Origin of the sequence: Nocardia sp. NPDC050408 (genome assembly GCF_044458905.1) — a bacterium.
Classification (GTDB): domain Bacteria; phylum Actinomycetota; class Actinomycetes; order Mycobacteriales; family Mycobacteriaceae; genus Nocardia.
Genome location: NZ_JBITIL010000023.1, coordinates 1 through 108555 on the forward strand (window position 1 = coordinate 1; position 108555 = coordinate 108555).

Annotated in this window: 79 protein-coding genes, 1 tRNA gene and 3 pseudogenes; 55 read left to right on the plus strand and 28 right to left on the minus strand. The window is 66.2% G+C overall.

Annotated elements, in window-relative coordinates:
* The first annotated feature begins 336 nt into the window (after positions 1–336).
* Entirely contained in the window at positions 337–747 is a 411-nt protein-coding gene (locus ACIBJI_RS37310) for a hypothetical protein (RefSeq protein WP_364355631.1), read from the plus strand.
* Positions 748–1286: 539 nt separating this feature from the next.
* On the opposite strand, the gene ACIBJI_RS37315 is transcribed toward ACIBJI_RS37310, so the two are convergent.
* Both ACIBJI_RS37315 and mce read right to left on the minus strand, forming a co-directional pair.
* Positions 1287–2291 carry a hypothetical protein gene (locus ACIBJI_RS37315; protein WP_364355634.1) on the minus strand — a complete coding sequence of 335 codons (1005 nt, stop codon included), beginning with the start codon at positions 2289–2291 and terminating at the stop codon, positions 1287–1289.
* A gap of 86 nt (positions 2292–2377) precedes the next feature.
* Positions 2378–2851, minus strand: coding sequence for a methylmalonyl-CoA epimerase (mce, locus tag ACIBJI_RS37320; RefSeq protein ID WP_364355637.1), 474 nt, complete (start codon positions 2849–2851; stop codon positions 2378–2380).
* Between the two features lie 199 nt (positions 2852–3050).
* Here mce and ACIBJI_RS37325 point away from each other — a divergent pair, with 199 nt between their 5' ends.
* The 3 genes from ACIBJI_RS37325 to ACIBJI_RS37335 all read left to right on the plus strand — a co-directional run bounded on the left by ACIBJI_RS37325 (position 3051) and on the right by ACIBJI_RS37335 (position 5606).
* Entirely contained in the window at positions 3051–4229 is a 1179-nt protein-coding gene (locus ACIBJI_RS37325; protein WP_364355640.1) for an acetyl-CoA C-acetyltransferase, read from the plus strand.
* Between the two features lie 89 nt (positions 4230–4318).
* Positions 4319–4696: a DUF3817 domain-containing protein gene (locus ACIBJI_RS37330; RefSeq protein WP_396959830.1), complete on the plus strand. Its 378-nt coding sequence runs from the start codon at positions 4319–4321 to the stop codon at positions 4694–4696.
* A gap of 61 nt (positions 4697–4757) precedes the next feature.
* Complete coding sequence (locus tag ACIBJI_RS37335) at positions 4758–5606, plus strand: tetratricopeptide repeat protein (protein ID WP_364355848.1); 849 nt, start codon at positions 4758–4760, stop codon at positions 5604–5606.
* A 175-nt stretch (positions 5607–5781) separates the two neighbouring features.
* Here the strand turns inward: ACIBJI_RS37335 and glgB are convergent, their stop codons facing one another.
* From glgB to ACIBJI_RS37350, 3 genes are read right to left on the minus strand one after another with little or no spacing between them, the layout of a single operon-like run.
* Complete coding sequence (gene glgB / locus ACIBJI_RS37340) at positions 5782–7938, minus strand: 1,4-alpha-glucan branching protein GlgB (protein WP_364355646.1); 2157 nt, start codon at positions 7936–7938, stop codon at positions 5782–5784.
* Positions 7935–9938 (minus strand): alpha-1,4-glucan--maltose-1-phosphate maltosyltransferase, encoded by a 2004-nt coding sequence (locus tag ACIBJI_RS37345; RefSeq protein WP_364355649.1) that lies wholly within the window; start codon positions 9936–9938, stop codon positions 7935–7937. The genes glgB and ACIBJI_RS37345 overlap by 4 nt, the downstream gene beginning before the upstream one ends.
* A 38-nt stretch (positions 9939–9976) precedes the next feature.
* Positions 9977–10651 carry a LysE family translocator gene (locus tag ACIBJI_RS37350; RefSeq protein ID WP_396959835.1) on the minus strand — a complete coding sequence of 225 codons (675 nt, stop codon included), beginning with the start codon at positions 10649–10651 and terminating at the stop codon, positions 9977–9979.
* Between the two features lie 130 nt (positions 10652–10781).
* On the opposite strand from ACIBJI_RS37350, the gene ACIBJI_RS37355 reads away from it, so the two are divergent.
* From ACIBJI_RS37355 to ACIBJI_RS37375, 5 genes are all read left to right on the plus strand, one after another.
* Entirely contained in the window at positions 10782–11042 is a 261-nt protein-coding gene (locus ACIBJI_RS37355; RefSeq protein WP_364355655.1) for a hypothetical protein, read from the plus strand.
* Positions 11039–11413, plus strand: coding sequence for a hypothetical protein (locus tag ACIBJI_RS37360; protein WP_364355658.1), 375 nt, complete (start codon positions 11039–11041; stop codon positions 11411–11413). The genes ACIBJI_RS37355 and ACIBJI_RS37360 overlap by 4 nt, the downstream gene beginning before the upstream one ends.
* 112 nt (positions 11414–11525) lie before the next feature.
* Positions 11526–14096, plus strand: coding sequence for an alpha-glucan family phosphorylase (gene glgP / locus ACIBJI_RS37365; protein ID WP_396959837.1), 2571 nt, complete (start codon positions 11526–11528; stop codon positions 14094–14096).
* Between the two features lie 221 nt (positions 14097–14317).
* The gene (locus ACIBJI_RS37370; protein ID WP_364355663.1) at positions 14318–15679 is read left to right on the plus strand and encodes an NCS2 family permease; all 1362 of its coding nucleotides are present in this window, start codon (positions 14318–14320) and stop codon (positions 15677–15679) included.
* 114 nt (positions 15680–15793) lie between these two features.
* A complete protein-coding gene (locus tag ACIBJI_RS37375) occupies positions 15794–16339 on the plus strand; it encodes a DoxX family protein (RefSeq protein ID WP_364355666.1) in 546 nt (181 codons plus the stop codon).
* A 74-nt stretch (positions 16340–16413) separates the two neighbouring features.
* Here ACIBJI_RS37375 and ACIBJI_RS37380 read toward each other — a convergent pair whose 3' ends face one another.
* The 4 genes from ACIBJI_RS37380 to ACIBJI_RS37395 all read right to left on the minus strand — a co-directional run bounded on the left by ACIBJI_RS37380 (position 16414) and on the right by ACIBJI_RS37395 (position 21664).
* Complete coding sequence (locus ACIBJI_RS37380; protein ID WP_364355669.1) at positions 16414–17124, minus strand: methyltransferase domain-containing protein; 711 nt, start codon at positions 17122–17124, stop codon at positions 16414–16416.
* 193 nt (positions 17125–17317) lie between these two features.
* Positions 17318–19363 carry an ATP-dependent DNA helicase gene (locus tag ACIBJI_RS37385; protein WP_364355672.1) on the minus strand — a complete coding sequence of 682 codons (2046 nt, stop codon included), beginning with the start codon at positions 19361–19363 and terminating at the stop codon, positions 17318–17320.
* Between the two features lie 122 nt (positions 19364–19485).
* Positions 19486–20052 (minus strand): nicotinamidase, encoded by a 567-nt coding sequence (locus ACIBJI_RS37390; RefSeq protein WP_364355675.1) that lies wholly within the window; start codon positions 20050–20052, stop codon positions 19486–19488.
* Positions 20053–20368: 316 nt separating this feature from the next.
* A complete protein-coding gene (locus ACIBJI_RS37395) occupies positions 20369–21664 on the minus strand; it encodes a nicotinate phosphoribosyltransferase (protein ID WP_397087939.1) in 1296 nt (431 codons plus the stop codon).
* A 120-nt stretch (positions 21665–21784) separates the two neighbouring features.
* On the opposite strand from ACIBJI_RS37395, the gene clpS reads away from it, so the two are divergent.
* The 10 genes from clpS (at position 21785) to rdgB (ending at position 29034) form a co-directional block, all read left to right on the plus strand.
* Positions 21785–22105 (plus strand): ATP-dependent Clp protease adapter ClpS, encoded by a 321-nt coding sequence (gene clpS, locus ACIBJI_RS37400; RefSeq protein WP_040687186.1) that lies wholly within the window; start codon positions 21785–21787, stop codon positions 22103–22105.
* A 23-nt stretch (positions 22106–22128) separates the two neighbouring features.
* A complete protein-coding gene (locus ACIBJI_RS37405) occupies positions 22129–22698 on the plus strand; it encodes a DUF2017 domain-containing protein (RefSeq protein WP_364355678.1) in 570 nt (189 codons plus the stop codon).
* 103 nt (positions 22699–22801) lie between these two features.
* Complete coding sequence (locus ACIBJI_RS37410; RefSeq protein WP_364355681.1) at positions 22802–23863, plus strand: P1 family peptidase; 1062 nt, start codon at positions 22802–22804, stop codon at positions 23861–23863.
* Between the two features lie 258 nt (positions 23864–24121).
* Positions 24122–24544 carry a Mov34/MPN/PAD-1 family protein gene (locus ACIBJI_RS37415; RefSeq protein ID WP_397087901.1) on the plus strand — a complete coding sequence of 141 codons (423 nt, stop codon included), beginning with the start codon at positions 24122–24124 and terminating at the stop codon, positions 24542–24544.
* Positions 24545–24575: 31 nt separating this feature from the next.
* Positions 24576–24848, plus strand: a complete 273-nt coding sequence (locus ACIBJI_RS37420) for a MoaD/ThiS family protein (protein WP_364355687.1) — start codon at positions 24576–24578, stop codon at positions 24846–24848.
* An 8-nt stretch (positions 24849–24856) separates the two neighbouring features.
* A complete protein-coding gene (locus tag ACIBJI_RS37425; RefSeq protein ID WP_364355690.1) occupies positions 24857–25819 on the plus strand; it encodes a cysteine synthase in 963 nt (320 codons plus the stop codon).
* 163 nt (positions 25820–25982) lie between these two features.
* Positions 25983–26696: a rhomboid family intramembrane serine protease gene (locus ACIBJI_RS37430; protein WP_396959914.1), complete on the plus strand. Its 714-nt coding sequence runs from the start codon at positions 25983–25985 to the stop codon at positions 26694–26696.
* A 149-nt stretch (positions 26697–26845) separates the two neighbouring features.
* A complete protein-coding gene (locus tag ACIBJI_RS37435; protein WP_364355857.1) occupies positions 26846–27610 on the plus strand; it encodes a cyclic nucleotide-degrading phosphodiesterase in 765 nt (254 codons plus the stop codon).
* Positions 27611–27652: 42 nt separating this feature from the next.
* A complete protein-coding gene (rph, locus tag ACIBJI_RS37440) occupies positions 27653–28423 on the plus strand; it encodes a ribonuclease PH (protein WP_364355693.1) in 771 nt (256 codons plus the stop codon).
* Positions 28423–29034, plus strand: a complete 612-nt coding sequence (rdgB, locus tag ACIBJI_RS37445) for an RdgB/HAM1 family non-canonical purine NTP pyrophosphatase (protein WP_397087903.1) — start codon at positions 28423–28425, stop codon at positions 29032–29034. Before rph ends, rdgB begins: the two co-directional genes overlap by 1 nt.
* Positions 29035–29160: 126 nt before the next feature.
* Here the strand turns inward: rdgB and ACIBJI_RS37450 are convergent, their stop codons facing one another.
* From ACIBJI_RS37450 to ACIBJI_RS37460, 3 genes are all read right to left on the minus strand, one after another.
* On the minus strand, positions 29161–29535 hold the full coding sequence (locus ACIBJI_RS37450; protein WP_396959844.1) for a DUF3817 domain-containing protein: 375 nt from the start codon (positions 29533–29535) through the stop codon (positions 29161–29163).
* Positions 29532–29987, minus strand: coding sequence for a transcriptional regulator (locus ACIBJI_RS37455; RefSeq protein ID WP_364355699.1), 456 nt, complete (start codon positions 29985–29987; stop codon positions 29532–29534). The genes ACIBJI_RS37450 and ACIBJI_RS37455 overlap by 4 nt, the downstream gene beginning before the upstream one ends.
* Positions 29988–30049: 62 nt before the next feature.
* The gene (locus ACIBJI_RS37460) at positions 30050–30925 is read right to left on the minus strand and encodes an oxidoreductase (protein WP_364355702.1); all 876 of its coding nucleotides are present in this window, start codon (positions 30923–30925) and stop codon (positions 30050–30052) included.
* A gap of 163 nt (positions 30926–31088) precedes the next feature.
* Between ACIBJI_RS37460 and ACIBJI_RS37465 the strand changes: the two are divergent.
* From ACIBJI_RS37465 to ACIBJI_RS37495, 7 genes and pseudogenes are all read left to right on the plus strand, one after another.
* Positions 31089–31280, plus strand: a pseudogene (locus tag ACIBJI_RS37465) (hypothetical protein); the annotation flags it as partial.
* Entirely contained in the window at positions 31267–31479 is a 213-nt protein-coding gene (locus ACIBJI_RS37470) for a hypothetical protein (RefSeq protein ID WP_396959918.1), read from the plus strand. The pseudogene ACIBJI_RS37465 and the gene ACIBJI_RS37470, both read left to right, overlap by 14 nt.
* An 89-nt stretch (positions 31480–31568) precedes the next feature.
* Positions 31569–32216: a PadR family transcriptional regulator gene (locus tag ACIBJI_RS37475; protein WP_364355708.1), complete on the plus strand. Its 648-nt coding sequence runs from the start codon at positions 31569–31571 to the stop codon at positions 32214–32216.
* A gap of 224 nt (positions 32217–32440) precedes the next feature.
* A complete protein-coding gene (locus ACIBJI_RS37480) occupies positions 32441–33649 on the plus strand; it encodes an FAD-dependent oxidoreductase (RefSeq protein WP_396959849.1) in 1209 nt (402 codons plus the stop codon).
* Positions 33650–33756: 107 nt separating this feature from the next.
* A complete protein-coding gene (locus tag ACIBJI_RS37485) occupies positions 33757–34521 on the plus strand; it encodes an ABC transporter ATP-binding protein (RefSeq protein ID WP_364355714.1) in 765 nt (254 codons plus the stop codon).
* Positions 34506–36074, plus strand: a complete 1569-nt coding sequence (locus tag ACIBJI_RS37490) for a hypothetical protein (RefSeq protein ID WP_364355717.1) — start codon at positions 34506–34508, stop codon at positions 36072–36074. Before ACIBJI_RS37485 ends, ACIBJI_RS37490 begins: the two co-directional genes overlap by 16 nt.
* A 274-nt stretch (positions 36075–36348) precedes the next feature.
* The gene (locus tag ACIBJI_RS37495) at positions 36349–36723 is read left to right on the plus strand and encodes a LysR family transcriptional regulator (RefSeq protein WP_364355720.1); all 375 of its coding nucleotides are present in this window, start codon (positions 36349–36351) and stop codon (positions 36721–36723) included.
* Here ACIBJI_RS37495 and ACIBJI_RS37500 read toward each other — a convergent pair.
* Positions 36610–37440, minus strand: a complete 831-nt coding sequence (locus tag ACIBJI_RS37500; RefSeq protein WP_364355723.1) for a helix-turn-helix transcriptional regulator — start codon at positions 37438–37440, stop codon at positions 36610–36612. The genes ACIBJI_RS37495 and ACIBJI_RS37500 overlap by 114 nt on opposite strands.
* A gap of 124 nt (positions 37441–37564) precedes the next feature.
* Here ACIBJI_RS37500 and ACIBJI_RS37505 point away from each other — a divergent pair, with 124 nt between their 5' ends.
* Genes ACIBJI_RS37505 through ACIBJI_RS37515 form a run of 3 tightly spaced genes read left to right on the plus strand, consistent with a single transcriptional unit; the run spans position 37565 to position 39419 of the window.
* Positions 37565–37996: a hypothetical protein gene (locus ACIBJI_RS37505; protein ID WP_364355726.1), complete on the plus strand. Its 432-nt coding sequence runs from the start codon at positions 37565–37567 to the stop codon at positions 37994–37996.
* Complete coding sequence (locus tag ACIBJI_RS37510) at positions 37993–38385, plus strand: hypothetical protein (RefSeq protein ID WP_364355729.1); 393 nt, start codon at positions 37993–37995, stop codon at positions 38383–38385. The genes ACIBJI_RS37505 and ACIBJI_RS37510 overlap by 4 nt, the downstream gene beginning before the upstream one ends.
* Before the next feature lie 5 nt (positions 38386–38390).
* The gene (locus ACIBJI_RS37515) at positions 38391–39419 is read left to right on the plus strand and encodes an NAD(P)-dependent alcohol dehydrogenase (protein ID WP_364355732.1); all 1029 of its coding nucleotides are present in this window, start codon (positions 38391–38393) and stop codon (positions 39417–39419) included.
* Between the two features lie 9 nt (positions 39420–39428).
* On the opposite strand, the gene ACIBJI_RS37520 is transcribed toward ACIBJI_RS37515, so the two are convergent.
* Both ACIBJI_RS37520 and ACIBJI_RS37525 read right to left on the minus strand, forming a co-directional pair.
* Positions 39429–39653, minus strand: coding sequence for a hypothetical protein (locus ACIBJI_RS37520; RefSeq protein ID WP_364355735.1), 225 nt, complete (start codon positions 39651–39653; stop codon positions 39429–39431).
* A gap of 35 nt (positions 39654–39688) precedes the next feature.
* The gene (locus tag ACIBJI_RS37525; protein WP_364355738.1) at positions 39689–40468 is read right to left on the minus strand and encodes an HNH endonuclease family protein; all 780 of its coding nucleotides are present in this window, start codon (positions 40466–40468) and stop codon (positions 39689–39691) included.
* Between the two features lie 623 nt (positions 40469–41091).
* Between ACIBJI_RS37525 and ACIBJI_RS37530 the strand changes: the two genes are divergently transcribed.
* Together ACIBJI_RS37530 and ACIBJI_RS37535 are read left to right on the plus strand one after the other, a co-directional pair.
* Positions 41092–41964: a haloalkane dehalogenase gene (locus ACIBJI_RS37530; RefSeq protein ID WP_397087905.1), complete on the plus strand. Its 873-nt coding sequence runs from the start codon at positions 41092–41094 to the stop codon at positions 41962–41964.
* Positions 41965–42048: 84 nt separating this feature from the next.
* Positions 42049–42933, plus strand: a complete 885-nt coding sequence (locus ACIBJI_RS37535) for an RNA polymerase sigma factor (RefSeq protein ID WP_396959854.1) — start codon at positions 42049–42051, stop codon at positions 42931–42933.
* On the opposite strand, the gene ACIBJI_RS37540 is transcribed toward ACIBJI_RS37535, so the two are convergent.
* A complete protein-coding gene (locus tag ACIBJI_RS37540; RefSeq protein WP_397087907.1) occupies positions 42934–43821 on the minus strand; it encodes an oxidoreductase in 888 nt (295 codons plus the stop codon).
* A 75-nt stretch (positions 43822–43896) separates the two neighbouring features.
* On the opposite strand from ACIBJI_RS37540, the gene ACIBJI_RS37545 reads away from it, so the two are divergent.
* On the plus strand, positions 43897–44496 hold the full coding sequence (locus ACIBJI_RS37545) for a TetR/AcrR family transcriptional regulator (RefSeq protein ID WP_364355750.1): 600 nt from the start codon (positions 43897–43899) through the stop codon (positions 44494–44496).
* Between the two features lie 28 nt (positions 44497–44524).
* Positions 44525–45349, plus strand: coding sequence for a thioesterase family protein (locus ACIBJI_RS37550; protein ID WP_364355753.1), 825 nt, complete (start codon positions 44525–44527; stop codon positions 45347–45349).
* Here ACIBJI_RS37550 and ACIBJI_RS37555 read toward each other — a convergent pair.
* Positions 45339–46493, minus strand: coding sequence for a TDT family transporter (locus ACIBJI_RS37555; RefSeq protein ID WP_397087909.1), 1155 nt, complete (start codon positions 46491–46493; stop codon positions 45339–45341). The genes ACIBJI_RS37550 and ACIBJI_RS37555 overlap by 11 nt on opposite strands.
* A gap of 70 nt (positions 46494–46563) precedes the next feature.
* On the opposite strand from ACIBJI_RS37555, the gene ACIBJI_RS37560 reads away from it, so the two are divergent.
* On the plus strand, positions 46564–47472 hold the full coding sequence (locus ACIBJI_RS37560) for a LysR family transcriptional regulator (RefSeq protein WP_397087911.1): 909 nt from the start codon (positions 46564–46566) through the stop codon (positions 47470–47472).
* Between the two features lie 147 nt (positions 47473–47619).
* On the opposite strand, the gene ACIBJI_RS37565 is transcribed toward ACIBJI_RS37560, so the two are convergent.
* Positions 47620–48270 carry a PhoU domain-containing protein gene (locus ACIBJI_RS37565; RefSeq protein ID WP_364355762.1) on the minus strand — a complete coding sequence of 217 codons (651 nt, stop codon included), beginning with the start codon at positions 48268–48270 and terminating at the stop codon, positions 47620–47622.
* 194 nt (positions 48271–48464) lie between these two features.
* On the opposite strand from ACIBJI_RS37565, the gene ACIBJI_RS37570 reads away from it, so the two are divergent.
* From ACIBJI_RS37570 to ACIBJI_RS37600, 7 genes and pseudogenes are all read left to right on the plus strand, one after another.
* Positions 48465–48860 (plus strand): nitroreductase/quinone reductase family protein, encoded by a 396-nt coding sequence (locus ACIBJI_RS37570; protein ID WP_364355765.1) that lies wholly within the window; start codon positions 48465–48467, stop codon positions 48858–48860.
* A gap of 34 nt (positions 48861–48894) precedes the next feature.
* Positions 48895–49197 (plus strand): annotated as a pseudogene (locus tag ACIBJI_RS37575) (ionic transporter y4hA); the annotation flags it as partial.
* Positions 49198–49223: 26 nt separating this feature from the next.
* A complete protein-coding gene (locus tag ACIBJI_RS37580; RefSeq protein ID WP_396959867.1) occupies positions 49224–49601 on the plus strand; it encodes a hypothetical protein in 378 nt (125 codons plus the stop codon).
* Positions 49602–49717: 116 nt separating this feature from the next.
* Positions 49718–50422, plus strand: a complete 705-nt coding sequence (locus tag ACIBJI_RS37585; protein ID WP_364355770.1) for a hypothetical protein — start codon at positions 49718–49720, stop codon at positions 50420–50422.
* Between the two features lie 47 nt (positions 50423–50469).
* Complete coding sequence (locus tag ACIBJI_RS37590; RefSeq protein ID WP_364355773.1) at positions 50470–51351, plus strand: aminoglycoside phosphotransferase family protein; 882 nt, start codon at positions 50470–50472, stop codon at positions 51349–51351.
* A gap of 260 nt (positions 51352–51611) precedes the next feature.
* The gene (locus tag ACIBJI_RS37595) at positions 51612–52757 is read left to right on the plus strand and encodes a sensor histidine kinase (RefSeq protein ID WP_397087914.1); all 1146 of its coding nucleotides are present in this window, start codon (positions 51612–51614) and stop codon (positions 52755–52757) included.
* A complete protein-coding gene (locus ACIBJI_RS37600) occupies positions 52754–53398 on the plus strand; it encodes a response regulator transcription factor (RefSeq protein WP_364355779.1) in 645 nt (214 codons plus the stop codon). Before ACIBJI_RS37595 ends, ACIBJI_RS37600 begins: the two co-directional genes overlap by 4 nt.
* Before the next feature lie 4 nt (positions 53399–53402).
* Here the strand turns inward: ACIBJI_RS37600 and ACIBJI_RS37605 are convergent, their stop codons facing one another.
* Complete coding sequence (locus tag ACIBJI_RS37605; RefSeq protein WP_364355782.1) at positions 53403–53771, minus strand: DUF5313 family protein; 369 nt, start codon at positions 53769–53771, stop codon at positions 53403–53405.
* Positions 53768–54238 carry a MarR family winged helix-turn-helix transcriptional regulator gene (locus ACIBJI_RS37610; RefSeq protein WP_397087916.1) on the minus strand — a complete coding sequence of 157 codons (471 nt, stop codon included), beginning with the start codon at positions 54236–54238 and terminating at the stop codon, positions 53768–53770. Before ACIBJI_RS37610 ends, ACIBJI_RS37605 begins: the two co-directional genes overlap by 4 nt.
* Before the next feature lie 227 nt (positions 54239–54465).
* Here ACIBJI_RS37610 and ACIBJI_RS37615 point away from each other — a divergent pair, with 227 nt between their 5' ends.
* Complete coding sequence (locus ACIBJI_RS37615) at positions 54466–55491, plus strand: DUF418 domain-containing protein (protein ID WP_396959875.1); 1026 nt, start codon at positions 54466–54468, stop codon at positions 55489–55491.
* A 226-nt stretch (positions 55492–55717) separates the two neighbouring features.
* Here ACIBJI_RS37615 and ACIBJI_RS37620 read toward each other — a convergent pair whose 3' ends face one another.
* On the minus strand, positions 55718–56002 hold the full coding sequence (locus ACIBJI_RS37620) for a hypothetical protein (protein WP_396959877.1): 285 nt from the start codon (positions 56000–56002) through the stop codon (positions 55718–55720).
* A gap of 56 nt (positions 56003–56058) precedes the next feature.
* Between ACIBJI_RS37620 and ACIBJI_RS37625 the strand changes: the two genes are divergently transcribed.
* Positions 56059–56403: a helix-turn-helix transcriptional regulator gene (locus ACIBJI_RS37625; protein ID WP_397087918.1), complete on the plus strand. Its 345-nt coding sequence runs from the start codon at positions 56059–56061 to the stop codon at positions 56401–56403.
* Here ACIBJI_RS37625 and ACIBJI_RS37630 read toward each other — a convergent pair.
* Positions 56352–56543: a heavy metal-associated domain-containing protein gene (locus tag ACIBJI_RS37630; RefSeq protein ID WP_062990687.1), complete on the minus strand. Its 192-nt coding sequence runs from the start codon at positions 56541–56543 to the stop codon at positions 56352–56354. The two genes, ACIBJI_RS37625 and ACIBJI_RS37630, sit on opposite strands and share 52 nt — an antisense overlap.
* Positions 56544–56684: 141 nt before the next feature.
* Between ACIBJI_RS37630 and ACIBJI_RS37635 the strand changes: the two genes are divergently transcribed.
* Both ACIBJI_RS37635 and ACIBJI_RS37640 read left to right on the plus strand, forming a co-directional pair.
* Complete coding sequence (locus ACIBJI_RS37635) at positions 56685–57212, plus strand: hypothetical protein (protein ID WP_397087920.1); 528 nt, start codon at positions 56685–56687, stop codon at positions 57210–57212.
* An 11-nt stretch (positions 57213–57223) separates the two neighbouring features.
* Positions 57224–57382 carry a hypothetical protein gene (locus ACIBJI_RS37640; protein ID WP_364355800.1) on the plus strand — a complete coding sequence of 53 codons (159 nt, stop codon included), beginning with the start codon at positions 57224–57226 and terminating at the stop codon, positions 57380–57382.
* Positions 57383–57431: 49 nt separating this feature from the next.
* Here the strand turns inward: ACIBJI_RS37640 and ACIBJI_RS37645 are convergent, their stop codons facing one another.
* Together ACIBJI_RS37645 and ACIBJI_RS37650 are read right to left on the minus strand one after the other, a co-directional pair.
* Positions 57432–58154: a VIT family protein gene (locus tag ACIBJI_RS37645; RefSeq protein ID WP_364355803.1), complete on the minus strand. Its 723-nt coding sequence runs from the start codon at positions 58152–58154 to the stop codon at positions 57432–57434.
* Positions 58155–58383: 229 nt separating this feature from the next.
* Entirely contained in the window at positions 58384–58773 is a 390-nt protein-coding gene (locus ACIBJI_RS37650) for a PPOX class F420-dependent oxidoreductase (RefSeq protein WP_364355806.1), read from the minus strand.
* 131 nt (positions 58774–58904) lie between these two features.
* Between ACIBJI_RS37650 and ACIBJI_RS37655 the strand changes: the two genes are divergently transcribed.
* On the plus strand, positions 58905–59873 hold the full coding sequence (locus ACIBJI_RS37655) for a sigma-70 family RNA polymerase sigma factor (RefSeq protein WP_364355809.1): 969 nt from the start codon (positions 58905–58907) through the stop codon (positions 59871–59873).
* Positions 59874–60223: 350 nt separating this feature from the next.
* On the opposite strand, the gene ACIBJI_RS37660 is transcribed toward ACIBJI_RS37655, so the two are convergent.
* Complete coding sequence (locus tag ACIBJI_RS37660) at positions 60224–63109, minus strand: BTAD domain-containing putative transcriptional regulator (RefSeq protein ID WP_397087923.1); 2886 nt, start codon at positions 63107–63109, stop codon at positions 60224–60226.
* A 534-nt stretch (positions 63110–63643) separates the two neighbouring features.
* Between ACIBJI_RS37660 and bla the strand changes: the two genes are divergently transcribed.
* Positions 63644–64543 (plus strand): class A beta-lactamase, encoded by a 900-nt coding sequence (bla, locus tag ACIBJI_RS37665; protein WP_364355815.1) that lies wholly within the window; start codon positions 63644–63646, stop codon positions 64541–64543.
* Here bla and ACIBJI_RS37670 read toward each other — a convergent pair.
* Positions 64532–65554, minus strand: coding sequence for an AraC family transcriptional regulator (locus ACIBJI_RS37670; protein ID WP_397087926.1), 1023 nt, complete (start codon positions 65552–65554; stop codon positions 64532–64534). The genes bla and ACIBJI_RS37670 overlap by 12 nt on opposite strands.
* A 69-nt stretch (positions 65555–65623) precedes the next feature.
* Here ACIBJI_RS37670 and ACIBJI_RS37675 point away from each other — a divergent pair, with 69 nt between their 5' ends.
* The gene (locus ACIBJI_RS37675) at positions 65624–67189 is read left to right on the plus strand and encodes a flavin-containing monooxygenase (RefSeq protein WP_397087928.1); all 1566 of its coding nucleotides are present in this window, start codon (positions 65624–65626) and stop codon (positions 67187–67189) included.
* Positions 67190–67243: 54 nt separating this feature from the next.
* Here ACIBJI_RS37675 and ACIBJI_RS37680 read toward each other — a convergent pair whose 3' ends face one another.
* The gene (locus ACIBJI_RS37680; RefSeq protein ID WP_397087930.1) at positions 67244–68458 is read right to left on the minus strand and encodes an FAD-dependent oxidoreductase; all 1215 of its coding nucleotides are present in this window, start codon (positions 68456–68458) and stop codon (positions 67244–67246) included.
* A gap of 72 nt (positions 68459–68530) precedes the next feature.
* Between ACIBJI_RS37680 and ACIBJI_RS37685 the strand changes: the two genes are divergently transcribed.
* Positions 68531–68998 carry a MarR family transcriptional regulator gene (locus ACIBJI_RS37685; protein ID WP_364355827.1) on the plus strand — a complete coding sequence of 156 codons (468 nt, stop codon included), beginning with the start codon at positions 68531–68533 and terminating at the stop codon, positions 68996–68998.
* A 50-nt stretch (positions 68999–69048) separates the two neighbouring features.
* The gene (locus tag ACIBJI_RS37690; protein ID WP_364355830.1) at positions 69049–69768 is read left to right on the plus strand and encodes a hypothetical protein; all 720 of its coding nucleotides are present in this window, start codon (positions 69049–69051) and stop codon (positions 69766–69768) included.
* Position 69769: 1 nt separating this feature from the next.
* Here ACIBJI_RS37690 and ACIBJI_RS37695 read toward each other — a convergent pair whose 3' ends face one another.
* Positions 69770–70183, minus strand: a complete 414-nt coding sequence (locus ACIBJI_RS37695; RefSeq protein ID WP_364355833.1) for a VOC family protein — start codon at positions 70181–70183, stop codon at positions 69770–69772.
* A 100-nt stretch (positions 70184–70283) separates the two neighbouring features.
* Between ACIBJI_RS37695 and ACIBJI_RS37700 the strand changes: the two genes are divergently transcribed.
* The 5 genes and pseudogenes from ACIBJI_RS37700 to ACIBJI_RS37720 form a co-directional block, all read left to right on the plus strand.
* A tRNA-Met gene (locus ACIBJI_RS37700) sits at positions 70284–70357 on the plus strand.
* 902 nt (positions 70358–71259) lie between these two features.
* Positions 71260–85860, plus strand: coding sequence for an SDR family NAD(P)-dependent oxidoreductase (locus tag ACIBJI_RS37705; RefSeq protein WP_397087933.1), 14601 nt, complete (start codon positions 71260–71262; stop codon positions 85858–85860).
* 52 nt (positions 85861–85912) lie between these two features.
* Entirely contained in the window at positions 85913–96730 is a 10818-nt protein-coding gene (locus ACIBJI_RS37710) for a type I polyketide synthase (protein WP_397087935.1), read from the plus strand.
* The gene (locus ACIBJI_RS37715; RefSeq protein ID WP_397087937.1) at positions 96727–102234 is read left to right on the plus strand and encodes a type I polyketide synthase; all 5508 of its coding nucleotides are present in this window, start codon (positions 96727–96729) and stop codon (positions 102232–102234) included. Before ACIBJI_RS37710 ends, ACIBJI_RS37715 begins: the two co-directional genes overlap by 4 nt.
* Positions 102235–102238: 4 nt before the next feature.
* A pseudogene (locus ACIBJI_RS37720) lies at positions 102239–108555 on the plus strand (type I polyketide synthase); the annotation flags it as partial.

The window sequence follows — 108555 nt, forward strand, 5'->3', positions numbered from 1 at the left end:
CCCGGGCCGGCACCGCGATCGGCATCCAGCTGCCGATCGTTGGCGTCCGCCACGGACAACGGTCACCGGCTTGACTTTTCAGATTCCACAGAATGATCCGGGTTGTTGTGGCCTTCGAGGGGCCGCTGTTCCAGGACAGCTCAGCCCTGTGGTGACCGCGTCCTGGTTGCGGCGTAGGACCGCCACCGGTCCAAGATCAGAGCACCGACACCATGATCAATTGCCGAGTCCCCGTTCGCAGTTCGAGCGATGGGTTGATCACGGAAAGTGGGACAGATCCGAAAATCTGGCCACTAGCGCTCTTCGAAAATCGGCCACCTATCCACGATCGGAAGGGTGATCTCAGTGCAGGATTGGGCGCAGATCAGGCATCTCCATGCGGGGGAGGGCCTGTCGAGGCGGGCGATCGCGACCGAGTTGAGCATTTCGCGGGATACGGTTTCGTGGGCGATCAAGTCGGAGTTCCCGCCGCCGTGTCAGCGAGCGGCGGGTCCGTCGGCGTTCGATGAGTTCGAGGCGCTGGTGCGGGCATTGTTGGTGGAGTTCCTGGTGATGCCGGCGGCGGTGATCGCCGAGCGGGTGGGCTGGTCGGGGTCGCGGTCGTGGTTTCGTAAGAAGGTCGCCGAGCTGCGGCCGGAGTATGCGCCGAAGGATCCGGCTGATCGGCTCGAGTATCGGCCTGGTGATCAAGCGCAGGGTATTCGAAGAGCCTCGACACCAAGGGCTCGGTTGCCAGCGGCAGGCTGAACACTCACCTGCGGAGCGGGAGCGCGCCCGAGGTCGAAGCGTGGTCTCGGCGTGGGTGAATTCGGGTCAGATCTTCTGGCGGGGTCGGGCGCGGTAGCTGTCGGGTCAGAGATACCGGCTGCGGGTTCTGTGGATTCTCTTGGGGCTGAGGATCTTCGGGAGACAGTGGCTTGACGGATAGCGCATTACGCCAAGCCGCGCGGGACCAGCGCCGAGGCATCGAGGATGCGTCGGCTTCGCGACCGCCGACGTGCGCGTGAGAATCGGAAGTGCGGACGTCGAAACCGGTTACTCGAACGCCGAGAGGTATCTGCTGCGAGATATGGGGTTTTGCGCCGGAGAATCTCTCGGTAGATGCGGAAGTGCGGGCCGAATGTTCCAGGGGCGCTGGGGTCTCGGTGGGGGCGGAATATTGTTGTGGCGGTGTGTGTCCCCGTACGGGCGATGTCCGGACATTAGGAAGGCCGCCCCGGGTGTGGGGCGGCCTTGGTATGAATTCGGTTGGGGTGTTGCGTTTGTCGCCGCTCAGCCCGCCGTTGTCAGTTGCTGATTTCGGCGTTCTCGCGCTCGTCGGCGTCGATGTCGTCTTCCTCGGTCGAGACCTCGGGGATGGCCTTGGTGCGCGAACCGCCGGTGACCGACTTGGTGCCGCCGCCGATGGACTTGCGCTGATCCGGAACACCGTCCAGGAGTTCGCTTTCCCGGTTGACGGCCGCGAGCATGGCGGGCACGGAGTCGAGCTGGCCGCGGATGCCGAGCAGCTGGGCGAGCACTCGGCCGCGCAGCACGCGCATCTCCTCGGCGAGTTCCTTCGCGTGCGCGATCTTGCGCTCGGAGGTCTGAGTGGCGGAGGTGATGAGGCGGTTGGACTCGTCGGTCGCGTCCTTGATCCGCTGGGCGGCCTCGGCGCGGCTGGTGGCCTCGAGCTCCTCCATGGCGCGGGTGAGCTTGGTGCGACGCTCCGCCATGGTGGCCTCGAAGTCCTGCTGGGTCGCCTTGCGCTTGGCATCGGCTTCCTTGCCGAGGCGGTCGGCCTCGGCCTGAGCGGCCTCGATGATCTTGGCGGACTCGGTACGCGCATTCGCCAGGGTCTGCTCGAATTCGATCTCGAGCGCCTCGCGCTTCTCCTTGGTCTCGGCGAGCAGCGATTCGTACTTACCACGCATTTCGGTGGCCTGCTGCTCGGCGATCGACACCATTTCCGCCGCCTCGGCCTGCGCGAGCGCGCGGACTTCGGAAGCCTCGTCGGAAGCCAGTCGCAGCATCCGAGAGATGCGGTCGGACATGCCTTCCGCGGTGGTTGGCGGAACCGAAAGGCGATCGACTTCCTTACGGAGTTCGTCGATCTCGTCCCGCGCGTCCTCCAGCTGGCTGGCGAGGTTACGGGCTTGCGCCGCAGCGGCATCCCGATCTGTGGCGGTGACCCTTAACTCGGCATCGAAACGGTCGAAGTAGTTGCGTACCTCGTCTTGCGCATAACCCTTGCGCACAACGGTGAAGGGCAGTGCAACGAAGCGATTGCGATCGGACTCAGGTGACGACATGGCACACAAACTACAGCCTACTTGCACCTCATGGTGACTCGACCGCGAATGTGATCGGGACGAGATTTTCGGCCTCGATCTTGATACTAGTGCGTAACATTCGCGTTCGGCTCGACCAACTCGATCAGCACACCGCCAGCATCCTTCGGGTGAATGAAATTGATGCGAGAATCGGCGGTTCCGTGACGCGGGGCCTCGTACAGCAAACGCAGACCTCGATCACGAAGATACGTGGAAACGGCCACTATATCGGTGACGCGATAGGCGAGTTGCTGCAGGCCCGGACCGCTGCGTTCGATGAACTTGGCGATGGTGGACTCCGCGTTCAGTGGCGCCAGCAACTGCAGGGCAGTCGCGCCGTCCGGTGCGCCGGGCAAAGACAGCATCGCCTCGTGCACACCTTGGGCCTCGTTCACCTCCCGATGGGTCTCGATCATGCCGAGATTGTCGGCATACCAGGCAATTGCGGCATCCAAGTCGGGTACGGCGATGCCCACGTGGTCGACGGCGATGACGTAGTCGCCGGGGATGAAATTCGACGGGTCGATAACGTTGCTCACCCCTCGAACGTAGCGCCTGATCTGACACAGCCGGCCGGAGGCCGTCATTAGTCCCTTGCGCTTGGCCGAGCGTAGGCGAGGGCACCGCGTACCTGGTAGGGGGCGTTCGAGTAGGACAAGCTACCGTTGAGTACAGAGGTTGACGTCGCGAGTGCTTCGGTGCGCGACGCTGTTCCGATCAATGAATGCGAGGCTCGTCGTGACCACAACCGTGATCGTCTCCGGTGCGCGTACCCCGGTCGGTCGGCTACTCGGGGGTCTGAAGGACTTCACCGGTTCCGACCTGGGCGGTTTCGCCATCAAGGCCGCGCTGGAGAAGGCTGGCGTCGCGCCGGAGCAGGTCGACTACGTGATCATGGGCCAGGTGCTGACCGCCGGTGCGGGACAGATCCCGGCCCGGCAGGCGGCCGTAGCGGCGGGCATTCCGATGGATGTGCCCGCGCTGACGGTGAACAAGGTGTGCCTGTCGGGTATCAACGCGATCGCGCTCGCGGACCAGCTCATCCGCGCCGGCGAGTACGAGATCGTCGTCGCGGGCGGTCAGGAGTCCATGAGCCAGGCCCCGCATCTGCTCGAAAGGAGCAGGGAGGGTTACAAATACGGCGATGTGACGCTGCGCGACAGCATGGCCTTCGACGGTCTGCACGATATCTTCACCGACCAGCCGATGGGTGCGCTGACCGAACAGCGCAACGACGCCGAGCCGGTCAGCCGGGAGGATCAGGACGCGTTCGCGGCGGCCTCGCATCAGCGTGCGGCGGCGGCGTGGAAGAACGGCGTCTTCGATGACGAGGTGGTCCCGGTCTCGGTGCCGCAGCGCAAGGGCGATCCGATCGTGGTGAGCACCGACGAGGGCATCCGCGCGGACACCACCGCCGAATCGCTGGCCAAGCTGCGCCCGGCCTTCCGCAAGGACGGCAGCATCACCGCGGGGACCGCCTCGCAGATCTCCGACGGCGCGGCCGCGGTGGTCGTGATGAGCAAGGAGAAGGCGCAGTCGCTCGGCCTGAGCTGGATCGCCGAGATCGGCGCCGCGGGCGTGGTGGCCGGTCCGGATTCGACGCTGCAGGATCAGCCCGCCAATGCGATCGCCAAGGCCTGTGCGCGCGAAGGCATTTCGCCCGCCGAGCTGGATCTGGTGGAGATCAACGAGGCGTTCGCGGCGGTCGGCATCGCGTCCACTCGCAAGTTGGGCATCGATCCGGAGAAGGTGAACGTCAATGGTGGCGCGATCGCCATCGGGCACCCGCTCGGCATGTCCGGTGCGCGCATCCTGCTGCATCTGGCGCTGGAGCTGAAGCGGCGCGGTGGCGGTATCGGTGCGGCCGCGCTCTGCGGCGGCGGCGGTCAGGGCGACGCGCTGATCATCAAGGTGTAGTTCTCGCCTCCGTCGGCCCGGCGTATACCGGGTCGGCGGAGTTCGGGTGTGACCGGTTCAACTACGACCCGTCGTAGCAGTCCGGCACAATGGTGGCCATGGGCAATTTCTTCGACTTGAGCACCGTGGCCAAGCGGTTCCGCTTCATCGCCGTGCTGGAGGCGATCTCCTGGGTCTTCCTGATCGTCGGCATGGTGTTCAAGCGACTCCCCGACCCGGTGCTGTGGCCGGTCAAAGTGTTCGGGATGACGCACGGCATCATCTTCATCCTGTTCGTCATTACCGCGATTCTCGCGGCCCGTGAGCTGGCCTGGAACACCAAGACCACGGTGCTGGCGCTGCTGTCCAGCATTCCGCCGCTCTTCACCGTGCTCTTCGAGGTGTGGGCCGTGCGCGCGGGCAAGCTCGGTGAGCTGAGCGACACCAGTTCCGTCGACACCGGAGCCCCGGCGTCGGTGACGCCGTGACAAACTGGAAACCGTGACTCGACCTGCTGCCCGCCGCCCCTCGCCAGCCGTCGCCGCCGCCATGTCCGGTGCGGTGGATCTGTCCAGCCTGAAGCAGCCCCCGGCCGGTGCGTCGGGTGCGGGCGGCGGCGGCGACTACGCCGTCTCCGAGGCGGATTTCGAAACGAAGGTGCTGCGCCGGTCCACTCAGGTGCCGGTGGTCGTTGCGCTGTATTCGCAGCGCAGCCCGGGCAGCGTCGAACTGGTCCAGACGCTGGAGCGGCTCGTCCAGGAGGGCGCGGGCGCGTGGGATCTGGCGACAGTCGAGGCAGAGGCCAATATGCGGATCGCGCAGGCGTTCGGTGTGAAGGGCATTCCGACGGTGATCGCGGTGGCCGGTGGTCGGCCGCTCGCGGATTTCGAGGGCGCCCAGCCGGAGCCGCAGGTCCGGCAGTGGTTGAGCGCGGTCGTCGATGCGGTCGGGGGTCAGCTCGAGGGCGGTGAGCAGCCCCAGGCGGTCGAGGACCCGCGTTTCACCGCCGCAGAGGCCGCGCTCGAGCGGGGCGACTTGGCCGGTGCCGAAGCGGCCTATGAGGCGATCATCGCTGCCGAGCCGGGCAATGAGGAGGCGAAGAGCGCACTGCGTCAGTTGCGCTTCCTGTCCCGTGCGCAGGCCATTTCGGACTCCGCGATCGCCACTGCCGATGCCGATCCGGCGAATGTCGACGCGGCCCTGGAGGCCGCCGATGTCGAAATGCTGAGGCAGCAGCCCGAGGCCTCGTTCGACCGGTTGATCGCGGTGATCAAGAAGACGGCGGGTGATGATCGAACCAAGGCCCGCACCCGGCTGCTCGAACTCTTCGAATTGTTCGACCCGGCAGAGCCTTTCGTGGTTGCCGCGCGCCGCAAGCTGGCTGCCGCACTGTACTGACCCAGCCGCCGCGGCGCGCATGGCATGGGCGGATAGTGTGCGCCGATGCGGTCGCCGGACCTATCCGCCGATCGTATCGGCGCGGTCGATTGCCGGGCGCGGTTATTGGCAACGCAATCGCGCTGCTGGGTAGCGAACGTTGTGGGGACTGGCGCAGCTGAACACTGCTGGTGGCTTATTTCTCCGGTGCGAGCCAGATCGCGGTGTTCGGGGCCAGCGCTACGGTGGCCGAAGCCGGTCGACCGTGCCATGGCGCATCGGTCGCCTTGACGCCGCCCAGGTTTCCGATGCCCGAGCCGCCGTATTCGACGGCGTCGGTATTGAGGATTTCGCGCCAGGTGCCGGCGCTCGGCAAGCCGACGCGGTATTCGCCGTGCACCGAGCCGGAGAAGTTGAAGACGCAGGCGATGACCGAACCGTCGGAGCCATAGCGCAGGAAGGCGATCACATTGTTTTCGCGATCGTCGGCCTGGACCCAGGAGTAGCCGCCGGGGCTGGTGTCCTGACTCCACAGCGCGGGATGGGCGCGGTAGACCGCGTTGAGATCTCGGACGGCGGCCGTAATGCCCTGGTGCAGTGGGTTTTCCAGTTCGCGCCAGTCCAAGCCGCGATCGTGTGACCATTCCCGGAACTGGCCGAAATCCTGGCCCATGAACAGCAATTGCTTACCGGGATGCGACCACATGTAGGCCAGTAGTGCGCGCACGCCCGCCGCCTTGGCGAAGTCGTCGCCGGGCATTCTGGTCCACAGGGTGCCCTTGCCGTGCACGACCTCGTCGTGGCTGATGGGCAACACGTAGTTCTCGCTCCACGCGTATACCAGCGAGAAGGTGATCTCGTTGTGGTGCCAGGAGCGGTGGATCGGATCGCGCCCCAGATAGCCCAGGGTGTCGTGCATCCAGCCCATATTCCACTTCATGGTGAACCCGAGACCGCCGACATCGGCGCCGCGGGTAACACCCGGCCAGGTGGTGGATTCCTCGGCGATGGTGACGACGCCGGGATGGTGGCGGTGCACGGTTTCGTTGAGGTCCTGCAGGAAGTCGACGGCCTCCAGGTTCTCCCGACCGCCGTGCACATTGGGTTCCCATTCGCCTTCGGCGCGTGAGTAATCCAGGTACAGCATGGACGCGACCGCATCGACGCGCAGTCCGTCGATATGGAATTCTTCGATCCAGTACCGCGCATTGGCGACCAGGAAGTTGCGCACCTCATTGCGGCCGAAGTCGAAAATATAGGTGCCCCAGTCGAGTTGCTCGCCGCGACGCGGGTCGGCGTGCTCGTAGAGCGCGGTGCCGTCGAAGCGTGCCAGCGCCCATTCGTCGCGGGGGAAGTGCGCGGGCACCCAGTCCAGCAGTACGCCGATGCCTGCCGCGTGCATGCGGTCGACGAAGGCGCGGAAATCGTCGGGGGAGCCGAAACGGGCGGTCGGCGCGTAATACGACGTGACCTGATAGCCCCAGGAGCCGCCGAACGGATGCTCGGCGATCGGCAGCAGTTCGATATGGGTGAATCCGGCCGAGCGTACGTAATCGGCTAGCTGGTCAGCCAATTCGCGGTAGCCGAGGCCGGGACGCCAGGAGCCCAGGTGCACTTCGTAGACGCTCATCGGGGCGCGGGTCGGGTCGGTGCGTTCGCGGGCCGCGACCCAATCCCCATCGGACCACACGTAATTGCTTTCGGTGACCACCGATGCCGTCGCGGGTGGCAGCTCCGTCGCGAAGGCCAGCGGATCCGCATGATCCACGGTGCGTCCATCCGCGCCGTGCAGCCGGAACTTGTACTTGGTGCCGACGCCGACCCCCGGCACGAAAACCTCCCAAACCCCGGAGGATCCGAGCGAACGCATCGGTGCGGTATTCCCGCTCCAACCGTCGAAATCGCCGATCACGGTGACACCACGGGCATTCGGTGCCCAGACGGCGAACGACGTCCCGTCCACCTCGCCGTCGAGGGTGGTGTAATGACGCGGATGCGCGCCGAGCACCTCCCACAGGTGTTCGTGACGGCCCTCCCCGATGAGATGCAGATCCAGCTCACCGACGGTGGGCAGAAAGCGGTAGCCGTCCGCACTGATGATCGTCTGTCCGCCTTGGTAATTGGTGACGATGCGATAGTCCATCAGGTCCTGATGCGGCACGACACCTGCGTAAATGCCGTGTCCCAACGACTTCAGCGGATGATCGACGCCGCCGACCCGGGCGAACACGGTATCGGCGTGCGGGCGCAACACTCGCACGATCGTGCCGTCGGGGTGGGGGTGCGCGCCGAGCACAGTATGCGGATCGGCGTGGGTGCCCGCCGCGAGCAGCATCAGATCGCGGCGTTTCATCGAAATGTCCTCCGGAAGGCCAGTTCCGCGCGCGCCTGCTGTGATACCGCGGGCAGCGTCAGAATATGGGCGACCGCGCGGGCCGGATCCAGGCGCACGTAATTGGTCTGCGCCCAGTGGTATTCCTCGCCGCTGACCTCGTCGAACACCACCGGATGGTCGTGCCATTCGCGGCCGATGGCGGGCAGGTCGAGCGAGATCATGCCCCATTCGACCCCATAGGGATTCAGATTCACCACGACCAGCACCGCGTCACCGCTGACCGGATCGACCTTCGAATAGGCCAGCAGCGCGTCGTTGTCGACGTGATGGAAGTGGACGCAGCGCAATTGCTGCAGTGCCGGATGCGCGCGGCGGATCTCGTTGAGCCGAGTGATCCACGGCTCCAATGATTCTCCGCGCGCGAACGCCTCGGCGAACGGGCGTGGGCGCAGCTCGTACTTCTCCGAATCCAGGTATTCCTCGCTGCCCGGGCGCACCGCCTGATGCTCGAAGAGTTCGAATCCGGAGTAGACACCCCAGGTCGGTGCCATGGTCGCGGCCAGCGCCGCGCGGATGGCGAACATGCCGGGACCGCCGTGCTGCAGGCTTTCGTGCAGGATGTCGGGGGTATTGACGAACAGGTTCGGTCTGGCCTCGTCGGCCTTGGCCGCCAGTTCGTTGCCGAATTCGGTCAGCTCCCATTTCGCGACGCGCCAGGTGAAATACGTGTAGGACTGGCTGAATCCGCGGCGGGCCAGTCCGTAGAGCCGCGCCGGTCGGGTGAATGCCTCGGACAGGAAGATCACGTCCGGATCGGTGCGCCGCACGGTCGCGATCAGCCATTCCCAGAAGTCGGCTGGTTTGGTGTGCGGGTTGTCGACGCGGAAGATTTTCACGCCCAAGCCGATCCAGTGTCGGACGACGCGCAGCACTTCCGCGTACAGTCCGTCCGGATCGTTGTCGAAGTTGACCGGGTAGATGTCCTGGTACTTCTTCGGTGGATTCTCGGCGTAGGCGATGGTGCCGTCCGGGAGGGTGGTGAACCACTCCGGGTGCGCGGCGACCCACGGGTGGTCCGGTGCACACTGCAGTGCCAGGTCGAGCGCTACCTCGAGGCCGAGTTGGGTTGCGGTGGCGACGAATTCAGCGAAGTCGGCGGTGCTGCCGAGTTCGGGATGGATTGCGTCGTGCCCGCCCTGCTTCGACCCGATCGCCCACGGAGATCCGACATCACCGGGTTCGGCGGCGAGCGTGTTGTTGCGGCCCTTGCGGTTGATCTCACCGATCGGGTGGATCGGCGGCAGGTAGACCACATCGAAGCCCATGCCCGCGATACGCGGCAATTCCTTTGCGGCGGTGGCGAAGTTACCGTGGATCGGGTTGCCCTCGGCATCGCGGCCGCCGGTCGAGCGCGGGAAGAATTCGTACCACGAGCCGTACAGTGCGCGTTGACGTTCCACCAGTATCGAGTGCTGCGGGCCGCGAGTGACCATGTCCCGCAACGGCGTATCGCGCAGAATTTCGGCGACGTCCGAACTGAAGGCGGGGGCGACCCGGGCGGGCAGCTGTTCGTCGGTGCGCAAAGCCGTCGCGGCGGCGCGCAAGCGCTCGAACTGCTTCTTTGGCACCGCCTGCGCGGCCCGCTCGAACAGCCGGGCGCCTAGCTCGAGGTCGTTGGCGAGATCCGCGGCGCTCTGCCCGACGGCGAGTTTCGCCTCCACCGCTGCCCGCCAGGTGGCGATCGGATCGCTCCAGCCCTCGATGCGGTAGGTCCATGTGCCGGGCAGGTTGGGTACGAAGGTGGCGTTGAAGACATCCGGTTCGTAGTCCGGCGTCATGCGAATGCGGGTGATCCGCGACGAGCCGGGGCCGCGCACCGCGAGCGTGGCGGAGACGGCGTCATGGCCCTCGCGCCAGACCACGGTGCGCACCGGAAAGACCTCGCCGACCACGGCCTTGGCCGAGCGGCCGCCGGGTATCGCAGGGGCGGTGTCATCGATTGCGATGCGGCCGGTCACGTCGACCAACCTACCGGGTGCCGGGCGGTTGGACGGGATCAGCGTGCGTCGGCCGCCAGACCGAGACCGAGTGCGACCAGGATCGCGCCGAGCGCGCGCTGCACCCGCTGGCGGATTCCGGTTCGCCGCAGCCAGGTCCCGGCGTGGTCGGCGGCCAACACGATGCCGATGCACCAAGCGGTATCGATGACCAATTGGATGCCCGCCAGGATCAGCACGGTCGGCAGCACCGGCCCGCTCGACGGCAGGAACTGCGGCAGGATCGTCAGGCCGAAGACGGCGGCCTTCGGATTCGCCGCGATCGAGATCAGCGAGGCGCGGAAGGCCGAACCGGGGGTACGGCCGGTCGGCAGTAACTTGGGCGCCCGGGGTTGGGAGCCGGCGGGGCGGGTAAACGCCGTGCTGCCGAATTCGTCGTCACCGCGGGCACCGCGCCAAGCCTGCACGCCGAGCCAGATCAACACCAACGCCCCGATGACGTGCACCGTCGTGTTGATGAACCGGTTCGCGACCAGCAGCACCGACAGACCCGCGCCACCGGCGAGCGTCCACCCGAACACCCCGATCTCGTTCCCGGCCACCGCCGCCAAGCCCGCCGCGCGACCGTCCCGCACGGCGCGTTGGAGGAACAGCGCCGTCGCCGGTCCCGGCAGTGCGGCCAGGATGAAGCAGGCCAGCAGGAACTGGGGGAGCACATCGATCCAGTGCGGCATCAGGCGATGCTCTCACCCGCCCGGGTTGGTCGCGAGCCATTATTCGGTCTGGGCGTCGGGGCCAACGGCATCGCGTCCGCCCGATACTCAACAGTATGAAATGTTCATACTGTTGAGTATCATGCTGGTCATGGCGCGTATTACAATCTCGATCCCCGACGACCTGGCTGCCAAAGCGGATCGCGCGGTCGAAGCGGGACTAGCGTCCTCCGTATCATCGTGGTTCGCCGCGCTGGCCCGTCGGGAACCCGACTGGGCCGCCGCTGAGGCCATCCTCACCGAACTCGCCACCGAGGCTGGAGTCACCGACGCCGACCGAGAAGAGGCCGGCGCTGCTCTTGACGCTGCCGAGGCCGCCGCAGCGGCGGACCACCTCGGCGGTGCTGCATGATTGTGCTCGACTCCGGAGCATTGATCGGCCTCGAAAAACGCAACTCCCGCGCAGTCGCGGTGTTGCAAGAAGCTACCCGGCGGAATTACCAAATCCTCATCCCCGCAACAGTTCTGGCACAGACATGGCGGAACAGCCCACGTCAGCATGCGATTTCGTGCCTTTTGAAGGCGCATACGGTCACCGTCGCCGGACTCAGCGAGACCCACGCCATCGCGGTCGGCGCGTTGCTGGCCGTCACTGGAACTGCTGATGTGGTCGATGCACACGTGATCGTGCTTGCTCGTGCCGTGCAGTCGATCATGGTCGTAACCTCCGACCCCGACGACCTCACCGCCCTCGACCCTGCGGTGCGGCTGCATGTGGTCTGATGGTCGGGGTCTGCCCCTCCCATTGACCGTGACCGCGGATGCGGCGGATCTGGTCAGGTGACCTGGGCAGCTGGAGCCCCCAGGTGTCGCGGCATTCGGTAGGGTTCGGCAGGTGAAGGCACTCCGTCGTTTCACCGTCCGTGCCCATCTGCCCGAGCGTTTGGCGGCCCTGGGCGAACTTTCCACGAATCTGCGCTGGTCGTGGCATTGGCCTACCCAGGACCTGTTCGCCGAACTCGACGCCGAGCTGTGGCGCGAGCTCGGACACGATCCGGTGCGGATGCTGGGTGAGGTCCCCGCGGCGCGGTTGGACGAGCTCGCCGCCGACGCGGACTACGTCGGGCGCGTGGATGCCGCGGCCGCCGATCTGCGCGACTATCTGACGCGACCGGGCTGGTTCCAGCGGCAGACCGACGAACCGGTGCGCGGTATCGCCTACTTCTCGATGGAGTTCGGCGTCACCGAGGTACTGCCGAACTATTCGGGTGGCCTCGGGATTCTCGCCGGTGATCATCTGAAGTCCGCATCGGATCTGGGGCTGCCGCTGATCGGCGTCGGATTGCTCTACCGCTCCGGCTACTTCCGACAGTCGCTGACCGCGGACGGTTGGCAGTCCGAGCACTATCCGGCGCTGGATCCGCAAGGGCTGCCATTGCGGCTGCTGACCACCGAAGGTTCGCCGGTGCTGATCCATGTGGCCATGCCCGATCAGCGGGTGTTGCGGGCGCGGGTATGGATAGCACAGGTCGGGCGGGTGCCATTGCTGCTGCTGGATTCCGATATCGCCGAGAACGATCCGGAACTGCGCGCGGTCACCGACCGGCTCTACGGCGGTGATCAGGACCATCGAATCAAGCAGGAGATCCTGGCCGGTATCGGTGGGGTGCGGGCGGTGCGCGCCTATACGCGAGCTGCGGGGGTGCCGGATCCCGATGTGTTCCATATGAACGAGGGCCACGCCGGATTCCTCGGCGTCGAGCGGATCCGCGAATTCGTCTCGGCCGGACTGGATTTCGACACCGCGCTCACTGCGGTGCGGGCCGCGACCGTGTTCACCACGCATACGCCGGTGCCCGCGGGTATCGACCGGTTCCCGATGCCGTTGGTGCGCAGGTATTTCGGCGGTGGCCACGGCGAATCCGAATCCGCCATGCTGCCAGGGCTTTCCGTCGACCGGATCGTCGCGCTCGGTCGCGAGGCCGACCCGTCGGTGTTCAATATGGCGCATATGGGCTTGCGGCTCGCCCAGCGCGCCAATGGTGTTTCCAAACTGCACGGCGAGGTGAGTCGCGCGATGTTCGCGCCGCTGTGGCCCGGCTTCGACGCGACCGAGGTGCCGATCGGATCGGTCACCAATGGTGTGCACGCCCCGACCTGGGCCGCGCGCGAATGGTTCGACAAGGCACGCGAACATATCGGTCCGGAGCTGGTCGAGGAGGCGCGTGGCTGGGAGAAGCTGCGCGACTTCGACCTGGGTGAATTGTGGTCGACCCGGAATACGTTGCGCGCTATCCTCGTTGCCGAGGTGCGCCGGCGGGTCCGCGCGTCCTGGTTGCAGCGCGGTGCGGCTTCGGCTGAATTGGGTTGGGTCGACAGCGTTTTCGATCCGAACGTATTAACCGTCGGTTTCGCGCGCCGGGTGCCGACCTACAAGCGGTTGACCCTGATGCTGCGCGATCCGCAGCGCTTGCGTGCGCTGCTGCTGGATCCCGACCGGCCGATGCAACTGGTCGTCGCGGGGAAAAGCCACCCTGCCGACGATGGCGGCAAGGCGCTGATTCAACAGGTCGTGCGGTTCGCCGACGATCCGGAAGTGCGTCATCGCATCGCCTTCCTGCCCGACTACGACATGTCCATGGCTCGCTACCTGTACTGGGGTTGCGATGTCTGGCTGAACAATCCGCTGCGTCCGCTGGAGGCCTGCGGCACCTCCGGTATGAAGTCCGCGCTCAACGGCGGACTCAACCTCTCCATCCGCGACGGCTGGTGGGATGAGATGTACGACGGCGAAAACGGTTGGGCCATACCGACCGCCGACGGTGTCTCCGATGAACACCGCCGCGACGACCTGGAGGCCGCCGCCCTCTACGACCTGTTCGAACGCACCGTCGCACCGCGCTTCTACGACCGCGACGGCTCGGATATGCCGGTGCGCTGGGTCGAGATGGTGCGCCACACTCTGCAAACGCTCGGCCCGAAGGTGCTGGCCTCGCGCATGGTTCGCGACTATGCCGTCGAGTACTACACTTGCGCCGCATCCGCCGGTCGACGCGCGAGCGCCGACGAATTCGCTGGTGCCCGAGCGGTTTCGGAGTACCGCCGCCGAGTCGAGGCCGCGTGGTCCTCGGTCAAGATCATCCAGGTCGACAGTGCGGGCCTGCCCGACACTCCGATCATCGGCGCCGACCTCTCTCTCGCCGCCCGCATCGACCTCGGCGGACTCACCCCCGGCGACGTCACGGTCCAAGCGGTACTGGGCCGCGTCTCGCCGACCGACGACCTCTCCGACACCACCACCTTCCCCATGACCCACACCGGATCCGATTCCGGCGTAGACCGTTTCACCGTCGAAACCCCGGTGCCCCTGTCGGGCGCCGTCGGCTACACAGTCCGCGTACTCCCTCACAACGAATTACTCGCCAGCGATGCCGAACTGGGCCTGGTAATCGCCCCGAACGGCTAATCGACCGCGCTGCGCTGGTGTAAGGGTCGCATGCTGGACCCACTCCGAGCTCTCGGCGAGTTGGACCAGGCCTTTCAGGTCCCAGGGGAGCGGGTCTGAGATGGCGACCGTGACGCTGCTCACGGAAACCTCTACCTGCTGATGGGCCGGGTTCTGGGGAGCAGTGAATTGTCGGCTACCGTGCCCTGGCACCCCTGTACTTGTTTTCGACTGGAGAGCTCATGGTCACCGACGTTCTGACGCGAACCCGAGGACGCCTCGACGCGTACTTCGGCATCAGTTCGAACGGTTCGACCATGAAGCGCGAGCTGATGGCCGGAACCATCACCTTCCTCGCCATGTCCTATGTGCTCGCCGTGAATCCATCGGTTCTCGGCGACGAGGGCACGCTCGGTGCCAAGGGCATTCCCATGCAGGCGGTCTTCACCGCGACGGCCGTCGCCGCGGTCTTCGGCACGCTGGTCATGGGGGTGTGGGCCAGATATCCGATCGCGCTCGCACCGGGCATGGGCCTGAATGCCTTCTTCGCCTATTCGGTGGTGCTCGGGATGGGAATCCCGTGGCAGGTGGCGCTGTCGGGGACCTTCCTGTCCGGCGTGATCTTCTTCGTACTCGCGATCACCAAGGTGCGCGAACGCATCCTTAACGCGATTCCGATGCAGATGAAGCTCGCCGTCGGCGCGGGCATCGGCATGTTCGTGGCATTTCTCGGCCTGAAGAACGCGGGCATCGTTGTCAATAGCGAGGCCACCCTCGTCACCCTCGGCGACTTCACCAAGGGCACCACGCTGCTGGCACTGTTCGGTCTCGTGATGACCGTGGTGTTCCTGGTCATCGGCTGGCACGGCGCGGTGCTCTACGGCATCGTGCTCACGGCCATTGTGGGTGTCATCAGTGGTTTAGTCGATCTGCCCACGGGTGTCGTGGCGATGCCGACGGGACTCGAGCACACCTTCGGCCAGGCGATCATCCACCTGCCCGATGCATTCACCGGCCAGATGGCAGTCGTCATTCTCACCATGCTCTTCGTCGACTTCTTCGACTGCTCCGGCACCCTGATCGGCGTCGCCAACCAGGCCGGACTGCTCGACAAGAACGGCAAACTGCCGCGTGCGGCCAGCGCACTCGCCGCGGATTCGGTGGGCACCATGGCGGGTGCGGTTATCGGCACCTCGACCACCACCGCCTACGTCGAATCGACCGCGGGTGTCTCAGCGGGCGGACGGACCGGCATGACTGCCGTGACCACGGCGGGGTGGTTCCTGATCGCCATGTTCTGCTACCCGATCTTCGCCGTGGTCGCCGGTTCGGCGGCCATTACCGCGCCTGCGCTGATCGTGGTCGGCGTGCTGATGGCCCGCGCGCTCGGCGAGATCGACTGGAACCGTCTGGAGTACTCGATTCCGGCGTTCATCACCGTCGTCATGATGCCGCTGACCTACTCGATCGCGAATGGCCTGGCGATGGGCATGCTGTTTTATCCGATCGTCATGGTCGCGAAGGGACGAGTCAAAGAGGTGCATCCGGCGATGTGGGCGCTGATGGTGATGTTCCTCGGATATTTCTTCTTCCTCGCGAAATAAGTCGCGCCTATCGCGCGGTTGGGTCGTTCTGTGCGATAATCGGACCGCAGTCCGCTTCATTGCCGAGGCTAAACAAGCCATTTGTTCATAACCGATGCGCGAATGAGGACCAGCATGAATACCAACGGCACACTCGAACGCTCCACCAATCCGAGTGGCGCGACCCTCGACAACTCTGCCGCCGATATCGGCCTGCTGGTGCTGCGCGTCGTCTTCGGCGGCCTGCTCGCGGCGCACGGCGCTCAGAAACTGTTCGGCTGGTTCAGCGGCATGGGTTGGAGCGCCAACGCCGCCGCCTTTGATTCCATGGGCTACAACCCTGGAAAACTGTTCGGCACCCTCGCCGGACTCAGCGAATTCACCGGCGGCATTCTATTGCTGCTCGGCCTGCTGACACCGCTGGCCTCGGCCATCGTGCTCGGCACCATGATCAATGCGGTCAATGCCACCTGGGGTGGGGGGCTGTTGACCGGTAAGGGCTACGAAACGCCCTTGCTGTTCGCCGCCGTCGGTGCGGCTGTCGCTTTCACCGGCCCCGGCAAGTTCTCCCTCGACCACGGCCGTCCGTGGCACCGTCAGGGCATTGTCTGGGGTGGTGCCGCCATCGCGGTGGCCGTGGTCGCGGCTGTCATCACCTTGATCCTCAAGTGGACGCTCTGATCTCGTAACAGATCGCGGCGCGGTGACCGGGGGTGCTCGCCGCGCCGCGAATTCATCTGGGTTGGCAACCGTTTTCACGTTTCGTCCGAGTGCGGGTGCAGGACCAGAACCGTGGTCGCTCCATGGTGGAACTCGTAGGCCGTCTCCCGGAGCGACGAGCGGATTCCCTTGTCGTGCAATTCTTTTCGCAGATGTGCGACCAGATCGTCTTGGCGTGCGCCGGTGTGATCGACGAGCGGATAGAGGCGAGTCTCGCCCGCGGACACTCGGGAGAGTTCGAGCAGGGATGCGAGATGGAAATCCGGATCGAGTCGGTCGGCGTAGGTGAAGAGCAGATGTGAGCTCAGGGCCAGATCGAAGCTGTTGTCGGGAAAGGGAAGTGACGGCAACACAGCCGCGACGTATCGGTCTCGATGAGCAGTGAGGTCGGCGCCGAAGCGAGCCGCCGCGGCCAGGCGGATTGCTCGGTGCTGTTGCGGATCGCCGTAGAAATCCCACCGGTAGCGGTCCAGATGTGCTGTTGCCCAGATGTTTCCGCGATTGGTTTCGGAGACGGCGAGGGTGCGCAGTTGCTCCGCGGGTTGGGCGTAGATCGGATCCGCCGCGATGACGGTGGCCCCGAGTTCACACGCCTGCGCGGTGAAACTTGCTGCGCCGCCTGGGCAGTCGAGGATGTGTCCGTCGAGGTCGGCTTCGGTGAGTGCAAAGATTGCCCGGTATTCATCCAAAGATCTTGCGCTGATCAAGAATTCGCCGAGTGTGCCGATATCTGGCTGGTGCGTCATTGGGAAACGGTCTCACGGGTGCACCGGCGGTGACAGGGATTTGTGGTGTCCCCGCGCCGCGTGCAGGGCTTGGCGCGGGGATCGCCGATACGTCCGGTGTGGGAATTGGGGTTCCACCGACGTACCGATTCTCAACTTACTTCTGCCTGGAAATATTGGCATCCTTTGTGAGTGGTCTCACAGTGTGTGCAGCTCAGGCGCTTGCGGCGGCGAGTCGCCGCAGCGCTTTGGTGACGACTTCGGGATCGGCGGTCTCCCAGTACGGCGGCAGTGACGCCCGCAGATAGGCGCCGTAGCGCGCGGTCGCCAAACGAGAATCCAGGATCGCGACGACGCCGCGGTCATCGACGCTGCGTAAGAGCCTGCCGGTGCCCTGGGCCAGCAGCAGCGCGGCGTGATTAGCCGCAACGGTCATGAAGCCATTGCCACCGCGCGACTCGACGGCCCGCTGTCGCGCGGTCAGCAGCGGATCGTCGGGGCGCGGGAACGGGATCCGATCCAGGATCACCAGACTCAGCGACGGACCGGGCACGTCGACGCCCTGCCACAGCGACAGCGTGCCGAACAGAGAGGTCTCGGGGTCGTCGGCGAACTTGCGCACCAGCGCGCCGGTTGCGTCGTCCCCTTGACACAGAACGGGAGTATTCAGCCGCTCGCGGAGTGCGTCGGTGGCCGCGCGTGCGGCTCGCATCGAGGAGAACAGCCCGAGCGTGCGTCCACCCGCAGCGTTGATCAGCCGCTCGATTTCGTCGAGGTAGGCCGGTGCCAGACCGTCTCGTCCGGGGGCGGGCAGATGCTTCGCGACATAGAGAATTCCCGACTTGGCATGGTCGAACGGCGAACCCACATCGAGCGAACTCCAGCGCACGGTCTCCGCGTCCGAGGGCGCCTCGGCGCCGTTTGCGGTTGCCGTATCGCTGCGGTTGGCCGATTGTGCGGGCAGGCCCCAGGTGATGGCTAGTCCGTCGAAAGAGCCGCCGATCTGCAGGGTGGCCGAGGTCAGCACGACGGTGGCGGTGCCGAAAAGTCGGCTGCGCAGTAGCCCGCCCACCGACAGCGGCGCCATCCGCAGCGTGCGCCGGGTGACGCCGCGGATCTCGTCGGCGGCGAGCCAGATGACATCGTGACGCTTGGCCGGATCGGATTCGTCGAACGCGGTCAACGCGCGCACCGCGCCGTCGTGCACCTCATCGATGGCGGCCAACGCCTGGGTGCGGGCGGCAGCGCTTTCCGGATCGCCCTGTGCGGTGGTGCCGCCCTGCGGCGCGAGCGCGGTACGGGCATTCCAGGCGGCATCGCGGACCAGTGCGAGCACCGGCGCGATGCCATCGGGCAAGGTGTCCCAGCGGGCGGCGGGCAGTTCGTCGAGCACCGTGTGCCAGGCCTCCCCGGCCTCCTCCAGCCGGTCCACTTCCTGCTGGTCGATGAGTTTGGCGCAGCGCCGGGCTGCGGCGCTGATCGTCGATGCGGCCAGTTCGGCGGTGGCGACGCCGGTGACCCGATCGACCAATTCGTGCGCCTCATCGATGACGACCACATCGTGTTCGGGCAGCACCTGGATGCCGCTGATCGCATCGATCGCGAGCAGGGCGTGATTGGTCACCACCACATCGGCCTGCGCCGATTCGGCTCTTGCCAGTTCGGCGAAGCAGTCCTGGCCGAACGGGCAGCGCGACTTGCCGAGGCACTCCCGCGACGACACGCTGACCTGCCGCCAGGCCCGATCGGTGACGCCGGGAGCGAGCTCGTCCCGGTCGCCGGTTTCGGTATTCGATGCCCATTCGTTGAGCCGCTGCACCTCCCGGCCCAGCCGCGAGATGGCGAATGCGTCGAAGAGTTCGGCCTCCGCGGGTTCGTCCGGAATCACGCTGTTGATCTTGTTCAGGCACAGATAGTTATTGCGCCCCTTGAGGATCGCGAATTTCGCCTCCCGCCCGAGCGGCTTGCTCAGCGCCTCGGCCAGTCGCGGCAGGTCCCGGTCGACGAGCTGACGCTGCAGCGCGATCGTCGCGGTCGACACCACCACGGTCCGGCCGGTTCGTACCGCATGACGCAGGCTCGGCACCAGATACGCCAGCGACTTCCCGGTCCCGGTGCCCGCCTGCACCGCGAGGTGTTCCTTGGTATCGATGGCGTGATCCACCGCCGCCGCCATCGTCACCTGCCCGACGCGTTCCTTCCCGCCGAGCGCGCGCACGGCGGTGGCCAAAAGCTCGGGAACGGGAGGCAGTTCGGGCACGCGACGAGCCTACTGCTTCGGACCGACACCGATAACCGCCCGATCGGATCCTCGGCCTGCTTCGCGCATCTTCCGAACGCGAAACCGGCGTGTTCTGCGGAAGGTCGGGTGGAGGGTCTGCGCTAGCGAATGACCGAGCCCTCGATATCCACCCCCGCCGCACGCATGCGATCGAGTGCGGCGGTGGTCGTATCGGGTGCGACGCCAGCGGTGAAGTCCAGCAGCACCCTGGTGTCGAAACCTTCGATGCGGGCGTCCAGAGCGGTGGCGCGGACGCAGTGGTCGGTGGCGATGCCGACGATGTCGAGTTCATCGATGGCGCGCTCACGTAGCCAGTCAGCGAGGCTGGTGCCGTCCTCGGTGGCGCCCTCGAAACCCGAATAGGCGGCACTGTATTGGCCCTTGGAGAAGATCTCCTGGATCTGCTCGGTATTCAGGGCGGGGTGGAAATCCGCGCCGGAGGTGCCGACCCGGCAGTGCGGCGGCCAGGTGTCCAGGTAATCCGGATGGTCGGAGAAATGGCCGCCGGGATCGATGTGGTAGTCGCGGGTGGCCACGACCGCGCTGTAATGCGCGGAGTCCAGGTAGCCGGTGATGCGCTGGGCGACCGTCGCCCCGCCGGTGACGGCAAGGGACCCGCCCTCGCAGAAGTCGTTCTGCACGTCGACGATGATCAACGCTCGGTTCATGTCGACCTCACCTTCCCAGGATCTAAGCGCCGAAGGTGTAAACACTCGGGCCCCTGTCTGTGGATTACATTGTGCCGCCTGATCGCTCGGGCGGGCTACCAACACTCGGAGGTCCACGTGAGCAGTACCGCCAGAATTTCGATCGCACTCTTCGTCGGCTACACGGCCTATCTCGCCACCGCCTTTCTGCTGGGTGACCGACCCGATGGGGTAGGTGACTGGGTGCCGCTGCTGATCAAGGGGTTCCTGATCGTGCTGGTAGCGATCTCCTTCGTGGAATGGCTGACCAAGCGACGCCACGCCGAAGCGGTCCGGGTCAGTTCGCGAATGTCGTCGGAATCGCAGGTTCCCCAGCCGATAGCTTCAGGCCCTCCCACGGCAGGCTGACCAAACCGCGCGCTACCAACTTGCGGCTGTCCGCGAGCGTGGGCAGCTCATCCACCGGTTCGCCGTCGCGCACCAGCGGGGTCAGCAACTCGCGCACCTCGAATCCGTTTGCGGCGAGCTGGGTTCCGGCGGCCGGATAGATGATCTCCTCCACCACGGTGCCGGTCCGGCGCGACAGCCGAATCGCCTTCTTGGTGCCCCCGCGCGACTCCTTGTGGCTGCTGCGCTTGGCGACCGGCAGCCCGTCCACCTCGACCAACTTGTAGACCATTCCAGCAGTGGGTGCGCCGGACCCGGTGACCAGCGACGTCCCGACCCCATAGGCATCCACCGGTTCGGCGCGCAGTGCGGCGATCGCGTACTCGTCCAGATCGCCGGAGACCACGATGCGGGTCTTGGTCGCGCCGAGTCCGTCGAGTTGGTCGCGCACCTGCCTGGCCAATACGCCGAGATCACCGGAATCGATACGCACACCGCCCAATTCGGGCCCGGCGACCTCGATGGCGGTCGCCACTCCCTGGGTGATGTCGAAGGTGTCGACCAGCAGTGTGGTGCCGATGCCGAGTGCCTCGATCTGACCGCGGAATGCGGCGGCCTCGTGCGCGCCATCCGCAGCGCTGTGCAGCAGGGTGAACGCATGCGCGCTGGTACCCGCCCCCGGCACGCCGAACCGGCGCACGGCCTCCAGATTGGAGGTGGCGTCGAAGCCGGCCACGTATGCCGCGCGCGAGCAGGACGGCGCCGCGAGTTCGTGGGCGCGGCGGGAGCCCATCTCGATGATCCGGCGTCCGTCGGCGGCGCTCACCATGCGGGCGGCGGCCGAGGCGATCGCGCTGTCGTGATTGAGGATCGACAGGGCGATGGTCTCCAACAGGACGCATTCGGCGAAGCTGCCGCGCACCGAAAGAATCGGGGAGCCCGGGAAATACAGTTCGCCCTCCGGATAGCCGTCGATATCGCCGGTGAAGCGGTACTCGCGCAGCCAATCGATGGTCCTCGAGTCCAGGAAGCCAGCCGCGATATCGAGCTCCGGTTCCTCGAAACGGAAATGCGCCAGCGCCTCGACCAGTCGGCCGGTGCCCGCGACCACCCCGTAGCGGCGACCATTCGGCAAACGTCGTGCAAACACCTCGAAGGTGCAGCGGCGGTGCGCCGAGCCGTCGCCGAGGGCGGCCGCGAGCATGGTCAGTTCGTACTGATCGGTCAGCAGGGCGGTGCTGCGCATCTCCACCCCAGCCACTGTAGACAGCCGTGGCGGGCATGATAGGCCGGTGTGGTCGGGGTGTCTGTCAATTACCGGTGGACGGGTGTTGTGTATCCGGAGTCGAGTCGTACCCTGAGTGTTATGGCCTTGTGCGAAGTGAACGCGACACTGTCGGCGGCACAGGCGACTCCGGAGGCGGTCGAATACACCGAGATCCTGGAGGCCGAGGACCGTCCGTGGGTGACGGTCGTATGGGATGATCCGGTCAACCTCATGCACTACGTCGCCTACATCTTCCAGAAGCTGTTCGGCTACAGCAAAGCGAAGGCGACCGAATTGATGCTGAAGGTGCACAACGAGGGCAAGGCAGTAGTGTCGTCGGGTTCGCGGGACAAGATGGAACAGGACGTGCGACGGCTGCACGCCGCGGGTCTCTGGGCGACCATGCAACGGGACGACTGACCGGTACGACTACCCTGACGTCAGTGCGTAAGTGGAGCCGGAAGAACTCGCTGAGCGGCCTCAAATTGCGATCCGAAATGGACGCGCGTGAGGCGAGCGTGCTGCGGTCCCTGGTCGGCGCGGTTTCCGGCCTACTGACCGAGCGGGCCGAATCCGCACCCGACGATGAGCTCGCCGAGCTCACCGGGCTGCGCAGCGGCAATACGACCCCGCCCGACGATCCCCGGCTGCACCGGCTACTGCCGGACTTCCACCGGAGTGAACCGGGCTCACCCGATGCCGATCGCGCCGATCTCAACAGCGCGCTGCGCGGCCTGCACGAACCGGAGATCATCGACGCCAAGCTGGCCGCCGGATCGGTGGTGCTGAATACGGTGCCGACCGACGGCGGGAAGATCGTGCTGACGCCGGAGCAGGCCGACGCCTGGTTGACCGCGCTGACCGATGTGCGGCTGGCCTTGGGCACGGTGCTCGGAATCGATGCCGAAACACCGGATCACCTCGAACCCGATGATCCGCGCGGGCCGCATCTGGATGTGTACCACTGGCTGACGTGGATGCAGGATTCGCTGCTGCAGGCCCTCGCGCCCTGAGGGGCGTCCGTCCGGGAACCGATGCGCGGTCAGGTCCGCCGCGGCTCGAAGTGTCGCATGCTTGCATGGAGATCGTCGTGACCAGTAGTCAGGAGCACATGCTGTGAATGCGCAAGCCGGACTGCGGAATTCGCTCACCGATGTGCCGAGCCTGCTGGTCGGGCACCATCATCTGCTCGACCCGGACGCGACGCTGGGTTCCGGCGCGGCGACCGGCTGCACCGTCGTGCGCGTGCCCGGCGGTGCGATCGCGGCGGTCGATGTGCGCGGCGGCGGGCCGGGGACCAGGGAAACCGATCTGCTCGCCCCGGGCAATACTGTGCGCCAAGTGAATTCGATCCTGCTCACCGGCGGCAGCGCCTACGGACTCGCGGCAGCGGACGGCGTAATGCGTTGGCTGGAGGAACATCACGAGGGCATACCGATGGATCCGGCCGATCCGAGTCGGGTGGTGCCCATTGTCCCCGCCGCCGTGATCTTCGATCTTCCGTTGGGGGACTGGCGAATTCGACCGACCGCCGACTTCGGTTTCCGCGCGGCCGAGGCGGCGGCGGAGGAGTTCGAGCGCGGGTGCGTCGGCGCTGGCGTCGGTGCGCGCGCCGGTTCGATCAAGGGAGGCGTGGGCACGGCGAGCGTAGTGCTCGGCGCGGGTGCGGCCGCGGGTGTCACCGTGGCGGCGCTGGTTGTCGCCAACCCGGTCGGCTCGGTTTTCGATCCACGCACCGGCCTGCCATGGGGCATCGGCACCGAGGGCCCCGACGCATTCGGCCTATCTCCGGCTACGCCCGAGCAACTGGCCGTGGCCAACGCCCTCCCGGTCAAGGGCACCGTCCTCAATACGACCATCGGCGTGGTCGCCACCGACGCGCCTCTGGACCCGGCCAGCTGTCAGCGTATGGCGACCACCGCCCACGACGGGCTCGCCCGCGCCATCCGGCCCGCCCACTCGCCCCTGGACGGTGACACCCTCTTCGCCCTGTCCACCGGCACCGCCGAAATCACCGAGGCCGCGCTGCCGCCTGCGTTCCCATCCGACCTCCTGGTCCTGGACGAGATCTGTACCGCGGCGGCCGTCTGCGTCGAGCGCGCCATCGTCGATGCGATCCTGTCCGCCCACTCCGTGGCGGGCATCCCCGCGTACGCCGATCTCTTCTCGCGCTCCTAGCGGCCCCGCGCAGCTTCGGACGGTTTCGCTTATCGGCTGGCCGCGCTCGGAGCGGGTCCCGCAGAGTTTCGGGCGGCCCCGCACATCGACTCGCCGCCAGACATGCCGGGCGGGATCCGCGAAAGTGTGCGGGAGCCACGGGAACAGCGTCGAGGAGGGGACCGGCCGACAGGTGGATGGGAATAGCGGAATATTCTGGGTCGTTGTCGGGTGCGATGTGTCGGCAGCGGATATGCCGAATGCGGAAGGGTTTGACTCGTGCTGGTGATCAGGACCGACCTGGTGGAGGCGATGGTGGCGCATGCGCGCGCCGATCACCCGGACGAGGCCTGTGGCGTCATCGCCGGTCCGGAGGGTTCGGATCGGCCGGAGCGTTTTATCGCCATGGTCAATGCCGAGCGCTCGCCGACCTTCTACCGGTTCGATTCCGGTGAACAGCTGAAGGTGTGGCGGTCGATGGACGATGCCGACGAGACCCCGGTGGTGATTTACCACTCGCATACCGCCACCGAGGCCTATCCGAGCCGCACCGATATCTCCTATGCGTCCGAGCCGTTCGCGCATTACGTGCTGATCTCCACCCGCGATCCCGAGCAGCACGAACTGCGCAGCTATCGGATCGTAGACGGTGAGGTCACCGAGGAGCCGGCGCGGATCGTCGATGCGTACGAGACCGCTTAGTACCCATGTTCGTCGAATTCGAGGAGTCCCCATGCCGGTAACCGTGTCCATCCCGACCATCATGCGTGGCCTTACCGGAGGCGAGAAGCGCGTCGACGCGCAGGGCTCGACCCTGTCCGCGCTGATCGAGAACCTCGAGGCCAACCATCCGGGCCTCGCGGAGCGGCTGCTCAAGGACGGCAAGCTGAACCGCTACGTCAACATCTACGTCGACGACGAGGATGTGCGCTTCGCGGGCGGACTCGACGCGCAGGTGCCCGAGGACGCGAGCGTCACCATCCTGCCCGCCGTCGCCGGAGGCTGATCGAGCCCGTGGCGCGCTATGAATCGCTGATCGCGACCCTCGGCAACACCCCGCTGGTCGGTCTGCGCAACCTGTCCCCGCAATGGGACGGTGAAAATCCGGTGCGGCTGTGGGCCAAACTCGAGGACCGCAACCCGACCGGTTCCATCAAGGATCGTCCCGCTCTGCGGATGATCGAACAGGCCGAGGCCGACGGCCTGCTGACGCCCGGCTGCACGATCTTGGAGCCGACCAGCGGAAATACCGGCATATCGCTGGCCATGGCGGCCAAACTCAAAGGCTACCGGCTGGTCTGCGTGATGCCGGAGAACACCTCGGTCGAGCGCCGTCAACTGTTGACCATGTTCGGTGCGCAGATCATCGATTCCCCGGCCGCGGGCGGTTCCAATCAGGCGGTCGCGCTGGCCAAGCGGATCGCCACGGAGAATCCGGACTGGGTGATGCTGTACCAGTACGGCAATCCGGCCAATGCCTTGGCGCACTACGAGACCACCGGCCCGGAAATCCTCGCCGACCTGCCCGAGATCACCCATTTCGTCGCGGGTCTCGGCACCACCGGCACGCTCATGGGAACCGGCCGCTTCCTGCGCGAGAAGGTGCCCGGCATCGAAATCGTCGCGGCCGAACCGCGCTACGGCGAACTCGTGTACGGACTGCGCAATATCGATGAGGGCTTCATTCCCGAGCTCTACGACGAGTCGGTGCTGACAACTCGTTTTTCGGTCGGTCCATTCGATGCGGTGCGGCGCACGCGCGAGCTGGTGCTGGAAGAGGGCATTTTCGCGGGCATTTCGACCGGCGCGATTCTGCATGCGGCGCTCGGTGTCGCGCGCAAATGCGTGCGTGCGGGCACGCGCGCCGATATCGCCTTCGTGGTGGCCGATGGCGGGTGGAAGTACCTGTCCACCGGGGCGTACGACGGGACCCTCGAAGAGGCCGAGGAACGCCTCGACGGCCAGCTCTGGGCCTGAGTTTCGAGCGATCCGGCCGGAGCGTGCGCTTTTCGCGCGGAAAGTGCACGCTCACGCCTGTATCACCGGCCGTTTGGTCGCGAATTGCCCCGGTACTCTCGAAAGAGCGAGTCCCTTGTCGCATATCGTCGGCGTCCGGGTCTCGCTCGACGAGGAGGTTGCGATGACCGGCGGTTCGGGAATCGGTTCGTCGTTCGATCCGGAACGGATCGCCGCACTACGCGCCCAACTGGGGCAGTCGAGCATGCCTTCCGGTACGCCCGCCAAACCGAACAGCGTCGCGCCGATCAAACAGCTCTGGCTGCGCGCGGGCGTCATCATCACCGCATTCGTCGCCCTGCTCTACGGCATCGAAGGCGTCGACAACCTCGACCACAACCAACTCGATTACAACGGCATCGAACCGCGCGAGGCGGACGGCCTGTGGGGCATTCTGTGGGCCCCCGTCCTGCATCACGGCTGGGACCACCTGTTCGCCAATACGCTTCCGGTTATCGTCCTCGGCTTCATCACCCTGCTCGCGGGCATCGGTCGTGGACTCGCCGCCACCGCGATCATCTGGATCGTTGCCGGAGTCGGCGTCTGGCTCACCGGCGCCACCGGATCGGTGCATCTCGGCGCATCGTCGCTGATATTCGGCTGGCTGACCTTCCTGATCTCGCGTGGCTGGTTCGCCCGCAATCTGGTGCAGATCGGGATCGGCCTGGTTGTGCTGGCGATTTACGGGTCGGTGCTGTGGGGTGTGCTGCCCGGACAGCCCGGAATCTCTTGGCAGGGCCATCTTTTCGGGGCAATGGGTGGAGTGCTGGCCGGCTGGGTACTCTCTGGTGATGAACGTCGACACCGTCGCGGGGATCGAGCCGGAGTCAATGCGTAGTCGCGGTTGTCGCGCGGTTCGCAGCGGAATGTGGGGGATCGGTTCTTGAGCGAGCGAACAACAAAAACAGCCGGGCTCTCGCTCGTGACGGTGCCGAGCGTTAGCGAGGCGCTGTTATGAGCGAGAATTCGTCGTGGGAGCATGGGGGAATGCGCCTTACCGTCCTCGGGTGCTCGGGCAGTGTGTCCGGCCCGGACTCCCCAGCGTCGGGGTACCTACTGACCGGGCCGGATATGTCGCCGGTGGTCATCGATTTCGGACCCGGCGTGCTCGGCGCATTGCAGCGCTACGCCGATCCCGGTGAGGTCGATATCTTCCTCACGCATCTGCATGCCGATCACTGCCTGGATCTGCCCGGACTGCTGGTCTGGCGGCGCTACCACCCGTCACCTCCGGTGGGACAGGCGATCGTGCGCGGTCCGTCCGATAGCGCGGTGCGCATCGGCAATGCGTCCGCCGAGATCGGCGGCGCATGCGACGACTGGTCCGACGTCATCGATCACCAGACGTGGGTCGAGGGCGAAGCGATCGAATTCGGTCCGGGCCATACGGTGCTCGCGCGTCGGATGTATCACCCGCCGGAGTCGTACGGGCTGCGCATCGTGACCGCGACCGGGCGGACCTTCGTCTACACCGGCGACACCGCGATGTGCGATGCGGTACTCGAACTCGCGCAGGGCGCCGACATTCTCATGTCGGAGGCGTCGTGGACGCACGATCCGGCCAACCGGCCGCCCGGCATTCATCTTTCCGGCACCGAGGCGGGCATTATCGCCGCGCGTGCGGGCGTGAAAGAGCTGCTGCTCACCCACATTCCGCCGTGGACCTCCCGCGAGGACGTGATCGCCGAGGCGAAGGCGCAGTTCTCCGGACCGGTGCACGCCGTCGCACCGGGCGAAACCTTCGACATCTGACCGCCTGCCGCGCGCGGTTGGCCATGTGACTAGGCTTGGCGCGTGTCGAGACGAGCCGATGGCAGGGCGGACGATGAGCTCCGCGAGGTACGGATCACCCGTGGCTTCACCACGCATCCAGCCGGTTCGGTGCTGGTGGAGTTCGGGCAGACCCGGGTGATGTGCACCGCGAGCGTCACCGAGGGCGTGCCCCCGTGGCGTCGTGATTCCGGACTCGGCTGGCTCACCGCCGAATACGCGATGCTGCCCGCGGCCACGCATACCCGTAGCGGGCGGGAATCGGTGAAGGGCAAGGTCGGCGGGCGCACCCAGGAGATCAGCCGGTTGGTCGGCCGGTCGCTGCGGGCATGCATCGACCTGGCGGCCATCGGTGAGAACACCATCGCCATCGACTGCGATGTGCTGCAGGCCGACGGTGGCACTCGGACCGCGGCCATCACCGGCGCGTATGTCGCGCTCTCGGATGCGGTCACCTACCTCGGTGCGGCGGGCGGATTGGCCGACCCGCAGCCGATCTCGTGTGCGATCGCCGCGGTGAGCGTGGGTGTCGTCGACGGCAGGGTGCGGTTGGACCTGCCGTACGAAGAGGATTCGCGCGCCGAGGTCGATATGAATGTGGTCGCCACTGATACCGGCACCCTGGTGGAGATCCAGGGCACAGGTGAGGGCGCCACCTTCCCGCGCTCCACCCTGGACAAGCTGCTCGACTCCGCACTCGCCGGCTGTGAGCGGCTGTTCGCCGTCCAGAAAGAGGCGCTCGCGCTGCCGTATCCGGGTGTGCTGCCGCAGCCTGCCGAGTCGAAGAAGAAGTGATGTCGCGCCGCGTCCTGGTCGCCAGTCGCAATGCCAAGAAGCTGAACGAACTGCGCCGGATCCTCGCCGACGCGGGTATCGCTGGCATCGAGATCGTCGGACTCGGCGATGTGCCCGCCTACGACGAGGCGCCCGAGACCGGCGCGACCTTCGAGGAGAATGCGCTGGCGAAGGCGCGCGATGGCGCGGCCGCCACCGGATTGCCCTGTGTCGCAGACGATTCCGGGATCGCGGTGGACGCGTTGAACGGTATGCCCGGCGTGCTGTCGGCGCGCTGGTCCGGTGTGCACGGCGACGACGCGGCCAATAATGCCCTGCTGCTCGCCCAACTCGGTGACGTACCGGACGAGCGGCGCGGCGCACAGTTCGTCTCCACCTGCGCGCTGGTGGTGCCCGGCGGCACCGAGATCGTGGTGCGCGGTGAATGGCCGGGCGTGATCGGCCGCAAGCCCGTGGGCGACGGTGGATTCGGCTACGATCCGCTGTTCATTCCGACAGGCGGCGATGTCACCGCTGCCCAGCTGACGCCCGCCGAGAAGGATGCCGTGTCCCATCGCGGTCGCGCGCTGACTCAGCTGCTCCCGGCACTCGCGGCCCTCGCTGAGGCCTGAGTCAGCCGTACGCTCGAGAGGCTGCAACCGCTGCGGATCCTCCCGGCGACGGATGTGTGCCGCGCGACGGGCGGTGATTCCCTGTGAGGGTCGGGTCGCGCGGCGGGGTGCGGCGTTAGGGGTGGGTCAGAGGTCGAAGTCTTGCTTGACCTTGTTCGCGTTGACGTGCTCGACGAAGAAGGACAGCAGGGGGATGGTGCCTGCGATGAGGGTGCCGACGGTGCGCGGGATCGGCCAGCGCACCTTGACCGCGAGGTCTGCGGTGACCAGCAGGTAGACGAAGTAGACCCAGCCGTGCACGACGGCGATCCAGTTCGGGGTGTGCACATCGAAGCCGTACTTGACGATCATTTCGCCGGTGAGCAGCAGCAGCCACAGACCCGTCGTCCAGGCGAGTACCCGGTAGCGCAGGAGTGCGGGCTTGATCTTCGCGACGTCGGTCGCCCTCGGCTCGGGGGTGAGCGTCGCGGCGGATTCGGTCGAGTTCTCGCTGGTGGTCAACCGGCGCTCCTCTGTGTGTCGTGGGCGAGGCCCGCGTCCCGGACGTGTTGGTCGATATCTTGTGCGTGCAGCTCGGCCAGATATTTGTTGTATTCGGCGAGCACCGGGTCATCGTCGCGGGCAGCTTTGGGCCGCTCGGGCAGCAGTCCGGCCGGAATCTCGCGCGGCGCGTCGACTTTCGTGGGTCGGCGCGCCTTCGCGGGAGCCGGTTCAGCTTCCGGCTCCTTATCCGCTTCGGATTCCAGCCGCACGAACCGGAAGTAGGCGAAGACTGCGAATCCGGCGAACAGCGGCCACTGCAGTGCGTAGCCGAGATTCTGGCCGGTGCCGCTCGCGGATTCGAACCGCTCCCACTGCCACCATCCCAACGCCAAGCAGGCGAGGGCGGCCACTATCACCAGCACGATCAGGGCTGGGCGATTGTGTGCCGAGCGGCGAGGTGGAGCGGACACGCATACCACGGTACCCGTCTACTACACGGTACGTAGGAGCAGGTCGAGTCAGCGGTCGGGCCTCAGAACTTGTAGGTGATCCCGGTCATGCGCTCGGATTCCTCCCACAGTCGGCGCAGCAGTTCGGGATTGTTCGACAGCTTGCTCGACGGCGAGGGTTCGACCGGGCCCTGGCTCTGGAACAACCGGTTCGGCCCCCAGTAAGTGGTGGGATCGGCATCGGGCATGGTGGCCGCGAAGAGGGTGGAGTGGGCGGCCTTGGCCGGGGCATGGCCGATGATGCGGATGAAAGGCTTGCTGATCCGGTCGAGTGGGGTTTCGGTCCTTGCGAACAGATCGGTTGCAGAGACGCCCGGGTGTACCGCGTAAGAGCGTTTGTCGGAGCCCGCCTCGGTCAGCCGCCGTTGCAGTTCGCGGGCGAACATCAGGTTGGCCAGCTTGGACTGGGCGTAGGCGAGGTTGCGCTGGTAGCGGCGGTTCTCGTAGTTGAGATCGTCGATCCACAGTTTCGGGGTCTGCTTGTGCGCGATGCTCGCCAGGCTCACCACCCGGTCTCGGAGGCGATCCAACAGCAGCCCGGTCAGCGCGAAATGGCCGAGGTGGTTGACGCCGAACTGGGTTTCGAACCCGTCCTTGGTGCGTGAGAACGGAATGTTCATCAGGCCGGCGTTATTGATGAGCACATCGAATTCGCCGGTCTTGTCGACGAATTCGCGCACCGATGCCAGATCCGCCAGATCCAGCTGCTCCACCCGGACGTCGCCATCGATCCGGTCGGCGATCGGCTGCGCCTTCGCGACGTTGCGGCAGGCCATGATCACGGTGCCGCCCTTGCTCGCCAGCACCGAGGTGGTCTCGACACCGAGGCCGCCATTGGCTCCGGTGACGATGAAGGTGCGCCCACTCTGGTCGGGCATATCTTTCGGGTTCCACGCCATGAGCCGACCTTACTTCGGAGTAAGTTGCAGCGGAAGGGCGACACGCAATCCGGAACTTCGATCACCCTGCGCTGGCGTAGGCATGGGGCCGCCAACGGTGCGTTCTCGGTGATTGCTGTCGTGTCGCTGGGAGGAGGGGGTGGTGGGTGGCCCTACTTGGGGAATGGGCGGTGCGGTTGCTGTCGCTGAGAATACTTCGGAGCCGTTGGGTCGGAGCAAGACGAATGTCGTGTTTGCCGCGATTGTGCTCGGGATGTTACTGGCGGCGCTGGATCAGACGATCGTGTCGACCGCGTTGCCGACGATCGCTGCCGATCTGGGCGAGGCAGGGCATATGGCGTGTGTGGTCACGGCCGCCGATCTACGGCCGGGTGATCGGCTGCGGCTATCTCGCCGAAGATGCTGTGGGACTGCGACTTACCGGACAGCGCGAGGTCGACCGGATCCAGGCATCGTGGCGGCGCTGGTTCGATACCGAGCTCGACGATTGGGGCTGCGCCGATCCGACCGACCGTGCGCTGTTGGATCGGGCCCTGGGGAAGCCGCCAAGCTGAAGACGCCAGAGAACACGAGCCGGTCCACGCCCAGTACTTGTGCCCAACTACTCGTAGACGTATATTCGTAGACGAGTAAGGAGGTGTCCATGGTGGCGAAGCGCAAGGTGAACAATCTGCTGGCGCTGGCGGTGCTCGCGACCGTCATCGAACGGCCGATGCACCGCTACGAAATCGCCTCGCAGATGCGTGAGCGCGGCAAGGACCGCGATATGGACATCAAATGGGGCTCGCTTTACACCGTCGTGCAGAACATGGAGAAGGCGGGCTTCCTGGAGGTCGTCGGCAGTGAGCGCGACGGCGCCCGGCCGGAACGCACGATCTATGCGATCACCGATGCCGGTCGCACCGAAATGGCTGACTGGACAAGAGAATTGATTGCCGAGCCGGAGCTGGAACACCACCGGTTCACGGCTGGACTCTCCGTCGTGGCGGCGCTGCCGCCGGATGAAGTCGTCGAGTTGCTCGGCCGGCGCATCGACGCGCTGGGTCGCATCATCGAGGCTGCGCGCCGAGAACTCGATCAACTGGCTGCCGCCAATCTGCCCCGGCTTTTCGTCGTCGAAGCCGAATATGGTGTGGCGATGCTGGAGGCCGAGGTGGCGTGGGCCGCGTCGCTGCGTGACGAGATCGCCGCGGGCAGCTTCCCCGGCGTGGATCTCTGGCGGCATATGCATGTCGCAGGCATGTCGCCCGCCGAGGTCACGGAGCTGGTGGAAAGGGGGATGACGGAGTAGACGTCCCGCTCTCGGCCCGGTCCGTACCGGGCGGAGTGAATTGTCGAGACCGGGCCCGGCGGGGTGCGGCAACACCGCCGCCGAGCCCGATGTAACCGTCTCGAACCGCGTCCGCATGCGCGCACCCGGCTGCAAGGCTGGCAACCACAGGATAACTGGGTGTGCGATCGGACGGTCGGTTCGGGCTTCGAAGAACCCGTATCGCACATAACTGGAGTACACCCATGTCCAAAACAGAAACGGCCATTGTTATCGGCGGCGGTATCGCCGGACCTGTGACCGCCACCGCATTGCACAAGGCGGGCATTGCCGCTCGCGTCTACGAGGCCTATCCCGGTCCGACGTTCGGTATCGGCAGCGGGCTGGCATTGGCACCGAATGGTGTTGCCGCCCTTGACATTGTTGGTGCGGGCGACCGCATTCGCGCCATCGCGAGTCCTATATCGCATACGCAGCTTTCGGTGGGCGGCAAAGTGTTGCAAATGCCGGAAATGCCCGACGTGCCGTCATTGAAGATGGTCGACCGCAACGAATTGCACCGGGAACTGCACGATCACGCGGTTGCCGCGGGGATTCCTTTCGAATACAACAAGCGAATCGTGCGCGTCGACGAGGACGCGGACGGCATCACCGCGCATTTCGCCGATGGCAGTAGCGCAACCGCGGATGTGCTGATCGGCGCGGACGGCATTCGATCCACGGTGCGCGGTCTCATCGACCCGAATAATCCGGGACCGGAGTACACCGGGATGATCGGATTCGGTGCGATGCTCGACAGCGATTTCGGAATTCCCTCGGAGACAATGGTTTTCGCGTTCGGTAAGAAGGCGTACTACCTCTACGGAACCGTCGAGGGCAATAGGGTCATGTGGGGTGCGAATCTGCCGCACAAGGAGTATCTGTCGCTGACCGAGGCACGCGCGATTCCGGCCGAGCGCTGGTTGGCAATCCTGCGGGAGACCTACGCCGAGGACACTCCGGGCGGTGAATTCGCCCGCAGGACCACTGCGGAAAACCTGGAAACGACTGGCGCACTGCACATTATGCCGCCGGTGCCGACCTGGTATCGGGGGCGCATGGTGTTGGTGGGGGATTCGGTGCACGCGCCGTCCAACAGTTCTGGGCAGGGGGCGTCGCTGGCCATCGAGAGTGCGGTGCAGTTGGCGCGGTGTCTGCGGGACCTGCCCGATCACACCTCGGCCTTCGCCGCCTATGAAGGGGTGCGGCGGCCGCGGGTGGAGGGTGTCGCGGCGCGGGCGCGCAAGATCAACCACAGCAAGACGCCGGGACCGGTGGCGCGGCGGATGATGTCCTTGCTGATGCCGCTGCTTATCAAGGCGATGAACCCGGAGAAGACCATGGGTGTCGAGCAGCGGTATCGGATCGAGTGGGATGCGCCGGTGCAGCAGGAGTTGGTGACCGCGAAGGCGTAGTGCTGGTGCTGCCTGTCTCTTCCGGGGACGGGCAGCACTATTTCGAACCCGGCGGCCGGTTCGTCCGTAACGTAGGAGATGGGAATTGAAAGACAAAGGGGGGATAGATGGTGCATACCGATCCTGCGTTGCAGCTGACCGGGCTCTATAAGCGATTCGGCGGCCCGTGGGTCGTCGACGATGTCGGCCTCACGGTGCCGCCGGGCTCGTTCTTCGGGCTGGTCGGCCCGAACGGTGCGGGCAAGACCACCACCTTGTCGATGGCCTGCGGACTGTTACGGCCGGACGCCGGACAGGCGCGGATCTTCGGCGTCGACGTTTGGGCCGATCCGGTCGCGGCGAAGACTTTGGCGGGCGTGCTGCCGGACGGCCTTGCGCTACCGGAGCGCCTGACGGGCCGAGAACTATTGACCTACACCGGTTTACTGCGCGGTCTGCCCGCGAATACGGTGGCCGAACGTGCCGATGAACTGCTCGGAGTCTTCGAATTGACCGGTGCCGAACGGACTCTCGTCGTCGATTACTCCGCGGGTATGCGCAAGAAGATCGGGTTGGCCACGGCGCTGCTGCACGCACCGAAACTACTGGTGCTCGACGAACCGTTCGAGGCCGTGGATCCGGTGTCGGCGAGCACGATTCGCACAATTCTGCAGCGGTTCGTCGCGGCGGGCGGTGCGGTGGTGCTGTCGAGCCATGTGATGGCGCTGGTGGAGAACCTGTGCGATCGGGTAGCGGTGATCACCGCCGGGCGAGTGGTGGCCGCGGGCACGCTCGACGAGGTGCGCGGGGACAGTACCTTGGAGGCGGCGTTCGTACATCTGGTCGGTGGCCGAGTCGGCGGGGAGGACGGGCTGTCGTGGTTGGCGTCCTGATTCGGATGCGGTTGCTGCTGACCAAGCGTGCTCTGGGCAACGGCTGGCAGGGCGTCACCTTCGTCAGCGGTGTGGTCATCGGCGTCGTATTCGCGCTCGGTACAGCGGGTCTCATCGGATTCGGGGTGCGGGACGGCGACGTGGGCGGTGGTGTCACGGTGGCCGCTGCGTGGTATGGAATATGGACGCTCGGCTGGCTGTGCGGTCCGGTATTGATGGGCAGCAGCGATGAGACCGTGCAGCCCGAACATCTGCGGCTGTTGCCGCTGAGTCATCGACAGTTGGCCACCGGGCTATTGGCGGCGGCGTTCGTGGGGCCTGCGCCGGTGATCAATCTGCTGGCGTTCGCTGGACTGGTTGTGCTTGCGGCGCAACTGAGTTGGGCTGCCGTCGGGGTCGCGGTGGTCGGTGTGGTGCTGCAGTTGTTATTCGTCGTGGTGCTCTCGCGGGTGGTGCTGGCGTGGATCGGTGCCGCGATGCGTTCGCGGCGGGGACGCGATCTCGGGGTACTGCTGGCGGGTCTCGCCGGTTTGGCCTACTACCCGATGAGTTTCCTGCTGAATCATGTGGATGCGGTGCGGGAATCGGCACCGTGGTTGGCGAATCTGTTGCGCGTGTTGCCTTCCGGGTGGGCACCAGTTGCGGTGGGAGCGGCGGCGCGCGGTGACTGGTTGTCGGCAGTGGGCGCGTTGGTCGGGTTGTCGGCCTTGACAGGGGTGCTGTGGTGGGCATGGTCTGTGCTGTTGCGGAGGCGGTTGACCGCGCCGCTGGATTCGGTATCCGGCGCGGGCGGGCGCGGGATGCTGCTGAGTCGGGTGCGGACGTCCGGGCCGGTGGGTGCGGTGGTGGTCAAGGAGTTGCGAACCTGGTCGCGAGATAGCCGACGCCGGGCGGCGCTGTTGCCCGTGCTGCTGGTGGGTGCCCTGCTGCCGGTGTTTCCGGCAATACAGGGCGACGGTTCGGGCGGCGTGGCGTTCGCGGGTGTGAGTGCCGCGTGGTTCGCGGGCCTGGCCGCCAATAACCTCTACGGCTACGACGGCACCGCACTCTGGCAGACACTGGTGACTCCCGGCGCGGTGCGCGCCGATGTGCGCGGACGACTGCTGGCCCTGCTGCTGGTGATCGGGCTGCCGTCTGTGCTGCTCGCAGTTGTGCTGCCGGGCGCGCTCGGCCGTTGGTCGATGTATCCGTGGACGCTATCGCTACTTTTCGCTGTCCTCGGCGTCGGCGCGGGCTCGGCCGTATTCCTGTCGGTGACCGCGCCCTACCCGCTACCACCGCGCACCGGAAACCCCTTCGCCTCCTCCGGAAACCCAGGCTGCGCAAAGGCTTTGGTGCAAGTCGCCACCAGCTTGGGCCAACTGGTCGCGCTGATCCCGGTCCTGATCGTGCTGCTCATCGGCCTAGCCCTCGACATCACCGCCGTACTGTGGCTGGCCCTACCGGTCGGGATTGCGATCGGGATCATCGCAGCTGTGCTCGGTGCGCGTCTCGCCGAAGAGCGATTGTCCGCCCGCGGACCAGAAGTTCTTGCGGCTGTGCAGCCGCGTTGATGCTCGCATCGCGCGGCCACCAGGTCTTGTCTCGAAGTGGTGGGCGTCCATCGAGCCGAGTCGAATGGTGGTACTGAACCCTGTCCGGAACCGGATGGTGCCTCGGAGAGTGACTTCCAGACAGGCCATAGCCGGATGGCTGGGACAATCCGCGTATGCCCCCTGGTCACGCCCCGCTCTAATCGAATGGCAGAAGTCGCGGCAGGAATTCGAACGACGGGCCGTGGGATAGGGATCGGCTGGTCGAGTATTGGGAGAGAAATACACTTGTTGGGTGGGCGATAGGGATTCCGATGGCAGTTTCGATCTGAATCAGCTGCGGACGTTCCTGGCGGTGCATCGCGCCGGATCAATTACGGCGGGAGCGCGGTTGGTGGGGTTGTCGCAGCCGACGGTGACGACGCAGTTGCCGCGCGCACGTGGTAGGTCACTGCTGAGGTGGGTGTCGGTTCCGGGTGCGCGCAGGTTTTGCCGCCGCCAATGCGCAGCGACCTGTCCGTGGCGGGTTTGCGCGTTGGCGGAACCACCTGGTGAGTCATTGCGGAGATGGGGCGTAGGTTTTGTGCGCTTGCGCCTGACGCTGTTCGGAGCGGCGGCGGAGGTATTCGGCGGTTCGGTCGTCGGCGGGGAGGAAGGCTTCCAGGTGTAGTTCGGAGAGGGTTATGTCTACGGCAGTGGCGAAGCTGGTGATGGTGGTGATGAGGCGGAGTTCGCCCTCGGGGGTGGTCAGGCGGAGCGGGACGGCGAAGCCGAGGTGGTCGGGGCCGGGGGTGGCGGCGGGGAGGTAGCTTTCGAGCTCGGCGATGAAGTCGTCGAGGCGGGGGTCGGGACTGCGTAGGGCCTTGCCGCGCAGGCTTTCGGTGACGTGGCGGCCCCATTCGGGGAGGTTCAGCACGCGTCGTGCCAGGCCGTCGGGGTGTAGGGCGAGGCGCAGGACATTGATCGGCGGGTTGATCAGTTCCGTGGCGGCCCCCTCGGTGAGGATGTCGAAGGCGGCATTGGCGGCGACCAGTCGGCCGTAAGGGCGGGTGACAACGGCGGGGTAGGGCAGATGCCCGTCGAGAATGCGCTCCAAGGCGACCCGCACCGGACCCAATTCCGGTGTGTCCAAGTCGGATTCGGGGAAGATTGGGGCATATCCCGCGGCGAGCAGCAGGGCATTGCGCTCGCGCAGCGACAGTTCCAGCGATTCGGCCAGCCGCACCACCATGGTGCGTCCCGGGCGCGAGCGCCCCTGTTCCAGGAAGCTCAGATAGCGCTGGCTGGTGTCCGCGCGAATAGCCAGGTCGAGCTGGCTCACATGTCGCTGCGTGCGCCAATGCCGCAACTGCTGAGCGAACGGATTCGGCTCCACCACTGTCGTCATGAATTCAGTGATATCCGACCCGCGGTGTCCGCGCCATTCCCCGGAGGGAATCACCGAACCCGCATCGGATGTCATTCCCTGCAGGGAATCGCGCCACAACGCCGCGCTCGCAAAACTCAGTGCCATGAGCAACCAAGACCTGAGCCGTTTCGCCGAGCGCTACATGTCCCAGTGGAACGAATCCGATCCGGAGATCCGCCGCAAGCTGATCCACGAGATTTGGGCACCCGAAGGTGCACAGACCCTGGTCGACCCACCGGTGGAGATCCGCGAGGCGGCGGCGAACCTGAACTTCGCCGTACCTGCCCTGGAAGTGCGCGGCCACGACGCGATGGAAGCCCGGGTGTCCCGCGCCTACGAGATGTTCGTGGCTCCCGGCGAGTACATCTTCGAGGTGGGGGCGGCCACCGGGTTGCCCGCCGGTCTGATCGGCCTGCCTTGGTCGATGGTTTCGCGCGCCGACGGTTCCGTCGCGGGCGGCGGTTACGAGGTGATCGGGCTCGACTCGGATGGTCGCATCACCTTCGACCACCAATTCATCGAAGGCGTGCGATGACCGAAGTGGCGACCTTACGGTTCAGCCGGATAGTGCGCACCGCCGACGGTGGCTCCCGATTCGTCGATGCGGAACTCGCACTGACCGGTCGAACCGTCGCGGCGGGCGTACCCGCGATGGCCGTCGCCGGAATGTCGGCGGCGGCGACCGTAACCTACTTGCGCAGTGCGCAATTCGACAGCGAACCGCATCCGGCTCCAGCACAGCAATGGGTTGTGATGCTGCGGGGCGTAATCGAAGTGACCACGAGTGACGGCGCTCAGCGCAGATTCGGCCCCGGCGACCTCGTCCATGTCGAGGACACCGACGGCCGCGGCCACATCACCACTGGTGTCGGAGAAGCGCCCTACGAGGCGCTCTTCGTGCCTACCACAGAAAGCAGATCATGAAAGCCATGAAAGCCATGAAAGCCATTGCCTACCACCTCGATCCACTACAGGGGCGCGCCGGTTTGACCGCGCGGGTGCAAGAACTGCCGCAGCCGGGACCGAATCAGGTGGTCATCAGGGTGCGGGCGGCCTCACTGAACCGGCGGGATCTCATGCTGATGGACGGTATCTACCCGCTGCCCGCGACCCCGGGCATCGTCCCGCTGTCCGATGGTGTCGGTGAGGTTATCGCCCTGGGCGACAATGTGACTCGCGCCGCGCTCGGCGACCGGGTGACCGCGTCGTACTTCGTGCGTTTCATCAATGGCCCGCAGCGACTGGCGCAGGTCGCTGAACAGTACGGCGCCAACTACAACGGCATGCTAGCCACCTATGCGGTCATCGAAGAGGATTCTGTGGTGCACGTGCCCGAACATCTCACCGATGTCGAGGCGGCCACGCTGACCTGCGCGGGAGTCGTCGCGTGGGCGTCGCTGACCACACCGGTGCCGGTGTCTTCGGGGCAGACGGTACTTACCGTCGGCAGCGGTACCGTCGCGTTGTTCGCCGTGCAGCACGCGAAAATGCTTGGTGCCAGGGTTATTTCGATAACGTCCGGCACGGAGAAGGCGGAGCGACTGCACAAGCTCGGCGCGGACGAGACCATCGACCGCAACGCGACGCCGGACTGGGACGAGAAGGTGCTCGAGCTCACCGACGGCCACGGCGTCGAACATGTGGTGGAGGCCGTCGGACTGCCAACCCTGTCGAAATCGGTGCGTTCCGCAGGCTACAACGCGACGATCACCATGATCGGCGCATCGCAGCTGCCGGAGGGAGAGACATTCGAGAATCCGTTCGTCGGACCGTATCTCGCGATCCGCCGGATCGCGGTCGGCAGCCGGGACGATTTCGAGGCGATGAACCGCGCCATCACTGCCCATCGCATGCGCCCCGTCATCGATCGGACCTTTCCGCTCGACCAGGCGGTGGAGGCGTACCGCTACTTCCGCGAGGACAATCCGTTCGGCAAGGTCGTCATCACCATGCCGTAGGCCTGTGGATCAGGCCTCGAAGGGCACGATATTGCCTGCTGCATCGCGGGTTCCGGCGGTAGCTTCGATCGCGGCCGCCAACTCGGCGACGGTGGTCCAGGTGCGCGGCGGCTCCGCCTCGAGATTGCCGATGGTGTACCAGGTCTCGGTTTTGCGATAGCGGACCAGACCTTTACCCGTCGCATCGACGGTCACATCGAGCTCGCCGGAGACCGTCCCTTCCTCTTCGGTCATGACGGCGGCCTTGGCGGAAATCTCGATGATGTCGCTTATTTGAACTCTCCTCGACTGACGCAGTCGGCGACTGCGTTGCGCAGTGCGGTGTGTTCGGCGGGATCAACGTTCAGCGCGTATTTTACTTTGATCTTGACGTAATGCTCGAGATAGCCACACCGGAATTTTCCCGGCGGCAGGTAGTTCGCGACGTCTTGGTCACCCTTGGACCTGTTGGCGGAGGGATCGGAGGCGATCAGATTGACGGAGTCGTTGGCAATCCGGCGGCGGGTATCTTCATCGCGCTTATTCGCACCCGAACGCCACGCCTCGGCCAGCGGCACGATGTGTTCGGCGTCGACTCCGGCCGGGTCGGTTATGAACTTGTACGGCTTGAGCTTTCCGGTCTTGGAATCCAGTACGCCGTACTGGTCCTGCCAACCACCGCCGCGGCCGACGGTGAGCTCACAGGTTTTCGGGTCGAGTTTGACCGAGCCCGTCGCGTCGCGGAGCATCATCACGTCACGGCTGGTGCACTTGCTGTACTGCGTGAAGTCCGGGCCGAAGCCGTGCTCGGGCTTATTGGTATCCCAGTGCGGGAACTTCTCCCGGCTGTAGCCTTCCATCGACTCCTCGGGCGCATCGACGAGCTGGCCGAGCAGATCGTTGATGTCCTTGCCGGACGCCGTTGTGACATCCGCCGGTCCGGATCCCTTGCCGGTCTTACCGGTCCACTCGTCGATGAAGGAATAGCCAACGGCGACAACGACAGCCAAGACGATGGGTGCGCAAACAGCGAGTACACGACGCGCGGTGCGGGATGACAACCACTTCACAAAGATCGAACTTCCTAGCCTCGCACCGATGAATTTGTCGGGCGTCAAGCTACCTGCGGCCGATCGTCCCGTATGTGATTGTCGCGTATGACGTTCGGCACAGCTAGTCGAAGAACGCACGGCGTGGCAAGGGCACTCGACGGTAGACGCAGAACCACCCCTGGCTCGGCGTGCCGGCGCTGATCCAGGGGTGGTCGTGTCACGAATGAGCTCGTGCGCGGCCGAATGAATGGGCCGGTTGTCCAGGCCGGATGATCCATTCTCGCGGCGCCACGAGGCTGATGAGGGAAGTCTCGTCGGGCCGTGTCGTACTGCGGATAACTCCTCGTGACGATCTGTGTGAACTTCATTGTTCTTACGTAGAGAGACAGTAGATCATTCCAGATTCCTTTGCAATCGCTTTACTTAAGTCTGAGAATCTCCTGAATGGCGCGCCGGTCAGTTGAAACATGTACTGCTCACATACGGAAGTTAGGTTTACCTGCGGTTGTGGTGAGCGCGGCCGGGTGCCCGGCTTCCGGATGAGTGACGAGCGTCACATTCGATGGCGGTCACAATGCGGCCGAAACGTGTGTCGAAACCGGGTGCAGGCACAGAAGCCGGATCCAGGAAGGACCCACATCATGGCTACCGTCGACGTTCTCGACTCGTTCATCAACTACACCGACCTCGGTGCCGGTTCGGTACCGGTGGTGTTCCTGCACGGGAACCCGACCTCATCGCACCTGTGGCGCAATGTGATCCCGCATGTCGCCGATCAAACCCGGGTGCTCGCACCGGATCTGATCGGGATGGGTGCGTCCGGGAAGCCCGACAGCCCCTACCGCCTCGCCGACCACGCCCGCTATCTGGACGCCTGGTTCGACGCACTGGGCCTCGACCAAGTTGTCATCGTCGGCCACGACTGGGGTGGTGCGCTCGGTATGTATTGGGCGGCACGGCATCCCGAGCGCGTCCGGGGCATCGCACTGATCGAGACATTCCTGCGACCGATGCGCTGGGACGAACTTCCGCCGCTCGGCGCCGAACTTTTCCGGAAATTCCGGACGGCCGAGGGGGAGCGAATGGTGCTGGTGGAGAATACGTTCATCGAGTTCAACCTGCCGAGGGGCATTACCGACCTGTCGCAGGAAGATCACGACGTGTATCGCGCTCCCTTCCCGACGCCGGAATCGCGTAAGCCCATGCTGGCCTGGACGCGCGAATTTCCGTTGGAGGGCGAGCCTGCCGATGTGGTTGCGCTGGTGGAGAACTACGACCGGTGGGCGGCGGATTCGCCGGCGGTGCCCAAGCTCATCATGGCGCTCGACAATGGCGTCGGCCTCGGTTCGTCGGAGGTGATCGCATGGGCCGCCGAGACGTTCGCCAGCGCCGAGGTCGTCTCGGTCGGCGCGGCGGGACATCACGCACCGGAGGATCAGCCCGATGCCATCGGGACCGCGGTCGCGACGTGGTTGCGCGCGCACTCGTTGACGACGGCGACCACGAGTGCATGACTCCGGTGCGCCGCGCGGGTGCGGGGCACCCGCGCGGCGCATGTAGGACTTGCGTAACGCCGGAAACCGCCGAAGGATTGTGCGGTGGAACCCGAGCTATCGCACCCCGACCCGCCCAAGGCGGAAAACAGCGACGACATCGCTCGGGAGCGGCGGCTGGTCGATCGGGCGATCGCCGGGGAAGCGGCCGCCATCTCGGATGTGGTGCGGCAGCTACAGGATCCGCTGTACCGGCTGGCACTGCGCATGGTGTGGCGGCCCGCCGAAGCCGAGGACGCGACGCAGGAGATTCTGCTGCGAGTGGTCGGCAATCTCGCGACATGGCGAGGTGAGGCCAAGCTGCTGACCTGGGCCTACCGCATCGGCGTCAACTATCTGCTGAATCTCAAACGCCAGACGCCCCAGGAGGCGGCGCAGCTCAGCCTCGACGCATACCGCGACGGATTGGCGGACGGGCTCGCCGCCGACGACTATCGCGGACCCGAGGCCGAACTGCTCGCCCATGAGGTGCGGCTGAACTGCAGTCAAGCCATGCTGCAGTGTTTGGCCCGCGATGAGCGGGTTGCCTTTGTACTCGGTGACGTTTTCGAACTCGGCTCCGCCGATGCGGCCTGGATTCTGGGTATCACCGCCCCCGCATTCCGAAAGCGGTTGGAACGGGCCAAGAAACGCATCGGCACCTTTCTGAATGCGACCTGCGGCGTGGCCGATCCCGAGGCGTTCTGTCGCTGCTCGCGTCGGGTGGAGAAGGCATTGGCGCTCGGACGCGTCGATCCGAAGCGGCCGGTATTCGCCCGACATGCGGTGAGTACGGGCGGCCGCAGCGTCACCGAGGTCGAACAGCAGATGATCCGACTGCACGACGCCGCCGCGGTAATCCGGCTGCACCCCGATTACGCTGCGCCGCAGGCGAAAATGGATGCGATCGCGGTATTGCTGAATTCGGGCAGGTTCCCGCTGCTCGACTGATTACGCGTTGGCTGGAAAGCGCACGTCGGTCAGTTCTTCGGATTTGGTCCACAAGGCGGCGGCGAGGTCGGCATTCGCGGCGGCCGAACTGCGGCCGACGACCTTCGGGTAGCCGCGGAATTCGAACCAGCTGTCCGGGCCGACGTAACTTCCCGGCGACAGCTGCTGGCTGGCGGCGAACAGGGTGGGCAGCGCGCCGAAACTCGCATCCTGGGCGAGCAGTTTATTGCCCACCTGCATGACCTCGTGCAGGATCCGGTTGCCGGAATGGCTCTGCAGATTCGTTGCGGACCAACCGGGATGGGCGCTGAGCGCGAGTCGAGATCCCGATTCGGTGAAGCGCCGCTGTAGTTCCAGGGTGAACAACAGATTGGCGAGTTTGGATTGCCCGTAGGCGGCGGCGGAGTTGTAGGTTCGGGTTTCCCAGTTGAGGTCGTCGAGGTCGATGCTGCCGCGGCGATGGGCCTGCGAGGAGACGGTCACCACGCGGTCGGTGATATGGGGCAGTAGCAGATTCGTCAGCGCGAAATGGCCGAGGTGGTTGGTGCCGAATTGGCGCTCGAAACCATCCTTTGTGCGTCCGGCGGGGACCAGCATGATGCCCGCATTGTTTACCAATACCTCGATATCGCCGGACCAGTCCGCGGCGAACCGGCGAATCGAGGCCAGGTCGGCGAGGTCGAGTTCGCGCACCTCGGTGTGGCCCGAAATGCTTTTCGCCGCTTCCTCGCCGCGTGCGATATCGCGCACCGCGAGTACGACGTGAGCGCCGACGCGGGCCAGTTCACGGGCTGTCACCAGGCCGATCCCACTATTTGCGCCGGTGACGATGACGGTGCGGCCGTCGAATCGGGGCAGATCTGCGGAAGTCCACTTGTGGTTCGTCATAGCGCCAATGTAGGCAGTGTCAACAAAGTAGTCAATGCCAACAATCGATCAGGCATCGGATATCCTGCAGCAACCATGAGTTTTGTCCGCTCCCGCTCCTATCACCACGGTGACCTGCGCGCCGAACTGCTTCAGCGCGCCGAGGCGACGTTGCGCGAGTCCGGTGTGGACGGGCTTTCGCTACGTCAGTTGGCCCGCGACCTCGGCGTCAGTCATGCCGCACCGAGCAGGCACTTCCGGGATAAGCAGACGCTGCTCGACGCGCTCGCGCTGGTCGGATTCGACCGGCTCGCCGCGGTGTACGGCGAGGGCGACCCGACCGGATCATTCTCCGAGCGGCTGCATGCCGTAGCGCGTGCCTACCTGAATTTCGCGATCGACAATCCGGCGCTGCTCGCGCTGATGTTCGCGCGCAAACACAGTCCGACCTCGGGCGAGGAAATGCTGGCGGCGGTGGGGCGGGCGTTCACCGTGCCCATCGCCTTGATTGCCGAGGGGCAGGCGCATGGCGAAGTCGTTGCGGGCGATCCGATGCGGATCGGTATCGCCGCCATTGCCGCACTGCAGGGGTTGGCCACCTTTGTCGGGTCCGGATTTGTCGAGGCCGAGAACGTGGAAGCGGCACTGACCGAAACGATTACCCAGCTGACCTACGGTTTGCGCCCCCGCGATTGACCTGCGCCCACCTACTCGAGGAGAATCGATGAGTTCGACCGTGACGGCACGGCACGCCTTCGACAGCGCAGTCGCGCTGACACCGGACGGCACCGGAAACTTCAGTGGTCGAACGACTCCCGAGTACGCCAATATGGTCGGCCCATTCGGTGGCATCACCGCGGCAACCATATTGCGTGCGGTACAACAACATCCGCAATGTCTCGGTGAGCCGATCTCGCTCACCGTCAACTTCGCGGGCCCGATTGCCGAGGGCCCCTTCACTATTGCGGCGCAACCGGTGCGAACCAACCGCACTACCCAGCACTGGACGCTATCGATGAGTCAGGACGGCGTCGTGACCACCACGGCCACCGCGGTTTTCGGCACCCGCCGCGAAACCTGGACCGCGACCGAAGCCACCGCACCGACCGCCCCGCCACCGGACACCATCGAACCGGACGCGCTTCCCGAATTCATTGCCTGGGTGGACAACTACGAAATGCGCTTCATCGAGGGCGGTATCACCCAACTCGACGGCGCTGCGGCACAACCGACTTCCACTACAACGCTCTGGGTCCGCGACCGGCCCGCGCGCCCGCTGGACTATCCGGCCCTGACCGCATTGAGCGATGTGTTCTTCCCGCGGGTCATGCTGCGACTCGGCCGAGTCGTGCCCGCCGGAACCGTCACGCTGACCGTGTATTTCCACGCCGACACCGACCGCCTCGCCGCCCAATCCGATCAGTCGCTGCTGGCCACCGCGCGCTCCCAGCATTTCGGCAAGGGATTCTTCGATCAGTCGGCCGAACTCTGGGCGCACGACGGTGGGTTGCTCGCGACTAGCCATCAGCTGGTGTATTTCAAGGCCTGACGGATCCGGCCGGTCGCAATAGCGGCCCGATGAGTACACCGTGGATGGTCTTGGTAGCGACGACTGCCCAGGCACTGACCAGTCCGACATACAGCACGACCGCGGCGACGGCGAAGATATCGGCGCCGGTGTGTCCATAGAGCACAGTGCTGCCGGTAATGCAGGTGCCGAGCGGGAAGGTGAAGCCCCACCAGGTCAGATTGAACCGCAATTCGCCTGCGCGAGCGGTCTTTACGGTGACAGCGGCGGCCAGCGCCAGCCACATCATCGCGAACCCCCAGGTGACCACGCCGAAGATCACCGAGAAGACGGTCAGCCCCTTGGCATAGAGCTCGGGCAGTGCCGAGGGGCCGACATTGGCGAGCAGGCCTGCGGCAGTGACGGATTGGCCGAGCGGGCCGAGCACGAGCCAGAGGGTCGCCACCATGCCCGACTGCGGGACGCCGTAATGCACCAGGCGTGACCAGACCATGGTGGTAGTGACCAGCGCGGCGATCAGGCTCAGGCCGAACATGGCCAGGCACAGCAGGATCATGGTGAGCCGCAACTGGCCTTGGGGCAGATAGGGGACCAGCAGTGCTCCCATGGCGGCCGACACCATCGGCGGCACCACGGGCATCAACCAGCCACCGAAGGCGGCATCGGGCTCGATGTGGTGGTGGGTGAACATCCGGTAGGGAATGGCGACGGCGGTCAGCAGGCCGAGCGCGGTGCCGAGCGACCACAACACCCAATCGATTGCGAGTGCGGCATCGAGGCCGATCACCTCGCGGCCGAGCACCAGCGTGCCCCCGCCAACGGTCACCAGTGCCATCGGCGGTGCGCCGTAGAAATGCGCCATGACCGGGTGGTCCTTGTGGCTGCGGGCCTGCTCCGGATAGCGCGTCCAGTGCACGACCCAGGCGGCGCTCAAAACCACCAGCAGTAGTGCGGCCAGCGCCCAGACAACCGTCGCCGCGCCGCGCAGTCCGGGGAACTGCAGCGGCAGCGTGGCGGCGGCATTGGCGATAATGCCGGTGCCCATGACGGCGGCGAACCAATTGGGTGCGAAGTGCCGCAGCGAGCGGCGCTGGGTCGCGGTCTGTCCGAGCTCGCCGAGCAGATGCCGCGGGGTTGCGGGGCGGAAGGTCGCTATGGCGGTCATGTGTTCAGATTCGTCTGCGTAGATAGTGTCGAGTAGCCACCGCGTACCTATGGATGCATAGACTCGTTCTATGCCCCTGTCGCCGCGTGTCCCCGATCTGGCCGCGCTCGACCTGCTGGTTTCGGTCATCGAACTGGGCAGTCTCGGACGTGCGGCGCAGGCGCACGGCATCAGCCAGCCCTCGGCGTCCTCGCGCATCCGCTATCTGGAGAAGTTGGTCGGGATGCCGGTGCTGGAGCGCACGACCCTCGGTTCCCGGCCCACCCCGGCCGGGGCATTGATCGCCGAATGGGCACGCGGAGTCGTCGATGCGGCCAAGCAATTGGACGCGGGCATCGACACCTTGCGTGCCGAGCGTGATTCGCAGCTGCGGGTGGCGGCGAGTCAGACCATTGCCGAATACCTGTTCCCCGGCTGGCTCATGACGCTGCGCACGACCGCACCTGATACCGCGATCGCATTGCAGTCCGGCAATTCCGTCGAGGTCGCGCAGGCGGTGCTCGACGGCAAGGATGCCATCGGCTTCATCGAGAGTCCGCGGAATTTCCGTGGGCTGGAGAGTCATATCGTGGCCCGCGATCAACTGGTCGTCGTGGTCGCCCCGCAACACCGCTGGGCCCGCCAGGGCTCGGTCGACCTGGCCGAACTCGCTCGAACCGCGCTGATCCAACGCGAACTCGGATCCGGCACCCGGACCTGGTTCGAAAATGCTGTCGCGCGGGCCATTCCGGGCTGGGAACCCACCGTTGCGCTGGAACTTTCCTCCACCACCGCGATCAAAACCGCGGTCGCCTCCGGCGTCGGCCCCGCCGTCCTCAGCTCCCTGGCAGTAGCCCCCGAAATCGCCGCGGGCACCCTCGTTTCCCCGACCGTCACCGGCCTTGACCTGACTCGGACCCTGCGTGCCGTCTGGCCCGCGGGCAACCGCCTCACGGGCCCCGCCCGCGACCTCTACGTCATCGCCCGCCGCACCACCTAGCGCCCGTCCCGATAGGCTGCTGCGCCACCCGCTCCGGCTACTCGCCGAGCGTAGCGATATCGCGGTCGATGCGACGTGGGCGACCACCATTCGACTGCGTTCGACGGAACCCTCCGAACCAAGGCTCGGTACGGTCTGGACGCGGCACTAGCTGGCCTCGGAGGTTTGGGCCGTCGGCGGAATTCCGGTGTCCAGGAAGCGGATCAGGCGATCGATGCGGATGGTGTGGTCGATACAGCCTTCGAGGTTATTGCCCACCAGGGCGATATCGATGGCGGCCTCGGTGGCGGTTCGCTCGGTCAGCGCAGAGTGGAGTTGTTGGTGGAGTTGCTCCATTGCGGGAATACCGGATTCAGGGGTGACGGGTTGGCGGCCGGTGGCGACCGATTCGCCCGCGAGGGCGGTGTGCCGCGCGGCCAGCCGACCCAGGGCGGTGAGGATTTCCATAAGAGGTTGGGGTGCAACGGATTCTGGGTGGTATTTGTAGACCTGATCGGCGACGCGGCTGATCAGCGAGCCGATCCGGGACAGTTCACCGGCGATCTGGATGGCGGTGACCACATGCCGCAGATCGCGCGCGACCGGCGCCTGCAATGCGAGCAGCACCACGGTTCTGGCCTCGCAGGCGGCGTACATCTTCTGTAGCTGCTCGTCGAGCGCGAAGGCCTCATAGGTGGCGGCGAGATCGGCGTCGCCGAGCGCGGCCGTGACACGCTCGGCGGCATCGTGGGCGAGCCGACACATGAGCGTCAAATCATTGGTCAACGCGATGAGCTCGCGAGTGAACTGGGTCCGCACTCCGCACATTGTCGCTTATCGCCGCGCTGTCCCATAGAAGAATCTCGACTCGATCGCCGCGAAGGCTGGAATACCTGGGTGTTCGGCATTCGAAATGACGTCGCCCCGTGCAGTTGCCGTCGCCGGTTGCCCACCCCACGCCGTCGTGACCCGACACGGTGCCAAATGCGATCAGCTGGTGTTAGCGTCGGGAGATGGCGAACTTGCGTGATGTTCAGCACCGAGTTGTGACGCTATTTCAGCGACGGTTGGGGAATCCGATTCTGCGCAGATTGCCGACACAGCAGTTGCTGGAGACCGTCGGGCGCAAGAGTGAGCAGCCGCGGATTACGCCGATCGGTGGTCGCCGGGTCGGCAAGGAGTTCTGGCTCGTCTCGGAATTCGGGGACAAGTCGCAGTACATTCGAAATATCAAGGCCGACAACCGGGTTCGAGTGCGGCTGCACGGTCATTGGCATACCGGTACCGCACATCTACTGCCGGATGATGATCCGCGCGCCCGGTTGCAATCGTTGCCCAAGGCCAACAGTGTGGGTGTTCGATTGCTCGGCACCGACTTGCTGACCGTCCGGATCGATCTCGAAGACTGACGCAGCGCATGCGCCCGATCACACGCGATCGAGTGGCATGGCCATCGCAATGCTCGTCCTACCGCCGGAAGCCCTTGCGTCCGTGCGCGCCGCACGCCGCGATCAGGTGCAGATCAGCCTTGATCTCGCGCTCGGCTCCTAGGCGAGCATCGGTATGACCATTCCGGCGATCGCCGTAGCAACTATCTGGCTAGACGGTGACCGGTCCTCGGGCTCGTCGCCACGCAGATGGTGCTGCTCGCTTTGGCGGTCGTCGTCGGCGTACTGACGTAGGTTCCGGGTCGGGCGACGCTACTGCGAGGGCGGTGTACATGTGCCCCTGTTCTCGGCTTTTTAGTTCATCGCGGGTAGTCCGTAGCCGGTGTGATCGAGCTCAATAGCTTCCAGTTGGCCGCGAGCGATATCGAATGGGCGGGACCGGCCACCTCGATCGGCGCGCCCAATCTGGTGCGGTTCGGTCAGTCGCTGGACGATCTCGTCGAGGCGGTCGGTCGGCTGGTCACGGCCGGGAACAGTCCGCAGATGTATCTGGAAGGCGATGGCCTGGTGCCGTTCCTACAGCGGGTGACCGAATGGATGGACAAGGTCGGGCCGGAGCTGAAATCGCTGCTTCCGGGACTGCGGCCGCTGGCCGATGCGGTCGCCGCCACAGCGCCGCGCATCGATCTCAGCAGTCTGATCAGTCAGGCGCTGCACGAAACCGGCGATGACGCCGTCAAGGTGCGCGTCGGCATCAAATAGGGCATTACCTGCACGAACACACGTCGCCAAAGTTGATCTTTCGCACTGCGATCTTCGGTAGCCTGCCAGCAGAGCTTTTCGTGAAGGTAGTCCCTACTCGGCACGAAGGCGGTGCGATGGTGGAACCCGGCGTCGGCACGACACCCGGCGGTGATCGCGGAACCGATAACGGGCGCGTCATGGCCATCGCGGCCGTAATCGCCGCCGCGCTCGCACTGGTGGTCGCGATCGCTCTGCTGCTGCGATCGAATCAGGATTCGAAGAACGCACCGCCATCGGCGACGTCGACCACCACTGCCCGGCCCGTCCCCGCACCACCGCTCGTGCCGCCGTCGAACCGCGCGACGACCTCCGCGGCACAACCGGCGCGCAAGCCCGGCGATGATTGCTCGCACGAAGGGATCGTCGCGCAATGGGATATGCGCAATGGCCTGTGGGTCTGCGCACCGCGGGAACAGGCGCGCAATCAGCACCAGGTCGGCGATGATTGCTCGCACGAAGGGATCGTCGCGCAATGGGCCCTGTCACCGGATGGCGGCTGGAACTGCATACCGCAAGGTCAGGGCGTTGCGGAACCGCCGCCGGTGCCGCAGAATCCGGTGCCTCGCTCGGTTCCGGTCCCGGGCAATGCGAGCCCCAACCCGGGCAATGCGAGCCCCAATCCGGTTCCGGACAATCCGAACCCCAACCCGGTTCCGGACAATCCCAACCCCAACCCGGCCCCGCAGAATCCGAACCCCAACCCGGCCCCGCAGAATCCGATCATCATCCCGGGTCTGCCGCCGCTGCCCCCGCTGCCGCCGCTGCCCGGACTGCCGTAGCCGAGGCGATGACGAAATTCGTTCGACACGGCTGAGATGCTCGATCGGTGATCGTTGTCCCCGAATTCTTCGCCGATCGTCTCGCCGAGATGGAGCCCGCGGCCCGGGTTTGGCTGGACGGTCTGCCCGAACTCGCGGCGCGGTACGCCCAGCGCTGGGAGCTTCGGTTCGAGGGCGCGCCCATGCACGGTTATGGCGGCTTGGTGCTGCCCGCCTTGCGCGCGGATGGCAGTCGGGTTGTGCTCAAACTCGGCCATCTCACTCCGGAGACCCGCGATGAACCGGTCGCGTTGACCGCCTGGGCAGGCAATGGCGCGGTGCGTTTGCTCGACAGCGATGCCGAGTACGGCGCACTCCTGCTGGAACGACTCGATCCCGCCCGGTCATTGGACTTCGAGCCCATCGACGACGCGGTTCGGATCATCTCCGTCCTGCTGCGTCGGCTCGCCATCCCCGCTCCGCCCGGCCTCTCCCGCGACCTGCGCAGTGAGGCCGAGCGCCTGGTGGAGGAGCTGCCGAAGGACTGGCAGCGCCTCGGCGCTCCGTTCCCACGCAAAATGCTCGATGCGGCCGTCGAGGTCTGCGCTCAGCTCGGCCCGAGCGCGGACCGCCTGCTGGTCAATGAGGATCTGCACTTCGAGAACGTCCTCGGCGGCGGCCGCGAACCGTGGCTCGTCATCGATCCGCAGCCCCTGGCGGGCGATCTCGAATTCACCACGCTGTCGCTGCTGTGGAACCGGCGCACCGAATCCGCCCTCGACGATCGCTTCGCCGCCGTCGTCGATATCGCCGGACTCGATCCGGATCGCGCCCGTGCCTGGACGCTGGTCCGCGCCGTGCAGAACTGGCTGTGGTTCGTCGAAGATGAGGACACCGAAGACTTCGGCTGGCCCGCCGTCCAGGCCATTGCCCCGTGGGCTCTGCGCTGACCCTCCCGGCTATGCGAAGAAAACGACTCCACGCCACCCGCCCGGCCGACGCCCCTTGGCGAAACGGTCGGCGCGCCAGGCCGACCGAGACCAGGCCGCCCAACTTCACCGCCCGCCGCTGCGCGCGTCGCCGCTACTGGTGAACCGCGAAGGCAGGCAGGACGTAGGAACTTCGGCCTCCGGGAGGAGGGGCATCCTCCGCCGGAAGGAGTCGATGCCCGCCCCGACCAGGCATCATGGTCCGCGTGGTGGATTCGGGCGTGACCAGGAGTGTGGACTGGCTGCTCGATGTCCGTGCACTGCCAGTGCGCGTGGGCGTGCTGTTGGCATCGGCGATCGGCTGTCTGCTGCTGCTTTCGGATGCGCCCCGACCGGTGGACTGGACCATCGGCCTGCTCGCGGTATTCGTGACCGCCGTCGGCATCCGCTGGCCGTTCGTGACGTCGCTACTGGTGACCGGGCTGTTGGTGCTCGGCTACGAGATCGGCGGCACCGGCCCACTGGTCCCCAAGGTGGGCGCCGCGATCGCTCTCATCGGGCTCGCGGCCCGTCGCAGTGGATGGCAGCCTTGGGCGGCGGCGGGCGCATTGGGCGGGGCCTATCTGCTGCATCCCTCGGGAGCGGAAGCGGCGACCGTTTACCGAGCGCTTGTCATGGCCGGTGCACCGCTATTGATCGGACATCTCCTGTACGCGGCACGTGCGGGTGCCGACCGAGCCAGGCAGCTGGCCGGGGAGATTTCGCAGCGCCGCGAGGCCGATATCGCGGCGGCGCGAGCGGTGGAACGGACCGCCATCGCCAGGGAGCTACACGATCTGATCGCACATCACGTCTCGTCCACCGTGCTGCGGGTCGGCGTGGCCCGGCATGCGGTTGCGGACGCGCCGCCTGCGGTCCGTGCGGTGCTCGACGATATTCACGCCAGCGGCACCGAAACCCTCGCTGACCTAAGACTTTTGGTGTCTGTATTAAGGGATCCGACGATGGCGGGTGAACCCTTCGTCGCGCCAACGGATCTGCCCGCCGCAATCGCGGCCGTCGCGGAACGGGCCGTGCGATTGGGAACAATTGTGGAGGTCGAGGTCGACGATGCCGGGGTGGATGCTTTGCGGTCATTGACATTGCTGCGATTGGCGCAGGAGGGCGTGGCGAATGTCGTGAAGCACGCGGGTTCGGGAGCGACCGCCCAACTGGCCATTACGACACGTGAGGATGGGACGGTCGATTTCGTGCTGCGCGACAACGGGACGCACACCGGCAAGGGCAGCGGGCAGGGCCTCGGCTTGGTCGGACTGCGCGAGCGGGTCGAACTGCTCGGCGGCGAATTCATTGCCGGGCCGGGTGATTCCGGTTGGCGGCTCGACGCATCCCTGCCGATTTCCGTCGGGAGGGCAGTGGCGTCATGACGATTCGGGTACTCATCGTCGACGACCAGCAGTTGGTCCGCGCTGGATTGCAGATGCTCTGTGAGGCCGATGCCGAACTCGAGATCGTCGGGCGGGCGGCCAGCGGGGGCGAAGCCGTTCGGCTGGCCGAGCAGACCTCTCCCGACGTCATCCTGATGGATCTGCGCATGCCCGGTATGGACGGTATCCGCGCCACCGAGCGCATTCTCGCAACCAGGCCATCGATCCGCGTCGTGGTCTTGACCACCTTCGACGATGACGACCACCTGTACCCCGCACTCGCCGCGGGGGCGTGCGGTTTCCTGGTCAAGGATGCCTCGCCCACCGATCTGCTCGACGGCATCCACCGCGCCGCCGCGGGCGAGTCACCGTTCACGCAGGCGGTACTGCAGCGACTGGTGGATTCCGCTGTGGCCGCACGCGAGGCCGATCGAACCCCGGATCACGTTGCACCACAAGGACTTACCAATCGCGAAGCCGAAGTCCTCACGTTGGTCTCGGCGGGGCTATCCAATGCCGAAATCGCCGAACGCCTGCACCTCGGCGTCACCACGGTCAAAACGCATATCGGCAACCTGATGACGAAAACCGGTGCCACCAACCGTGTTCGGCTCGCGGTACTCGGCGTCGGTCACCACTGAATTCTCAGTGCGGATGCTGCGCCGCGTATGTCGCCCGCTCCAGCGCCCGGCGCCGCGCCCGCTGCGGATTCTGCAAATCCGCTGGCAGTCCATGTTTGGCCAGCCGGTGCGCGCGATTCATCGGCATGAAGGCCGTCGTGTAGAACAGGGCGAGCAGTAACGCCAACAACACCATCGAGCCGCGCAACCACAGTTCGCCTGGGAACAAAAGGAAAGCGGCGAACAGTGGAGTGAACGGCATCAGTCCGCGCAGGAGATGACGTGGCGTCGCGTACTTGCCGGTGAGATCGTTGCGCACCCACTCGCGCAACGAATCCGGCAGCCGTCGCCCGAAGGCGTAGCCGATCCACTGAATGGGATTGGGTCGGGTCATGCGTGCACTCCTCGTGACGTGGCAGGGGCACCCGCGTGCCGTGCGGCCGCGTTGACCCGGGTCAGTACTTCGCGCAGTTCCTCCAGGTCCGCCAAGGTCACGCCGAGTCGCTCCACTACGGCGGGCGGAATCTGCTCGGCCTGCTTGCGCAGCGTCCGCCCGTCCGGAGTCAGATCCACCACCAGGTTGCGCTCGTCACGACTATCGCGCCCTCGTGTGATCAGCCCGGCCGACTCCAGCCGCTTGAGCAGCGGCGACAGCGTCGGCGAATCCAACTGGATCGCCTCGGCAATCGCCTTGACCGACATCGGCGCCTCACCCCACAGCGCCAACATCACCAGATACTGCGGATGCGTGAGCCCGAGGGGTTCCAGCAGCGGCCGATACACCCCGAGCACCGCCCGATTGGCCACGGCCAGCGCAAAACAAACCTGCCGATCCAGCCGCAACGGATCGTCGGCCTCCATGGAACCTCCTAGTTCGCCAGCAAGCTTAGTGCATGAATCGTTAGTGTACGAACTATTAGCGGGTGTGGTCACCGAGTTCACCAAAATGCGTAAGAACCGGAGGTGGCAGGGCACGGGAGATTCTCGATGCCACGGATGCGTTTGCCGCGTGGGCGGCTCGTCGGCAATCTGGGCTGAGCGGCGCTGTCTTCACCGGATCTCGGGCAGAGTCTCGTTAGCGTGGACATATGGATCACGCCGGTGCGCGTCCGCGCATCCACGCGCTCGACGCCGTGCGCGGTTTTGCGCTGTGCGGGATTCTGGTGGTCGATATCTGGCAGATCACCGATATGCGGGCGATGACCGGGCCTGGCATCGTGGATCCGATATGGCACGTGCTGTCCGTGCTGTTCGAGGGACGGTTCTTTCCGATCTTCTCGTTTCTGTTCGGGCTCAGCTTTTCGCTGTTCCTGGATCGTGCCGCCGAGCGCAGTGACCGTCCGCGGCTGGTACTCGCGCGTCGGCTCGTCGCGCTCGGTGTGCTCGGCTTGATCCACCATGTGTTCGAGCCGGGTGAGGCGTTGCTGCCGTACGCGATGGTCGGGTTGGTGGTTCTGTTGCCTGCGGCTGGTCTGGCGCGCTGGGTGATATTGCTCGCCGGGCTGGTCGCCACGATCGGGGTTCCGGTCACGATCGGCGGTGGGCTCGGGTTGGTGCCGGGTCTGTTCCTGCTCGGCATGGCGGCCGACCGTTTCGGTCTCGCGGAGAGCCTGCCCGATGGCGGCTGGCGGATCGCGATGGTGTTCGCGCTGGCCGTGCCTGCGGCGGTGGCGGCGGGGGTATGGGAGTACCGCACGCCATATACCAACCTGTGGACCGGGAGTGTGGCTCCGGTGGCCGGACTACTCGGCGCGCTCGCATATCTCACCGGATTTCTGCTGTTCCTGCGCACCGAGACCGGTGAGGTTTTCGCGGAGGTGCTCGAGCCGATGGGGCGCATGGCGCTGACCAATTACGTTTCGGCAACCGGACTTATCCTGGCCGCCGACCCATGGCTGGGCATATCCGATTCCAATCGCTACGGCGCACTACTCGGCCTGGCCGTCGGGATCATCGCGGTGCAGGCAGTGTGGAGTTACTACTGGTTGCGCTGGTTTCGCTATGGCCCGCTGGAATGGGTGTGGCGGTGTGTGACCTGGTGGCGACTGGTGCCGAACCGCCTGACGCGACAGGAACGCTGGAAACTCACAGTGCCGTATGGGCGCGGTCGCTAGGGAAATCTCAGCAAATCACCGCAGACTGGGGCGTCATGGACCAGTTGGTGGGTGATGTTCGTCTTGCTTTTCGCCACGATCCTGGCCGAACCGCTCGCTCGGCGGCTCGGTATCGCGTCAGCGGTTCTGATGACGGTTTTCGGTTGCGTGCTCGCGTCGATACCTCGACGTGACCGGCGTTGCACCGGTCGGGTGGACCCGACACCTCGACCTGGGCGGCGCGCCGCTAGACCGATCGGGCGGACCAGACGCGTTCGACGTACTCGGCGAAATCGGTGGCCGGTCGGTCGAGTACCGCGAGCACGCCGTCCGTCGGTTCGGCGATGCGCCCAGTCCGCATCAGCTCGAACATCGCGTTGAGCGCCGTCGCGACTTCCTCGGGAAGGCCCTGGGCGAGCAGTTCGGTTCGGTAGGCGTCGGGCGTCAATGTCTCGTATTCGATCGGACGCCCTGCCGCCGTTGCGATCTGCGAGACGGCTTGCGCGAATGTCAGCGCGCGCGGCCCCGACAACTCGTAGATCCTGCCCCCGTGGCCATCGCGAGTGAGTACCGCAAGCGAGCGATGACGTGGTCGGTCCCGTATTGCGGGTGATGCACGAAACACCGGGCGCGCCATGGACTCTCACCACTTTGGCCGCCGTCGCCGGCGTCTCGCGCACCACACTCGCCAAGCGGTTCGCCGAACCGCCATTGGCATATCTGACGGATTGGCGGATGACGATCGCCGCGGACCTGTTGGCCGAACCCGGCGCCACCGTGAGTGCGGTTGCCCGCCGGGTCGGCTACGCGGACGCCTTCGGATTCAGCACGGCATTCAAACGCGTGCGCGGGGTCAGTCCGAGCGAATACGCCAGGTCCGCCTACTTCGCACCGACGCCCGCGGAGCGGATCGCGTCGAGTACTTCACCGTAGGAAAGGGTGGAATTTACGGTGATGGTTTCCGAAGTGCGGTCGACGTCGACCGATTGCACGCCACCGAGGTTGTAGAGCGCGCGTTCGGCGACGACGGCGCGTTCATCCGAGTAATCGGTCATATCGAAGGTGTAGGTCATCACGACCTCCTGGTAGGGGCTGTCTTCGGTTCGGCGGATAACCCGATCGGCAGGTTTCAAACGCCGCGCCGGCGTGGTGTTTGATTTCGGAATCACCGGGCATAGCCAGAAAGTAATATCAACCAGCGCAACGGGATTGTCATGATCATTATCATCGGGCTCGTCGTTCTCATCGGCGCGGTAATTATCGGCGTTGCCGGAGTGGCGGCCAATACGGGCGAAGTTCGTACGTCACCGGGCGATTTCGGGGTATTCGACTATCACTTCAGCGTCTCCGCGGGGGAACTTTTCCTCTACGGGATCGCAATCGGGGCGATCGGGATGCTCGGCCTCAGCCTGCTGCTGGCAGGCCTCTGGCGTAGTTCCCGTCGCAGCAGCGCCGCACGGCGCGATCTGCGGCAGTCGCGCCGGGAGTTGGCTGCCCAGGAAAAGGCCCAGGAAAAGGCCCAAGAAAAGGCCCAGGCAAAGGCGGCCGAGCCGCGTCGAAGCACGCCACCGGCGGCGGCACCACCGCCCGCCGCGACACCACCCGCGACCCAACCCGCCACGCAGGACACCCCGCCGCAGGGCGGTAAGCCGGCGTGGAGCTGGAATCGGTTCATGCGCCAGTCCGGCGGGTCGGCACCGGTCGAAACATCCGGCCGCACAACGGTCAAGACGACCAAGTAAAGGAAAGAACGATGATCATCCTCGGCTTGATACTCCTCATTGTCGGATGGCTACTCGGCATCGGTCTGCTCACCACAGCCGGAATCATATTGCTGATCATCGGTGCGGTACTCGCCCTCGTCGGGTCGGTGGGGCGGCACCCGGTCGGCGGTCGACGGCACTATTACTGACGTCGACATGCTGAGCAGTGAGCGGGCCGAGGGTTTCCCTCGGCCCGTTTCACGATCCGGAAATACCCGCCAATTGACCGATGCCGTAGGTGACCGCCATCCCCAGCGCACCACCGATCACCACCCGCGACACCGCGCGCCCGCGATTACTGCCGCCGAGCCGCGCGCTGACCGACCCCGTAATCGCCAGCGCGATCAGCACTGCCGCGAATGTCACCGGAATACGCGCCGTGGTCGGCGGCAGGATGATCGCCAACAGCGGCAGCAGCGCACCCAGGGTGAATGAGACCGCCGAGGAGACGGCAGCGGCCCATGGATTGGTCAACTCGTGCGGATCCAGACCGAGTTCGGCCTCGGCGTGGGCGAGGAATGCGTCGTGTGCGGTCAACTCCTCGGCCACCTTGCGCGCTGTCTCCGGTGTCAGCCCCTTCGACCGATAGATATCGGCCAGTTCGGTCAGCTCGTATTCCGGTTCTTCCTTGAGTTCCGTGCGTTCCTTGGCCAGTAGCGCACGCTCGGAATCCCGCTGTGCGCTCACCGACACGTACTCGCCGACGGCCATGGAGATCGCACCCGCGGTGAGTCCGGCGATGCCCGCGGTGAAAATGGCCGAGGCGCTGGTCGTCGCCGCCGCGACACCGACAACCAGACCCGCGGTCGACACGATGCCGTCGTTCGCTCCGAGTACGCCCGCGCGCAACCAGTTCAGCCGCGACGCCAGACCCTCACGATGTGGTTCGTGGGGGTGCGGCGAACCGAGCGTCTCGTCCATAAGCCGCAGACTATGCCAAAGTCCGGAAGGTATCAGTGTCTTCCTGCGGGTTCACGCGCCAGTCGAGGCGGGCGAGTGGCACACCCAGCCGATCGGTGTGGTCGGTCGGCGTGACGCGCCTGTCCGGATTCGGCAGGTCGTAGGCCGGGCACCGTCCGACGATGCCCAAATCCAGACGGATCCGACGTCGGCGCGGTTCACACTCGAAGCTCGTTGTGGCACAGGATGATCAGGACGGCGGAAAAGTGTACAGCTTTTCGGGCGTGATCCGCACGATCAGCCGCTCGGCCTCCGGTTCCGGCGGTGGGGTGGCCCCGTTCATATACCGGCCGTACATCTCGTACAGCAGCGTCTTCTCCGGATCCTCGGTGATATCCACTCGTCCGCGAATCTCCACGTAGCGACCGTTCGTCCGGCTCAGTACCAGCAGGCTGACTCGCGGATCGCGCAGCATATTGCGGGTCTTGAGCCGACCCTTGATGGTGCTGAACACCACGGTGTCGTCCTCGTACTTCACGAAGATCACCGACGATTGCGGCCGGCCGTCGGCATTCGGGGTCGAGAGGATAGCGGCGTGCGGTTCGTCGATCAGCGTGCGGACATTGTTATCGAGTTTCATCGCGGTCTCCTTTGCGGGTGGTCGGATAGGTAGACCCAGGTGATCGCCCGAAGGAATCGGGTGCGGCGATTCTTTTTCGGCGCTCGGTCGGTCTATCTCTACGAGGACCTCGAGACAGGAAGGAGGCGCCGATGACGCAGGCGAGCACCGCGCATGCCGAATTCGATCGCCGCACCCAGCCGTATCGGCGCGAATTGCTCGCGCACTGCTATCGGATGCTCGGCTCACCCGACGACGCCGAAGACCTGGTCCAGGAGACCTATCTGCGCGCCTGGCGGGCCTTCGACGGCTTCGAAGGCCGCTCGTCGGTGCGGACCTGGCTCTATCAAATCGCCACCAATGCCTGCCTGTCCGCGCTGCGACATCGCAGCCGTCGCGTCCTGCCGTCCGGACTCGGCGCGCCCGCCACCGACCCGTCCGGTACTTCGACCGTGGACCTCGAGGTGCAATGGCTCGGTCCGCTGCCGGACAAGCTGGTGACCGATGAATCCGACGATCCGGCCAGCATTGTCGCCGCCCGCGACAGCCTGCGGCTCGCGCTGATCGCCTGTCTGCAACAGTTGTCCGGCAAACAGCGTGCGGTTCTGCTGCTGCGCGACATCCTGGACTTTTCGGCTGCCGAGGTAGCCGAATTGCTCGGCACGACCACCGCCGCGGTCAAGAGTTCGCTGCAGCGTGCGCGGGCCCGGCTCGATGAACTCGGCGCGGTCGATGCGAATAGTCCGACCGAACCCGAGCAGCGGGCACTGCTCGACGCATATATGACCGCATTCCAGAATGCCGACGCCGCCGCCATCGAGCGCCTGCTCCACCGCGACGCTGTGCTCGAAATGCCTCCCGCCACAACATGGTTCGCAGGAAAACGTGCCTGTGTCGCCTACCTCGCCACACAGGTACTCGGCACGCCGGGCGATTGGCTCATGTTGCCGACCACAGCCAACAGACAACCTGCCGCCGTCGCCTACCTCCGCGAAACAGATGGCGGCTACCGGGCTTTCGGACTCGCGGTGCTCACCACCACACACGGGGCGATCACCCGAATCGCCGCCTTCGGTGACGCGAATTTGGTCACCGCATGCGGATTTCCGGCGACCATGTAGGCGTACGGCCCGCGTTCGTTGAGGGGCGCATGTCACGGACTCGTCAGATTGCGACTCGAGATTCTTTCAGATAGCGATGGACCGGGCGCACCGGCAACCGGTGCTGCCGGGGCGACCACGGCGTGCGCGGACTGCGTGGACCGGACCCGGCGGGCCCGCGGCCGCTGTCGATGCGACGCCCGCGAATCGCTCGAAACACCCCGGTTGGACATGTCGATACGCCTTGCGTACCCCTCGTACACAAGGCGGTATATGGCGCGCCCGCCCGGTGAAACCCACGACGGTGATCGCATCGACCCAGAGAATCCCAGGCAACCATCAGCGACCGATAAATGTTGGATAAACGCCGCCTAATCCGCGATATCGGCGGTCGGCGCGGCGCTGAACAGCCGGTCGATGGTGGGTGGTGCCAGCCCCGCGCGCCGGAAAATCTCGGCTGCCTCACCGAATTCCGCGGTGGCCGGGCCGGTGCGTCCCTGTGCGGCCAACGCGCTCGCGTGCAGCGCCAGCGCGCGCGCCCGATCGATCGGATCGGCCGCCTTGGTGAGCAACCGAACCGCTTCCGCGGCTTGGCTTTCCGCATCGACCACATTGCCCGCGCGCAGCTGGATCTGCGCCAATCTGGTTCGCGCCCAACCCTCCCAGAGGCGCACACCATTGCGTTGCGCGATCCGCACGGCATCGCGGCCGAGTTCGAGTGCCCGCTCGTGCTCGTCGCGCATCGAAAGCGTGGCCGCCAATTCGTGGGTGGCCCAACCGAGTGCGACCGGATTCGAGGACGCCTGCGCCAACGCGATGGCGCGGTCCGCGATATCGACCGCCTCGTCGTATCGGCCTGCCTCGCAATAGGTTCGGGTGACCAAGGCCAGACACCAGGCCTGCATCGACCGGTCGCCGAGTTCACGGGCAAAGCGCATCGCATTCTCGAAATGCCGACGCGAGGTTTCGACATCGCCGAGTCGTCGATCGGCAATGCCGAGCAGTACTTCCGAAAGCACCGCGATCCGGCGATCGGCATCGTCTGTGGGTGGCCCGGCCGCCGCGTCGAGATATTTCAGACTCGCCTCGACCTCACCGAGCCCGACCTGCAGCAGCGCACCGAGCGCGACCCGGATGCGGCGTTCGCTCGCGTGCGAGTCGCGAATTGCGGTGTCCAGCAGGGCTGTCAGTGCCTCGGATAATTCCCTGGCGCGGGTGCCCGCGTCCATTAGTTCGGCCATCACCCAGGCCAGATCCGCGGCCACCCGCAGTGCGCGGCCACCGACCCTGGCGGCCTGCCGGTGCAGCGCGATCACGACGGGTCGCTCGACGTCGTTCCACACCTGCCCCTCGGAACCGTTGGCGAACCGCCGACCTGGCACTGTGGTCGGGACCAGCAGGCGCGTGATGTTGCTGTAGTCGATGGCGCTCAACAGGTTCTTCGCACCCGCGAGGTAGTAGTCCAGCAGCCGGACCAGCACCGCCGACTCGTCCTCGTCGGCGACACTCTGGGCGAATAGCCGCAGCAGATCGTGGAATCGGTAGCGACCGGGCACCGTCGTCTCGAGCAGGCTCAGATCGACCAGCGATTCGCAGATCCGCTCGGCCTCGGACTCCGCGATGCCGAGCACCGCGGCCACGCCGTCGACCGGCAGATCCGGGAAGTCGACGAGCGCAAGCGTGCGAAAAGCCTTGGCCTGCTGTTCATTCAGCTGCCCATAGCCGAGCCTGAATGCGGCCTCGACGCCGAGTTCGCCGGTCTCGAGCACCGCGAGCCGACCCTGCTCATCGGCCAGACGTGCCGCGAACGATCCAATCGTCCATTGCGGCCGAACTGCCAGTCGCGCACCGACAATGCGCACCGCCAACGGTAGGCAACCGCACAGTGCGACGACCTGCCGTGCCGCGCTCTCCTCAGCGGCGACGCGTTCCGGGCCGAGGATGCGGATCAGTAGCGCCATGGCCTCGTCATGCTCCAGCACGTCGAGGCGAGTGCGACGCACAGCGGGCATCTCGGTCAGCGCCGAACGACTGGTGATCAGCACCGCGGTGCCGGAAGTTCCGGCGAGCAGCGGCGTCAATTGCGCACTGCCACGGGCATTGTCGAGCACGATCAGCATGCGTTTACCCGACAGGCGGGTGCGTAGTTGGGCCGCACGATCGTCGACGGCGCCCGGAATCTCGCCCTCCGCGATGCCGAGCGCACGCAGGAATCCGCCGAGTGCGTCACCGGGTGAGGTCGGCACCGGATCGACGCCGCGCAGGTTCACATACAGCTGTCCGTCCGGGAAGCGATCGCGCACGTGATGGGCCACATGCAGGGCCAATGTTGTCTTGCCCACGCCGCCCATGCCGCCGACCGCGGAAATGGCGACTGCGCTGCCACCGCTGGTCAACTGGTCGGTAATGCGCTCGACCAGCTGCTCGCGGCCGGTGAAATCGGCGATATCCGGCGGCAGTTGCGCTGGCACCACCGGCTCCGGACCGTAGCCGTGCTGCCGCGGTGTCGGCATTTCGGCCCGCAGGATGCGTTCGTGCATCGCGGTCAACTCCGGGCCGGGTTCAACTCCGATTCCGTCGATCAGATCGCGGCGGGCTCGCGCGTACACTTCGAGCGCCTCGGCTTGGCGGCCGCAGTGGTACAGCGCGGCCATGAGCAGCGCCCGGAACCGTTCACGCAATGGATGCTCATCGATCAGCGGACCCAGTTCGGCGACCGCGCCGCCAGCACGGCCGACCTCGATATCGAGGGCGAGTCGGTCCTCGAGAATCGCCAAGCGCCACTGCTCGAGGCGGGTGCGGTGGCGTTCGGCGAAAGGTCCGGCCAATCCGCTCAGCGCGGGCCCACGCCAGCGGACGAGTGCGTCGATCAGTGCCTCGCGTGCCGCCTCCGGTGACGCGCCGCGCACCCGTTCGGCCGTTCCCACCAGGGCCTCGACCTCCTCGATATCGGTCGAGCCCGGCGGGATCCGCAATGCGTAACCGTCACCGACCGAGACCAGCACCGTCGACGGCGCGCGCGGAATCCGATCAGGTTCCAGCACCCGACGCAATTGCGCGACATGGGTGCGCAGTGCGGCAATGGCGCGCGGCACCGGATCCTCGCCCCAGATGCCGTCCACCAATTCCGCTGCGGTAACCGACTTTCCGGCACGCAGCAGTAGCGCGGCCAGTACCGCGCGACGTTGCGGAGGTCCCAATTCGAGCGGCGTCTCCCCACGCCACCCGCAGACCTCGCCCAATACGGAAAACTGCACTGACCCGACCTCCCGGACCAGGGAGCATACGCGCGCATCCGGCGAACGGCTCGTTCATTCCTTGACTATTCGACGTTCATCGATCCTTGCTAGCGCCGCGTCCAGGCCCATCACGACCCAAGCCGTTCGCCGCATTGCGCCCGGCGGGCACCTCGCCTGGTACGGAAATATCGGGGTGCAGCCGAATTGAACCTCGCCGACTTCTACGCCAAAGCTGGAACGCGCACTTCGTCGGCTTCATAAGCCCGGTCCCGGAGGAAACCATCGGCGAAGATCTCGGCACCTGGTGGACCTGGTCGCCGACGGTCGGGTCACGCCATTGATCGGCTTGACGCTCGACTGGGGGAGCAGACCGCCGATGCCTTCCAAGCGCCGCGGACCCTGCGCGGTAAGGCGGTGCTGCGGGTGACCTGATTTGCGGTGACTACGAGCCCGCGGGTGGGTCCCCTGCGCTGCGGCGATATCGGTTTCGATATCGGATTTCGGCCACGTCGGTCTTGGACAGGCGGATCGGCGCTGTGCTGTCGTGTCGCCATGACAAAGATCGGTAGACGCGGGGCTCGCATGGGCCTGTTCCTGGTGACAACGGTGCTGCTCGGCGCATGTGGGACCGAATCGAAGGATCCGGACCCAGCGCCCACCCCGGTGGGCCAGCTGGCCGGTATCGAGCAGCAGCATCAGGCCAGGCTCGGGGTCTTCGCCGTCGATGCCGGTTCGGGAAAGACCGTCGGCTTCCGTCAGGACGAACGCTTCGCGATGATGTCGACATTCAAGACCTTCGCGTGCGCTGCGTTGTTGCGCGAACATCCGCTTGCCACAGGGTATTTCGATCAGACTGTGCACTTCACCGAGGCGGATGTGGCGGCTGCGGGCGGCTCGGCGGTCACCGGTACCCGGATCGATAGCGGTATGTCGGTTTCGGAACTGTGCGACGCGGCCATTACTCGCAGCGATAATGCCGCGGGTAATGAGCTGCTGAAACTGCTCGGCGGCCCGCAGGCGCTGACGCAGTTCCTGCGGTCCATCGGCGATCAGATCTCCCACCTGGACCGTACCGAGCCGACGCTCAATACCGCTATCCCCGGCGACGAGCGCGACACCACCACACCTGCGGCAATCGCGGCCGACTATCGGGCACTGACGATCGGCGACGCACTCGGCGCGCCTGAGCGTGCGCAGCTGACAGCCTGGCTGATCGCCACCACCACCGGCGGTACTCGCATTCGCGCTGGCCTGCCTAATAATTGGAAGACCGGCGACAAGACCGGGACCGGCGACTACGGCTCTGCCAACGATGTCGCGGTCACTTGGCCCGCAGGTAGCGCCGCGCCCATCGTTATCGCGGTACTGACCACCCATTCCAGCCCGGATGCCAAGGCGGACAACGCCTTGGTCGCGGAGGCCGCCAAAGAGGCAGTCGGTCTACTGCGGTAACCGGTGCTGCGCGCCTTCTCGGCGAACCGCGGTAGGCGTTGTGCCCCACCATCTTCGGCAGCAGCGGGTGAAGGTGGCCTGTTCGGACAGGCCGATCAGCGAGGCGACCTGACTCATCGGCATATCGGTGGTGGTCAGGTAGCGGCGGGCCTCGTCGCGGCGGACGGTATCCAGGATGGTGGCGAAGGAGGTGTCCTCAGCGGCGAGGCGACGTTGCAGAGTGCGCGGATGGATTGTCAAAAGCCTTGCCACGGTAGTAATTTCCGGCGCGGAAGTACCCAGCAGTTGTTGTAAGGCGGCGCCGACCTTAGGTGCCATGGTGGCATCCGCGCCGCCGGACTGTTCGGCCAGGAATGCCATCGCCAAACGATGCAGATTCTCGTCGCCGCCGCTCAGCGGCCGGGTCGCCAGGCTGATCGGCACTCGCAACACCGCCGCGGCACACTCGATCCGCACGGGGGCGCCGAAGAACTCCTCATAGATCCGGATCGGCGCGGCCGGTCGGTACGGCAGTTCGACCGAGCGCAGCCCGTAGCGCACATCCACCAGCCGTTGAAATGTGCGGTGCACGAAGGCGAGTCCGAGATCGGTGCCCTGGACCGGTGTCGGCCCGCCGGGCGCAATGCCATAGCGCAAGGCGGTAACGCTGCGATCGCCGTACGGGTCGGGTGCGAGCGTCAGGCTGAGTGAGCGCGCGTGCAGGAACAGATAGCGCGAACAGCATTCGAGGGCATCGGCGAGCGTCGGCGAATTCCGGATGGCCAGGGCCAGCGGGCCGAGCATATCCAGATCTTGTCGACGCGAAATGCGCAGACCGAGGTCGGGGCAGTCGAGCCGCTGCGCGGCCAGTTCCAGCGCCGCCGCGACCGACTGATCCGGTACCAGCAGATCATCGGCGTCTAGAGCGGCGATCGGCAGCCCGACGGCGGTGGCGAATTCCTCGGCGTTCCCGCCCAGCTCGGCCACCGTCGCGCGAAATCCGCGCAACCCCGCGGACCGAATCACCGACATGTCGCTCAGAATCAAATACTTGTCGTGCAAAGTCAAGAATCCGGTCCATTGCCCTCGCAGACTGGAACGATGAGGTCAGCATCGCGCGGCGATTCGATAAGGGACGGTGGTCGGGTGACGGGTGGGCCCGAGACCGCTGTAGTTCCGGACCACCTCGATGTCGTAATCGTCGGCGCCGGGTTATCCGGCGTCGGCGCAGCGTATCGGCTGCAGACCGAATGCCCGGGCAAAACCTATGCCGTGCTGGAGGCGCGCGAATCGCTGGGTGGGACGTGGGATCTGTTCCGCTACCCCGGAATTCGCTCGGATTCGGATATGTTCACCCTCGGCTATCCCTTCAAGCCGTGGCGGGACGCGAAGTCGATCGCCGACGGTCCGTCCATCCTGCGCTACGTCGAGGAGACGGCCGCGGAATTCGGCATCGACCGGCACATCCGCTACGGCACCAAGGTGGTCGGGGCCGACTGGTCCACCGCATCAGCGCGCTGGACGCTCACCCTCGAGCAGCGCGACACTGCCGGTAGCACCACACAACGCACGCTGACCTGCAATTTCCTATATGTCTGCGCCGGGTACTACAACTACGACCAGGGCCACTCCCCGGATTTTCCGGGCATCGACTCCTTCGCCGGACAGGTCGTGCATCCACAGTTCTGGCCCGAGGATCTCGACTACGCGGGCAAACGTGTCGTGGTCATCGGCAGTGGTGCGACGGCGGTCACGCTGGTGCCCGCCATGGCCGACCAGGCCGAATCGGTGACGATGCTGCAGCGCTCGCCGACCTGGATCAGTGCCGTTCCCGGCCGGGACAAGCAGGCCGACAAGATCCGCGAGTTGCTGCCGCCGCAGCTGGCGCACCGCGTGATCCGCACCAAAAACATCCTGTTCAGCATTGGTTTCTATCAGTACTGCCGTCGACGTCCGGAGGCCGCGCGCAAACTGCTCACCGGTCTGACTGCGCGAATCCTGAAGGACCGGCAGGTCGTTGCCGAGCACTTCACACCCGAGTACGACCCGTGGGATCAGCGGCTGTGCGCCGTACCCGATGCCGATTTCTTCAAGGCGATGAAGAAGGGTAAGGCACAGGTCGTCACCGATCACATCGAAACCTTTGGGCCCGAGGGGATTCGGTTGAAGTCCGGTCGAATCCTGGAGGCGGACATCGTGGCTACCGCGACCGGACTGCAGTTGCTGGCCTTCGGCGGCATCGCGCCGCGGGTCGACGGCGAGACGGTGAACCTCTCGGAGCAATTCGTCTGGCAGGGTGCGATGCTCACCGGCGTACCGAATTTCGCGGTCTGCATCGGCTACACGAATGCCTCATGGACGTTGCGTGCCGACCTGACCTCACGGTTGGTCTGCAAGGTCATCAACCACCTGGACCGCAATGATTACGCGGCCGTGGTGCCGAAGCCGGAGGGCAAGCTCGATGAGCGCCCGCTGCTCGATCTGGCCTCCGGCTATATTCAGCGCTCGATCGGCGACTTCCCGCGGCAGGGGGATCGGCACCCGTGGAAGGTGCGGCAGAACTATCTGCTCGACTCGGCCACGACCATGCGCACCAGTTTGCACAAGACGCTGGCTGCGACCCGGCGCTCGGCCGTCCGTCACGCCGATCTCCCGGTTGCCCGCTGAACCGTCGCATTTTCAGTGGTGACCCCCGCACAACGTGCACCCTGGGTGGGGTCGTCACGCGGTGTGCGTCACTGAGGCTTGTGTCCAGTCGATCCGGTAGTCGTACATCCAATTCAGTGGGGCGACACCGGCTTTGGCGGCCTTGCGCAGGAAGTAGGGAGTGAGCAGGCGAACCAGCAGGCGTGCGAGTCCGTTCGATGCCTTGTCGCTGGTGGTTTCCGCGCCATAGGCGACCACCTTCTCGACGCGTTCCCGGCGGCGGTTCTCGAAGGCAGCCAAGGCCGCCGGGGTATCCGGTATATCGCGCAGGCAGATCGCCAGCGTCACGGCATCTTCCACCGCCATGGACACGCCCTGACCGGAGGAGGACGCCACGGCGTGCGCGGCATCGCCGACGATGACCATATTGTCGTTGTGCCACTTGTCGACCGTCGGCATGTCGTACTGGTTGAAGGCGGGGACGAATGTGTCATCCATTGTGGCGGCGACGATCCGGGCGGCCGGGCCGCGGTCCGCCGACAGCAATTCGACGAGTTGCGCACGCCAGTCCACCGAATCCGCCATTGAAAGCTCCTGTGTCCGAGGCATATTGGCGAACCACCAGATTTCGCCGTCCGGTGCGACGAAATAGCCGAAGAACGCCTTCTTGCCGAAGATCATGCTGTACACACCGGGCCGCAACCCGAGCTCGCTGTGCAGCGCCCGGTCGGTCACGAATCCGCCGAGCCCGTAGATGCCGAGGAAGTGCGCCTTCGGTGCGGACGGGTCGATGATTTCTCTTGTGCGGGAACGGATTCCATCGGCACCGATCAGTACATCGGCATCCATGGTGGTGCCGTCGGCGAAGGTCGCACGGACGCCCTCTTCCGTCGATGTCGAGTCCACCAGTAGCTTGTTGTACTCGAACCGCACTCCGCGCCGCGTCGCCTCGGCATTCAGCGCTCGATACATATCGCGCCGCTTGATGCTGTGCGTGACGGTGCCGTCGGGCAATGTGCCGCCGATCGGCATATCGGTGATGTGCTTGCCCCCGCTGGTCGCGAACGACAACGTGGCGGTCGGGTGCCCGATCTCGGTCACCACGTGATGTGCGTCCAGCAATGCCAGCGCCGACAATCCGTTGACCGCCACCGTCAGATACGCGCCGATCTGCTTGGCTGCCGCCTCCCCGTATGCCTCGCACACAATCGGCTCCAGCCCCGCCTGCCGCAATGCCATCGCGGTGACCGGTCCGGCGATCCCGCCGCCGATGATCAGCGCCCTCTTCATGATGTCTCCTGACTTGGCTCTGCTGTATCTTGATTGTCAAGACATCATTAGTTTGACAATCGAGAGGCTTGAATGTCAAGAGAAAAGTCGGAGCTGGCAGAATTGCGTGCCGAGGTCGGCCGCGAAGCGCAGGCGCTACAGGCCGCGGTCGATGACGTGGACCAGGCCGCCGCGACCAATCTCGGCGTCAACCGCACCGATCTGCGCTGTCTGGAAATCCTGTGGCACGGCGAATCCACCCCCGGCGCTCTCGCCGCCGAACTGGGGTTGACCAGCGGCAGCGTGACCACCATGCTGGACCGCCTTGCCAAACTCGACTACGTCGTCCGGCATCCCGAACCGGGAGACCGTCGCAAGGTCGTCATCCGCATTACCGATACGGCGATGGCCAAGGTCATGCGGATCTATGGGCCGATCGCCGAGGAGGGGGCCGGCGAGGTATCGCGCTACAGCGCAGCGGAATTGCGCCTCGTTCTCGACTATCTGCGTCGCTCGCGCGAGCTGCAGCAGCGCCACCGCAGCCGGATAACGGAGCTCTGAAATACCTTCCGAAAGTCGGTGCTCGTGGCGACAGCTGACATGATCACCCCATGATCGAATTGCGTAACGCACGGTGGGCAGTGGCAATGGCGGCGGGCGCGGTGCTCGTGGCTGGCTGTAGCAGCAGCAAGGACGACTCGGCGGATCACTGGAATTCCGCGGCGCCCAGCACACCTCGCGAACAGTTGGTGCTTACCCAGGAGGAATTCCCCGCGGGCACCAAGAAACTCGACCTGCCGCCGGAGCAGCTGCAGTCGACGGTCGGCGACCTCACCGCGACCCAGCAGAATGCCACCTTCACACCGGCGGAATGCGGTTCCACGCAGCAGGATCTCGGCGCGGCGACCAAGGAACTGCTCGCGCAGTCATCCATCTCCGCGGCGACCGGTAAGTCGGGTCAAATCTTTGTCGAATTCGTCTCCGGGCGCACCGGCGATCTGCAGCGGATCGCCGACGGCAATAAGCGCTGCGGTTCGGTCGAGGTGGTCGCCAACTACGACGGCCATCAGGTCAGCGCGACCGAGCGTGTCACGGATCAGCCTGTGCCCCAGGAACTGAAGGGCGCGAACGCAATCGCCTACCACGCGACCAGCACCGCGAAGACGGATGCCAGCGACCAGCCGTTGACCCAGAACGCATACCTGGGTTACGCCGAAGTTCGGGGCATTACGGTCGCGGTTCGCGTTGCCGCGCTGGATGATTCGCTCGACCAGGCGGCATTCGACCAGTTCTTCGTCGCCGCGGTGCAGAAGGTGGTGAAGGCGGCCTAGCCTACTTGCGGACAACCAGTTCCAACGCGATATTGTCCGGATCCCGGAACTCGAGGATATAGCTGACCCCGATGTCCTTGATATCTTCACGCGCGACCCCGCAGGCATCGAGATGTGCTGCGGCAGCTTTCAATTCGGCCAGTGAGTTCAGCGGAAACGCGAGATGATCGAGCCCGACCCGGTCTTCGTCGAACCTGTCGGTGCCGACCGGCCGCAACCCGATCATCCCGTGCTCCATCCGATAGATCACTCCACCGAAGAGGAACCCGAGCCGCTCCCGCGTCGCCTCGTCTGCATCGGCGGGTACCTCCAGCGCAACGGGCCATCCGAACACCTTCTCGTAGAACGCTCGCGACCGATCGATATCGCAAACGGTCAGTCGTACATGGGCAATGGCGCTAGTGGCAATCGGCATATGCCCATGCTCGCACCCGCTTCCGATTACCCGCCGGTTAACCCCTCCCACCTGCCGTTTAGGTAAGCGTCGCCGCATGCTGTAGCGTTATCCCTACCGACGCGGGGTGGAGCAGCTCGGTAGCTCGCTGGGCTCATAACCCAGAGGTCGCAGGTTCAAATCCTGTCCCCGCTACAAAGGGAAATGGCCCGGAACACTTTGTTCCGGGCCATTTTCCGTTTCCGCCTCCGAGTAAGGGTTCGCGTGGACATCGCCCAGTAGATAATCCACGCCGCTGACCAGTGTGGCGTGGTCCATCCAGGGTGGCGCATGTCCACTTGGGCGGGTGCCGGCAAATCCTGGGTTTGTTCAACCTTGGATTTGTTTTTCGATTCAGCAGACAGCATCTTCGGCATAGGTCTCGGCCGTGGCAAACGATAAGCACGCGGAGTGGTCTGGCTTCCCATGTTTGGAAAATTCTCTCGGCCGAGGTCTGCTATTTCTGGTGTAGCGACGCCATGAGGAGACCAATGCTTTACACCGCACAATCCCACCGGGGCCGACTGGTGATCACCGCCTCGATCGAGCCGGTGGCTCGTCCTCGGTCGCGGTAACCATTGGGAAGCTACTGGCCGGTTGACAAGGTCAAGAGCGCCAAATTACTGTTCAGTACGATGAATCGTGTTCTACTGGTCGAAAATCTCAGGGATCATTGCGCTGATCCACATCGCTGTCGCGTAGGTGCCATGCGTGCACCTAGCGGCGGATATTTCGGGCACCACGCGTTCTTATGTGCGCCTAGGCCCTCTGGTGTGCTCACGTAGCGCTCCAGTCCCCAGCATTATTTGCTGATAATTTGCTCTACTGTGTCCGGCGGCACACCATGTCCAGCCTGGCCTAGCCTGCGCCATCTCCTCGCCGGCCCCAAGTCGCTTGCGGAAGACGCTCCGCATCTCCTGGGCTCTTCGCTGAGCCTCGACCGCGTCGAAACCGTTATGTCCGGAGCAGGAATCGTCTGATTCCTTTGCTGCGGACAACAAACACACTCGCCAAGGTTTTAGGGCGGGTCCCAGCTGCCTTGGGAAGGATGTTCAGAGGTGACCGGATCGGCGTTCGAGGTCGCTATCGTCGGCATGTCCTGCAGACTGCCGGGGGCGGCCGATCTCGACAGTTACTGGCAGTTGCTCAGCGAGGGGCGCGCCGCGATCGGCGCAGCTCCCCGGGGTCGGGAGAGCATCACCGAGCGCGCCGGATTCGTCGATACCGTAGGGGAGTTCGACGCGGACTTCTTCGGAGTCTCGCCCAACGAGGCGCGGGCAACCGACCCGCGGCAGCTGCTGGCACTGGAGTTGAGCTGGGAGGCGCTCGAGGACGCTGGCCTGGCCGCCACGGCACGCGATGCCCGGCGGTGCGGTGTGTTCCTCGGCTGCACCGGAACCGATATCGCCGAAATCGCGAACCCCGTCTCGAACTACTTCGGGTTCAGCGGCCCGAGCATCCTGGTCGACAGCGCCCAGGCGTCCGCGCTGGTCGCTGTTCATCTGGCATGTGAGAGCCTGCGCAGCGGCGAGAGCGACATGGCCCTGGCCGGTGGACTGAACCTGGCGCTGGCCGACGGATTCGTGCGCGGCGAGGGCGGCGGCATTGTGGCGCTGAAACCCTTGGCGCAGGCGGTCGCCGACGGCGACCGGGTTCATGCCGTGATCTGCGGAAGTTCGGTCGACACGGGCAACGAACGCCGCGAGCTGAGCGCACCGAGTCGCGATGCGCGGGCGGCGGCGATTCGCGCCGCTCTGACCGCGGCAGGTTTCGAGGCGCCGTCGGTGCAGTACGCCGAATTGCACGGCATCGGAACACCCGCAGGTGATCCGATGGAAGCCGCCGCGCTCGGCGAGACCTATGGTGTGCGCCGGGTGCAGGAAGCGCCGCTGGCCATCGGATCGGTCGACGGGCATCTGGAAGGTGCTTCCGGTATCGCGGGCCTCATCAAGACCGTGCTCTGTCTGAGCCGCCGGGAACTGGTGGCCAGCCTGGACTTCGAGCCGCCGAATCCGCGGATTCGGCTCGCGGACTTGGGCTTACGGGTGGTGACGGGCACCGAGGACTGGCCCATGGCCGACGTACGCAGGGCAGCTGTGTTGTCGTTCGGTATGGGGGGATCCAACGCCCACGTGATCGTGGAGCAGGCGCCCGCCGTCGGGGCCGCCGCGTCCACGGTGGACAGCAAGGCCGCTGCGGTGCCGTGGGTGGTGTCGGCGCGCAGCGAGGACGGGGTACGTGCACAGGCCGCCCGGCTGCGGGAGTGGCTACTACGCCATCCGGAGCTGGATGTGGTCGATGTGGCGCATTCACTGCTGGCCATGCGAGCCCAAATGCAGTGGCGCGGAAGCGTTGTCGGGCGGGATCGGGCGGAGCTGCTGGACGGTTTGAAGGCCATGGCCGACCCGACCGCGCCCGCTATGGCGACCGAGCCGACAACCGGGCGGGCCGAGCAGCGGCGGGTCGCGTTCGTCTTCCCGGGGAATGGCAGCCAGTGGGAGGGGATGGCTCTCGGACTGCTGGATTCGGGTGGGGTTTTCGCGGAGTCGATCGCGGAATGTGGAGCGGCGCTTGCGCCCTACGTGGACTGGTCGCTGACGGCGGTGCTGCGTCGCGAGGTCGATGCCCCCTCGCTGGATCGCGTGGATGTGGTGCAGCCGGTGCTGTTCGCGGTGATGGTGTCACTGGCCCGGATGTGGCGGGCAGCCGGTGTGCAGCCGGACGTGGTGATCGGCCATTCCCACGGTGAGGTCGCCGCCGCGCACGTTGCCGGTGGACTGTCGCTGTCCGATGCGGCGCGTGTGGTGGCTCTCCGGTCCCGGGCGCTGGCCGATGAGCTGGCCGGGCAGGGTGGTATGGCCTCGATCGGACTCGGCTCGGATGCCGTCCGAGAACGTCTTTCGGCGTATGGCGACCGGCTGTCGTTGGGGGCGGTGAACGGACCGGCGCAAAGTGTGATCTCCGGTGACGTTTCGGCGGTGCAGGAATTCCTCGCCGACTGCGCCCGCGACGCTGTATGGGCCCGCCGGGTTCCGATCGATTACGCCTCGCATTCGAAGGCGATCGAGCGGATTCGCGATCGGCTGCTCGCGGAACTGGAACCGATCCGCCCGCAATCCGGGTCGGTGCCGTTCTTCTCCACGGTATCGGCCGACCGGTTGGATACGGCGGACCTGGACGCCGAATACTGGTATCGGTCGGAGCGGGAACCGATTCGATTCGCCGATGCCGTTACGGCGCTGATCGGGGACGGTATCACCGGCTTCATCGAGGTCGGCCCGCATCCGGTGCTCACGATGGGTATCGCCATGACCGCCGAGGCGGCAGGTGCGGCCGAGGACGTATCCGTTGTCGGCTCGTTGCGGCGCGGTGCGGACGGTCCGGAACAGTTCATCGTGTCGCTGGCACAGGCCTACTGCGCCGGTATGCCGGTGGATCCGCGCGCGCTGGTCTCCGGTGGGGCGCGGGTCGATCTGCCGCCATACGCGTTCCAGCGCCGTAACCTCTGGTCGGGTGCGCTGGTCACTTCCGGTGGCTTCCACGAAATTTCCGAGGGCCGAATTCCCGAAGACAGGGCGCGGACCGATGCGTGGGACGACAGCCCGCTGGCCCGCAAACTGCTGGCCGCCCCCGAATATCAGCGTGCCACAGTAGTTCTCGATATCGTTCGTGAGCATGCCGCCGCCGTACTAGGCCACGATTCGGCCCGATCAATTGACCCCGACCTGCCGTTCACCGAGTTCGGCATTGATTCGGTCAGCGGGGTGCGGCTGCGGGACCGGCTGATGCGGGCCACCGGTGTGCCGCTGCCCTCATCGCTCATCTTCGACCATCCGACCGCGAGTGCGGTCGCGACACTGTTGCGAGCCCGGGTCACCGGAAACGACCGGGGCAAGCACCGGGTATCACGGCGCGCGAGTACGGACGAACCGATCGCGATCGTCGGCATGGGCGCCCGATTCCCCGGTGGTGTGCGGTCCGCCGAGGACCTGTGGGACCTGCTGACCGCGGGCCGGGACGTGATCGGCGAATTCCCCACCGACCGGGGTTGGGACCTGGACGGGCTGTTCGACCCGGACCCCGACAAACCGGGCACGGTCTACACCCGCCACGGTGGATTCCTCAGCAGCGCAGGCGATTTCGACCCAGGCTTTTTCGGCATCAGCCCACGCGAAGCGTCGGCGATGGATCCGCAGCAGCGGTTGCTGCTGGAGACATCGTGGGAAGCCCTGGAAGACGCGGGTATCGACCCGACCTCGTTGCGGGGTAGCGATACCGGCGTATTCGCCGGTGCCTGCTCATCGGGTTACTCGCGGCGGGTGACCGGCGACCTGGAGGGCTTCCGGCTGACCGGCACTTCGCACAGCGTCATCTCGGGCCGTGTCGCGTACGTGTTCGGCCTGGAAGGTCCGGCGGTGACGGTGGATACCGCGTGCTCGTCGTCGCTGGTGGCATTGCACCTGGCGTGCCAGGCGCTGCGCCAGGGCGACAGCTCGCTGGCGCTCGCCGGTGGCGTGACGGTCGCGGCCAGCCCATATCTGTTCGTGGACTTCGCCCGCCAGCGCGGCCTGTCGCCGGACGGCCGCTGCAAGGCGTTCTCGGCTGCCGCCGACGGTGTGTCGTGGTCGGAGGGTTCGGGCATCCTTGTGCTGGAGCGGCTTTCGGATGCGCAGCGGCTCGGACACAACATCCTGGCCGTTATTCGCGGTAGTGCGGTGAACCAGGACGGCGCGAGCAACGGTCTGACCGCGCCGAACGGTCCGTCGCAGCAGCGGTTGATCGCGCATGCCCTCGCGAATGCGGGGATCTCGGCGGCCGATGTGGATGCCGTGGAGGCGCACGGGACCGGCACGCCCCTGGGTGACCCGATTGAAGCACAGGCCTTGATCGCGGCCTACGGGCAGAACCGTGGCGACCGGGAACCATTGCGGATCGGTTCCTTGAAATCGAATATCGGCCATACCGTGGCCGCCGCAGGTGTGGCCGGTGTGATCAAGATGGTGCAGGCCATGCGGCACGAGCGGCTGCCGCAGACACTGCACGCCGAAACACCGTCGCCGCATGTGGATTGGACCGCGGGCGCGGTGCGTCTGCTGACCGAAGCCGAACCGTGGATCGCCGGAGCTCGGACGCGCCGGGCAGGTGTGTCGTCGTTCGGTATCAGCGGCACCAACGCGCATGTGATCCTCGAAGAAGCGCCTGCCGCACCGGCAGCGGCCGCCGAGGACGACACCGAAATCACCGTGGCGGTGACGCCGTTGCTGGTGTCGGGTAAGGGCGAGGCGGGTCTGCGTGCCCAGGCCGCCCGGTTGCGGGCGTGGTTGTCCGAGCGGCCGGAGATCGACATCGCGGATGCGGCCTATGCGCTGGCGACGTCGCGGGCACAGCTGGATTCGCGCAGTGTGGTCCTCGGTCGCGATCGGGGCGAGTTGCTCGAGCGGTTGGCGGATCTCGCCGAATCGGGTACCGGTACCGGTGTGATCGGCGGCGTCGTCGGTACGGGGCAGACGGCATACCTGTTCACCGGTCAGGGTGCACAGCGGATCGGTATGGGTGCAGGCTTGTACGACGCGTTCCCGGTATTCGCGGACGCGTTGGATTCGGTGTGCGCCCAGTTCGATCCGGTATTGGAGTGCTCGCTCAAAGCGGTCATGTTCACCGGCGTCGCTGGTGGCGATACCGGTGTCGCGGTGCTGGATCGGACGGAGTTCACCCAGCCCGCGCTGTTCGCCTTCGAGGTGGCGCTGTATCGCTTGCTGGAGTCGTTCGGCGTCACCCCGAATGTGTTGATCGGCCATTCGATCGGAGAAGTCGCTGCCGCGTACCTCGCGGGCCTGTGGTCGCTCGAGGACGCGTGCCGGTTGGTGGCGGCGCGCGGACGTCTCATGGGTGGGTTGCCCGAGGGCGGAGCGATGCTGGCCATCGCGGCGTCCGAACCCGAAGTCAACGATGTTGTCGCCCGATACCCCGACCGAGTGTCGGTCGCCGCGGTGAACGCGCCGGCGGCTCTGGTGATCTCGGGTGACGAGGACGCGGTCGGCGAAATCGAGGCACGATTCGCCGAGCGTGGCGTGAAGACGTCACGGCTGCGGGTCAGCCATGCCTTCCACTCGCATCGGATGGAGCCGATGCTGGTCGAATTCGAGTCTGTCGTCAAGGATTTGACGTACAACCGGCTTCGCTTGCCGTTGGTTTCGAATGTGTCGGGTCGGCTTGCTGGTGACGAAGTGACCGAACCCGCCTACTGGGTTCGGCAGGTGCGGGCCGCGGTGCGATTCGCGCCGGGCATCGAGACGTTGATCGCCTCGGGTGTGCGTCGATTCCTGGAAGTGGGGCCCGACGCGGTGCTGGCGGCGATGACCCGGCAGACGCTTGCGGAGGACGCGGAGTCGACCTCGGTTGTGGCCGCGGCCGCGCGCCGGGATCACGATGAGCCCCAACAGTTCGCGATGATGCTGGCACACGCGCACACATCCGGGCTGCCGGTGGATTGGACGCCACTGCTGCGTCGCGGGGCGATACGACGAGTTCCCCTGCCCACGTACGCTTTCCAACACCAGCGCTTCTGGTTGCCGCCGCGCCCCGAAGTCACCGGCGACGCCCTTGCCCACCCGTTGCTCACCGGTGTGGTGCCGGTAGCCGGCACGGACGAGTTCGTTTTCACCGGCCGGTTCTCGCTGGCGACCCACCCGTGGGTCGCCGACCATATGACCTACGGCACCGTGGTGCTGCCGAGCGCGGCCCTCGTCGAGTTCCTGCTCGTCGCGGGCAGCAGCATAGATTGCGGCGTCGTGGAGGAGCTGACCCTGGAGGCTCCGATACCGCCGACGGAAGACGATGAGGTCGAACTCCAGGTGTCGGTGCGGGAGCCGGACCAGGCCGGGCGACGGCAGTTCAGCTTCTACTTCCGTCAGGGTGGTCGCCGAGCGGGCGAATGGGTGCGTAACGCCAGCGGTGTACTGGCGCCCTCGCCAGACGGCGATGACGCGCTGCTGGACCAGTTGCGGGACGAAACCTGGCCGCCGATCGACGCCGAAACTCTCGACCCGGCATGGATTCCCGAGCGGATCGCCACAGTATCCGGACTCGAGTACGGCCCGGCGTTGCTCGGTGTCGGCGCCGCATGGCAGCGGGGTGCGACCGTCTTCTCCGAGGTCACCCTGGATACGGCGGCCGCGCCCGAACCGGAGCGATTCGATCTGCATCCGGCGCTGCTCGACCTGGTGATGCACGCCGGGCTCGCTGGGCTCCTGTGGCGCGATCAGGACGGAGATCCGGACACCGGCCGGTTGCTGTTCCGCTGGGGCGGAGCGCGGCTGCACCGGCCGCTGGCCGAAGCGACGACGCTGCGGGTCATCGCCACGACGCGCGGACCGGAGACGATTTCCCTTGCGGCCACTGATGATTCGGGACGGCCCGTGGTGTCCGTCGACGCGGTCGTCATGCGGCCCTATGACGTGAAACAGCTGCGCGGCACCCTGGCCGGGGATATCGCCGACCTCTACGAGGTCCAGTGGACGCCCGCGTCGGCAGCGACACCGGGTGTGTCCGCGGACCGGATGGCCGTACTCGGTTCGGAACCGGTTGCCGGAATCGGCACCTGCTATCCAAGCCCCTCGGAACTCGCTGCGGCACAAGAGATTCCAGATGTCGTAATCTGGCATCCGCAGGACAGCGCCGCGGCCGACGATCCGGCGATCGTTCGCGAGTACCTGGAAATGGTGTTGGCGACGGTGCAGTCCTGGCTGGCAGCGGATCGTCTGGCCGACACGCGGCTGCTCGTGGTTACCGCGAACGGTGCCGCGCTGCCGGGCGAGGCACCAGATCTCGCCGCGGCGGCCGTCTGGGGCCTGATGCGCAGCGCCCAATCCGAATATCCGGGCCGGTTCATTCTCCTCGACTCCGACCCGTCGGCAGTTGCGCCCATGGATGACTCGACACTCGTCGGTGCGGTGCTCGTGGCGGGCGAACCACAGGCCGCGGTGCGCGCCGGAGCATTGCTCGTGCCCAGACTGGTGCGAGCGCGAGCGGAGCACGATGCCGACCCGTCGCCCGACCAGCACCCCTCATCGACTCGCTCCGCGACGCCGTCGTTCGGCGCGGGCACCGTCCTGATCACCGGTGGCACCGGTGGCCTCGGCGCACTGGTGGCTCGACATCTGGTCACCGCGCACGGGGTCCGCCACCTGCTGCTGGTGTCCAGGCGTGGTGAAACTGCCAGCGGCGCAAAAGAACTGGTTACCGAGCTGTCGGCATCCGGCGCCGCTGTCGCGGTGGCGGCCTGCGATGTGGGCGATCGAGAAGCCCTCCGTTCCCTGCTCGATTCGATAGCGGTCGAGAATCCGCTGACCGGCGTGGTCCATGCGGCCGGTGTCCTCGACGATGGCACCCTCGCGGGCCTGACCACCGCGCAACTGCGGCGGGTGTTCAGCTCGAAGGCCGCGGCGGCATGGCACCTGCACGAACTCACTCGCGACCGCGCCCTGTCGGCCTTCGTGCTGTTCTCGTCTATCGCGGCAACGATCGGATCGGCGGGACAGGGCAACTACGCGGCAGCCAATGCCTTCCTCGACGCGCTGGCGCACCGTCGCCGTGCCGACGGGTTGCCCGCGATCTCATTGGGCTGGGGGCCTTGGAACTCCGCTGGCGGCATGACCGGTGGCTTGGACCGCAGCGCCGTCGCCCGCTGGGAAAGGCTCGGTCTCCACGCACTCGGGAACGACGAAGGTCTGCGGCTGTTCGATGCGGCCACCGGTCGCGCCGCCGCGCACTTGGCGGCGATTCGGTTCGACCCGGCCGAGCTGCGGCGCGAAGCGGGCACCGGTGCGGTGCCCACGGTGCTGCGCGGTTTCCTGCCCCGCACCACGAACCGGACCGCCGCCGCGTCGAGTTCACTGGCCACACGACTGAGCCGGGTACCGCGGGCCCAACGCGCCGAGGTGGTGCTCGACCTGGTTCGGGAGCACGCGGCGGCCGTGCTCGGACACGGTTCCGCCGAAGACATCGGCCCCGACGAGCGATTCGACGCACTGGGATTCGACTCGCTCGGCGGCGTCGAATTCCGCAACCGGCTGGCGCAGGCCAGCGGTGTCCAGTTGCCGTCCACCCTGGTCTTCGACCACCCCACCGCCGCGGCTGTCGCCACCCTGCTGCACTCCACGATCGAGGGAACGGATTCCGGTTCCAGGACGGCACCGGTTTCGCGCCGCGTGCGCGTGGACGAACCCATCGCGATCGTGGGCATGGCCTGCCGGTTCCCCGGCGGCGTCGAATCGCCGGATGCGCTGTGGGACCTGGTTGTTTCCGGCCGGGATGCGACCGGGGAGTTCCCGGCGGATCGTGGCTGGGATCTGGAGCGGCTGTTCGATCCGGATCCGGACAAGCCGGGGACGGTCTATACCCGTCGCGGTGGATTCCTTTATGACGCAGGTGATTTCGATCCGGGCTTCTTCGGGATCGGCCCGCGCGAGGCGACGGCGATGGATCCGCAGCAGCGGTTGCTGCTCGAGGTGTCCTGGGAAGCGCTCGAGCACGCGGGAATCGACCCGACGTCGTTGCGCGGCAGCGACACCGGTGTCTACACGGGCGTGATGTACCAGGACTACGAGGCCGTGACGGGTAAGGCCGGGCCCGAGGTCGAAGGGTATGTCCTGACCGGCGGCCTGGGGAGCGTGGCTTCCGGGCGGGTGGCCTATGCGCTGGGTCTGGAGGGCCCGGCGATGACGGTGGATACCGCCTGCTCGTCGTCGCTGGTGGCGCTGCATCTGGCCTGCCAGGCGCTGCGTCAGGGGGAGAGTTCGCTGGCCTTGGTCGGTGGCGCGACGGTAATGGCGACACCGATGGTGTTCCAGGAGTTTTCGCGGCAGCGTGGTTTGGCCACAGACGGCCGGTGCAAGTCGTTCTCGGCCGCGGCCGATGGTGTCGCGTGGTCCGAGGGTGCGGCGGTGCTGATCGTGGAGCGCCTGTCGGATGCACGTCGGCTGGGCCACGACGTATTAGCCGTAGTGCGTGGCAGTGCGATTAATCAGGACGGCGCGAGCAATGGCTTGACGGCGCCGAATGGCCCGTCGCAGCAGCGGGTGATCGCGGCGGCGCTGGCGAATGCCGGGTTGAATCCGCGCGACGTGGATGTGGTGGAGGCGCACGGTACTGGAACGGCGCTGGGCGACCCGATCGAGGCGCAGGCGCTGATCGCCACCTACGGGCAGGACCGTGCGGGAGAACCGCTGCGTCTTGGTTCGCTCAAGTCGAATATCGGTCACGCGCAGGCGGCGGCGGGTGTGGGCGGTGTGATCAAGATGGTGCAGGCGTTGCGGCACCGAACTCTGCCGACGACATTGCACGCGCGGGAGCCGAGCCCGCACGTGGACTGGTCTGCGGGCGATGTCCAGCTGTTGACCGAGGCGCAGGCGTGGCCGGTCGGCGACAGGGTGCGCCGGGCCGGGGTGTCGTCGTTCGGGATCAGTGGCACCAATGCGCACGTGATTATCGAAGAAGCACCGGCCCAGGCGGTTTCGACGCCTGAGCGTGGTGCGGCCGGGCCGGACATCGATGTCGCCGTGGTGCCGTGGACGGTGTCGGGCAAGTCGCAGGAGGGTCTGCGGACGCAGGCCGAGCGGTTGCGGGCGTGGTTGGCCGATCGCCCGGAGCTCGACATCTGGTCGGCGGCACGGTCATTGGTGGACTCGCGAGCATTACTGGACCGACGGGCGGTCGTCGTCGGCCGGGATCGGGACGAGCTGCTGGTGGGTCTGGCGGATGTGGCGGCGGGTTCGCCGGGCACGATCGCGGGGACGGCGGGTTCGGGGAAGACGGCCTTCCTGTTCACCGGGCAGGGTGCGCAGCAGGCTGGGATGGGCGCGGGCCTGTACAAGTCGTTCCCGGTGTTCGCGGCGGCCTTGGACGAGGTTTGCGCGCAGGTCGATCCGCTGCTGGGCCGATCGCTGAAAGCTCTCATGTTCGCCGGTACCGAGAGCGTGTTGGATCGGACCGAGTTCACCCAGCCAGCGTTGTTCGCGTTCGAGGTGGCGTTGTTCCGTCTGATCGAATCATTCGGTGTCACACCGGATCTGCTGATCGGGCATTCGATCGGGGAGTTGACCGCGGCGTACGTGGCGGGGGTGTGGTCGCTCGAGGATGCGTGTGCGCTCGTTGTGGCGCGCGGTCGCTTGATGGGGGCCTTGCCGGAGGGCGGTGCCATGCTCGCGGTCGCGGTCCCGGAGGACGACGCGGTGCAGGTGCTCGCCGGGTATGACGGGCGGGTGTCGTTGGCGGCGGTGAACGGTCCGTCGTCGGTGGTGCTGTCCGGGGATGCGTCCGCGATCGACGAACTCGCTGATCGGTTCGCCAGGCAGGAGGTGAAAACCTCCCGGCTGCGAGTGAGTCACGCGTTCCACTCGGTATTGATGGAGCCGATGCTCGACGAGTTCCGTTCGGTCGCCGCGGGATTGACGTATCGGGAGCCGTTGTTGCCGATCGTGTCGAACGTTTCGGCGGTCGTGGTCGCTGCTGAGCTGACCGATCCCGAGTACTGGGTCGAGCAGCTGCGGGGATGCGTCCGGTTCGCGCCGGGCATCGACACCCTGGTCGAGGCGGGTGCGCGGCGATTCGTGGAGATCGGACCGGATGCTGTGCTGGCCTTCATGACTCAGCAATGCCTGGTCGAAACCCCCGCTGTCGAAGCCAAATCGACAGTGGTCGCGGCCGCCCGACGCTCGGTGGACGAGCCGACGCAGTTCGTGACCGCGCTGGCACAGGCCGCCGTCGTCGGCGTAGGGGTGGACTGGACGCCGCTGTATGCGGGCCGCTCCACGCATCGGATGACGTTGCCTACCTATGCGTTCCAGCATCGACGCTACTGGGCGCGGCCGGTCGACGCGCCGGACCTATGGCAATCGGGCCTGGACGATGCGGGGCATCCGCTGTTGGGCGCGATGCTGCGGTTGCCGGACTCCGAGGATGTGGTGTTCACCGGGAGGCTGTCGCGAGCCGGTCATCCTTGGCTGGCCGATCATGCTGTCACCGGGGTGGTGTTGCTGCCCGGTGCCGCGCTTGTGGAGCTGGCCCTGCACGTGGGAGCAGTGGTGGACTGCCCGCGACTGGCGGAGTTGGTGATCGAGGCGCCCCTGCCGATACCGCCCACCGGGGTTGTCGACTTGCGGGTCGTAGCGGGCGGACCGGATGACACCGGCGCACGGACGGTGTCGATGTACTCGCGGTCGAACGGCGACGCTTCAGGCTCGCCGAACGATGCTGCGGGACAATGGATTCGCCACGCTGTCGCAACGGTCACAGTCGGATCGGACACGCCCCCGGTGGAATCGGGTCCGGTGAGCTGGCCGCCCGCAGAGGCGACGGCGATAGCGATCGATCACGCCTACGCGGATCTGGCCGGGCGGGGCTATGAGTACGGACCGGCGTTCCGCGGACTGACCGCCCTGTGGGCGCACGACGGTGAGGTGTTCGCCGAGGTCGTACTGCCGGAGTCCGCACGATCGGACGGCTCGGCCTTCGGTGTGCATCCGGCATTGTTGGATGCCGCGCTGCACGCGGTCCTGCTCGGTGGGCTGGTTCCCGACACCCGGGCCGGTGCGATCGCGGTCCCGTTCTCGTGGGAGAACATCGCCTTGTATGCGACCGGCGCGACCACGGTGCGGGTCCGTGCTGCCGCGACCGGGTCCGGGACTGGGGGTGAGCGGATCACCGTAACCCTGGCCGACCCGGCGGGCATGGCCGTGGCCGACATCGGTGCACTGACGCTGCGGACATTGTCCACCGATGCGCTCGGTTCGGCGCACCGTCGCACCGACGGCGTCGGCTACGAGCTGAACTGGGTCGCGCTACCCGAGCCTGCGGGTGCGCTCACCGCCGCCGCCTGGAGTCCCGCCGATGACGGTGAGACCGCGACGATCGCGGGCCGGGACGCGACGGTGTTGCGACTCGACGATCGGCGATGGAATGAGCTGTCGCGCACCGGCTCTCCGGCCGTCGACGGCAAGCTTCCGGTGGCAGTGCGGGATTTGGTCACCGACCTCGCGGCGCAGGTGCGGCGGCTGCTGACGCAGGACCGGCTCATCGTCGTGGTGACCCGGCAGGCGGTCGCGGTACATCCCCACGAGCCAGTGGACCTGTCGACGGCAGCCGTGTGGGGTCTGCTGCGGACCGCACAGAGTGAGAACCCCGACCGGATCATCCTCGTCGATGTCGAAGACTGGCCGGACTATCGGCCCGCTGTGGCCATGGCCTCGGCTGCGGGCGAGGAACCCCAGCTGGCCCTGCGGCACGGAAAGGCATACGTGCCGCGCCTGAACCGCGGTGATCCGAACGCTCTCGACCTCGCGTCGCGAAATACCAAGGCATGGGCGCTGACTCTGCGCGACAAGGGCACATTGACCGCGGACAACTTCACCTTCAGCGACCATCCGACCGCATTGGAACCACTTGCGGCAGGACAGGTCCGGGTGAGTATGCGGTCGGTCGGCCTCAACTTCCGGGATGTACTGATGGCGCTCGGCACCTACCCCGACAAGGCTGGCCGGCCCGGCGGCGAGGGAGCCGGTGTCGTGTTGGAGGTCGCACCGGATGTGACCGAATTCGCACCTGGCGACCGGGTTTTCGGGTTGATCCCGGGTGTCGGATCGGTGGCGATGGTCGATCGCCGACTTCTCGCGCCGATGCCGCGTGGTTGGTCGTTCACTCAGGCCGCGGCGATTCCGATCGTCTACGCGACCGCCTACTACGGCCTGGTCGACCTGGCCGATGCGCAACCTGGCGAGACGCTGCTGCTGCATGCGGCGACCGGTGGTGTCGGGCTGGCGGCCGTGCAACTCGCGCGGCACCTGGGCCTGCGGTTATTGGTCACCGCCAGTGAGCCCAAGTGGAATGTGTTGCGCGATTCGGGGTTCGACGACGCTGAAATCGGCAACTCGCGCACCTTGGATTTCGAGCAGAAGTTCCTCGACGCCACCGACGGTCGCGGTGTCGACATCGTATTGGATTCGCTGGCAGGCGAATTCGTGGACGCGTCATTGCGACTGCTGCCGCGCGGTGGCCGGTTCGTCGAGATGGGCATGCTGGACCGGCGTGATCCGGTCGAGGTGGCCGCCGCGCATCCGGGGGTCGACTACCACAGCTTCATGCTGATGGAGGTGGGTCCCGATCGGCTGCACGAGATTCTGACCACGCTGGTCGAGCTTTTCGAGGCCGGCACTCTGGCGCCGTATCCGACTGTCGCGTGGGATATGCGGCAAGCGCCGCAGGCCTACCGGTACCTGAGTCAGGCCCGGCATATCGGCAAGAATGTGCTCACCGTGCCGGTGCCATTGCGGCCCGAGGGCACTGTTCTCATCACCGGCGGCACCGGAGGATTGGGCGCGGTGGCCGCACGACACCTGATCACCGTCCATGGTGTGCGCAGGCTGGTGTTGGCGGGTAGGCGCGGTCCCCAAGCCCCCGGCGCGGCCGAACTCGCCGCCGAGCTGACCGCGCTCGGTGCGCATGTGGACGTGGTCGCGTGCGACGCGGCCGATCGAGCCGCACTGGACGCGGTGTTGGCGGCCATACCGTCGCAGCATCCGTTGACCGCTGTCGTGCATGCGGCGGGTGCGCTTGCCGACGGTCTGCTCGCCACCATGACGCCGGAGCAGATCGCGAAAGTGTTGCGGCCCAAGGTGAATGCGGCCTGGAATCTGCACGAGGCGACCAAGGACCTGGATCTGTCGGCGTTCGTGCTTTACTCCTCGATCGCGGGCTTGATCGGCAATCCGGGCCAGGCGAATTATGCGGCCGCCAATGTCTTCCTCGATGCGCTCGCGCAACACCGGCAGGTGACCGGTCTGCCCGCGACGTCGGTGGTATGGGGGCCATGGGAGCAGAGCGGCGGTATGACCAGCACGCTCGGCGCGGCCGACGTCGCCCGTTTGCGGCGCGAAGGTCTCCTTCCGCTGGGCGACGAGGACGGCATGGAATTGTTCGACGCCGCACTGGCGGGCGGGCAGTCGGCGTTCGTGGCGGTCCGGATCGACCGGACCGCCCTCGGCGAGGCACATCCCGGTGATGTGCGCGCGGTCATGCGTGGCTTGTCGCGGCCAGCGCGCCGCCGGGTGGTCGATACGACGAGCGCACCGTCGGCGGCATCGAGTGGCTCCGTGTCTTGGTCGACGCAACTGCTCGGCCGCTCGACCGCCGAACAGGAACGCGTCATCCTCGACGTGATCCGGGCCCAGGCCGCGGCCGTGCTGGGACACACCAGTGCGGACTCGACCCCGCCGGACAAGCCGTTCAGCGATATCGGGTTCGACTCGCTCGGCGTGATGGAATTCCGCAACCGGCTGAAGTCGGCTGTCGGCGTGCAGTTGTCCGCGACCGCGATGTTCGACTATCCCACCCCGGAGGCGCTGGCCGGTTTCCTCCGGCAGGAGATCGTTCCGGTCGACGACCCCGCGGAACGTATCGCGGCCGAGATCGCGTCGCTGGTGCGCAGTTGCGCCACGGCCGAGCTGTCGGCTGTGGACCGGTCGGATATCGCGAGCAGATTGACCGCACTGTTGCGTGAGCTCGAAGGCAAGGACACCGACGGATTCGACCTGGATGGCGGCGCCGACAGTCTCGAATCCGCGGACGACCGCGAGCTGTTCGAATTCATCGACCAAATCAGTTGAAGCAAGTTCCGCGACCACCTCAGCTGAGCAAATACGATCTGGAGTTCCACCGATGGCCGACAACGACGAGCTACGCCAGTATCTGAAGAAGACCGCGAAGGAGCTCTACCAGACCAAACAGCAACTGCGCGCGCTCACCGACCGGTCGCGGGAACCGATCGCGATCGTCGGTATGGCTTGCCGGTATCCCGGTGGCGTGCGCTCCGCTGAAGACCTGTGGCGGATGACGGCGGACGGTGTGGACGCCATCGGGGACTACCCGGCCGATCGAGGCTGGGACCTGGAACGGCTATTCAACCCGGATCCCGATGTGCCGAACGGCATTTACACCCGTGACGGTGGGTTCCTCGACGCCATCGGCGAGTTCGACGCGGCCTTCTTCGGGATCGGCCCGCGTGAGGCCGCGGCGATGGATCCGCAGCAGCGCCTGATGTTGGAGGCGTCCTGGGAAGCGTTGGAGGATGCGGGAATCGATCCGGTGTCGTTGCGCGGCAGCGACACCGGCGTCTTCGCCGGAGTCATTCATCAGAATTACGGTCCCCGCATCGGCTCGCCGAATATCACCGCTGAGACCGAAGGCCATGCCTACCTGGGTGTTTCGAACGCTGTGCTGTCCGGGCGGATCGCGTATACGTTCGGGCTCAAAGGTCCGGCGATATCGGTCGACACCGCCTGCTCGTCGTCGCTGGTGGCATTGCATCTGGCGTGCCAGGCCCTGCGGCAGGGCGATACGTCGCTGGCGTTGGCGGGTGGGGTGACCGTCATGTCGGATCCAGCCTTGCTGATCGCATTCGCGCGTCAGCGTGCGTTGTCGCCCGATGCGCGCTGTAAGGCCTTCGCGGCGGCTGCTGATGGAACCGGATTCTCAGAGGGGCTCGGAGTACTTGTGCTGGAGCGTCTTTCGGACGCCCAGCGGCTCGGTCACACCGTGCTTGCGGTGGTGCGTGGGAGTGCTGTCAATCAGGATGGTGCGAGCAACGGCCTGACCGCGCCGAACGGTCCGTCGCAGGAACAAGTGATCGCGTCCGCGTTGGCGAATTCCGGCCTGACCCCGTCGGATATCGACGCGGTAGAGGCGCACGGCACCGGGACGATGCTCGGGGATCCGATCGAGGCGCGGGCACTGATCAGCGCGTATGGCACGCGGCGCGAGAGCGCGCCGTTGCGTTTGGGGTCGTTGAAGTCGAATATCGGTCACACCTCGGCTGCCGCGGGGGTGGGCGGCGTGATCAAAATGGTTCAGGCCATGCGGCACGGCGTGCTGCCGAAGACGTTGCACGTGGATGCGCCGACACCGCATGTGGATTGGTCCGCGGGCACGGTGCGGCTGCTGCGGGACAATGAGCCGTGGCCGGTGGGGGATCGGATCCGGCGAGCCGGGGTCTCGTCGTTCGGAGCCAGCGGCACCAATGCCCACCTCATCCTCGAGGAAGCGCCCGCGCCTTCGGTTACCGTGGCGTCGGCGGCCGAATCCGAGCCCGAACCGGCCACGAAATCCGTTGTGGCCGAGGTCGTTCCGCTGTTGATATCAGCCAAGTCCGACGAAGCCCTCCGTGCCCAGGCGGATCGACTGCGGCAGCGGTTGATCGACGATCCCGACGTCGATATGCGGGATATGGCGTATTCCCTGGCGACCTCGCGGGCACAGCTGGACCGTCGCGGTGCGGTCGTGGGGCGTGACCGGGACGAACTGCTCGCCGGTCTGGCCGATCTGGCCGCGGGTGCGCACGGCACGATCGAAGGGGATGCCGGTTCCGATAGGACGGCGTTCCTGTTCACAGGGCAGGGTGCGCAGCGCGCAGGGATGGGTGCTGGCCTGTACGCGGCGTTCCCGGTGTTCGCTGCCGCGTTGGACGAGGTCTGTGCGCAGTTCGATCCGCTGTTGGGTCGTTCGCTGAAAGAGCTGATGTTCGCCGACGCCGAGGGTGTGTTGGATCGGACCGAATGCACCCAACCAGCGTTGTTCGCGTTCGAGGTGGCGTTGTTCCGGCTGATCGAATCATTCGGTGTCACACCGGATGCGCTGATCGGGCATTCGATCGGTGAGTTGGCGGCGGCGTATGTGGCAGGGGTGTGGTCGCTTTCGGACGCCTGCACGCTGGTGGCGGCGCGCGGCCGGTTGATGGGTGCCCTGCCGGTGGGCGGCGCGATGCTCGCGGTGGCGATCGACGAGGGACGAGCTGTCGATATCGTCGCCGATTTCGCCGACCGGGTGTCGATCGCGGCGGTCAACGGTCCATCGTCGACGGTGTTGTCCGGGGACGTCGATGCCATCGATGAGATCGAGCGGCTGCTGTCCGCCGAGGGTGTGAAGACGAATCGGTTGCGGGTGAGCCATGCGTTCCACTCGGCGCGGATGGAACCGATGTTGGCCGAGTTCCGTTCGGTCGCCGCAGGATTGACGTATCGCGAGCCGTCGCTGCCGATCGTTTCGAATGTTTCGGCGGTCGTGGTCGCTGCGGAGCTGACCGATCCAGAGTACTGGGTCGAGCAGGTGCGGGGGTGTGTCCGGTTCGCGCCGGGGATCGATGTCCTGGTCGAGGCAGGTGTGCGGCGGTTCGTGGAGATCGGACCGGATGCGGTGCTGGCGGCAATGACGCGTGGCTGTCTGGCCGAGCACCCGGAGGTCGAGTCGGTGTCGTCGGTGGCGGCGGCTGCTCGGCGGTCGGTCGATGAGCTGGAGCAGTTCGTCACTGCCATGGCACAGGTTCATGTCGCGGGTGCGCGAGTGGACTGGCGTGCGTTGTTCGCCGGGCGTGTGGCGCATCGGATTCCGTTGCCCACCTATGCCTTCCAGCGTCGCCGTTTCTGGTTGTCGGGCGCCCTCGACGCATCGCCGTCGTCGACGGATCATCCGATCCTGACCGGTGTGGTCGGGTTGGCCGGTACCGACGAATGGTTGTTGACCGGCCGGTTCTCGCTGCGTACTCACCCGTGGATCGCCGATCACATGACCTACGGCGTGGTGGTCGTACCGAGCGCGACGTTCATCGAGTTCCTCCTCGTCGCGGGTCGCCGGATCGGTTGCGGGGTGGTCGAGGAGCTCACCTTGCAGGCGCCGATTCTGCCGACGGCGGGCGACGAGGTCGAGTTGCAGGTGCTGGTGCAGGCGGCGGACGACGCCGGGCGGCGTCCGTTCGAGTTCTATTTCCGCAAGTCTTCCGATGCCGAATGGATCCACAACGCCACCGGTGTGCTCGGTGCTCGGTGGGATGGTGATTCGGCGCTGGTGTCGCGGCTACGGGAGGAGCAGTGGCCGCCGGTCGACGCCGAGGCTGTGGACAGTGCGGGGCTGCCGGAGCGGATCGCGAAGCTCGCCGGGCTCGAGTACGGTCCGGCGTTCGTCGGCGTGCGCGCCGCGTGGCGACGCGACGACACGGTCTTCTCCGAGATCGTGCTGGACACCGATGCGGCGCCGGAGCCGGGACGGCACGACCTGCATCCCGCCCTGCTGGATATGGTCATGCACGCGGGGTTCGCCGGGTTGCTGTGGCGCGATGGGGATTCCGATCCCGATACCGGCAGGCTGCTTTTCCGGTGGGGCGGTGCACGTTTCCACGAGTCGACAACGGATGAGGTGACCTCGCTTCGGGTCATCGCGGTCGCGACCGGACCCGAGACCGTGTCGGTCGCGGCGGTCGATCCGGACGGTACTGCGATCGTGTCGGTCGACGCGGTGGTGATGCGTCCCTATGACGTGCAGGAATTCCGGAGCAGTCTCGTCGGTGACGAGGCGGGCCTGTACCAGGTGCGCTGGGAGCCCACCGCGGAATCGGTCGCGGCAGTCGACCGATCCGCACCGGCCATGGCGGTGCTCGGGGACACGACGGTGGCGGGGATAGGCCCGAAATACGTGTCGGTCGCCGATGTCGTTGCGGCCGAGGATATTCCCGGTGTTGTGGTGTGGCGGGCGAGCGCGCCTTTCAGGGAAGGTCCGGGATCGGTGCGGGCAAGCGTGCACGGCGCGTTGGCGACGGTGCGGTCCTTGCTCGCCGAGGAACGTCTGTCCGATGTCCGGCTGGTCGTGGTGACGACAGGTGCCGTCGGGTTGCCCGAGGAGGCTCCGGATCCGGGCGCGGCGGCGGTCTGGGGATTGGTGCGCAGTGCGCAGTCCGAGCATCCCGGACGGTTCGTCCTCGTCGACGAGGATCCGGCGCGGCCGCTCGATGCGGACCGCATCGGCGCGGTATTGCGGTCGGGCGAGCCGCAGACCGCGGTCCGAGGTGAAGAGATTCTGGTTCCTCGGATGGTGCGCGCGTCCGCTTCCGTGGACCCGGGGGCGCGGTCGTCGTTCGGGGATGGGACGGTGCTGATCACCGGCGGTACGGGTGGACTCGGTGCGTTGTTCGCCCGTCATCTCGTTGCTGAGCACGGTGTGCGCGGTCTGGTATTGACGTCACGTCGAGGATCCGACGCGCCCGGTGCCGCCGAGCTGGCCGCCGAATTGACGCGGGCCGGCGCCGAGGTTCGGGTCGTCGCGTGCGATGTCGCCGATCGCGACGCGGTGCGGAACCTGCTGGATTCGATCGCCGGACTGACCGCTGTCGTGCACACCGCGGGAATTCTGGACGACGGCACCGTCGAGTCGCTGACCGCTGATCAGGTGGACCGGGTGCTGGCACCGAAGGTCGACGGCGCATGGCATCTGGACGAGCTGACTCGTGGTTTGAATCTGTCCGCGTTCGTGGTGTTCTCGTCGATCGCGACGGTGCTCGGGTCATCGGGGCAGGGCAACTACGCCGCGGCGAACGGTTTCCTGGACGCGCTGGCGCAGCGGCGGCGGGCTGCGGGGTTGGCCGCTACGTCGCTGGCGTGGGGGCCGTGGAACCAGGGCAGCGGTATGACCGGTGGCTTGGACCGCGCCGCCCTGGCGCGGTGGGATCGCCTGGGACTGAGCCCGCTCGAAAGTGCGGAAGGGACGCGCCTTTTCGGCGAAGCGCTCGCTCACTCGGATGCGCGTCCGGCTCCGATCCGCTTCGACGCGAGTGTCTTGCGTCGCGAGTCCGATGTCGACGCGGTTCCGGCGGTGCTGCGTGGATTCGTGCGGCGTTCGACGCGCCTGACGCAACAGGCGGCGGTCGCCGCGGCGGCAGGCTCGCTGGCCGCCCGGTTGGCGGGTGTGCCACAAGCGCGGCGTGGCGAGGTGGTGTTGGAGGTCGTGCTCACAGCGGCGGCGGCAGTGCTTGGGCATGATTCGGCCGCCGACATCCGACCCGACCAGCGCTTCGACGAGATCGGTTTCGATTCGCTGGGTGGCGTGGAATTCCGGAACCGGCTCGGCAAGGCCACCGGCCTGCAGTTGCCGTCGACGCTGGTGTTCGATTATCCGACGCCGGCGGCGGTGGCGAAGCTGGTGCAGTCCCGCGTCGAGCCGACAGTGGGCGAACCCGTCAAGAATGTTGTCCGCCGGGTCCGGGCGGACGAGCCGATCGCGATCGTCGGCATGGCCTGCCAGTTCCCCGGCGGCGTCGAATCACCGAAGCAGCTATGGGATCTCGTTGCCTCCGGGACCGACGCGACCGGCGATTTCCCGTCGGATCGGGGCTGGGATCTGGAGCGGCTGTTCGATTCGAATCCGGACAAGCCCGGTACTGTTTACACCCGGCGCGGCGGATTCCTTTACAGCGCAGGCGATTTCGACGCAGGATTCTTTGGGATCGGTCCCAAGGAAGCCTCCGCGATGGACCCGCAGCAACGTCTGCTGCTGGAGGTGTCCTGGGAAGCTCTGGAAGACGCGGGCATCGATCCGGTGTCGTTGCGGGGCAGCGACACCGGCGTGTATGTCGGCGCGGGCTACTCGGGCTACGTCGATCGGGTGGCCGGTGACCTGGAGGGCTACCGGCTCACCGGCACCACGAGCAGCGTGATGTCCGGACGGGTGGCCTACGTCCTCGGTCTCGAAGGCCCGGCGGTCACCGTGGACACCGCATGCTCGTCGTCGCTGGTCTCGCTGCATCTGGCCTGCCAAGCGCTGCGTCAAGGGGAGAGCTCGCTGGCGCTGGCGAGCGGTGTGACGGTCGCGGCCAGTCCTTACCTCTACGTCGATTTCGCTCGGCAGCGCGGTCTCTCGCCCGATGGCCGTTGCAAGGCCTTCTCGGCCGATGCCGACGGCGTCGCCTTCTCCGAGGGAGTCGGTGTGCTGGTGCTGGAGCGGCTCTCCGACGCAAAGCGCCTGGGGCACAACGTCCTCGCCCTCGTGCGTGGAACGGCGGTGAACCAGGACGGCGCGAGCAATGGTTTGACCGCGCCGAATGGTCCGTCACAGGAGCGGGTGATCGCGGCGGCGCTGGCGAATGCCGGGCTCGAGCCAGCGGACATCGACGCGGTGGAGGCGCACGGCACCGGCACGACGTTGGGTGATCCGATCGAAGCCCAGGCGCTGATCGCTGCGTATGGGCAGGACCGTGCGGGACAACCGCTGCGGATCGGATCGATCAAGTCGAATATCGGCCATACCGTCGCCGCGGCAGGTGTCGGTGGCGTGATCAAGATGGTGCAGGCGCTGCGACACGAAACCCTGCCGAAGACACTGCATGCGGACGAGCCGAGCCCACACGTGGACTGGTCCGCGGGCGATGTCCAGCTGTTGACCGAGGCCCAGCCGTGGCCTGCCGGTGGACGAGTCCGGCGAGCGGGCGTGTCGTCGTTCGGTGTCAGCGGCACCAACGCGCACGCGATCCTCGAGGAAGCGCCGGTCCCACAGTCGGTCGGCTCGCCACGGGCCGCCGACCGTCCACGCACGATGGTGCCGTGGCTGGTGTCGGCCAAGAATGAGACGGCCCTGCGAGGACAGGCGGCGAAACTCCGACAGTGGCTCATCGATAACCCGGACGCCGATCCGGCGGATGTGGCGTATTCGCTCGTGACGACGCGGGCGCAGCACGAGTCGCGGGCGGCGGTCCTGGGCGGCGATCGCGACGAACTGCTGGCGCGGCTGGCGCGTCTGATCGCCGGAACCTCCTCGGCCGGAGTGGTTTCCGGCACTGTGGGCTCCGGGAAGACCGCCTTCCTGTTCACCGGTCAGGGCGCGCAGCGGATCGGTATGGGCGCGGGTCTCGCCGAGGCCTTCCCGGTATTCGCCGCGGCACTGGACGAGGTGTGCGCCCAGTTCGATCCGCGACTCGGATGTTCCCTGAAGCAGGCGATGTTCACCGGTCACCTGATCGACGATCATGGGGTCGCCGCGGAAACCGGGATGCTGGATCGCACACGATTGACCCAGCCCGCACTGTTCGCGTTCGAGGTGGCGCTGTATCGGCTGTTGGAGTCGTTCGGAGTTGTTCCGGATGTGGTGATCGGGCACTCGATCGGTGAACTGGCCGCGGCGTATGTGGCCGGTGTGTGGTCACTGGAGGACGCATGCGCGCTGGTCGCGGCGCGAGGGCGGCTGATGGATGCGCTGCCGGCAGGCGGCGCGATGCTCGCGGTCGCCGCGTCCGAGGCCGACGTTCGCGCGGTGATCGCCGGATTCGGTGATCGGGTGTCGGTGGCGGCGGTGAATGCGCCTGCGGCCGTGGCGATCTCGGGTGACGATGACGCCGTCGACCAGATCGATCGGCAGTTCGCCGAACGGGGTCGCAAGACGAGCCGGTTGCGGGTGTCGCATGCGTTCCATTCCAATCGGATGGAGCCGATGCTGGCCGAGTTCGAGACCCTCGTTGCGGCAGTGACCTGCAACGCCCCCCGGATTCCATTGGTGTCCAACATTTCTGGCCGGATCGCCGACGACGAGATCCTGGATCCGAAGTACTGGGCGGCGCAGGTGCGCGCCGCGGTGCGTTTCGCGCCCGGCGTCGAGACGCTGGTGGCCTCGGGCGTGCGCCGTTTCCTCGAAGTCGGACCCGACGCGGTGCTCGCGGCGATGACGCGGCAAACGCTTGCCGAGGACGTCGAGGCTCGATCTGTGGTGGCCGCGGCGACCCGCCGGGATCACGACGAGGTAGAGCAGTTCCTCACGATGCTCGGCCAGGCGCACACCGCAGGGGTTGCCGTCGACTGGGACGGGTTGTTCAGCACCCTCCAGGTATCCCGAATCGCCTTGCCCACCTATGCCTTCGAACATCGGCGGTACTGGCTCGAACCCGGCCGCGGGGAGGCCAGGAATGTGTCGGAGCATTCGCTGCTCACCGATGTGGTTCGGGTGGCCGACCGTGACGAGTGGCTGTTTTCGGGACGGCTCTCGCTGCGCACCCATCCATGGATCGCCGACCACACCACCTATGGTGTGGTGCTCGTTCCGAGCGCCGCGCTCATGGAGATGCTGTTGGTCGCGGGCAGGCGAATCGGTTGCGACGCCGTCGAAGAGCTCACCCTCGAGTCGCCGATCCTCCCGCCGCCAGACGGCGATGTCGAACTCCAGGTACTGGTGCGGGAACCGGATCCCACGGGACGTCGATCGTTCACATTCCACTACCGCCTGACCGACACCGCCGACGGTGAGTGGACGCGCAATGCCAGCGGCGTGATGAGCGGTCAACAGCTGCTCGACATCGGACTCGTGGACATGCTGCGCAACGGGCCGTGGCCGCCGATCGATGCCGAACCGGTGGATGCCGACTGGATTCCGGCCCAGGTGGCGCGTGTCGCCGGACTGGAATACGGTGCCTCGTTCATCGGCATCGACGCCGCATGGCGCAGTGGCGACACGATGTTCTCCCAGGTCACGCTGAATGAGGAAGTCTCGGCCGAACGGTTCCAGCTGCATCCGGCGCTGTTCGATATGGCACTACATGCCGGACTCGTCGGTTTGATCTGGTCTGACGACAAGGGCAATCCCGCCGAGGGCAAACTCTTGTTCCGCTGGGGCGCGACGCAATTCCACACCACGTCCAAGGTCACGACATTGCGGGTGATGGCTATCCAGCGCAGCGGTGAGGCGATCACCGTCGTGGCGGTCGACCAGGACGGAAACCCGGTGGTTTCCGTCGATGAAGTGGTCATGCGCTCCTACGACGTCCAGCAGTTCCGGGCCACGCTGTCGGGTGGACGTGCGGCCCGGTATGCGTTGCGCTGGGCAGCGGTCGAGACGCCTGACGGAATCATCCGGCGCGGTAGCACAGCCGTGCTCGGAACCACGCAGGTGCCCGGCATCGCTGAGCGGTACCTGGATCTGGCGGCTCTCGCTGCGGCCCCTACCGTCCCGGATATCGTTGTCTGGTCCGAATTCACTGCACCGCACGGTGATTCGCGCTCGTCCGTGAGTGATCGAGTGAAGGTTGCCCTGCGCATGGTGAACGGCTGGCTGGCCGACGAGCGATTCGCACGGTCGCAGCTGGTTGTGGTGACCGGAAGTGCGGCGGCGTTGCCCGATGAGACGCCCGATACCGCATCGGCTGCGGTATCGGGGCTGATACGTAGCGCGCAAACCGAATATCCGGAGCGGATCGTACTGCTCGACGCGGACGAATCCGTTGGTGCGCGGCATATTACGGCCGACTTCATCCGAGCCGCGATCACGACCGGAGAACCACAGCTGGCCCTGCGGGGCGACCTGGTCCTGGCACCACGGCTGGAGGCGGTGACATCCGCTGCGGCCGAGCCGGTTTCGTTCGGGACCGGGACCGTGCTGATCACCGGTGGAACCGGAGGATTGGGTGCGCTGCTGTCCAGGCACCTGGTCACCGCGCACGGCGTGCGACGGCTACTGCTGGTATCTCGCCGTGGCGAGCGTGCCCACGGCGCAACGGAACTCGCGGCGGAGCTGTCCGGACTCGGTGCCCAGGTGCGGATCGCCGCCTGCGATGTCACCGACCGCGACGCGCTTCGAGATCTGCTGTCGGGCCTGCCCGCGGAATTCCCGCTCACCGGTGTGGTGCACACCGCGGGCGTGCTCGACGACGCCACGTTCCACACGCTCTCCGATGATCAGGTCGATCGGGTGTTCGCTCCCAAGGCCGATGCGGCGTGGCATCTGCACGAGCTCACCCGGGACATGAATCTGTCGGCGTTCGTGATGTTCTCCTCGATCGCCGGAATGATCGGTTCGGCCGGTCAAGCGAATTACGCTGCCGCGAACAGCTTCCTGGACGCCCTCGCGGTGCGACGCCGCGCCGAAGGACTACCGGCCCTCGCGCTCGCCTGGGGTCCGTGGCAGCAGGACATCGGCATGACCGGCGCTCTGGATCACACCGCCATGGGCCGATTGGAGCGATTCGGGCTTGCCCCGCTGAACCGCACCGACGGCCTGCGGTTGTTCGACGAATCGCTGACCACGGCGGAACCGGTGTCGGCGCTGATGCACCTGGATACCGACAAACTGCGCTTGGAAGCGCATACCGGTGCGGTCCCGGCGGCGCTGCGCGGGTTCGTTCGCGCACGCGGCCGGGCGGCCACGACATCGAGTGATGGACCGTCGCTCGGGGAGCGTCTGCACGGTGTGGCGGAGGCGAAGCGACGTGGGGTCGTCCTGGACCTGGTGCGCGAACACGTGGCGACGGTGCTGGGTTACGGGTCGGTCGACGACATCGGACCCGATCGCGGCTTCGACGAACTCGGCTTCGATTCCCTCGGCGGGGTCGAGTTCCGCAACCGGCTTTCCAAGGCTACGGGGCTCTCGCTGCCCTCGACCCTGGTGTTCGACTACCCCACCGCGGGAGATATCGCCGACTACTTGCTGGCGCAGACCGTGGTGACGGCACCCGCGCAACCGACATCGACGGTGCCCGACGACCTCGCGCGCCTCGAGGCGATGCTCGAGCGGATTATCGCGGGCGGCAGCGACGACGAGACCGTCGCCGGATTGCGGGGCGTCAACGAGCGCCTGCGCGACTATCTGACCGGCAAGTCGCCGGAAGGCGACTACGACGACCTCGAATTGCATTCCGATAGTGAGCTTTTCGACCTGATCGACGAGGAGTTTGGTCCAGCATGAGCAACCCCGGCACCAGCAACGAGGAACGTCTCAGCCGGTATCTGCGCAAGCTCACCGGAGACCTCCGAACCGCCAAGAAGCACATCCAGCACCTGGAAGACCGTGCCAGCGAACCGATCGCGATCGTGGGCATGAGCTGTCGGTACCCGGGCGGCGTCGAAACTCCGGCGCAGCTGTGGGAGTTGGTGGCCTCCAGCACCGACGCCATCGGTCCTTTTCCGGCCGACCGCGGCTGGGACCTCGAGCGTCTGTTCGACACCGATCCCGATCGGCCGGGGACCATCTACACCCGGGAAGGCGGATTCCTGGACTCGGCAGGCGATTTCGATCCGGGATTCTTCGGAATAGCTCCGCGCGAGGCCGCGGCGATGGATCCGCAGCAGCGCCTATTTCTGGAAGCGGCATGGGAGGCATTGGAGGATGCCGGTATCGATCCGACGTCGCTGCGCGGAGGTGACACCGGTGTGTTCGCGGGCGTGATCCACCAGGACTACGGCCCGCGCGTGGGTTCGCCGGGTCTGACAGCCGAGGCGGAAGGCCATGCCTACGCGGGTGTTTCGGCCAGCGTCCTATCCGGGCGCGTCGCCTTCACCTTCGGTTTCAAAGGTCCGACGCTCTCGGTGGACACCGCGTGCTCCTCGTCGTTGGTCGCACTGCACCTCGCCTGTCAGGCACTGCGTCAGGGGGAGACCTCGCTCGCCCTGGTCGGTGGCGTCACGGTGATGTCCGACGCCAGTCTGCTGATCGCTTTCGGTCGGCAGCGTGCGCTGTCCCCGGACGCACGGTGTAAAGCCTTCGCGGCGGCGGCGAACGGGACCGGATTCTCCGAGGGCCTCGGCATGCTCGCGGTCGAGCGGTTGTCGGACGCGCGCAGTAAGGGCCATCAGGTCCTCGCGGTCATCCGCGGCAGCGCGGTCAACCAGGACGGGGCCAGCAACCGGCTGACCGCACCGAACGGTCCTTCGCAGGAAAAGGTGATCGCGCAGGCCCTCGCCGCTGCCGGTCTGACGCCCGCCGACATCGACGCGGTCGAAGCGCACGGCACCGGCACCAGCCTCGGTGACCCGATCGAGGCGCAGGCGCTGATCGCCGCCTACGGTCGCGATCGCGCTGGAGATCCGTTGCGGATCGGCTCGCTCAAGTCGAATATCGGGCACACCTCCGCCGCCGCCGGTATCGGCGGTGTGATCAAGATGGTGCAGGCGCTGCGACACGAAACGTTGCCCGCGACGCTGCATGTCGATGCCCCGACCCCACACGTCGACTGGTCGGCGGGAGCGGTGCGGCTGCTCACCGAGGCAGAACCGTGGCCCGCGGGAGAGCGGGTGCGTCGCGCCGGTGTGTCCTCCTTCGGAGCCAGCGGTACCAACGCCCACGTGATTCTGGAAGAGGCCCCCGCACTGGAGCAGGTCCCGGTCGAACCGGCGGACGATGCCACCGATCGTGGTGCGAAGACAGTGGCTTCCGGTGTCTGCCCGTGGTTCGTATCGGCGAAAACCGAAGAGGGCCTGCGTGCGCAGGCAGCCAAGCTGCTGGACTGGGCGACCGAACACCCCGACCTGACGGTCGACGACATCGGCTATTCACTGTTGACGACCCGTGCCCGGTTGGAATGGCGCGGCTCGGTAGCGGGCGGCGAACGGGACACAATACTCGCCGGACTGGCAGCGCTCGCGGAACACGGATCGGCGTGCACCGCCAGCGGCGTCACCACCGGGAGGGCGGTGACACGCAAGACAGCCTTCTTGTGCACCGGGCAGGGCGCACAGCGGGTCGGGATGGGACGTGAACTGTACGAGGCGTTCCCGGTGTTCGCTGCCGCGTTGGACGAGGTGTGCGAGCAGTTCGATCCACTGCTCGGCGGGTCGTTGAAGCTGTTGATGTTCACCGGTCGGCCCGCCGGTGGCAGCCCCGACAGTGCTGATGCCGGTGTGCTGGATCGGACGGAGTTCACCCAGCCCGCGCTTTTCGCGTACGAAGTCGCGCTGTACCGACTCCTGGACTCGTTCGGTGTGACACCCGATGTCCTGGTCGGACATTCGATCGGTGAGCTGGCCGCCGCGTACATCGCCGGAGTGTGGTCGCTAGCGGATGCGTGCCGTTTGGTCGCGGCGCGTGGTCGCCTCATGGGGCAGCTGGCCGAAGGCGGCGCGATGCTGGCTGTCGCGGCGAGCGAGCACGAGGTATCCGAGGTGCTGGTCGACGATCGAGTATCCATTGCCGCGGTGAATTCGCCGGCAGCCGTGGTGGTTTCCGGTGACGAGGACGCGGTCGATGCGCTCGATCAGCGGTTCGCCGACCGCGGGCGCAGGACCTCGCGGCTGCGGGTGTCGCATGCGTTCCATTCCCATCGGATGGAGCCGATGCTGGCCGAATTCGAGTCTGTCGCAAGGAATGTGACTTACCACCGCCCGCAGATTCCCCTGGTCTCGAACCTGTCCGGCCGGATCACCGGAGATGAAGTGCTCGAACCCTCCTACTGGGTCCAGCAGGTGCGGGAGGCGGTTCAATTCGCCAGGGGCATAGACACTCTGGTGGCCTCGGGCGTGCGCCGCTTCCTGGAAGTCGGTCCGGACGCGGCACTGACCGCAATGACCCGCCAGTGCCTGCCGGAAGAAATCGAATCGCAGGTTTCCGTAATCGCGTCCGCACGCCGCGGCCGCGCGGAGATCGAGCAGTTCGTGAACTGCCTGACGCACGCGCACACGGTCGGGGTCGACGTCGACTGGAGCGCGTTCTTCACCGCCCGCCCGGTCTCGCGAGTGTCCTTGCCCACCTATGCTTTCCAGCGCCGTCGCTACTGGCTCCAGCCCTCGCATGGCACCGCCGGAATCGAATCCGCGGGATTGGCTGTGGTGGAACACCCCCTGCTGGATGCGGTCGTGCCGATGGTCGATGGTGGCGTCGTCCTGACCGGGCACCTGTCACCGCTGTCGCAGCCGTGGTTGGCCGACCACGTCATCGGCGGGGTCATATTGCTGCCGGGGACGGGGTTCGTGGAGTTGGCGCTGCGTGCCGGGGCCGAAGCCGGGTGCCCGGCGATCGAGGAATTGACACTGCGAGCGCCGCTGGTGCTGCCCGCGTCCGGCGGCGTGCGGATCCAGGTCGTCGTCGGCGCACCCGACGTCGAGTCGCCGCGGCGGCCGATATCGGTGTACTCCCGTGGCGAGCACGACCCTGACGGGCCGTGGGAACTGCACGCGCACGGCGTGCTGACCACCGGAATCGACACCATCGCACCCGAACCCGTGGCGTGGCCGCCCGCCGCGGCCACCGGTGTCGATGTCGCGTACTCGAAGTTCTTGACGCGGGATTACGGACTGGGACCTGCCTTTCAGGGTGTGCGGGGATTGTGGCGGCGTGGCGACGAGGTTTTCGCCGAGATCGCCGTCGATGCCGACACCGGGGTGCGGGCCGAGGGATTCGGCATCCATCCGGCACTGCTGGACGCGACGCTCCAGGCGGGACTGCTGGCCGATGTGCTCGAGATCGGCGCGGGGCAGGTGATGTTGCCGTTCTCATGGGAGTCGGTGTCGCTGTACGCGACCGAGGCATCGGTATTGCGCGCGCATGTGACGGCGGCCGGTTCGTCGGTATCGGTAAGGGTGACCGACGAAGTGGGCCTGCCGGTGTTGTCCGGGTCGGTCACGATGCGGCCGATGCCACTGGAACAGCTCGCCGCCGCGGGTGCGAGCCGCGGGGCCGATTCGGTGCTCGAGGTGGTGTGGTCGCCGACCGCACCGGAGTCGGATCCGGAATCACCGGCACTGCCCGTGGTGGTGGTCGAGGCGGGGGCCGGGTGGAACGGCACGACGGGCACTGATGTGGTGGCCGGTACGGATACCGAGGTCGTACGGATTCTCGAGCTGGTGCAGGAGTGGCTGGCGCGGGATCGGTTCGCGACGAACACATTGCTGATCGCCACGCGCGGCGCGGTGGCGCTGCCCGGTGAACACCTCACTGATCTCGCCGGTGCCGCGGTATGGGGTCTGGTGCGTGCCGCGCAGGCGGAGGGTTCGGGTCGGATCATCCTGGTGGACGCGGACATTCGCGTCGACGAGCGACTCGCGGCCGCCATCGCGGCGGTGGGCGAACCTCAGGTGGTCGTGCGCGCCGGTGTCTTCCACACCGCTCGACTCACCCGGCCCGCGACCGCGTCCCCGGAGCGCGGTGCTGCAGCCGCGTTCGGTACCGGGACGGTGCTCATCACCGGCGCCACAGGCGGTTTGGGCGCGGTGGTGGCTCGGCATGTGGTGGTCGAGCATGGGGTGCGGTCGTTGTTGCTGGTGAGTCGCAGCGGCCCGCGCGCCGAAGGTGTGGCGGCGCTGAGCGCCGAACTCGAGCAACTCGGCGCGCAGGTGCGGGTAGTGGCCTGCGATGTCACCGATGCCGACGCGGTGGCCGGATTGCTGGACGAGGTGCCCGCGCAGTGGCCGTTGACGGCGGTGATCCATGCGGCGGGTGTGCTCGACGATGGCGTTATCGCGTCGCTGACCGCGCAGCGGGTGGCGGCGGTGCTCGCGCCGAAGGTCGCCGCCGCCTGGTATCTGCACGAAGCGACGGCGGATCTGGATTTGGCCGCGTTCGTGTTGTTTTCGTCGGTGTCGGGCACGGTCGGTGGTCCGGGTCAGGGCAACTACGCGGCCGCGAATACGTTTCTCGACGGACTGGTCGCGTACCGGCGGGCGCGAGGGCTGACAGGTCAGTCGCTGGCGTGGGGGCCGTGGGCCCGGTCGAGCGGTATGGCCGGGCATCTGGGTGCGGCCGATATGGCGCGGATGAATCGTGGCGGGTTCCAGGCGATCTCGGATGAATCGGCATTGTCGGCCTGGGACGCGGTGCTCGCACGGGACGCCGCGCACGCGGTGATCGCCGCGGTGGATACCGCCGCGATCCGCGCGCGAGCCCATGCCGGACTGCTGCCACCGCTGCTACGGGAGCTGGCGCCGGCGACGACTCGCCGCCCTGCGGTCCCGGCGGCGATGTCTGGTCTGCGGCAACAGCTCGCGGTTCTGGACGCCGATCGGCGGCCTCAGGTGGTGCTCGATTCGGTGCGCACCCACGTCGCGTCCGTGCTCGGCCACGACGCGGCGTCCGCGATCGGCCCCGATCGCGCCTTCCAAGAGCTGGGGTTCGATTCGCTCAGCGCGGTGGAGCTGCGCAATCGGCTCGAGGCCGCCACCGGCCTTTCCTTATCGGCCGCGGTGGTTTTCGACTACCCGACCCCGGCCGCACTCGCCGACCATCTCCTCGAACAACTCACCGAAGAGCGAGTGGAAACCAAGACCCGCTCGATCGACGCGGTATTCGAGGAATTGGAATCCGCTCTCGCCAGCGGAAATTGGGGCGAATCGGAAAAGGCTCGAATCGTGTCCCATTTGCAGTCCATCACGACGAGCTGGACCGCTCGACTGGACACCGACGGCGCTTTCCGCGAAGACGATATCGAAGACGCTTCCGAAATGGAGCTCTACGCGATTCTGGACAGAGAACTGGATGCCTGAGCAGATGGCCGACGATAAAAAGCACCTGGATTACCTGAAGCGTCTCACCGTTGATCTGCGCCAGGCTCGCAAGCGCCTGCGGGAAGTCGAAGATCAGAGGTTCGAGCCGATCGCGGTCGTGGGTATGGGGTGCCGGTTCCCGGGTGGCGTGGCGTCCCCGGAGGGCTTGTGGCACTTGGTTTCGGAAGGCATCGATGCCATTGGTGAGTTCCCGGCCGACCGCGGCTGGGACGACGGCATCTACGACCCGGACCCGGAAGCCAAGGGCAAGTCGTACACGCGATCGGGCGGATTCCTCTACGACGCGGCCGAATTCGACGCGGGCTTCTTCGGGATAGGCCCGCGTGAGGCGCTGGCGATGGACCCGCAGCAGCGGCTCCTGCTGGAGACATCCTGGGAGGCGCTCGAACGAGCCGGTATCGACCCGTCGACGTTGCGGGGCTCCGACACCGGTGTGTTCGCCGGCGCGTCGCATGGCGAGTACACCGATCTGCTGCGCGAGGGTCCGGTGGATCTGCGCGGCTACCTGCTGACCGGCACGACGGGCAGCGTGCTCTCGGGGCGCGTCGCCTACACGCTGGGTCTGGAAGGCCCGGCGGTATCGGTCGACACGGCGTGTTCGTCGTCGCTGGTCGCGGTCCACCTGGCGGTGCAGTCGTTGCGCTCGGGGGAGTGCGCGATGGCGTTGGCCGGTGGCGTGACGGTCATGGGCTCGCCCGGTATGTTCGTGGAGTTTTCGCGCCAGCGGGGCCTGGCGGTCGACGGACGGTGCAAGTCCTTCGCGGCGTCGGCGGACGGTACGAGCTGGTCCGAAGGCGTGGGAATGCTGGTGCTGGAGCGGCTTTCGGACGCACGGCGACTCGGGCATCGGGTGTCGGCGGTAATCCGGGGATCGGCGATCAACCAGGACGGCGCGTCCAATGGGTTGACCGTGCCGAACGGTCCCGCGCAGCAGCGGGTGATCCGCACGGCGCTGGCCAATGCGCGGCTGACGACCGGTGACGTGGATGTGGTGGAGGCCCACGGCACCGGCACGGTACTGGGTGATCCGATCGAGGCGCAGGCGCTGTTGTCCACCTACGGACAGGACCGGGATCCGGGCCGTCCGCTGTGGCTGGGCTCGCTGAAGTCCAATATCGGCCATTCGGTGGCCGCGGCCGGCGTGGGCGGCATGATCAAGATGATCATGGCCATGCGGCACGGGGTAATGCCCCCGACCCTGCATGTCGACGAGCCCACCCCACGGGTGGACTGGTCGGCCGGAGCGGTCGAACTGCTGACCCGGCAACGGGATTGGCCGCAGGACCCGGAGCGGCCACGCCGTGCTGCGGTGTCCTCCTTCGGTATCGGCGGCACCAACGCGCACGTCATCCTCGAAGACGTATCCGCCGTCGAGCCGGTCGAATTCGAGGATGGCGCGACCTCCGACAGTGCCGGACGCGCTGCCCCGGTGGTGGTGCCGTGGGTGGTGTCGGCGAAGTCGGAGGCCTCGTTGCGGGCGCAGGCCGCGCGATTGCACGAGTTCGTGGCCGCGGATCCCGCCCTGTCGCCGTCCGAGGTGGCGTATTCGCTGGTATCGACTCGCGCGGTATTCGACCACCGGGCCGTGGTCGTGGGCGACGACCGTGCCGAACTGCTGGGCCGACTGAGCACGGTGGCGGCTGGAGCGCCCGGCCCCGGTGTCGTGTCCGGCGATGGGTCGACCGCGCGGGTGGGTGTGATGTTCGCCGGGCAGGGATCGCAGCGGGCGGGCATGGGCCAGCAGCTGTACCGGCGGTTCCCGGTGTACGCCGAGGCGTTCGACCGGATATGCGCGCAGCTGGACCCGCTGCTCGGACTTTCGCTGCGGGAGGCGATCAGCGACGGAACGGAGCTGGAACAGACCCGGCTGACCCAACCTGCGCTGTTCGCCATCGAGGTGGCGTTGTATCGCCTGCTCGAATCATGCGGTGTCACACCGGAAGTCGTCTTCGGGCATTCGATCGGTGAGATCGCCGCCGCGCATGTCGCCGGCGTGCTGAACCTGGCGGATGCCTGCACGCTGGTCGCGGCGCGCGGTCGGTTGATGCAGGAATTGCCCACCGGCGCAGCGATGCTCGCGGTGCAGGCCAGCGAGGAGGAGACCACCGCACTGCTGGACGGGCTCGACGGGGTGGATGTGGCCGCGGTCAACGGCCCGGCGGCCGTGGTGGTCTCCGGTCGCGAGGACGCGGTGGACGACCTCGCCGAGCGGCTGCGAGCGGACGGGCGGCGCGTCAAGCGGCTACGGGTCAGCCATGCGTTCCATTCCTCGTTGATGGAACCGATGTTGGCGCGGTTCACCGAAGTGGTCGAGCGGCTGCGGTTCGATCCGCCTCGGATTCCGGTGATCTCGACGGTGACCGGTGCGGTGGCGGATCCCCAGCTGTGGTGCTCGGCGCAGTACTGGGTCGATCAGGTGCGCCGCCCGGTGCGGTTCGCCGACGCCGCGGCGGCGGCTTGGGCGCGGGGCGTGAACACCTTCGTGGAGGTGGGCCCCGACGGGGTGCTGTCGGCCATGGCGGCCGAATGCCTGCCGGAGGACGCGACCACCGTCGCGGTCTTGCACCCCGAGCGCGGCGAACCCGCCGAGATGCTCACCGCGTTGGCGCGGTTGTTCGTGCGGGCGGTGCCGGTGCGCTGGAACGCCGCGGTGTTCGCGGGAGCCGAGGCGGCGGTGGTGGAACTGCCGACGTATGCCTTCGACCGCCAACACTATTGGCTCGAACCTTCGCGCCGAGCCGGTGTCGACAGCGCGAACCGCGACGCGGACTCGGTGTCGGAGTCATTGTTCGGTGTGGAGTGGGTCGCTGGTCCGCATTCGTCGGCGGTGGTCGACCCGAACCGGGTGGCAGTGTCGGGCGATCTCGCGGTACTGATTGCCGACTTGGATGCGGCCGAGGATGCGGTTGTTCCCGAGGTCGTGTTGTTCGAGTGCCCCGAGTTCGATGGTGCGCCGCCGGAGGTGGCGCGACAGGTCGTGACCGGTGTCCTCGACGCGGTCCAAGTGTGGTTGAGCGATGTGCGTTTCGCGGACTCTCGCCTCGTTGTGGTGACGAGAAATGCTGTTTCCGTAGATGTTTCCGAGCCCGTGAACTTGGGGCAGGCCCCGGTGTGGGGTTTGGTGCGTGCCGCGCAGGCCGAGCACCCGGACCGGTTCCAGCTCCTCGACCTGGATCACCACGTCTTGGACCGGGATCTGGTCTCGGTTGCGGCGCTGGCGACGGAACCGGAGGTTGCGCTACGCGGCACGACCCGGCTGGTACCACGGCTCAGTCACCATGCGGTTGGCGAGGCTGTCAGGCTGGAAGAGCCCGGCACCGTGTTGATTACCGGTGGGACCGGTGGTCTCGGTGCGTTGATCGCCCGGCATCTTGTTGTGAATCACGGTGTGGGCCAGCTCGTTTTGACCTCGCGTAGGGGTTTGGACGCTCCGGGCGCGGCGGGGTTGCGCGATGAGCTGTCAGAGCTCGGTGCGCGGGTACGCATCGTTGCTTGCGATGTGTCCGATCGCAATGCGTTGGCGGCGTTGATCGACAGCATTTCGGACGAGCATCCGTTGATCGGTGTCGTGCATGCGGCGGGCACCGCCGACAACGGCCTGATCGAGTCGATGACCGCGGAGCGGGTCGATTATGTCTTCGCTCCGAAGGCCGATGCGGCATGGCATCTGCACACGCTCACCCGTGATCACTCATTGTCGCTGTTCGTCCTGCTGTCCTCGGCCGGTGGTCTGGTGCTAGCGGCCGGTCAGGCGAATTACGCCGCGGCGAACGTCTTCCTGGATGCCTTGGCCGCGTACCGCCGCGGTGCGGGATTGCCCGCGACCGCTGTGGATTTCGGATTGTGGGCGGCCACCAGCGGCCTCGGAGCCATGCTCTCCGAGGTCGATATCGAGCGGATTCGTCGACAGGGTTTCCCGCCGCTGACCGAGGCCGAGGGTCTGGCGCTGTTCGACGCGGCGATCGCCACCGAATCCGCTCAGGTGGTGGCATTGCGGGTCGATCCGGTCGTACTTCGAACCGGGGGCGAGCAGGTTCCGGCACTGGTCCGTGCGATCGCGCCGAGCCCGGCGCGCGATGACGCCGGAACCCCGGCAGTGGGTCGGGCTCTGCTCGATGAGCAGGCAGTGCTCGACCTCGTTCGATCGGTGGCTGCCGAGGTTCTCGGACACGCCGCCGCGGATGCTGTTGAGCCACAACGGACTTTCCAGGAGCTGGGGTTCGACTCCCTCGGCGCGGTCGAGTTCCGCAAGAAGCTCAATGCCGCGACCGGCCTGAAGCTTCCGGCCACGCTCATTTTCGACTACCCGAACCCGCGGGTTGTCGCCGAGTTCATCGGTTCGCAGCTCGCGGGCACGGCGGCTGTCGACGAGGTCGTGGCCAGCCGGGTTCGCGCTGATGATGATCCGATCGCGATCGTCGCGATGAGTTGCCGGTATCCGGGTGGTGTTTCCGCGCCGGAAGACCTGTGGCAGTTGGTCGCGGACGGCATCGACACGAATGGCGAGCTGCCGGTCGACCGTGGCTGGGATATCGAGGGTCTCTACGACCCGGAACCGGGTGCGGCGGGTAAGACCTACGCGCGCACTGGTGGATTCCTTTATTCGGCAGCCGATTTCGATGCCGACTTCTTCGGTATCAGTCCCAATGAGGCCACCATGATGGATCCGCAGCAGCGGTTGCTGCTGGAGACCTCCTGGGAGGCGCTGGAGCGGTCCGGCGTCGATATGGGTTCGCTGCGCGGCAGTTCGACCGGCGTTTTCACCGGCATGTCCTTTCACGACTATCCGGCCAATGCGAATACGGGATCCATTGCGTCCGGACGAGTTTCGTACGTTTTCGGTTTCGAGGGTCCGGCGGTCACGGTCGATACGGCGTGTTCGTCGTCGTTGGTGGCGATGCATTTGGCTGCGCAGTCGCTGCGGTCGGGTGAGTGTGATCTGGCGTTGGCCGGTGGTGTGACGGTGATGGCCACACCGGAGACCTTCGTGGAATTCAGTCGGCAGCGAGGGCTGTCGCCGGATGGGCGGTGCAAGTCCTTCGCCGATGCCGCCGATGGCGTTGGCTGGGCCGAGGGTGTCGGCGTGCTGGTGCTGGAACGGCTTTCCGATGCTCGACGGCATGGACACGAGGTACTGGCGGTCGTCGCCGGTTCCGCCGTGAATCAGGATGGCGCGTCGAATGGTTTGACCGCGCCGAATGGTCCCTCGCAGCGGCGGGTCATCCGCCAAGCCCTCGCAAATGCCGGTTTGTCTGCTGCCGAGGTTGACGCGGTGGAGGCCCATGGCACCGGAACGACGTTGGGTGATCCGATCGAGGCGCAGGCGTTGCTGGCGACGTATGGGCAGGAGCGGGATGCGGATCGTCCGTTGTGGTTGGGTTCGTTGAAGTCCAACATCGGTCATGCCCAGGCCGCCGCGGGTGTGGGTGGTGTGATCAAGATGGTGATGGCGATGCGCCACGGTGTGCTGCCACGAACGCTGCACGTGGACCAGCCGAGTACCAAAGTCGATTGGACTCGAGGCAATATTCGGTTGTTGACCGAGCCGCAGTCGTGGCCGGAGGTGGGTCGGCCGCGTCGTGCTGGTGTGTCCTCGTTCGGGATCAGCGGCACTAATGCTCACGTAATCCTGGAGCAGGCCCCGGTGACCGGGGTACCGGTGGCGCAGGAGGCTCGGGTGGCCAACTCGGCGCCGGCAGTTGAGACGGCTCCGCTGAGTGCGGTCTTGCCCTGGGTGGTTTCGGCGCGTAGTGGTGAGGCTCTTGCTGAGCAGGCCAGGCGTTTGGCATCGCATGTCGGCGACCATGACCTGGATCTGATTGATGTCGGTTTCTCGCTCGTGACTTCGAGAGTGTTGTTTGATCATCGGGCCGTGGTGTTGTCGGCTGAGGGTGATGGTCTGCGGGCTGGTACGCGGGCGTTGGGTCGTGGCGAAACGGTTTCGGGTGTGGTGTCTGGTCGTGTGGTGTCGGGTTCGACGGGGTTGGTGTTTTCGGGTCAGGGTGCGCAGTGGGCTGGTATGGCTGTGGAGTTGCGTGCGTCGTATCCGGTGTTTGCGGAGTGTTTCGATGTGATTGTTGCTGAGTTGGATCCGTTGCTGGGGCAGTCGGTTTCGCTGGGTGTGGCGTTGGTGTCTGAGGATCTGGTGGATCGGACGGTGTTTGCGCAGGCGGGTTTGTTTGCGTTCGAGGTGGCGTTGTTTCGGCTGCTCGAGTCTTGGGGTGTTGGTGTCGATGTTGTGGCGGGGCATTCGGTTGGTGAGGTTGCTGCTGCGCATGTGGCGGGTGTGTTGTCTTTGGT

Excerpts from the sequence above, each read along its gene's own strand:
- ACIBJI_RS37315 (WP_364355634.1), bottom strand. The coding sequence starts at position 2,291 with ATGTCGTCACCTGAGTCCGATCGCAATCGCTTCGTTGCACTGCCCTTC.
- ACIBJI_RS37330 (WP_396959830.1), top strand. The coding sequence starts at position 4,319 with ATGGTGGCCATGGGCAATTTCTTCGACTTGAGCACCGTGGCCAAGCGG.
- ACIBJI_RS37335 (WP_364355848.1), top strand. The coding sequence starts at position 4,758 with ATGTCCGGTGCGGTGGATCTGTCCAGCCTGAAGCAGCCCCCGGCCGGT.
- glgB (WP_364355646.1), bottom strand. The coding sequence starts at position 7,938 with ATGAAACGCCGCGATCTGATGCTGCTCGCGGCGGGCACCCACGCCGAT.
- ACIBJI_RS37350 (WP_396959835.1), bottom strand. The coding sequence starts at position 10,651 with ATGCCGCACTGGATCGATGTGCTCCCCCAGTTCCTGCTGGCCTGCTTC.
- ACIBJI_RS37355 (WP_364355655.1), top strand. The coding sequence starts at position 10,782 with ATGGCGCGTATTACAATCTCGATCCCCGACGACCTGGCTGCCAAAGCG.
- ACIBJI_RS37360 (WP_364355658.1), top strand. The coding sequence starts at position 11,039 with ATGATTGTGCTCGACTCCGGAGCATTGATCGGCCTCGAAAAACGCAAC.
- ACIBJI_RS37370 (WP_364355663.1), top strand. The coding sequence starts at position 14,318 with ATGGTCACCGACGTTCTGACGCGAACCCGAGGACGCCTCGACGCGTAC.
- ACIBJI_RS37375 (WP_364355666.1), top strand. The coding sequence starts at position 15,794 with ATGAATACCAACGGCACACTCGAACGCTCCACCAATCCGAGTGGCGCG.
- ACIBJI_RS37380 (WP_364355669.1), bottom strand. The coding sequence starts at position 17,124 with ATGACGCACCAGCCAGATATCGGCACACTCGGCGAATTCTTGATCAGC.
- ACIBJI_RS37390 (WP_364355675.1), bottom strand. The coding sequence starts at position 20,052 with ATGAACCGAGCGTTGATCATCGTCGACGTGCAGAACGACTTCTGCGAG.
- ACIBJI_RS37395 (WP_397087939.1), bottom strand. The coding sequence starts at position 21,664 with ATGCGCAGCACCGCCCTGCTGACCGATCAGTACGAACTGACCATGCTC.
- clpS (WP_040687186.1), top strand. The coding sequence starts at position 21,785 with ATGGCCTTGTGCGAAGTGAACGCGACACTGTCGGCGGCACAGGCGACT.
- ACIBJI_RS37420 (WP_364355687.1), top strand. The coding sequence starts at position 24,576 with ATGCCGGTAACCGTGTCCATCCCGACCATCATGCGTGGCCTTACCGGA.
- ACIBJI_RS37430 (WP_396959914.1), top strand. The coding sequence starts at position 25,983 with ATGACCGGCGGTTCGGGAATCGGTTCGTCGTTCGATCCGGAACGGATC.
- ACIBJI_RS37435 (WP_364355857.1), top strand. The coding sequence starts at position 26,846 with ATGCGCCTTACCGTCCTCGGGTGCTCGGGCAGTGTGTCCGGCCCGGAC.
- rdgB (WP_397087903.1), top strand. The coding sequence starts at position 28,423 with ATGTCGCGCCGCGTCCTGGTCGCCAGTCGCAATGCCAAGAAGCTGAAC.
- ACIBJI_RS37460 (WP_364355702.1), bottom strand. The coding sequence starts at position 30,925 with ATGGCGTGGAACCCGAAAGATATGCCCGACCAGAGTGGGCGCACCTTC.
- ACIBJI_RS37475 (WP_364355708.1), top strand. The coding sequence starts at position 31,569 with ATGGTGGCGAAGCGCAAGGTGAACAATCTGCTGGCGCTGGCGGTGCTC.
- ACIBJI_RS37480 (WP_396959849.1), top strand. The coding sequence starts at position 32,441 with ATGTCCAAAACAGAAACGGCCATTGTTATCGGCGGCGGTATCGCCGGA.
- ACIBJI_RS37485 (WP_364355714.1), top strand. The coding sequence starts at position 33,757 with ATGGTGCATACCGATCCTGCGTTGCAGCTGACCGGGCTCTATAAGCGA.
- ACIBJI_RS37500 (WP_364355723.1), bottom strand. The coding sequence starts at position 37,440 with ATGACGACAGTGGTGGAGCCGAATCCGTTCGCTCAGCAGTTGCGGCAT.
- ACIBJI_RS37505 (WP_364355726.1), top strand. The coding sequence starts at position 37,565 with ATGAGCAACCAAGACCTGAGCCGTTTCGCCGAGCGCTACATGTCCCAG.
- ACIBJI_RS37510 (WP_364355729.1), top strand. The coding sequence starts at position 37,993 with ATGACCGAAGTGGCGACCTTACGGTTCAGCCGGATAGTGCGCACCGCC.
- ACIBJI_RS37515 (WP_364355732.1), top strand. The coding sequence starts at position 38,391 with ATGAAAGCCATGAAAGCCATTGCCTACCACCTCGATCCACTACAGGGG.
- ACIBJI_RS37520 (WP_364355735.1), bottom strand. The coding sequence starts at position 39,653 with ATGACCGAAGAGGAAGGGACGGTCTCCGGCGAGCTCGATGTGACCGTC.
- ACIBJI_RS37530 (WP_397087905.1), top strand. The coding sequence starts at position 41,092 with ATGGCTACCGTCGACGTTCTCGACTCGTTCATCAACTACACCGACCTC.
- ACIBJI_RS37540 (WP_397087907.1), bottom strand. The coding sequence starts at position 43,821 with ATGACGAACCACAAGTGGACTTCCGCAGATCTGCCCCGATTCGACGGC.
- ACIBJI_RS37545 (WP_364355750.1), top strand. The coding sequence starts at position 43,897 with ATGAGTTTTGTCCGCTCCCGCTCCTATCACCACGGTGACCTGCGCGCC.
- ACIBJI_RS37550 (WP_364355753.1), top strand. The coding sequence starts at position 44,525 with ATGAGTTCGACCGTGACGGCACGGCACGCCTTCGACAGCGCAGTCGCG.
- ACIBJI_RS37555 (WP_397087909.1), bottom strand. The coding sequence starts at position 46,493 with ATGACCGCCATAGCGACCTTCCGCCCCGCAACCCCGCGGCATCTGCTC.
- ACIBJI_RS37560 (WP_397087911.1), top strand. The coding sequence starts at position 46,564 with ATGCCCCTGTCGCCGCGTGTCCCCGATCTGGCCGCGCTCGACCTGCTG.
- ACIBJI_RS37570 (WP_364355765.1), top strand. The coding sequence starts at position 48,465 with ATGGCGAACTTGCGTGATGTTCAGCACCGAGTTGTGACGCTATTTCAG.
- ACIBJI_RS37585 (WP_364355770.1), top strand. The coding sequence starts at position 49,718 with ATGGTGGAACCCGGCGTCGGCACGACACCCGGCGGTGATCGCGGAACC.
- ACIBJI_RS37600 (WP_364355779.1), top strand. The coding sequence starts at position 52,754 with ATGACGATTCGGGTACTCATCGTCGACGACCAGCAGTTGGTCCGCGCT.
- ACIBJI_RS37605 (WP_364355782.1), bottom strand. The coding sequence starts at position 53,771 with ATGACCCGACCCAATCCCATTCAGTGGATCGGCTACGCCTTCGGGCGA.
- ACIBJI_RS37610 (WP_397087916.1), bottom strand. The coding sequence starts at position 54,238 with ATGGAGGCCGACGATCCGTTGCGGCTGGATCGGCAGGTTTGTTTTGCG.
- ACIBJI_RS37615 (WP_396959875.1), top strand. The coding sequence starts at position 54,466 with ATGGATCACGCCGGTGCGCGTCCGCGCATCCACGCGCTCGACGCCGTG.
- ACIBJI_RS37630 (WP_062990687.1), bottom strand. The coding sequence starts at position 56,543 with ATGACCTACACCTTCGATATGACCGATTACTCGGATGAACGCGCCGTC.
- ACIBJI_RS37635 (WP_397087920.1), top strand. The coding sequence starts at position 56,685 with ATGATCATTATCATCGGGCTCGTCGTTCTCATCGGCGCGGTAATTATC.
- ACIBJI_RS37640 (WP_364355800.1), top strand. The coding sequence starts at position 57,224 with ATGATCATCCTCGGCTTGATACTCCTCATTGTCGGATGGCTACTCGGC.
- ACIBJI_RS37645 (WP_364355803.1), bottom strand. The coding sequence starts at position 58,154 with ATGGACGAGACGCTCGGTTCGCCGCACCCCCACGAACCACATCGTGAG.
- ACIBJI_RS37650 (WP_364355806.1), bottom strand. The coding sequence starts at position 58,773 with ATGAAACTCGATAACAATGTCCGCACGCTGATCGACGAACCGCACGCC.
- ACIBJI_RS37655 (WP_364355809.1), top strand. The coding sequence starts at position 58,905 with ATGACGCAGGCGAGCACCGCGCATGCCGAATTCGATCGCCGCACCCAG.
- bla (WP_364355815.1), top strand. The coding sequence starts at position 63,644 with ATGACAAAGATCGGTAGACGCGGGGCTCGCATGGGCCTGTTCCTGGTG.
- ACIBJI_RS37670 (WP_397087926.1), bottom strand. The coding sequence starts at position 65,554 with ATGTCGGTGATTCGGTCCGCGGGGTTGCGCGGATTTCGCGCGACGGTG.
- ACIBJI_RS37675 (WP_397087928.1), top strand. The coding sequence starts at position 65,624 with ATGAGGTCAGCATCGCGCGGCGATTCGATAAGGGACGGTGGTCGGGTG.
- ACIBJI_RS37680 (WP_397087930.1), bottom strand. The coding sequence starts at position 68,458 with ATGAAGAGGGCGCTGATCATCGGCGGCGGGATCGCCGGACCGGTCACC.
- ACIBJI_RS37685 (WP_364355827.1), top strand. The coding sequence starts at position 68,531 with ATGTCAAGAGAAAAGTCGGAGCTGGCAGAATTGCGTGCCGAGGTCGGC.
- ACIBJI_RS37690 (WP_364355830.1), top strand. The coding sequence starts at position 69,049 with ATGATCGAATTGCGTAACGCACGGTGGGCAGTGGCAATGGCGGCGGGC.
- ACIBJI_RS37695 (WP_364355833.1), bottom strand. The coding sequence starts at position 70,183 with ATGCCGATTGCCACTAGCGCCATTGCCCATGTACGACTGACCGTTTGC.
- ACIBJI_RS37710 (WP_397087935.1), top strand. The coding sequence starts at position 85,913 with ATGGCCGACAACGACGAGCTACGCCAGTATCTGAAGAAGACCGCGAAG.
- ACIBJI_RS37715 (WP_397087937.1), top strand. The coding sequence starts at position 96,727 with ATGAGCAACCCCGGCACCAGCAACGAGGAACGTCTCAGCCGGTATCTG.